Origin of the sequence: Streptomyces sp. NPDC127595 (assembly GCF_042671685.1) — a bacterium.
Classification (GTDB): Bacteria; Actinomycetota; Actinomycetes; order Streptomycetales; family Streptomycetaceae; genus Streptomyces.
On sequence record NZ_JBHXWK010000007.1, the window covers coordinates 16,711 to 129,880 of the forward strand.

The 113,170-nt window shown below is 70.4% G+C and carries 98 protein-coding genes (1 of these 98 cut by a window edge); 52 read left to right on the plus strand and 46 right to left on the minus strand.

All coding sequences use genetic code 11. From position 1 onward, the window contains the following. Positions 1 to 417 precede the first annotated feature (417 nt). Positions 418 to 726, minus strand: coding sequence for a hypothetical protein (locus ACFVKT_RS22790; protein WP_385734276.1), 309 nt, complete (start codon positions 724 to 726; stop codon positions 418 to 420). 294 nt (positions 727 to 1,020) lie between these two features. Here ACFVKT_RS22790 and ACFVKT_RS22795 point away from each other — a divergent pair, with 294 nt between their 5' ends. Continuing rightward, complete coding sequence (locus ACFVKT_RS22795) at positions 1,021 to 1,689, plus strand: hypothetical protein (protein ID WP_385734278.1); 669 nt, start codon at positions 1,021 to 1,023, stop codon at positions 1,687 to 1,689. Positions 1,690 to 2,166: 477 nt separating this feature from the next. Beyond that, positions 2,167 to 3,195: a glutamine synthetase gene (glnII, locus tag ACFVKT_RS22800; RefSeq protein ID WP_385734280.1), complete on the plus strand. Its 1,029-nt coding sequence runs from the start codon at positions 2,167 to 2,169 to the stop codon at positions 3,193 to 3,195. Between the two features lie 335 nt (positions 3,196 to 3,530). On the opposite strand, the gene ACFVKT_RS22805 is transcribed toward glnII, so the two are convergent. After that, a complete protein-coding gene (locus ACFVKT_RS22805) occupies positions 3,531 to 3,653 on the minus strand; it encodes a hypothetical protein (protein ID WP_385734282.1) in 123 nt (40 codons plus the stop codon). Between ACFVKT_RS22805 and ACFVKT_RS22810 the strand changes: the two genes are divergently transcribed. The 5 genes from ACFVKT_RS22810 to ACFVKT_RS22830 all read left to right on the plus strand — a co-directional run bounded on the left by ACFVKT_RS22810 (position 3,652) and on the right by ACFVKT_RS22830 (position 9,367). Further along, positions 3,652 to 4,242 carry a winged helix-turn-helix domain-containing protein gene (locus ACFVKT_RS22810; RefSeq protein ID WP_385734284.1) on the plus strand — a complete coding sequence of 197 codons (591 nt, stop codon included), beginning with the start codon at positions 3,652 to 3,654 and terminating at the stop codon, positions 4,240 to 4,242. The genes ACFVKT_RS22805 and ACFVKT_RS22810 overlap by 2 nt on opposite strands. A gap of 90 nt (positions 4,243 to 4,332) precedes the next feature. Beyond that, on the plus strand, positions 4,333 to 5,325 hold the full coding sequence (locus ACFVKT_RS22815) for an NAD-dependent epimerase/dehydratase family protein (protein WP_385734286.1): 993 nt from the start codon (positions 4,333 to 4,335) through the stop codon (positions 5,323 to 5,325). A gap of 284 nt (positions 5,326 to 5,609) precedes the next feature. Further along, positions 5,610 to 6,881 carry a sensor histidine kinase gene (locus ACFVKT_RS22820; protein ID WP_385734288.1) on the plus strand — a complete coding sequence of 424 codons (1,272 nt, stop codon included), beginning with the start codon at positions 5,610 to 5,612 and terminating at the stop codon, positions 6,879 to 6,881. Beyond that, positions 6,866 to 7,522, plus strand: a complete 657-nt coding sequence (locus ACFVKT_RS22825; protein WP_385734290.1) for a LuxR C-terminal-related transcriptional regulator — start codon at positions 6,866 to 6,868, stop codon at positions 7,520 to 7,522. The genes ACFVKT_RS22820 and ACFVKT_RS22825 overlap by 16 nt, the downstream gene beginning before the upstream one ends. Before the next feature lie 318 nt (positions 7,523 to 7,840). Beyond that, entirely contained in the window at positions 7,841 to 9,367 is a 1,527-nt protein-coding gene (locus ACFVKT_RS22830) for a DUF1996 domain-containing protein (protein WP_385734292.1), read from the plus strand. Between the two features lie 121 nt (positions 9,368 to 9,488). Here ACFVKT_RS22830 and ACFVKT_RS22835 read toward each other — a convergent pair whose 3' ends face one another. Then, positions 9,489 to 9,899: a hypothetical protein gene (locus ACFVKT_RS22835; protein WP_385734293.1), complete on the minus strand. Its 411-nt coding sequence runs from the start codon at positions 9,897 to 9,899 to the stop codon at positions 9,489 to 9,491. Between the two features lie 151 nt (positions 9,900 to 10,050). On the opposite strand from ACFVKT_RS22835, the gene ACFVKT_RS22840 reads away from it, so the two are divergent. The 5 genes from ACFVKT_RS22840 (at position 10,051) to ACFVKT_RS22860 (ending at position 15,400) form a co-directional block, all read left to right on the plus strand. Further along, positions 10,051 to 10,548 (plus strand): tetratricopeptide repeat protein, encoded by a 498-nt coding sequence (locus ACFVKT_RS22840; RefSeq protein WP_385734295.1) that lies wholly within the window; start codon positions 10,051 to 10,053, stop codon positions 10,546 to 10,548. Between the two features lie 93 nt (positions 10,549 to 10,641). Next, positions 10,642 to 12,573: a hypothetical protein gene (locus ACFVKT_RS22845; RefSeq protein WP_385734297.1), complete on the plus strand. Its 1,932-nt coding sequence runs from the start codon at positions 10,642 to 10,644 to the stop codon at positions 12,571 to 12,573. A gap of 93 nt (positions 12,574 to 12,666) precedes the next feature. Then, positions 12,667 to 13,584 carry a metal-dependent hydrolase gene (locus ACFVKT_RS22850; RefSeq protein WP_385734298.1) on the plus strand — a complete coding sequence of 306 codons (918 nt, stop codon included), beginning with the start codon at positions 12,667 to 12,669 and terminating at the stop codon, positions 13,582 to 13,584. Further along, on the plus strand, positions 13,584 to 14,642 hold the full coding sequence (locus ACFVKT_RS22855) for a PDR/VanB family oxidoreductase (protein ID WP_385734300.1): 1,059 nt from the start codon (positions 13,584 to 13,586) through the stop codon (positions 14,640 to 14,642). Before ACFVKT_RS22850 ends, ACFVKT_RS22855 begins: the two co-directional genes overlap by 1 nt. Positions 14,643 to 14,698: 56 nt before the next feature. After that, positions 14,699 to 15,400 carry a TetR/AcrR family transcriptional regulator gene (locus ACFVKT_RS22860; RefSeq protein WP_385734302.1) on the plus strand — a complete coding sequence of 234 codons (702 nt, stop codon included), beginning with the start codon at positions 14,699 to 14,701 and terminating at the stop codon, positions 15,398 to 15,400. A 12-nt stretch (positions 15,401 to 15,412) separates the two neighbouring features. Here ACFVKT_RS22860 and ACFVKT_RS22865 read toward each other — a convergent pair whose 3' ends face one another. The 8 genes from ACFVKT_RS22865 to ACFVKT_RS22900 form a co-directional block, all read right to left on the minus strand. Further along, positions 15,413 to 15,769 (minus strand): 5-carboxymethyl-2-hydroxymuconate Delta-isomerase, encoded by a 357-nt coding sequence (locus ACFVKT_RS22865; RefSeq protein ID WP_385734304.1) that lies wholly within the window; start codon positions 15,767 to 15,769, stop codon positions 15,413 to 15,415. 28 nt (positions 15,770 to 15,797) lie between these two features. After that, the gene (locus ACFVKT_RS22870) at positions 15,798 to 17,417 is read right to left on the minus strand and encodes a SpoIIE family protein phosphatase (protein ID WP_385734306.1); all 1,620 of its coding nucleotides are present in this window, start codon (positions 17,415 to 17,417) and stop codon (positions 15,798 to 15,800) included. A gap of 71 nt (positions 17,418 to 17,488) precedes the next feature. After that, positions 17,489 to 22,912: a pullulanase-type alpha-1,6-glucosidase gene (pulA, locus tag ACFVKT_RS22875; protein WP_385734308.1), complete on the minus strand. Its 5,424-nt coding sequence runs from the start codon at positions 22,910 to 22,912 to the stop codon at positions 17,489 to 17,491. Positions 22,913 to 23,118: 206 nt separating this feature from the next. Further along, positions 23,119 to 24,501 (minus strand): alpha-amylase family protein, encoded by a 1,383-nt coding sequence (locus ACFVKT_RS22880; RefSeq protein WP_385734310.1) that lies wholly within the window; start codon positions 24,499 to 24,501, stop codon positions 23,119 to 23,121. Between the two features lie 238 nt (positions 24,502 to 24,739). Continuing rightward, positions 24,740 to 26,410 (minus strand): glycoside hydrolase family 13 protein, encoded by a 1,671-nt coding sequence (locus ACFVKT_RS22885; RefSeq protein WP_385734312.1) that lies wholly within the window; start codon positions 26,408 to 26,410, stop codon positions 24,740 to 24,742. 190 nt (positions 26,411 to 26,600) lie between these two features. Next, on the minus strand, positions 26,601 to 27,512 hold the full coding sequence (locus ACFVKT_RS22890) for a sugar ABC transporter permease (protein ID WP_385734314.1): 912 nt from the start codon (positions 27,510 to 27,512) through the stop codon (positions 26,601 to 26,603). A 13-nt stretch (positions 27,513 to 27,525) separates the two neighbouring features. Then, positions 27,526 to 28,530 (minus strand): carbohydrate ABC transporter permease, encoded by a 1,005-nt coding sequence (locus ACFVKT_RS22895; protein WP_385734316.1) that lies wholly within the window; start codon positions 28,528 to 28,530, stop codon positions 27,526 to 27,528. Positions 28,531 to 28,631: 101 nt separating this feature from the next. Next, entirely contained in the window at positions 28,632 to 29,903 is a 1,272-nt protein-coding gene (locus tag ACFVKT_RS22900) for an extracellular solute-binding protein (protein ID WP_385734318.1), read from the minus strand. A 464-nt stretch (positions 29,904 to 30,367) separates the two neighbouring features. Here ACFVKT_RS22900 and ACFVKT_RS22905 point away from each other — a divergent pair, with 464 nt between their 5' ends. Together ACFVKT_RS22905 and ACFVKT_RS22910 are read left to right on the plus strand one after the other, a co-directional pair. Next, complete coding sequence (locus tag ACFVKT_RS22905; RefSeq protein ID WP_385734320.1) at positions 30,368 to 31,402, plus strand: LacI family DNA-binding transcriptional regulator; 1,035 nt, start codon at positions 30,368 to 30,370, stop codon at positions 31,400 to 31,402. Between the two features lie 120 nt (positions 31,403 to 31,522). Next, the gene (locus tag ACFVKT_RS22910; protein WP_385734322.1) at positions 31,523 to 32,383 is read left to right on the plus strand and encodes a phosphatase PAP2 family protein; all 861 of its coding nucleotides are present in this window, start codon (positions 31,523 to 31,525) and stop codon (positions 32,381 to 32,383) included. Here ACFVKT_RS22910 and ACFVKT_RS22915 read toward each other — a convergent pair. Beyond that, on the minus strand, positions 32,366 to 33,286 hold the full coding sequence (locus ACFVKT_RS22915; protein ID WP_385734324.1) for a LysR family transcriptional regulator: 921 nt from the start codon (positions 33,284 to 33,286) through the stop codon (positions 32,366 to 32,368). The genes ACFVKT_RS22910 and ACFVKT_RS22915 overlap by 18 nt on opposite strands. 71 nt (positions 33,287 to 33,357) lie before the next feature. Between ACFVKT_RS22915 and ACFVKT_RS22920 the strand changes: the two genes are divergently transcribed. Further along, positions 33,358 to 34,296, plus strand: coding sequence for a DMT family transporter (locus tag ACFVKT_RS22920; protein ID WP_385734326.1), 939 nt, complete (start codon positions 33,358 to 33,360; stop codon positions 34,294 to 34,296). A 211-nt stretch (positions 34,297 to 34,507) separates the two neighbouring features. Here the strand turns inward: ACFVKT_RS22920 and ACFVKT_RS22925 are convergent, their stop codons facing one another. Then, positions 34,508 to 37,510, minus strand: coding sequence for a bifunctional [glutamine synthetase] adenylyltransferase/[glutamine synthetase]-adenylyl-L-tyrosine phosphorylase (locus ACFVKT_RS22925; protein WP_385734328.1), 3,003 nt, complete (start codon positions 37,508 to 37,510; stop codon positions 34,508 to 34,510). Between the two features lie 159 nt (positions 37,511 to 37,669). Between ACFVKT_RS22925 and ACFVKT_RS22930 the strand changes: the two genes are divergently transcribed. From ACFVKT_RS22930 to ACFVKT_RS22940, 3 genes are all read left to right on the plus strand, one after another. After that, the gene (locus tag ACFVKT_RS22930) at positions 37,670 to 38,185 is read left to right on the plus strand and encodes a pyridoxamine 5'-phosphate oxidase family protein (RefSeq protein WP_385734330.1); all 516 of its coding nucleotides are present in this window, start codon (positions 37,670 to 37,672) and stop codon (positions 38,183 to 38,185) included. Positions 38,186 to 38,265: 80 nt separating this feature from the next. Next, entirely contained in the window at positions 38,266 to 38,706 is a 441-nt protein-coding gene (locus ACFVKT_RS22935; RefSeq protein WP_385734332.1) for a VOC family protein, read from the plus strand. A gap of 80 nt (positions 38,707 to 38,786) precedes the next feature. Beyond that, complete coding sequence (locus tag ACFVKT_RS22940; protein WP_385734334.1) at positions 38,787 to 39,602, plus strand: aminoglycoside N(3)-acetyltransferase; 816 nt, start codon at positions 38,787 to 38,789, stop codon at positions 39,600 to 39,602. 87 nt (positions 39,603 to 39,689) lie between these two features. Here the strand turns inward: ACFVKT_RS22940 and ACFVKT_RS22945 are convergent, their stop codons facing one another. Continuing rightward, positions 39,690 to 41,051: a glutamine synthetase family protein gene (locus ACFVKT_RS22945; protein WP_365439817.1), complete on the minus strand. Its 1,362-nt coding sequence runs from the start codon at positions 41,049 to 41,051 to the stop codon at positions 39,690 to 39,692. A 361-nt stretch (positions 41,052 to 41,412) separates the two neighbouring features. Between ACFVKT_RS22945 and ACFVKT_RS22950 the strand changes: the two genes are divergently transcribed. The 4 genes from ACFVKT_RS22950 to ACFVKT_RS22965 all read left to right on the plus strand — a co-directional run bounded on the left by ACFVKT_RS22950 (position 41,413) and on the right by ACFVKT_RS22965 (position 47,044). Beyond that, positions 41,413 to 42,078 carry a DUF3105 domain-containing protein gene (locus ACFVKT_RS22950; RefSeq protein ID WP_385734336.1) on the plus strand — a complete coding sequence of 222 codons (666 nt, stop codon included), beginning with the start codon at positions 41,413 to 41,415 and terminating at the stop codon, positions 42,076 to 42,078. Between the two features lie 23 nt (positions 42,079 to 42,101). Then, positions 42,102 to 42,728: a DUF305 domain-containing protein gene (locus tag ACFVKT_RS22955; protein WP_385734337.1), complete on the plus strand. Its 627-nt coding sequence runs from the start codon at positions 42,102 to 42,104 to the stop codon at positions 42,726 to 42,728. Between the two features lie 215 nt (positions 42,729 to 42,943). Continuing rightward, positions 42,944 to 44,884 (plus strand): protease pro-enzyme activation domain-containing protein, encoded by a 1,941-nt coding sequence (locus tag ACFVKT_RS22960; protein ID WP_385734338.1) that lies wholly within the window; start codon positions 42,944 to 42,946, stop codon positions 44,882 to 44,884. 132 nt (positions 44,885 to 45,016) lie between these two features. Beyond that, a complete protein-coding gene (locus ACFVKT_RS22965; RefSeq protein ID WP_385735002.1) occupies positions 45,017 to 47,044 on the plus strand; it encodes an NAD(+) synthase in 2,028 nt (675 codons plus the stop codon). Positions 47,045 to 47,197: 153 nt separating this feature from the next. Here ACFVKT_RS22965 and ACFVKT_RS22970 read toward each other — a convergent pair whose 3' ends face one another. The 4 genes from ACFVKT_RS22970 to ACFVKT_RS22985 form a co-directional block, all read right to left on the minus strand. After that, a complete protein-coding gene (locus tag ACFVKT_RS22970; RefSeq protein ID WP_385734339.1) occupies positions 47,198 to 48,421 on the minus strand; it encodes an MFS transporter in 1,224 nt (407 codons plus the stop codon). Between the two features lie 143 nt (positions 48,422 to 48,564). Next, a complete protein-coding gene (locus ACFVKT_RS22975; RefSeq protein ID WP_385734340.1) occupies positions 48,565 to 49,602 on the minus strand; it encodes an endonuclease/exonuclease/phosphatase family protein in 1,038 nt (345 codons plus the stop codon). 226 nt (positions 49,603 to 49,828) lie between these two features. Then, entirely contained in the window at positions 49,829 to 50,449 is a 621-nt protein-coding gene (locus tag ACFVKT_RS22980; protein WP_385734341.1) for a TetR/AcrR family transcriptional regulator, read from the minus strand. 121 nt (positions 50,450 to 50,570) lie between these two features. After that, a complete protein-coding gene (locus ACFVKT_RS22985; RefSeq protein WP_385734342.1) occupies positions 50,571 to 52,163 on the minus strand; it encodes an MFS transporter in 1,593 nt (530 codons plus the stop codon). 219 nt (positions 52,164 to 52,382) lie between these two features. Between ACFVKT_RS22985 and panB the strand changes: the two genes are divergently transcribed. Continuing rightward, positions 52,383 to 53,270: a 3-methyl-2-oxobutanoate hydroxymethyltransferase gene (panB, locus tag ACFVKT_RS22990; RefSeq protein WP_385734343.1), complete on the plus strand. Its 888-nt coding sequence runs from the start codon at positions 52,383 to 52,385 to the stop codon at positions 53,268 to 53,270. Positions 53,271 to 53,430: 160 nt separating this feature from the next. On the opposite strand, the gene ACFVKT_RS22995 is transcribed toward panB, so the two are convergent. From ACFVKT_RS22995 to ACFVKT_RS23020, 6 genes are all read right to left on the minus strand, one after another. Further along, entirely contained in the window at positions 53,431 to 54,510 is a 1,080-nt protein-coding gene (locus ACFVKT_RS22995; protein WP_385734344.1) for a phosphotransferase enzyme family protein, read from the minus strand. Next, positions 54,507 to 55,367, minus strand: coding sequence for an ABC transporter ATP-binding protein (locus ACFVKT_RS23000; RefSeq protein ID WP_385734345.1), 861 nt, complete (start codon positions 55,365 to 55,367; stop codon positions 54,507 to 54,509). Before ACFVKT_RS23000 ends, ACFVKT_RS22995 begins: the two co-directional genes overlap by 4 nt. After that, complete coding sequence (locus tag ACFVKT_RS23005; RefSeq protein ID WP_385734347.1) at positions 55,364 to 56,137, minus strand: ABC transporter permease; 774 nt, start codon at positions 56,135 to 56,137, stop codon at positions 55,364 to 55,366. Before ACFVKT_RS23005 ends, ACFVKT_RS23000 begins: the two co-directional genes overlap by 4 nt. Then, positions 56,134 to 57,171, minus strand: a complete 1,038-nt coding sequence (locus tag ACFVKT_RS23010; RefSeq protein WP_385734349.1) for an ABC transporter substrate-binding protein — start codon at positions 57,169 to 57,171, stop codon at positions 56,134 to 56,136. Before ACFVKT_RS23010 ends, ACFVKT_RS23005 begins: the two co-directional genes overlap by 4 nt. Positions 57,172 to 57,275: 104 nt before the next feature. Beyond that, the gene (locus ACFVKT_RS23015; RefSeq protein WP_385735004.1) at positions 57,276 to 57,356 is read right to left on the minus strand and encodes a putative leader peptide; all 81 of its coding nucleotides are present in this window, start codon (positions 57,354 to 57,356) and stop codon (positions 57,276 to 57,278) included. Further along, on the minus strand, positions 57,353 to 58,285 hold the full coding sequence (locus ACFVKT_RS23020; RefSeq protein ID WP_385734351.1) for an ABC transporter substrate-binding protein: 933 nt from the start codon (positions 58,283 to 58,285) through the stop codon (positions 57,353 to 57,355). Before ACFVKT_RS23020 ends, ACFVKT_RS23015 begins: the two co-directional genes overlap by 4 nt. Positions 58,286 to 58,712: 427 nt before the next feature. Between ACFVKT_RS23020 and ACFVKT_RS23025 the strand changes: the two genes are divergently transcribed. The 3 genes from ACFVKT_RS23025 to ACFVKT_RS23035 all read left to right on the plus strand — a co-directional run bounded on the left by ACFVKT_RS23025 (position 58,713) and on the right by ACFVKT_RS23035 (position 61,756). Continuing rightward, positions 58,713 to 59,819 carry a rhodanese-like domain-containing protein gene (locus ACFVKT_RS23025; RefSeq protein ID WP_385734353.1) on the plus strand — a complete coding sequence of 369 codons (1,107 nt, stop codon included), beginning with the start codon at positions 58,713 to 58,715 and terminating at the stop codon, positions 59,817 to 59,819. Positions 59,820 to 59,909: 90 nt separating this feature from the next. Further along, positions 59,910 to 60,935 (plus strand): ATP-binding cassette domain-containing protein, encoded by a 1,026-nt coding sequence (locus ACFVKT_RS23030; RefSeq protein WP_385734355.1) that lies wholly within the window; start codon positions 59,910 to 59,912, stop codon positions 60,933 to 60,935. Next, positions 60,932 to 61,756, plus strand: a complete 825-nt coding sequence (locus ACFVKT_RS23035) for an ABC transporter permease (protein ID WP_385734357.1) — start codon at positions 60,932 to 60,934, stop codon at positions 61,754 to 61,756. Before ACFVKT_RS23030 ends, ACFVKT_RS23035 begins: the two co-directional genes overlap by 4 nt. A gap of 40 nt (positions 61,757 to 61,796) precedes the next feature. Here ACFVKT_RS23035 and ACFVKT_RS23040 read toward each other — a convergent pair whose 3' ends face one another. Together ACFVKT_RS23040 and ACFVKT_RS23045 are read right to left on the minus strand one after the other, a co-directional pair. After that, the gene (locus ACFVKT_RS23040; RefSeq protein WP_385735005.1) at positions 61,797 to 65,051 is read right to left on the minus strand and encodes a BTAD domain-containing putative transcriptional regulator; all 3,255 of its coding nucleotides are present in this window, start codon (positions 65,049 to 65,051) and stop codon (positions 61,797 to 61,799) included. Between the two features lie 35 nt (positions 65,052 to 65,086). After that, complete coding sequence (locus ACFVKT_RS23045; RefSeq protein ID WP_385734359.1) at positions 65,087 to 65,632, minus strand: Uma2 family endonuclease; 546 nt, start codon at positions 65,630 to 65,632, stop codon at positions 65,087 to 65,089. Between the two features lie 131 nt (positions 65,633 to 65,763). On the opposite strand from ACFVKT_RS23045, the gene ACFVKT_RS23050 reads away from it, so the two are divergent. Beyond that, positions 65,764 to 66,564 carry a site-2 protease family protein gene (locus ACFVKT_RS23050; RefSeq protein ID WP_385734361.1) on the plus strand — a complete coding sequence of 267 codons (801 nt, stop codon included), beginning with the start codon at positions 65,764 to 65,766 and terminating at the stop codon, positions 66,562 to 66,564. On the opposite strand, the gene ACFVKT_RS23055 is transcribed toward ACFVKT_RS23050, so the two are convergent. Genes ACFVKT_RS23055 through ACFVKT_RS23065 form a run of 3 tightly spaced genes read right to left on the minus strand, consistent with a single transcriptional unit; the run spans position 66,554 to position 68,753 of the window. Next, on the minus strand, positions 66,554 to 66,784 hold the full coding sequence (locus ACFVKT_RS23055; RefSeq protein ID WP_385734363.1) for a hypothetical protein: 231 nt from the start codon (positions 66,782 to 66,784) through the stop codon (positions 66,554 to 66,556). The two genes, ACFVKT_RS23050 and ACFVKT_RS23055, sit on opposite strands and share 11 nt — an antisense overlap. Positions 66,785 to 66,838: 54 nt before the next feature. Beyond that, a complete protein-coding gene (gene npdG / locus ACFVKT_RS23060) occupies positions 66,839 to 67,555 on the minus strand; it encodes an NADPH-dependent F420 reductase (protein ID WP_385734365.1) in 717 nt (238 codons plus the stop codon). Between the two features lie 37 nt (positions 67,556 to 67,592). After that, positions 67,593 to 68,753: an exo-alpha-sialidase gene (locus ACFVKT_RS23065; protein ID WP_385734367.1), complete on the minus strand. Its 1,161-nt coding sequence runs from the start codon at positions 68,751 to 68,753 to the stop codon at positions 67,593 to 67,595. Positions 68,754 to 68,853: 100 nt separating this feature from the next. Here ACFVKT_RS23065 and ACFVKT_RS23070 point away from each other — a divergent pair, with 100 nt between their 5' ends. Together ACFVKT_RS23070 and ACFVKT_RS23075 are read left to right on the plus strand one after the other, a co-directional pair. Further along, positions 68,854 to 69,456, plus strand: coding sequence for a hypothetical protein (locus ACFVKT_RS23070; protein WP_385734369.1), 603 nt, complete (start codon positions 68,854 to 68,856; stop codon positions 69,454 to 69,456). Positions 69,457 to 69,842: 386 nt separating this feature from the next. Beyond that, entirely contained in the window at positions 69,843 to 71,171 is a 1,329-nt protein-coding gene (locus ACFVKT_RS23075) for an MFS transporter (protein ID WP_385734371.1), read from the plus strand. Positions 71,172 to 71,344: 173 nt separating this feature from the next. On the opposite strand, the gene ACFVKT_RS23080 is transcribed toward ACFVKT_RS23075, so the two are convergent. Beyond that, entirely contained in the window at positions 71,345 to 71,581 is a 237-nt protein-coding gene (locus tag ACFVKT_RS23080) for a hypothetical protein (RefSeq protein WP_385734373.1), read from the minus strand. Between the two features lie 58 nt (positions 71,582 to 71,639). Between ACFVKT_RS23080 and map the strand changes: the two genes are divergently transcribed. Then, positions 71,640 to 72,497: a type I methionyl aminopeptidase gene (map, locus tag ACFVKT_RS23085; RefSeq protein WP_385734375.1), complete on the plus strand. Its 858-nt coding sequence runs from the start codon at positions 71,640 to 71,642 to the stop codon at positions 72,495 to 72,497. A gap of 230 nt (positions 72,498 to 72,727) precedes the next feature. Next, complete coding sequence (locus ACFVKT_RS23090; RefSeq protein WP_385734377.1) at positions 72,728 to 73,387, plus strand: heme oxygenase (biliverdin-producing); 660 nt, start codon at positions 72,728 to 72,730, stop codon at positions 73,385 to 73,387. Positions 73,388 to 73,531: 144 nt separating this feature from the next. Here ACFVKT_RS23090 and ACFVKT_RS23095 read toward each other — a convergent pair whose 3' ends face one another. From ACFVKT_RS23095 to ACFVKT_RS23105, 3 genes are all read right to left on the minus strand, one after another. Beyond that, positions 73,532 to 74,179 carry a PhzF family phenazine biosynthesis protein gene (locus tag ACFVKT_RS23095; RefSeq protein ID WP_385734379.1) on the minus strand — a complete coding sequence of 216 codons (648 nt, stop codon included), beginning with the start codon at positions 74,177 to 74,179 and terminating at the stop codon, positions 73,532 to 73,534. 111 nt (positions 74,180 to 74,290) lie between these two features. Further along, positions 74,291 to 75,823, minus strand: a complete 1,533-nt coding sequence (locus tag ACFVKT_RS23100; RefSeq protein ID WP_385734380.1) for an HtaA domain-containing protein — start codon at positions 75,821 to 75,823, stop codon at positions 74,291 to 74,293. Positions 75,824 to 75,995: 172 nt separating this feature from the next. After that, on the minus strand, positions 75,996 to 77,429 hold the full coding sequence (locus tag ACFVKT_RS23105) for an HtaA domain-containing protein (protein WP_385734382.1): 1,434 nt from the start codon (positions 77,427 to 77,429) through the stop codon (positions 75,996 to 75,998). A 203-nt stretch (positions 77,430 to 77,632) separates the two neighbouring features. Between ACFVKT_RS23105 and ACFVKT_RS23110 the strand changes: the two genes are divergently transcribed. The 7 genes from ACFVKT_RS23110 to ACFVKT_RS23140 all read left to right on the plus strand — a co-directional run bounded on the left by ACFVKT_RS23110 (position 77,633) and on the right by ACFVKT_RS23140 (position 85,078). Next, positions 77,633 to 78,658 carry a hemin ABC transporter substrate-binding protein gene (locus tag ACFVKT_RS23110; RefSeq protein WP_385734384.1) on the plus strand — a complete coding sequence of 342 codons (1,026 nt, stop codon included), beginning with the start codon at positions 77,633 to 77,635 and terminating at the stop codon, positions 78,656 to 78,658. Positions 78,659 to 78,762: 104 nt separating this feature from the next. Further along, positions 78,763 to 79,776: a FecCD family ABC transporter permease gene (locus ACFVKT_RS23115; RefSeq protein ID WP_385735007.1), complete on the plus strand. Its 1,014-nt coding sequence runs from the start codon at positions 78,763 to 78,765 to the stop codon at positions 79,774 to 79,776. After that, positions 79,773 to 80,597 carry a heme ABC transporter ATP-binding protein gene (locus ACFVKT_RS23120; RefSeq protein ID WP_385734385.1) on the plus strand — a complete coding sequence of 275 codons (825 nt, stop codon included), beginning with the start codon at positions 79,773 to 79,775 and terminating at the stop codon, positions 80,595 to 80,597. Before ACFVKT_RS23115 ends, ACFVKT_RS23120 begins: the two co-directional genes overlap by 4 nt. A gap of 205 nt (positions 80,598 to 80,802) precedes the next feature. Then, on the plus strand, positions 80,803 to 81,942 hold the full coding sequence (gene efeO, locus ACFVKT_RS23125) for an iron uptake system protein EfeO (protein ID WP_385734387.1): 1,140 nt from the start codon (positions 80,803 to 80,805) through the stop codon (positions 81,940 to 81,942). 13 nt (positions 81,943 to 81,955) lie between these two features. Continuing rightward, positions 81,956 to 83,215 carry an iron uptake transporter deferrochelatase/peroxidase subunit gene (gene efeB, locus ACFVKT_RS23130; RefSeq protein WP_385734389.1) on the plus strand — a complete coding sequence of 420 codons (1,260 nt, stop codon included), beginning with the start codon at positions 81,956 to 81,958 and terminating at the stop codon, positions 83,213 to 83,215. Positions 83,216 to 83,217: 2 nt separating this feature from the next. Further along, the gene (efeU, locus tag ACFVKT_RS23135; protein WP_385734391.1) at positions 83,218 to 84,114 is read left to right on the plus strand and encodes an iron uptake transporter permease EfeU; all 897 of its coding nucleotides are present in this window, start codon (positions 83,218 to 83,220) and stop codon (positions 84,112 to 84,114) included. Further along, on the plus strand, positions 84,056 to 85,078 hold the full coding sequence (locus ACFVKT_RS23140) for a hypothetical protein (RefSeq protein ID WP_385734393.1): 1,023 nt from the start codon (positions 84,056 to 84,058) through the stop codon (positions 85,076 to 85,078). The genes efeU and ACFVKT_RS23140 overlap by 59 nt, the downstream gene beginning before the upstream one ends. A gap of 53 nt (positions 85,079 to 85,131) precedes the next feature. Here the strand turns inward: ACFVKT_RS23140 and ACFVKT_RS23145 are convergent, their stop codons facing one another. Together ACFVKT_RS23145 and ACFVKT_RS23150 are read right to left on the minus strand one after the other, a co-directional pair. Next, a complete protein-coding gene (locus tag ACFVKT_RS23145) occupies positions 85,132 to 85,860 on the minus strand; it encodes a bifunctional DNA primase/polymerase (RefSeq protein ID WP_385734394.1) in 729 nt (242 codons plus the stop codon). A 189-nt stretch (positions 85,861 to 86,049) separates the two neighbouring features. After that, positions 86,050 to 86,727, minus strand: coding sequence for a TetR/AcrR family transcriptional regulator (locus tag ACFVKT_RS23150; protein ID WP_385734396.1), 678 nt, complete (start codon positions 86,725 to 86,727; stop codon positions 86,050 to 86,052). 103 nt (positions 86,728 to 86,830) lie between these two features. On the opposite strand from ACFVKT_RS23150, the gene ACFVKT_RS23155 reads away from it, so the two are divergent. Next, positions 86,831 to 87,010, plus strand: a complete 180-nt coding sequence (locus tag ACFVKT_RS23155; protein ID WP_385734398.1) for a DUF6243 family protein — start codon at positions 86,831 to 86,833, stop codon at positions 87,008 to 87,010. 76 nt (positions 87,011 to 87,086) lie between these two features. Here ACFVKT_RS23155 and ACFVKT_RS23160 read toward each other — a convergent pair whose 3' ends face one another. The 3 genes from ACFVKT_RS23160 to ACFVKT_RS23170 form a co-directional block, all read right to left on the minus strand. Further along, positions 87,087 to 88,073, minus strand: coding sequence for a small ribosomal subunit Rsm22 family protein (locus tag ACFVKT_RS23160; RefSeq protein ID WP_385734400.1), 987 nt, complete (start codon positions 88,071 to 88,073; stop codon positions 87,087 to 87,089). Positions 88,074 to 88,237: 164 nt separating this feature from the next. Further along, positions 88,238 to 89,401, minus strand: a complete 1,164-nt coding sequence (locus ACFVKT_RS23165) for a serine hydrolase domain-containing protein (protein WP_385735009.1) — start codon at positions 89,399 to 89,401, stop codon at positions 88,238 to 88,240. A 6-nt stretch (positions 89,402 to 89,407) separates the two neighbouring features. Next, the gene (locus tag ACFVKT_RS23170) at positions 89,408 to 90,721 is read right to left on the minus strand and encodes a multidrug effflux MFS transporter (RefSeq protein ID WP_385734402.1); all 1,314 of its coding nucleotides are present in this window, start codon (positions 90,719 to 90,721) and stop codon (positions 89,408 to 89,410) included. Positions 90,722 to 90,840: 119 nt separating this feature from the next. Between ACFVKT_RS23170 and ACFVKT_RS23175 the strand changes: the two genes are divergently transcribed. After that, on the plus strand, positions 90,841 to 91,842 hold the full coding sequence (locus tag ACFVKT_RS23175; RefSeq protein ID WP_385734404.1) for a Gfo/Idh/MocA family protein: 1,002 nt from the start codon (positions 90,841 to 90,843) through the stop codon (positions 91,840 to 91,842). A gap of 98 nt (positions 91,843 to 91,940) precedes the next feature. Here the strand turns inward: ACFVKT_RS23175 and ACFVKT_RS23180 are convergent, their stop codons facing one another. Continuing rightward, positions 91,941 to 93,584, minus strand: a complete 1,644-nt coding sequence (locus tag ACFVKT_RS23180) for an alkaline phosphatase D family protein (RefSeq protein WP_385734406.1) — start codon at positions 93,582 to 93,584, stop codon at positions 91,941 to 91,943. Between the two features lie 144 nt (positions 93,585 to 93,728). On the opposite strand from ACFVKT_RS23180, the gene ACFVKT_RS23185 reads away from it, so the two are divergent. After that, positions 93,729 to 94,487, plus strand: a complete 759-nt coding sequence (locus ACFVKT_RS23185; protein WP_385734408.1) for an SDR family oxidoreductase — start codon at positions 93,729 to 93,731, stop codon at positions 94,485 to 94,487. Positions 94,488 to 95,116: 629 nt separating this feature from the next. Here the strand turns inward: ACFVKT_RS23185 and ACFVKT_RS23190 are convergent. Next, entirely contained in the window at positions 95,117 to 96,259 is a 1,143-nt protein-coding gene (locus ACFVKT_RS23190) for a D-alanyl-D-alanine carboxypeptidase family protein (protein WP_385734410.1), read from the minus strand. Between the two features lie 399 nt (positions 96,260 to 96,658). Between ACFVKT_RS23190 and ACFVKT_RS23195 the strand changes: the two genes are divergently transcribed. Together ACFVKT_RS23195 and ACFVKT_RS23200 are read left to right on the plus strand one after the other, a co-directional pair. Beyond that, positions 96,659 to 98,104: an ABC transporter permease gene (locus ACFVKT_RS23195; protein WP_385734412.1), complete on the plus strand. Its 1,446-nt coding sequence runs from the start codon at positions 96,659 to 96,661 to the stop codon at positions 98,102 to 98,104. Between the two features lie 128 nt (positions 98,105 to 98,232). Beyond that, positions 98,233 to 98,958, plus strand: a complete 726-nt coding sequence (locus ACFVKT_RS23200; protein WP_385734414.1) for an ABC transporter ATP-binding protein — start codon at positions 98,233 to 98,235, stop codon at positions 98,956 to 98,958. Positions 98,959 to 98,993: 35 nt separating this feature from the next. On the opposite strand, the gene ACFVKT_RS23205 is transcribed toward ACFVKT_RS23200, so the two are convergent. Then, complete coding sequence (locus ACFVKT_RS23205) at positions 98,994 to 99,989, minus strand: aldo/keto reductase (protein WP_385734416.1); 996 nt, start codon at positions 99,987 to 99,989, stop codon at positions 98,994 to 98,996. A gap of 124 nt (positions 99,990 to 100,113) precedes the next feature. Next, positions 100,114 to 100,440 (minus strand): nuclear transport factor 2 family protein, encoded by a 327-nt coding sequence (locus tag ACFVKT_RS23210; protein ID WP_385734418.1) that lies wholly within the window; start codon positions 100,438 to 100,440, stop codon positions 100,114 to 100,116. A 129-nt stretch (positions 100,441 to 100,569) separates the two neighbouring features. Between ACFVKT_RS23210 and ACFVKT_RS23215 the strand changes: the two genes are divergently transcribed. Genes ACFVKT_RS23215 through ACFVKT_RS23225 form a run of 3 tightly spaced genes read left to right on the plus strand, consistent with a single transcriptional unit; the run spans position 100,570 to position 102,098 of the window. Further along, positions 100,570 to 101,115, plus strand: coding sequence for a DoxX family protein (locus ACFVKT_RS23215; protein ID WP_385734419.1), 546 nt, complete (start codon positions 100,570 to 100,572; stop codon positions 101,113 to 101,115). 46 nt (positions 101,116 to 101,161) lie between these two features. Then, a complete protein-coding gene (locus tag ACFVKT_RS23220; protein WP_385734421.1) occupies positions 101,162 to 101,551 on the plus strand; it encodes a MazG-like family protein in 390 nt (129 codons plus the stop codon). A 34-nt stretch (positions 101,552 to 101,585) separates the two neighbouring features. Beyond that, positions 101,586 to 102,098 (plus strand): AAA family ATPase, encoded by a 513-nt coding sequence (locus ACFVKT_RS23225; RefSeq protein ID WP_385734423.1) that lies wholly within the window; start codon positions 101,586 to 101,588, stop codon positions 102,096 to 102,098. Between the two features lie 86 nt (positions 102,099 to 102,184). Here the strand turns inward: ACFVKT_RS23225 and ACFVKT_RS23230 are convergent, their stop codons facing one another. The 3 genes from ACFVKT_RS23230 to ACFVKT_RS23240 all read right to left on the minus strand — a co-directional run bounded on the left by ACFVKT_RS23230 (position 102,185) and on the right by ACFVKT_RS23240 (position 105,581). Next, complete coding sequence (locus tag ACFVKT_RS23230) at positions 102,185 to 103,846, minus strand: thiamine pyrophosphate-dependent enzyme (RefSeq protein ID WP_385734425.1); 1,662 nt, start codon at positions 103,844 to 103,846, stop codon at positions 102,185 to 102,187. Continuing rightward, positions 103,843 to 104,673, minus strand: coding sequence for a FadR/GntR family transcriptional regulator (locus ACFVKT_RS23235; RefSeq protein WP_385734427.1), 831 nt, complete (start codon positions 104,671 to 104,673; stop codon positions 103,843 to 103,845). The genes ACFVKT_RS23230 and ACFVKT_RS23235 overlap by 4 nt, the downstream gene beginning before the upstream one ends. A 149-nt stretch (positions 104,674 to 104,822) precedes the next feature. Continuing rightward, complete coding sequence (locus ACFVKT_RS23240) at positions 104,823 to 105,581, minus strand: SDR family NAD(P)-dependent oxidoreductase (RefSeq protein WP_385734429.1); 759 nt, start codon at positions 105,579 to 105,581, stop codon at positions 104,823 to 104,825. A 253-nt stretch (positions 105,582 to 105,834) separates the two neighbouring features. Here ACFVKT_RS23240 and ACFVKT_RS23245 point away from each other — a divergent pair, with 253 nt between their 5' ends. From ACFVKT_RS23245 to ACFVKT_RS23270, 6 genes are all read left to right on the plus strand, one after another. Continuing rightward, complete coding sequence (locus ACFVKT_RS23245) at positions 105,835 to 106,686, plus strand: hypothetical protein (protein WP_385734431.1); 852 nt, start codon at positions 105,835 to 105,837, stop codon at positions 106,684 to 106,686. Between the two features lie 518 nt (positions 106,687 to 107,204). Next, positions 107,205 to 108,140 carry a fumarylacetoacetate hydrolase family protein gene (locus tag ACFVKT_RS23250; RefSeq protein ID WP_385734433.1) on the plus strand — a complete coding sequence of 312 codons (936 nt, stop codon included), beginning with the start codon at positions 107,205 to 107,207 and terminating at the stop codon, positions 108,138 to 108,140. 65 nt (positions 108,141 to 108,205) lie between these two features. Next, a complete protein-coding gene (locus tag ACFVKT_RS23255; protein WP_385734435.1) occupies positions 108,206 to 108,790 on the plus strand; it encodes an NADPH-dependent FMN reductase in 585 nt (194 codons plus the stop codon). After that, positions 108,787 to 110,373 (plus strand): MDR family MFS transporter, encoded by a 1,587-nt coding sequence (locus tag ACFVKT_RS23260; RefSeq protein ID WP_385734437.1) that lies wholly within the window; start codon positions 108,787 to 108,789, stop codon positions 110,371 to 110,373. Before ACFVKT_RS23255 ends, ACFVKT_RS23260 begins: the two co-directional genes overlap by 4 nt. Beyond that, positions 110,370 to 110,801 carry a heme-binding protein gene (locus tag ACFVKT_RS23265; RefSeq protein ID WP_385734439.1) on the plus strand — a complete coding sequence of 144 codons (432 nt, stop codon included), beginning with the start codon at positions 110,370 to 110,372 and terminating at the stop codon, positions 110,799 to 110,801. Before ACFVKT_RS23260 ends, ACFVKT_RS23265 begins: the two co-directional genes overlap by 4 nt. A 167-nt stretch (positions 110,802 to 110,968) precedes the next feature. Beyond that, on the plus strand, positions 110,969 to 112,465 hold the full coding sequence (locus ACFVKT_RS23270) for an MFS transporter (RefSeq protein ID WP_385734441.1): 1,497 nt from the start codon (positions 110,969 to 110,971) through the stop codon (positions 112,463 to 112,465). A 67-nt stretch (positions 112,466 to 112,532) separates the two neighbouring features. Here the strand turns inward: ACFVKT_RS23270 and ACFVKT_RS23275 are convergent, their stop codons facing one another. After that, positions 112,533 to 113,170, minus strand: the 3' portion of a protein-coding gene (locus ACFVKT_RS23275) for an endo alpha-1,4 polygalactosaminidase (protein WP_385735011.1). Its footprint extends 115 nt past the window's final position; 638 of the gene's 753 nt are visible here — the last part of the coding sequence; the start codon falls outside the window, past its right edge; its stop codon occupies positions 112,533 to 112,535.

Here is a 113,170-nt window from a genome sequence, read left to right on the forward strand (position 1 = left end):
CGGTGTGGGTGCGTGGGGGTGGGGGCGGGCGGGGGGGGGGGGGGGGGGGGCGGGGGGGGGGGGGGGTTTTGGGGGGGGGGGGGGGGGGGGGGGGGGGGGGGGGGGAGTTTTTCGCCCCCTCCGCCCCCTGCCCGTCCCTTGCGTCTGGGGGCTCCGCCCCCAGACCCCCGTGTCGCGCTGGACGCGCTCGTCCTCAAACGCCGGACGGGCTAAAGATCTCTCCCCGGCCGGAGCTGAAGAGCGTCGCTCCCGCGGGTGGGTGGGGGATCGGGACGGCACCGCCTCACGGTCGGAGCGGCGCCGGACGGCTGAAAATGCCGCCCCCGCAAGTGGGTGGGGGATCGGGATGGCGCCGCCTCGCGGTCGGAGCGCCGGAGGGGATGAAGGTTTCAGCCCCTCCGGCGGTTGAGAGGTGGATCAGCGTGCGTACCTCATGAGTGCGCGCACCATGTGGCAGGTCGTGTCCGACGGTGGGTGGACGCCGATGAGTTGGGCGGTGAGGCGGATCGTCTCGTTGCGGGCCTGGTTCGGCATGTAGATGCCGGAGTCGAGCAGGGCGATCGCGAGGCGCATCGCCTTGAGGCGGCGGTTGTGGATGACGTACCACTCGCGGGGGCGCCCCGGCGGCAGCGGGCGCTTCTCCACGGGCTCGTACGGCAGGTCCAGCTGGACCGCCCTCTTGGACGTGGACTGGGTGGGCAGCGGCTTCAGTGCGGCAGCGGGCACAGGCATCCTCCTGTCGCGGTCAGGGCACCGCCGGACCCCCCGGCGACCCCCTCGAACACTGCTTCTATTCTACCGCCGAGCACTGACAAAAGCCGCTGGCCACAAGGCACTTGGGGCTGCTGAGGCTCCTGCAGAAGAAGGTGTTTCGCGGAGCTCGTGCGGCGGGTCGATCCGGGCCGGGCGCCAACTCCCGTGTGACCTACGTTACTTCGGTGACTCCTGTAACTGTTGAGTAACTCCGTTCGGCATCTCGTACATAGCGGCGTACGCACCCCCGCACACAGGAGGCCGCCCATGTCGCGCAGGAGAACCCTCAGTACCAAGAAAAAGCTCGCGCTGTTGGTCAGCGCCGCGGCCGTGGCCGGAAGCGGGGCCTTCGCCCTGGCTGCCACCTCGAACGCCGCGTCGGTGCAGAACGCGTCGAGTTCGACGGTCTGCCAGGGACTGGCCACCGCGTTCGGCAACAACGAGAAGTTCATCGCCGACCAACGGGCCGCCCCCGACGCCCAGTCGGAGGCCCGGATCGCCAACCGCGAGGCCGTCCTCGCGCAGATCAAGGTGCAGCAGGAAGCGTCCGGCTGTGCGGTTGGGGAGTCGGCTCAGGACTCCCAGGCCGCCGCGCCTGCCGCCCCCGCCGCTCCCCCGGCCTCGGCTCCCGCGGCGAGCGCCCCCGCCGAGGACACCGGTGGCGAGGCCGACGCCGGCGCCGCCACCGGCGAGCAGGTCTGCAACGGCTCGACCGTCACCCTCTTCTCGGAGGCGGGCGCCCCGGCCGCGTCCAGCGGCGAGTTCCCGGTCGGAACCGAGCTCAGGGTCACGAACCTGGACAACAACAAGTCCACGACCGTGGAGGTCACCTCGGTCTCCGGAAGCTGCGTCCTGCTGAACACCGCGGCCTTCGAACTGGTCCGGGAGCCCGGCAAGTTCGTGATCCGCAACGTCGTTGTCGAGCGCGTGGGCTGACCCACGCCGGCCGCATGAACCGGGCCCTGTCGCCTTCCGGGAAGAGGCGGCAGGGCCCTCATGCATGCGTACCCCGTGCACCACTCGCCAGGGCCCCGCTCGTGCGCACCCCACGTCACATGGCGGGGGCCCCACCCGTGTGCACCCCACATCATGCGCCAGGACCCTCACCCGCGCCCGCCCACCCCGTGCGCGCCCGCAAACCCATCGCATACGAGCCGTGGCACCCCGGGCAGCAGGAAACTCCGTGCGCGACCGCCCGCCAGGGCCGCCGATCGCGGTCGCGAACACCCCCGTCGAGCAGCGCCCGGCATTAGCGGGCACACACAGCTCAGGTAACACGGGGTTCACATTCGAGCAATGATCGGGAAATCGCCTGTTGACAGGCTGACCTGCATATCCGCGGCGCCTCAGTGCCGCAGCGCCGCAGGCAGCACCCGCAGTGCGACTGAAGACCCACCCCGAAGGATGTGGCCCGTGACCTTCAAGGCTGAGTACATCTGGATCGACGGCACCGAGCCGACGGCCAAGCTCCGTTCGAAGACGAAGATACTGGCCGACGACGCCAAGGGTGCCGAGCTGCCGATCTGGGGCTTCGACGGTTCCTCGACGAACCAGGCCGAGGGTCACGCCTCCGACCGCGTACTCAAGCCGGTCGCCACGTACCCGGACCCGATCCGCGGCGGCGACGACGTCCTCGTCCTGTGCGAGGTCCTGAACATCGACCTGACGCCGCACGAGTCCAACACCCGTGCCGCGCTGACCGAGGTGTCCGACAAGTTCGCCGCGCAGGAGTCGATCTTCGGCATCGAGCAGGAGTACACCTTCTTCAAGGGTGCCCGCCCGCTCGGCTTCCCCGAGGGCGGCTTCCCGGCCGCGCAGGGCGGCTACTACTGCGGTGTCGGCTCGGACGAGATCTTCGGCCGTGACATCGTCGAGGCGCACCTGGAGAACTGTCTCAAGGCGGGCCTCGCCATCTCCGGCATCAACGCCGAGGTCATGCCCGGCCAGTGGGAGTTCCAGGTCGGTCCGGTCTCCCCGCTGGAGGTCTCCGACCAGCTGTGGGTGGCCCGCTGGCTGCTCTACCGCACCGCCGAGGACTTCGACGTCTCCGCGACGCTGGACCCCAAGCCGGTGAAGGGCGACTGGAACGGCGCGGGCGCGCACACCAACTTCTCCACCAAGGCGATGCGCGAGGGCTACGACGCGATCATCACCGCGTGCGAGTCGCTGGGTGAGGGCTCCAAGCCCCTCGACCACGTCAAGAACTACGGCGCCGGCATCGACGACCGCCTCACGGGCCTGCACGAGACCGCCCCGTGGAACGAGTACAGCTACGGCGTCTCCAACCGCGGCGCCTCGGTCCGTATCCCCTGGCAGGTCGAGCAGGACGGCAAGGGCTACATCGAGGACCGCCGTCCGAACGCCAACGTCGACCCGTACGTCGTGACGCGGCTGATCGTCGACACCTGCTGCACCGCCCTGGAGAAGGCCGGACAGGTCTGATCCACTCAGCTTTCAGCTGGCTGCTTGTAGCTTGTGCGAAGGGCGTCCACCGTCTTGGTGGGCGCCCTTTCTGCTTTCCCACAGGGGTGCCGTGTCAGTTTCGCAGTGGCGCCACGCCAGGTTTTACAGGGGTGTGACGTCAAGTTCGCGCCAAGGAAGCGTCCGACCGGTGAGAGGAGTCTCCTGCCCGGCGCCCGCTTCTGCTTCAATGGAGGCATGGCCAGCTTCCAGCAGTACACCGCGACGGGTCGCCATGACCTGGAGCCGTTCTGGCCTTCCCGTCAGCATCATGACTTCGACCGGGTGTGTTGTCGCGCGATGAACGCGCGGGCCCTCTAAAGCCGACACCCGGCCTCCGGCCAGCGCGCACGACGTACGTCCTCGACGAGCCCGACCACGAACTCGCGGCCGTCGGTCTTCCCGACGAACTTCCTCGCGCGAAAGAGCTGACCTCTCATGGCTAACACCCGATCCTTCTCCTCCGTCGCGACCTCCCCGGCTGCGACGTCCACCACGTCCGGACGCCACCGACTGCGTGCCGTCGACCGGGACGAGGTGGTGGACGTCACCGACTTCCTGCCGCCGGGTGCCACCTGGCTGCCGGCGCCCCAGCACACCCTGCCGGTGCTGCCGGGTCAGCCGCCGATGATCGGCTACCTGGTCCTCGTACCCGCCGACCAGCAGCCCTTGCTGCCGGTCGCCGTGCCGGACCGGCCCGAGCCGTTCGCCGCCGAGGGCGCCGTCGGCGGTGACAACCCGCTCGTCCGCATCGACACCGTGCAGCGCACCGCCGAGGTCGACGGGCAGCAACTCGACCTCACCTACCTGGAGTTCGAGCTGCTCGCGCACCTCGTCGCGCACCCGCACCGGGTGCACACCCGCGACCAGCTCGTCACCACCGTGTGGGGCTACGGGCACGTGGGCGACGGACGGACCGTCGACGTCCACGTCGCACGGCTGCGGCGCAAGCTCGGCGCGCAGCACCGGCAGACGATCCAGACGGTACGGCGAGTGGGGTACAAGTACGCCCCGCCGACCGGCCGTTGATCCTACGGCCACCCTCCGCGTCCTGACCGCGGATCTTCTGTCGGCAGATTCCCGTTCCGTACCGCCGATCGTCCGGGCAGAGTCCTCCGTATGAGGCTTCTGATGCTGGGTGGTACGGAGTTCGCGGGGCGCGCCGTCGTGGAGGCGGCGCTCGGTCGCGGCTGGGAGGTGACCGTCTTCCACCGGGGCCGGCACGCGCCTCCCGCCGGGGTGCGGTCGTTGCACGGCGACCGCACCGCTCCCGACGGGCTCGCGGCGCTTGCCGACGGTGAGTGGGATGCCGTCGTCGACACCTGGTCGGCCGCGCCGCGGGCCGTGCGGGACACGGCGCGGCTGCTGGCCGGCCGGGTCGGACGCTATGTGTACGTATCCAGCTGCTCCGTGTACGCGTGGCCGCCGCCCGCCGGGTACGGCGAGGACGCAGACCTCGTCGACGGGGCGTCCGCGGACGCCGAGGGGACCGACTACGCGCGGGACAAGCGGGGCGGTGAGCTGGCCGCGCTCGACTCGTTCGGGGCGGAGGAGACGCTGCTGGTGCGGGCCGGGCTGATCCTCGGGCCGTACGAGAACATCGGGCGGCTCCCGTGGTGGCTGAACCGGGTCGCCCGGGGCGGGCCTGTCCTCGCCCCCGGGCCACGGGAGCTCCCTCTCCAGTACGTCGATGTCCGCGATCTCGCCGAGTGGATCCTCGGGGGCGTGGAGCGGGGGCTGGGCGGGGCGTACAACCTGGTCAGTCCGCGGGGGCATACGACGATGGGGGAACTCCTCGACGCGTGCGTCCAGGTCACCGGGGGTGAGGGGGATCTGCGGTGGACCGATGCCGAGGTGATTCTCGGGGCCGGGATCGAGCCGTGGGGGCAGTTGCCGGTGTGGGTGCCGGGTGGGAGCGAGCTTCATGGGGCGCTTCATGGGGTTGGGGTGGCGCGGGCGGTCGGGGCCGGGCTGCGGTGCCGGCCCGTGCGGGAGACCGTCGCCGATACCTGGAGCTGGCTCCAGGGGCTCGGCGGGGTTGCGCCCCTGCGGGCGGACCGGCCTGCGGTGGGGCTTGATCCGGTGGTGGAGGCGAAGGTGCTGGGGGTGTGAGGGGTGGTTTTTCGCCCCCTCCGCCCCTACCCGTCCCTTGCTCCTGGGGGCTGCCGCCCCCAGACCCCCGCAGCGCGCTGAACGCGCTCGTCCTCAAACGCCGGACAGGCTGAGGGGGGTCAGCCCCTCCGGCGTTTGCGGAGCGGGGTCTGGGGCGGAGCCCCAGGGACAAGGGACGGGTGGGGGCGGAGGGCGTGAAGAAACCAAGGGGTGCACTCACCACCACCCCCCGCCCGGGGGCCCGGCCCAGTGACCGGTCACGGCGGGTCCGGAAGACTGAGCGCATGGATATGGAGAGCAGCCAGGTGCGGGGGCGGACGCGGGAAGTTGTCGTGGCGGGGGCGCGCGGGCTTCTGGTCGGTGTGGCCGGGCTTGTCGGGTCGGTGGTGCTGTTCGTGCTGACGGTCGTGTCGATCGTGCTGGTGCCGGTCGGCGTCGGGATCGTCACGACACCATGGGTACTCAGCGGCGTACGCGCCTTCGCGAACTGGCGGCGGGTGGTCGCGGCCCAGTGGTGCGGGGTCCGGATTCCGGCCAGTTACCGGCCGGTGTCCGAGGGCGCCAACCCGTGGGAGCGGTGTTTCCGGATGCTCCGGGACCCGGCGACCTGGCGGGACCTGGCGTGGCTGCCGGTCGACATGACCGCCGGGTTCGTCACCGCGCTGCTGCCGGCCGTCCTGCTGCTCTACCCCCTGGAGGGGTTCGCGCTCGCGCTCGGCCTGTGGCGGGTCCTGGTGGACGCCACCGGCGGCGACTGGTGGTACGGGTTCGTGCCGGTCTCCGGTCAGGGCACGGCGCTCCTCGCGGGAGTACTGGGCCTCGCCCTCCTCGGCACCGCCTACCGCCTCACCCCTCCCCTGCTGCGCGTCCACTTCCTGCTCACCCGGGCGGTGCTCAGCCCGGGCGAGGGCGAACTCGCCGAGCGGGTACGCGTGCTGACCGAGACACGGCGCGACGCGGTCGACACCTCGGCGGCCGAACTCCGGCGTATCGAAAGGGACTTGCACGACGGGGCACAGGCAAGGCTGGTCGCCATGGGGATGGATCTGGGCACCATCGAGGCGCTGGTCGAGAAGGACCCGGCGAAGGCGAAGGAGTTGCTGGCGCAGGCCCGCAGGTCCTCCGCCGACGCGCTCACCGAGCTTCGGGACCTCGTGCGGGGCATCCATCCCCCCGTACTCGCCGAGCGCGGACTCGGCGACGCCGTACGGGCGTTGGCTCTGCGGCTGCCGCTCGCGAGCGAGGTGGAGGTCGAACTCGACGGCCGGCCGGGCGAACCGGTCGAGGCGGCGGCGTACTTCGCCGTCAGCGAGGTGCTGACCAACACGGTCAAGCACTCGGGTGCCGAGCGCGTCTGGGTGGACGTCCATCACGCGGACGGCCTGCTGCGCATCACGGTCACCGACAACGGCACGGGCGGTGCCCGGCTCGACGCGGGCTCCGGGCTCACCGGGGTCGAGCGGCGACTGGGTACATTCGACGGCGTCCTGGCCGTCAGCAGCCCTGCGGGCGGTCCCACCATGGTCACCATGGAGATCCCTTGCGAGTTGTCCTAGCCGAAGACCTGTTCCTGCTGCGTGACGGACTGGTCCGGATGCTCCAGGCGTACGACTTCGAGATCGCCGCGGCGGTGGAGACCGGGCCCGAACTGAGCCGGGCGCTGGCCGAGTTGGAGCCGGACGTCGCGGTGGTCGACGTACGGCTGCCGCCCTCGCACACCGACGAGGGGCTGCAGTGCGCGCTGGAGGCCCGCCGGAACCAGCCCGGGTTGCCGGTGCTCGTCCTTTCGCAGCACGTGGAGCAGTTGTACGCGCGGGAGCTGCTCGCCGACGGCACGGGCGGGGTCGGCTATCTGCTGAAGGACCGGGTGTTCGACGCGGACCAGTTCATCGATGCCGTACGAAGAGTCGCGGGAGGGGGAACGGCCATGGATCCACAGGTCATCCAGCAGCTGCTGTCGCGGCGCTCGACCACCGACCAGCCGCTCGGGCGGCTCACCCCGCGCGAGCGGGAGGTGCTCGAGCTGATGGCGCAGGGGCGCACGAACGCGGCGATCGCGGGTCAACTCGTGGTCACAGAAAGGGCGATCGCCAAACACACCTCCAATATCTTCGCCAAGCTGGGGCTGGAGGTCTCGGATGACGACAACCGGCGCGTACTGGCGGTGCTCGCCTATCTGGACCAAGGGCAGCGTTGACACGTACCGGGGGACTTCGACACGTACAGGGGTTACGTCAACACACCACGTGCGGAAAGCCCGTTGACGCGAGCCGAGGGGCCATTGACACATAGTCAGCAGCGCTGAATATCATTCAGGCCCGTCACCAAACCTGTTTTTCGAGATCAACTGCCGGAGAATCGCGGGGTTCTGTTCCCATTGTGCCGGAATCGGCCTCACGAGGTTCTAAGATTTTCCGAGCTTTCTGAACACCACACCCGCCCCACGCGTATGGAATGGAGCCGCTTCACTCCTGTCGGGCGCCTCGCTGCCCCACAAGGAAGTCAGAGGAGTTCCATGGGACGCAACGTACGTAAACGCCGTTCGCCACTGGTCGTTCGCGCCGTGGCCGCATCCGCGGCCCTCGCGATCGGTGGAGGCGGTCTTGTCTGGGCGAACTTTTACGCCTCGGCTCACGAGGAGAACTCAGGGCAGAACAGCACCAAGGCCACCACCGCTCAGGTGGCCACCATCTACTGCCCGGATGTCGGTCAGCAGCTCACCGATGTGCCCGACCAGGCGCGCGGGGAGGTCGACGGCGAGCTGGCCACGCTGGACCAGCAGATCACCGACGCCTACCAGCGGCTGGCGACCACCCGGGACGCGCAGGCCCAGGACGCGAGCTTCGTCCAGAACTCCGTTCTCCAGCCGCTCAAGGACAACCGAGCGGTGATCATCGACCGGATCCAGCTCGAGATATCCCGCGTCGGCGGCAACGCCCCGGGCTCGCTGGACGGACTCGCCTCCTGCACCGGGGAGGCCGTGGAGCAGCCGCAGACCAACGACGGTCAGACCGGCGACGGCCAGGACCAGAACGGTGGCGACCAGAACGCCGAGAGTCCCGCTCCCGCCGAGCCCGCTCCTCCGGCAGCAGGCGGCGGTCAGGGTGGCAACGGCCCGGTGGCAGCCGACTTCCAGGACATCACCACCGCCCAGGCCGACAACAAAAAGGGCGTGGGCGCGAACGGGCTCGTCGCGAGCGGGAAGACCGGTTCGACGGGCACCTTCACCACGAGGTGCGGCACCAACGGGAACGACAACCACAACACGGACAACGTGATCGTCGCTCCCGGTGTCACCAACGGTGCGCACCACCTGCACGACTACGTCGGCAACCAGAACAACGACGCGTTCGCGAGCGACGCGGACCTGGCGGCGGCCGACACCACCTGCCAGAACCAGGGCGACAAGTCGTCGTACTTCTGGCCGGTGCTGCGTGTGCAGGACGGTACGCAGGACTTCGACCAGAACAACGCCGGAGGCGGCACCGAGGGCAACGTGGGCAAGATCCTCGAACCCGTCGAGGCGCAGCTCAAGTTCTTCGGGAACAAGACCGGCGACGTCGTCGCGATGCCGACGGCCCTGCGCATCATCACCGGTGACGCCAAGGCCTTCATCAATGGCAACGCCAACGCCAACGCCAACTGGAGCTGCACCGGCTTCGAGAACAAGGTGCAGCTGGAGGACAAGTACCCGATCTGCCCCGAGGGCAGCAACGTGGTACGAACGTCCCTCTTCCAGAGCTGCTGGGACGGCCAGAACATCGACAGCGCCAACCACCGCACACACGTGGCGTTCGTCCAGGCCGACGGCACCTGCGCCAACGGTTTCAAGGCGATCCCCCAGCTCCGGGTCCGTCTGGTCTACGACGTGCCGGCTCCGACCATCGAGAACGGTCAGGTCGTGAACGCGTACGCGGTCGACTCCTTCCCGGAGAACCTGCACAAGCCGATCACCGACCACAACGACTTCATCAACTTCTTCGACACGAACACGATGAACAAGGTGGTCAACTGCATCAACACCGGCAAGAAGTGCACGTGAGTGGTAGTGGCTCGCTGAGAAGGTGACCCACTGAGAAAGCCGGTGGCGGGAATTCCCGCCACCGGCTTTCGCTTGCGCCCTCGGTATTCGTCGGTGATCGTGTCGGTGATCGTCCGCGTGGTCAGCCCGTGTGGCCGGCGTGCGAGGTCCCCACCTCCATGGTCCCGCCGAGCTGGCCGCGCAGCGCGTTGACCACCTTCTCCTCGCCGACGGCGACCCACTTGCGGCCGACGAGGTAGAACCCGCCGTAGTCCTTGGCTCCGTTGATCCACTCGCGCTGGCCGCGGTCGGTGGCGAAGGTCGCGAGGATGAACTGGCCGTCGGTGTTCTTGCAGGTGGCCTGGCGGATCTCGTCGGCGTCCGTCTGGAGCTCGGGAGAGCAGCCCGCCTCACTCGCGATGTGCTCCAGGCTGCCGGTCGCGGTGACGGGCACCGCGGCGGCCGTGTCCGAGGTGTCCTCGGCCGCGCAGCCCGTGAGCGCCAGCACCGCCACGGCTCCGGCCACCGTGAGCTTCGGTCGCGTCAACCTCATACCTACGTACCTCCGGTCTGTGTCGGCGCCCATACCGCCGGGAGCCCCGTCGAACGAGGGCCCTTGCCCTGGATACGGCTCCCAGGGGCCCAGCGCTCAATCAGCGGCCCCCGGTCGGCCTCAATGGGCACACCCGTGCGAGGGTGAGCCCGTGAACGAAGACTGGGAAGAGCGTACGGCGGCGGCGTGGGCCACGTTCGACGACTATGACGAAGCCGACGCGGCGGATTTCCGGGCGGTGATCGACAAGCTGATCGGCGAGCTGCCCGCGGCCAGTCCGCTCGGCCCGTTCGAGCAGGCCTGCGCCTGGGACTCGACGGGCCACTCGGACAAGGCCGTACCGCTGTACCGGGAGGCGCTGGCCCGCGGCCTGCGCGGCTACCGGGGGCGCCGTACCAAGATCCAGCTCGCCAGTTCCCTGCGCAACCTCGGGAAGCCGGAGGAGGGCCTGGAGCTTCTCGGTCCGGAACTCGAAGCCCCCTCGGACGAGTTGGACGACGCGGTACGCGCCTGTCTCGCCCTCTGTCTGGCCGACCTGGGCCGCGAACGCGAGGGCCTCGCCCTGGTGATCGGCGCTCTCGCACCCCATCTGCCGCGCTACCAGCGGTCGATGGCGAACTACGCGAGGCTCCTGGTCGAACCCGAGTAGCGCGTGACAGGTGACAGGTGACAGCTGGCGAGTGACAGGTGGCGGGTCACGGGTCACGGGTGACCATCCGACGGCTCGCTCGTTTTTCGCTGTGTGCAGTCACAGGATGTAGCCCCGCGCTCCGCACCCTCCTCAGCCCCGGTCGTCGATGTCGAGCAGGCCGAGGCGGCGCTCGTCGAGCACTATCCGCGGCTGGTCCGGCTCGCCTATCTGGTGCTGCCGCCCAGCCTCGGCCGCAACCGCCGGGTGCTGACCGCGCACGCCCTCACCCAGCGCGCGCTGCCCCGGAGCCGCACGTCCGGTGACGCGACGGTCATCCCGGCCCAGCAGACGGGCGGCGGCCGTGACGGCGACCCCGGCTACGCCTTCGTACGCCTCCAAGTGGTGCGTACGGCGTTGGAGGCAGGCCTGCCGCTGACTCTGCGGGCGTGGCCCAAGCGGTCCCAGCTTCCGCCGCTGCTGCCCCAGGTGTGGGGCCTCAGGCTCTTCCCGCGGTCGGGCGGCGCCGACGAACTCGCCCTGGACCAGCGGTTGTCCGCGCTCTCCGGGCCGGCCCGTGCCGCGTATGTGCTGCGCGGGCTGGAGAAACTGTCCGAGGCGGACGTACGGAAGGTGCTGACGGCGGCGGGTGTCGAGGACCCGGGCGGGGCACTCGCGGTGGCCGCGGGTGTGGAGGCGCACGACGCTCTGCTCGGCTCTGCCGAGTTCGACCCCTGTTCGCTGCATGCCCGGCCCACCGACCTGATGCGGCGCAGGCAGCACGTCAAGGCCGCGATCGCCGCCACCGCGGCCGTCGTGGTGTGCGGTGCGCTGCTCGGTCTGCCCGGCGACGGGTGGGGTCCGGACGGGGCCGCGGCGCCGCCGTACGCGCAGAACCCGGCGGCCCAGGCCGCGCTGGATCCGGCGCAGCTCACGAAGGTGGCAGCGGGGGCCTGGCAGTCCTCCGCGCGTACCGACTTCTCCGTGTGGCCCGCCCGCGGAACCCTCACCGGGGACAGCGCGCTGCTGCGGCGGGCGCTCGCCGTGTGGGCGCGGCCCGGCGAGTCCGTGGCGGTCTCGGCGACCCCCGGTACCCCGTCCGGCGCCCCGCCCGGGCCGCCGCAGCTCCTGTACGCGGGTGAGGTGGACCAGGCCCGTGTCGTGCTGCTCTACGACGGTCTGCGCATCGCGCGGTACGCCGAGCCGACCGACGGCACGAGCGGCGCGGCCCTCGACTTCGCGCGGGTCGACAGCGCGAAGGGGGCGGAGGCGGAGGCGGTGGTCCTCGGCCGGACCGACGGCAACGTCCGCTATCTGACGGCCCCTTGGGTAACCAAGGCTACCGAGCGGGACCTGATGAAGCCGTCCTCCGGCGCGATGGACCTCACACTCTCGGCCGACGGTGTCACCTCCCCGCTGGCCAGCCCGGCCCAGCGGTCCGGCGCGTGCACCTCGTGGAACGTGCTGGAGCTGACGGACAACTCGGGCACCCGTCTGCTGACCGACCTCGGCGAGCTGACGCCTGCGCACCTCACCTCGGGACAGCCCTCGTCCCCCGGCGAGGCGTCCGGCGCCGAAGCGCTGCGGAACTGGGCGCCGTTCGCCTGCTCGCTGGCCTCCGTGCGCTCGCAGGGTGTGCGGTCGGTGAACGCCTGGCAGTACGCGCGGCAGGAACTGCCCGACTCCGGCGGCAGCGCCACCTGGATGTGCACGCGGGCCGACACCTGGCGGGGCGGCGGCACACGCGTGCTCGCGCAGTTCCAGACGCCCGGCGGGACGTACGGCGCGGTCGCGGCGAAGGCCGAGAACTCGCCCGCGTGCGGCTCCCGCGACCCGCATGTGCTGGCAGGCGTGCTGTGGAAGTCGGGCACGGGAAGCTGGTATCTCCTCGCGGCCGGGAGCAGGGACACGGCGTCGGTCGGCGCGACCGGCGGGGTCACCGGGTCGGCACAGGGCGCCCTGCTCGCCGTACGGACGAAGCAGGGAGCGCAGGCGGAGCTGAAGGGGAGCCTGGAGGACGGGCGGGAGATCAGCGGGCTGCGCTAGGCCCTGTCTGGACCTGGACCCTCGCTGACACTTGCGTCAACAAGTCGCTGCGCGGGGGTTCTCCCCGCACTTACCCGTCAGTACATTGACGGCATGTCTAACACGCGTGCTCGGCTGCCCGAACCGGTCGACTCCGAGCGGATACCCCTCAAGGCGCGGAAGGTGTCGTTCTCCTGGGAGGACACGCCCCTGCACTGGGTGCCGGGCGATCCGTTCGCCACGCACACCATCAATGTGCTGCATCTGCTGCTGCCGGCCGGTGAGCGCTGGTTCGTGCATGTGTACAAGCAGGTGCTGTCCTATATCCGGGACGAGCGGCTGCGCGAGGACGTCATCGGGTTCATCGGCCAGGAGGCCATGCACGCGCAGGCGCACGACGAGGTGCTCCCCCACCTCAGGGAGCTCGGGCTCGACCCGACGCCGTACACCGCCCAGGTGGACTGGCTCTTCGAGAAGCTGCTCGGCGACCGCACGCTGCCGCCGGGGAAGGCCCGCAAGTGGTGGCTGATGGAGCGGGTCGCGATCATCGCGGCGATCGAGCACTACACCGCGTTCCTCGGCAACTGGGTGCTGAACGCGGAGGAGTTGGACCGGCGGGGGGCCGATCCGACCATGCTGGATCTGCTGCGCTGGCACGGCGCGGAGGAGGTCGAGCACCGGTCCGTGGCGTTCGAGCTGTTCCTGCATGTCGACGGAAGCTACGGGCGTCGCGCGCGGACCTGGGCGACCGCGTTCACGGCCCTGGTCTTCCTGTGGCAGCGCGGGGCGCGGTTCTTCATGGAGAACGATCCGACGCTCACGGCGGGCCGGGCGAGCTTCCAGGACTTCCGCCGGGCCGGGAAGGCGGGGGTGCTGCCGTCGACCGGGGACATGCTCAAGTCGATTCCGCGCTATCTCAGCCGGGCCTATCACCCGTCCCAGGAGGGGTCGACCGAGCAGGCCGTGGCCTATCTCGCCGCCTCACCCGCGGCGACGGCCGCGGAGAAGGCGACAGAGAGGGGCATGGTCTGATGCCCGGGCTGCGGACCTTCGTGGCCGTCGCCGGTACGGCCCTGCTCGTCAGGCGTGCGATGCGCCGCCGGATCGAGGCCTCGCCGCTGTGGCCGCTGCCCGCGCTGGAGAACCCGGTCTCCGGCCGGCCGCGCTCCCGGGCGCTGCGGCTGTCGGTCGCCCGGCATGAACGGGTCGCCGACGGTGTCGCACAACTGCGCCTGGAAGGGCGGGACTTGCCGCGCTGGGAGCCGGGTGCGCATCTCGACTTGGTGCTGCCCTCGGGGCTGGTACGGCAGTACTCGCTGTGCGGGGACCCGGAGGACACCTCGTCGTACACCGTCGCGACACGGCTCGTGGGCGAGACGGCGGGCGGGCGCGGAGGTTCGCGCGAGGTGCACGAGGGGCTCCGGGAGGGCATGGAGGTCGAGGTGCGCGGGCCGCGCAACCGCTTCCCGCTCGTCGCCGCTCCCGCATACGTCTTCGTGGCCGGCGGTATCGGGATCACGCCCGTCCTGCCGATGCTGCGCTCGCTCCAACAGGGCGCCGAATGGCGGCTGTTGTACTGCGGGCGTACGCGGGCCTCGATGCCGTTCCTGGAGGAGATCGGGAAGCTGCGGGGCGGGCAGGTCACCGTTGTCGCCGCGGACGAGGACGGACTGCCGGACCTCGACGCACTGTTGGCCGATGTTCCCGAAGGCGCGGCGGTCTACTGCTGCGGTCCGGAGGGGCTGATGGCCGCGGTCGAGGCCCGGCTCCCGGCCGGGGCGACGCTGTATCTGGAGCGGTTCGCACCGCGCACGTCGAGCGAGGGGAACACCGCCTTCGAAGTCGAACTGCGCCGCAGCGGACGTACGTTGACCGTATCCGCCGACTCCAGCGTGCTCGCCGCGGTCCGCGCGGAGCTGCCGAACACCCCGTACTCCTGTGCGCAGGGATTCTGCGGAACCTGCCAACAGCGGGTGCTGGAAGGGGAGATCGAGCACCGGGACGAACTACTGACAGACGCGGAGCGTAGTGACTCGATGCTGATCTGTGTGTCGCGGGCGCGCGGTGAGAGGATCGTCCTGGATATGTGAACCGCCGTGGCCGGACGGGGCCGTTCCAGGCCGGATCCGATCGGTAAGGTGTTCGTATGACAACCGGGGTACGCCGCAGGATGGGTGTCGATGAACGGCGGCAGCAGCTGATCGGCGTCGCCCTCGAACTCTTCAGCAGACGCTCGCCCGACGAGGTCTCCATCGACGAGATAGCGGCGGCCGCGGGTATCTCGCGACCGCTGGTCTACCACTACTTTCCCGGCAAACTCAGCCTGTACGAGGCCGCGTTGCAGCGCGCCTCGGACGATCTCGCGGGACGGTTCGTGGTCCCCGAGGAGGGCTCGCTGGGGTCGCGGCTGCTGCGGGTGATGGGCCGGTTCTTCGACTTCGTCGACGACCACGGGCCCGGTTTCGCGGCGCTGATGCGGGGCGGCCCGGCGGTCGGTTCGTCCACCACCAACGCCCTGGTCGACGGAGTACGGCAGGCCGCATACCTCCAGATCCTCTCGCACATGAATGTCCAGAACCCGCCCGCCCGGCTGGAGTTGGTCATCCGCTCCTGGATCTCGCTCGTCGAGTCGACGGCGCTGATCTGGCTGGACGGACGGCGCATCCCGCGCGGCGAGCTGGAGCGGCAGCTCGTGCACGACTTCGCGGCGCTGGCGGCCGTGAGCGCCGCGTACGACGAGGAGTTGAGCGAGCTGCTGCGCCGGTCGCTCAAGAACGAGCCGGGCGACGGGCCGTTCAGCGACCTCGTCGTCCGGCTGATCGCGCTGGCGTCGCCGCCGGCGTCGTAGAAACCACGCGTACTACTTCTCGAACCTGGCGTACGACGGGTCGAGGTCGCGTACCTCCGCGGACGCGTGCAGGGTGAGTCCGTCGGTGGGCTTGATGTGTGCGCTCAGTACTTCCAGGACGGCCGCCGTGAGCGCGGCCTTGGTCTCTTCGGTGCGGCCCGGGAGCAGGGCGAGCGTGATGTGCACGACGGCGTGTCCGTCCGCCTCGGCTCCCACCACGTTGTCCTCGGTCGGCAGGAACCGTGTCTTGCATGCTTCGATGCGCGCGGCCGCCGTCTCGACGACCACCGGGTGCAGCGCGAGTGCGAAGCCGGGCCGGTCGAAGGTGACGTCGAGCGACTCGGAGTATTCGACGGTGATCTGCGGCATGGGCACTCCTGTTCTACGGCTGTCCCGATCACCCTAGTCGCAGCGCGAGGAGCGCGATGTCGTCCTCCCGGTCCCGGCCGAAGTGGTCCAGGAGTGTGTCGCACAGGGCGTCCAGGCCGGGCAGGGCGCCGGAGGCGGCCGCGCGGAGCTGCTCCATCGAGACCGAGAGGTCCGTGCCCCGGGTCTCGATCAGGCCGTCGGTGACCATGAGGAGCCGGTCGGTGGGTTCGAGGAACAGCTCGGTGGGCAGCGGGTGGGGCAGGCCCACACCGAGCAGTGGTCCGGCGGCCTTGGCGTAGTCGGCGCTGCCGCTGTCCCGGATGATCAGCGGCGGGATGTGGCCGGCGTTGGCGATGCGGGTGCGGCCGGTGGCGGGGTCGGTCAGGGTCAGGCAGACGGTGGCCGTGACGTCGGGGTGGTAGCGCCGGAGCATCCGGTCGAGGCGCTCGGCGAGCACGGCCGGGTCGCTCTCGTCGACGCAGTAGGCGCGCAGCGCGTGCCGGATCTCGACCATGACGGTGGCCGCTTCCAGCGAGTGCCCGACGACGTCGCCGACCGCGGCGAGCACGCCGTCGTCGGTGCGCAGGGCGGCGTAGAAGTCGCCGCCGATCTCGGTCTCGTGGGACGCGGGCACGTACCGGACGACGACGTCGAGGCCCGGCAGTTCGGGCAGCCGGTGCGGCTGGGGCAGGAAGCTGCGCTGGAGGGTGAGGGCGACGTGCCGTTCCACCTGGTACATGAGCAGCGGTTCGGCGGCGAGCGCGGTGGCCTCGGCGAGGCGGGCCACCAGGGCCTCGCCCTCGGGGGTCACCCGGCGCACCCCGCGGGTGGGTGTGGCGAGGCAGACCGCGGCCCGGCCGTCCTGGACGGGGATCAGCGCCAGGCGGGCGTCGTGCTGCACTTCCGGCCGGAAGAACCCGGCGGGCCACAGCGGCGCGGGCACCGTGGTGATCCGCACCCCGGCCTGTCCGCGGGTGAGCCGCCGGAGCAGTGCGGCCACGGTCCGGTGGGCGCCCTCGTCGGGCATCGCGAGCGAGGTGCGGTCGCGTGAGGTGGCGCGGTAGAGCTGGTCGTCGGGGCCGAGGACGAAGACGGCCGCGGGCCCCCCGGTGAGCCGCGCGGTGCCTTCGGCGGCGGCGTCGGCGAGTTCCTGCGGGGAGCGCGCCGTCTGGATCGCGACGATCGTCTCCGCCAGCCGCGACAGCCGCCGGGCCAGCGCCTGATCGTCGGCTCGCAGCCGCGCGGCGCGCACCGCGGCCCGGATCACCGCGTCGACCTCCTCGGGCTCGGCGGGCACCGTCAGATACGCCTCGCCGCCCGCGTCAAGGCCCTGGCCGCGGTCACCCGGCGCCACGGCGGCAGCCGAGAAGTGCACGACGGGCAGCCCGCCCATGTGCGGCCGGGCCTTGAGCCTGCGGCACAGTTCGAAACCGCTCATGTCCGGCAGGTGGACATCGATGAGCGCCACGTCGGGCAGGGTGCCCTTGCGCAGCCGTACGTCGAGTTCGACGAGGGCGTCATGGCCGGTGCCGGCCGTGACGACCTGGTAACCGGCGCGGCGCAGCATGGCGCCCATGGCGTACCTGCTGGCCGCCACGTCGTCCACGACCAGCACGGTCGTGTCTGTCCGCTTGCCGTTGACGTCCATCTGCCAGCCCCTGGACACGCCGGTGGGGCAGACCGGAGTTCGAGGTCTGCCCCACCAAGGTAATGCCCTTTTCAGGAAGTCCGGGAAAATACCGCCACAGTGCGTCCTGGGACGGCGAATGTGCCCGTTTTCTGCGCATACGAGGAGGACTTGACGGTAGAGTCGGTGCCCGTCGCCTGCACCGGATGCAGCGCGTACGCCGTCCCGGCCAGCACGTCGACCGTCTGCTCCTGCTTCTCGGGCGTCGCGTTGAAGACGACGACCAGGTCGCCGAGCTCCATCGTGATCACACCGGGTGTCTCGGCCGTCCCCGACAGCGGAAAGGCCAGCTTCGACTGCACCTGGCCGGCCGTGCCGAGCGAGAACACGCTCTCGGTCGTACGGATCTTCTGCAGATCCTGGTACGCGGCCGAACTGCCCTCGATCTGCGCGCAGTCCACCTTGACGGACGTCAACAGCGGTGTGGCGTAAGGCCACTTGGACGCGTTGTCGGCCGCCATCGGCAGCCCGCGTCCGAAGCCGTTGCCGTCCTGGCAGTTCCAGTGGATGGCGTTGAACCAGTCGCCGCTGTCGTAGGAGTTGCGGTCGAGGGACTTGGAGCGCAGCAGGTCGGAGCCGGCCTGGGAGAGGGACGGACCCTGCGAGAGGGTGGCCGTCGCCATGGCCAGGACCTGCATACGGGCCCGGTCACCGGCGCTCGTCGCGGCGGGGAGCTTGTAGGTGAGTGCGTCGAACAGCGACTCGTTGTCGTGGGCGTCGGCGTACGCGAGGGCGTCTCCGGGCGCGTCCGCGTAACCGGCCGGCTGGCCGTTGTAGTCGACCTCGGAGCCCTCGACCTGCTTTCCGCTGGTGTCGGTGAAGCTGTACCGGGCGAGGTTGCCGCTCAGCCCGACCTTGATGAGGTCCTGGTAGTGCAGCAGGCGGGCCTTCTGTTCGGCCGGAGTGCCGTTGCTCTTCGAGGAGTTGGGGTCGGTGTAGAGGCCGGACGCGAAGCCCTGGACGCCGGGATCCTCGTCGAAGGGGCCACCGCCGCGTACGGCGTCACGCGCGCGGTCGGAGAAGGTCGCGATGCCGGTCCCCGCCATGTTCCTCTGGGTGGCCTGCGTGAAGCGGGCGTCGTCGGCGACCTCACCGAAGTTCCAGCCCTCCCCGTACAGGATGATCTTCTTGCCGTCGACGCCGTCCTTCTTGAGGGTGAGCGCGTCGAGGGCCTTGCGGACCGCGAGGATGTTGGCCTTGGGGTGGTGCCCCATGAGGTCGAAGCGGAAGCCGTCGACCTTGTACTCCTTGGCCCAGGTGACGATCGAGTCCACCACCAGCTTGCCCATCATGGCGTTCTCGGTCGCCGTGTTGGCGCAGCAGGTGCTCGTCGCCACGGACCCGTCCGCGAGAAGCCGTTGGTAGTAGCCGGGTACGACTTTGTCGAGCACGGAGGTGTCGGCCTGGCCGCTCGCGGCGGTGTGGTTGTAGACGACGTCCATGACGACCCGCAGGCCGTCCTCGTTCAGCGACTTGACCATCTCGCGGAACTCGACCGTACGGTCCGTGCCGTCCGGGTCGGTCGCGTACGAACCCTCCGGAACCGTGTAGTGGTACGGGTCGTAGCCCCAGTTGTAGGCGTCCTTCGCGGCGGCCTTCGCCACGCACTCCTGCTGCTTGTCGGAGCCGGCCGGGTAGGAGGCGAGGTCGCAGTCGGTGGCCGTCTGGTCGGACTTCTTCTCGGGGATGGTGGCGATGTCGAACGCGGGCAGCAGGTGCACATACGAGGTACCGGACTTGGCCAGCTCCCGAAGGTGCTTGGAGCCGTCGCTGTCCCTGTCCGCGAAGGCGAGGTAGGTGCCCGGGTTCTCAGCCGTGGGGTCCGCAACCGAGAAGTCCCGGATGTGCAGCTCCTGGATCTGGGCGTCCTTCAGCGCCCCCACCGTGGGCTTCTTGAGGGTCGACCAGCCGCTCGGGGCAAGGGACTTGGCGTCCAGGTCGACTACGAGACTCTCCTTGGAGTCGGCGGTCAGGGCCACCGAGTACGGGTCCGTGACCGTGTTGGTCACGACCTTCTGGACGGTCGGCGCCCACACCTTGACGACGTACCGATAGGGCTTGCCCAACCAGGACTTCCTGCCGGTGACGGACCAGACGCCGGTGGCGCTGTTCCGCTTCATGGCGACGGTCGAGCCGTCGAGGTCCAGGGAGACGCTCTGCGCGGTGGGCGCCCAAACGGCAAGCGTGGGGCGGCCATTGTGGAAGGTCGGGCCGAGGTCCGCCTTCGTCGCGTCGTACAGATCGTCGAGTACGCCCGCGATCTGGACGCCCGTCGCCGCGAGCACCGCTCCGTTCACCGCGCGTTGCGAGGCGACGACCTGGCCCCTGAGCGCTTCAGGCACCCTGTCCCGGTCGCGCGGGTCGACGGTCCAGGCGGTGTAGTCCTTGAGATGCGGGAAGGCGGCCTTCTGGGCGTCGGTGAGGGCCGACTTGGACAGGCGGAGCCACTTGGCATCGCCCGCCAGCATGCCGTCCTTCACCTCGATCGAGCCGTCGCGCGAGTAGAGCAGCTGCGTGGACACGGCCGCGTCGGAGCCGTTCCAGGCGACCGTGTTCCGGTCGATCCAGACCGCCTTGGACGTGGTCAGGTCGAGCGCGGCGGCGCTGCCCGCGGGCTGCGGCAGCAGGTACTTCTCCTGGCCGTTCAACAGCCACACCTCGTGGCCGTTCGCCATGAGGTCGAGCGACTGGTCGGTGGGGAGGTCCTTCTCGTCGCCCTTGTGCAGGATGTAGCTGAGGCTGGTGGCACCCTCGGCGAGCGGCACCTCGTAGACAGCGCCATAGGCGTCGGTGTCCACCGGCTCCAGGGGCTTCGACCAGTCCGTGCCGGTCGCGGCACCCGTCCAGACGTGCAGTCCCCAGCCTGCGTAGTCGCCGTCGGCGCGGTGGTAGTGCAGGACCGCCTTCGTCTTGTCCTGCGCCGGGTAGCCGGGCCTCTCCGTGAGGACGGCTTCCTTGCCCTGCTCGACCCAGATCTCGCCCGTCTGGGTGACGTCGATCGTGCGGTCGGCGGAGACGTCCTTGTTGCCGTCCTTGTCGATGACGAGGTAGCTGACGCTGGACGCGCCCGGCTTCAACTTGACGTAGGCGAAGGCCCCGTAGGCGTCGCGGCCGATGAAGTCGTGGCCCTCGGGCCAGGTCGTCGCCTCGCCGTCGGCGAGGTCGCCCCAGGCGTAGAGCCGCCAGTCGGTGTAGTCGCCGTCGGTGCGCTTGTAGTGGACGATCGCGTAGTCGCGCGAGGAGACGGTCGGGACTTCCTCTGCGGGCGGGGTGCCTGTGCTGCTGGTGGTCGTGGCGCTCGATGTGCGGCCGGCCGAGTCGATGACAACTGCCTTGTAGCGCAAGGCGGTTCCGGCCGGTACGTCGGCTCCGATGGCCTGGGTGACCTTGTACGGGGCGTGGTCGGCGGAGCCAAGCGTCTGCCACTTGGCGTTGCCGACCTGGGCGGCCAAGACGACTCGGTTGAGTTGGCCGCCGGTGACGTCGGCGGAGAGCTCGACGGTGCCGGTGGCGCCCGGGTCCGGCGCCTTCAGGGTGAGCGTCGGCTTCGCGACGGGTGCGGCGAGCTTGCCCGCCGCCTTGAGGACGACCGAGGAACCGGCCGGGACCGTGACGGTGACCTTGGTGTCGGCGCCGCTGGTGACGGTGGACTGGGTGCCGTAGATCCCGCGAAACCTCATGTCCGCCGAGCCGGTCGCGAAGGTCGCGGTCTTCGCCTCGCCCGCGTTGTTCACGGCGACGATGTACTCGGTGCCGGTGGCCGGGTCCGTGCGGGAGAAGGCGTAGACGCCGGCGCCGTCGGCCGCGTACCGCTCTGTCTGGACGCCGTCCGCGAGGGCGGGGTTGGCCTTGCGGAGCTTTGCGAGAGCACTGATCTGCTTGTAGAGCGGTGCACTCGTGTCGTAGGCGTCGCTCGCGTGGGTGCGGTCGGTGCCCAGCTCGTCGTCGTCGAGGTAGTCGGCGGTCTTGGAGGCGAACATGGTCTGGCGGGCGTCCTTGTCACCGCCCGCGCCGGTGAAGCCCTGCTCGTCGCCGTAATAGACGACCGGGTTGCCGCGGCTGAGGAACATCAGCTCGTTGGCGAGCTTGTCCTTCTTCAACAGCTCCGCGTCGGTCGCGTTCGGGTTGTCCTGGTTCAGGAAGGATCCGATGCGGCCCATGTCGTGGTTGCCGAGGAAGGTGACCTGCTCGTACGCGTTGGCCTTGTCCGTCGTGTACTTGTAGTCGTCGCCGAAGACCGAGGCCAGCTTCTGCGCGCTGCCGCCCTGGGAGGCGTACTGCCGGGCCGCCTCCTGGAAGGGGAAGTCGAGCGTCGAGTCGAGGCGGCCCTCGGTGACGTACGGCGAGGTGATCGACGTGTCGGCGGAGTAGACCTCGCCGAACATGAAGAAGTCGTCGCGGCCCTGCTTCTTCGCGTACGCGTCGAGGGCGGTGGCCCACTGCGTCCAGAACTCCATGTTGACGTGCTTCACCGTGTCGATCCGGAAGCCGTCGATGTCGAAGTCGCGGACCCACTTCTCGTAGATCTTCTCCATGCCGCTGACGACCTCGGGACGCTCGGTCCACAGGTCGTCGAGGCCCGAGAAGTCGCCGTACTCGGAGCTCTCACCGGCGAAGGTGGAGTCGCCGCGGTTGTGGTACATCGTCGTGTCGTTGAGCCAGGACGGGACCTTGGCGTCCTGCTTCTCGGCCGCCACGGTCGGCGTGCGCGGGAAGGAGTCGGCGTCGGCCTCGGGGAAGTCATCGGTCCCGTCCGCGTAGTCCGCGTCGTCGAAGGGCTCGCCGTCCTCCGTCAGATACGGGAAGGCGCCCTTGGAGAGGTAGTTGTAGGACTTCTCCTCGTAGTCGACGACGTCGGCGGTGTGGTTGGTGATGACGTCGAAGAAGACCTTCATACCCTTGGCGTGGGCCTTGGAGATCAGCGTCTGAAGGTCCCTGTTGGTGCCGAAGTGCGGGTCGACCTGGGTGAAGTCGGTGATCCAGTAGCCGTGGTAGCCGGCCGAGGCGTTGGCGCCGGTGCCCTGCACGGGCTGGTTCTTGAAGATCGGCGCCATCCAGATGGCGGTGGTGCCGAGGTCCTTGATGTAGTCGAGCTTCTTCGTCAGGCCCTTGAGGTCGCCGCCCTGGTAGAAGCCCTTGTCGGTGGGGTCGTAGCCGGTCGACAGACGTGAACCGGTCAGACCGCCCTCGTCGTTGGAGGTGTCGCCGTTGGCGAAACGGTCCGGGAGTACGAAGTAGAACTGCTCGCGGGTCGCGTCATTGCGGGCGGCCGTCTTCGCGAGGGCCGCGTCGGACGGGGGCGCGGGCGGGGTGGCTGCGCGGGCCGTGAGGGGCTGGACGAGCGCCGCGGCGAGGGCGACCACGGCGACGGCCGCGATCCGTCCGCGCCGCGCGGCGTGATCGGGAGTGCGGTGGCGGGTGCGGTGCGCCCAGGGCGCCGGCCATCTCGGTATCACAGGCGTGAACTCCTTGCGATTACGGCTCAATTGGGTCCGACCCCACGCCGCGGCTCGGCTTCGTTGCCGGGCGCCGGCGTGACCGTATCGCTTACGCAAGGTTTACAGCAAGAGTCTTGAAACCGATGGCAAGAACTTTCACATCTGCCGGGAAACGAGGGCCCGTTCACCATGAGATCGGCGAACGGACCCCCATCCGCTGCCACTCAGCAGCTCGACTTGCCCGAGTAGACCGCGAGCGCGGTGTTGGCGCCGAGCGTCGCCGTGAACTGGCCCGAACTGTTCACCGTGACGGTCGTGTTGCTCTGGACGTTGCAGTACGTGCCCGCCGCGAGGGAGGTCTGGTAGGTGCGGGCCAGCGAGGACGACTCGTGGTTGATGGCCACGAAGCCCTTGGATCCGCGGCCGAACGCGATGGCGTCGGCGCCGTTGTCCCACCAGTTGGTGACCGCCTCACCGCGGGTGGTGTTGCGGAAGGCGACCATCCGCTGGATCTCCGGCCAGGCGTGCTGACACTTCCAGCCGTCCTGCCAACAGGCGTTGACCGTACCGTCGTTGGGTGGTCCCGCGTCGGTGGAGGAGAACTCGTAGCCCGAGTTGATGTCGGGTGCGCCGTAGGGCCAGGCGAGCATGAAGACGTTCGCCAGGGTGTAGTTCGCCCCGTCCTTGTAGCTGAGCGTCGAGCCGTTGCGCTCGGTGTCGTGGTTGTCGACGAACACACCCGAGACGCCACTGCTCATATAGCCCCAGCCCTCGCCGTAGTTCTTCAGGTAGGCGAGGTTCTCGTTGTTGAAGACCCGCTTGAGGTCGTACGCGTACCGGAACTCCTGGACGTCGCCGTTGCCCGTGTACTCGGCCGGCTGGACGGCCTCGCCCGAGCCGTAGATGACCTCCTGCTTCCAGTACACACTCGGATTGCTCAGCCGGGACTTGATGTTGGCGAGGTCGGCGGCCGGCATGTGCTTGGCCGCGTCGATGCGGAAGCCGTCGACGCCGTAGCCGAGGAGGGTGTTCAGGTAGCCGGCGATGGCCGAGCGGACGTACGACTCACCCGTGTCCAGGTCCGCGAGACCGACCAGTTCGCAGTTCTGGACGTTCGTACGGCTGGTGTAGTCGCTGATGGAAGCGGTGCAGTCGTCGAAGTCGAACGAGGAGTACAGGCCCGGGTAGTTGTACTTCGTGTACGAGGAGCCGCCGGTGCCGGTGCCGCTGCCCGCCGACATGTGGTTGATGACCGTGTCGACGACCACCTTCACGCCCGCGTTGTGGCAGGCGGTGACCATGTCCCGGAAGTCGGTGGCGTTGCCGAGCCGCCCGGCTATCTGGTAGCTGACCGGCTGGTACGAGGTCCACCACTGGGAGCCCTGGATGTGCTCGGCGGGCGGGGAGACCTGGACGAAGCCGTATCCGGCGGGGCCCAGGCGGCTCGCGCACTCCGTCGCGACGGAGTCGAAGTCCCACTCGAAGAGGACGGCGGTGACGTCCTTGGTGCCGGGGGGAGACGCCTGCGCCGTGCCCGCGGGGACGGCGAGCGCGACCGACGCGGCCGCCGTGAGAGCGAGGGCTCCGGAGAGAGTTCTGCTGGCCATGTGGGGTTCCTTCTCCATTGAAGGTCCATGAGGTCCATGAAGGTGCATGAGTTGCATGAAGGTGCATTGAATGTTCTTGCTGAAAGATTGCAAGGTGTGCGGTGCCGCAGATAGTAGAGGCCCGCCTCCCGAAGCGGAAGGCGGGCTTCTGAAAGTGCCGGAATCTCCTTGTGGGGTCTCTCGGCTGACGGAACGTCAGTTGACGGGCCCTCGGTTTGGGCTGCCCGCGTCGGGGGTGTCAGCCGGTGGTCCACCACACAGTGACGTCCGCCGGCAGCTTCGCCTCGCCGCCGTCCTGCGAAAGGGTCACCTCGCCGCTCGCGAGGAGCACACGGCCGTACGCCGGGACGGTCACCGCCTCGGTACCGGTGTTCGCGGTGCAGGTGAACTCGCCGCGGCGGAAGGCGAGTACGCCTTCGGGGGCCTTCAGCCAGCCGACGGAGTCACCGGCGCCCAGGTCGGGCTGCTCGCGGCGGGCGGCGAGCGCGGCGCGGTACAGCTCCAGGGTGGAACCCTCCGTGCCGGTCTGCGCCTCGACGCTCAGCTCGGCCCACTCGGCGGGCTGCGGCAGCCAGCTGCCACCGCCGCCGAAGCCGTACGACGAGCCCTCGCGAGTCCACGGGATCGGCACCCGGCAGCCGTCACGGAAGCCGTCCTGCCCCGCGCCCCGGAAGTAGGCGGGGTCCTGGCGCACCTCGTCCGGCAGGTCCACGACGTCCGGCAGGCCGAGCTCCTCACCCTGGTAGAGGTAGGCGGAGCCGGGCAGCGCCAGCATCAGCAGGGTCGCGGCCCGTGCCCGGCGCAGGCCGAGCGCGCGGTCGCCCGCGGTGCGGATCTGGGTGCCGAGCCCGGCCTCGTTGGCGAAGCGGGTGGCGTGCCGGGTCACATCGTGGTTGGACAGCACCCAGGTGGCGGGGGCACCCACCGGGCGCATCGCGTCGAGCGTGCGGTTGACGCAGTCGCGCAGCTCGGCGGCGTCCCAATGGGTGCTCAGGTACTGGAAGTTGAAGGCCTGGTGCAGCTCGTCGGGGCGCACGTAGTTGGCGGTGCGCTCGATGGTCGGGGTCCATGCCTCGGCGACGAAGATCCTCTCGCCCGAGTACTCGTCGAGGATCGTGCGCCAATGGCGGTAGACGTCGTGCACGCCGTCCTGGTCGAAGAACGGCATGACATCGTTGCCCAGCAGCTTGAGCTGCTCGTGGGATCCCAGGTCCGGCAGGCCCTCCGCCTTCACAAGCCCGTGCGCCACGTCGATGCGGAAACCGTCGACACCCATGTCGAGCCAGAACCGCAGGATGGAGCGGAACTCGTCGCCGACGGCCGGGTGTTCCCAGTTGAAGTCGGGCTGCTCGGGCGCGAAGAGGTGCAGGTACCACTCGCCGTCCGGCACCCGGGTCCAGGCGGGGCCGCCGAAGATGGACTCCCAGTCGTTGGGCGGCAGTTCGCCGTTCTCACCCTTGCCGGGCCGGAAGTGGTAGCGCTCACGCAGCGGCGAGCCCGGCCCCTCCGCGAGCGCGCGCCTGAACCACTCGTACCGGTCGGAGGAGTGGTTGGGGACGAGGTCGACGATGATCCGCAGGCCCAGCCCGTGGGCGTCGCGGATCAGGGCGTCTGCGTCCAGCAGATTGCCGAACATGGGGTCGACGGCCCGGTAGTCAGCGACGTCGTAGCCGGCGTCGGCCTGCGGCGAGGCGTAGAAAGGGCTCAGCCACACGGCGTCCACGCCGAGGTCGCGCAGATACGGAAGTCGGGAACGTACGCCCTCCAGGTCGCCCATGCCGTCGCCGTTGCTGTCGGCGAAGCTGCGCGGATAGACCTGGTAGATCACCGCGTCGCGCCACCAGTCGCGGTGCGTGGCGACGGTGGCGAGGGCGGAGGTCGGTGCCTGGTCGGCGGAGTGCTGGCTCATGGCGTCCTTGATGCGATGGGGGTCCCCCCGGTCGAGCGGAGCCGAGTGTGGGGGAAGGAGTTCGGGTCATGGGCGTAGAGGTAGGCATAAGGCATGGCGGTTGACGAGGCGGCCGCGGTGACAGCGGGGTCGGATGGCCACCGCGGCCGCCACCCGCGCGACAGAGCGCGCGGGCGTCACTGGGCGGGCGTCAGCCCTTCGTGCCGCCGGCGGTGAGGCCGGCCACCAGGTTCTTCTGCACAAGGTAGAAGAACGCGGAGACGGGTATCGCCACCAGCACGGCGGTGGCGGCCATCAGATTGCGCTGCGCGTCGTGCTCGCTGACGAAGCTCTGCAGGCCGACGGCGAAGGTGTACTTCGTGTCGGACAGCATGAACGTCGAGGCGAAGGCGACCTCGCCGAACGCGGTGATGAAGCTGTAGAAGGCGGCAACCGCCAGGCCCGGCTTGGCGAGTGGCAGGATCAGCCGTGCGAAGGTGCCGAAGGGGCTGAGTCCGTCGACGCGGCCCGCCTCGTCGATCTCGAAGGGGATCGTGTCGAAGTAGCCCTTGAGCAGCCAGGCGCAGTACGGCACGGCGGTCGAGCAGTAGACGAGGATGAGGCCGAAGTAGTTGTCGATGAGCTGGAGTTCGGAAAGGATCTCGTACATCGGCACCATCAGTACGGCGACCGGGAACATCTGGGTGACCAGCAGGACCCACATGAACTTCTTGTAGCCGGGGAAGCGCATCCGGGAGACCGCGTAGCCGGTGGTGGCGGCGACGAGCACCCCGATGAAGGTGGTGCCGAGCGACACGACGAGCGTGCTCCACAGCCAGTCGAAGAACGGCGTGTGCTGCAACACGAACGAGTAGTTGTCGAGCGTCATCTTGCCGAAGATGCGCCCCGGGTGCAGATAGTCGTCCTTGTCCGGGCCGAGGGACAGGTAGACCAGCCAGGCGATCGGGAACAGCGCGACGAGACTGGCGAGGGTCAGGATGCCGTGCGAGGTGATCGTCCCGGCGAGGCTGTTCTCGCCACGCCGCCGCGGCCGGCGTACTGCCTTGGCGTCCGTGGGGACCTCGTCCGCCGGGGCGGAACTCTGCAGTGTGGTGGTGCTCATGGGGGCTCCTGCCTCAGTTCGCGAGCTGCTGCTCATTGCGGGCCAGCCAGCGGCGGTAGACGGAGGTGAAGACGATCAGGATGGAGAGGAGCAGTACGCCGTACGCGGCCGACTGGGCGTAGTCGCGGGGCTGTTGGCCGAAGCCCAGGTAGTAGGCCCAGGTGACGAGGATCTGCGCGTCGGGGGCGGTGTCGCCGAAGAGCAGGAAGATGACGGCGAACTGGTTGAAGGTCCAGATGACACCGAGGAGTACGACGGTGGAGCTGACGGGCCGCAGTCCCGGCAGCGTCACGTGCCGGAAGCGCTGCCAGGCGTTGGCGCCGTCCATCTCGGAGGCCTCGTACAGCGTCGAGTCGATGGACTGCAGACCGCCGAGCAGCGAGACCATCATGAAGGGCACACCGCACCAGGTGTTGACCATGACGGCGGAGGTGCGCTGCCAGAAGGTCTCCTCCAGCCACAGCGGCGACGGCAGATGCAGCGCGTCGAGGGCGGAGTTGATGATGCCGTTGTCGGCGAGCATGAAGCGCCAGCCGAAGACGGTGACGAAGGTGGGCACGGCCCACGGCAGAACAAGGATCAGCCGGTAGAAGGTGCGGCCGCGCAGCTTCTGGTTGAGCAGCAGGGCGAGGCCGAGCCCGATGGCGTAGTGGAGCAGCACGCACAGCGCCGTCCACACGATCGTCCAGATGAAGTGCGACCAGAAGCGGTCGTAGGAGGTCGGGCCCCACAGGATGTCGGCGTAGTTGTCCAGGCCGATGAACTTGTAGGTGGCGTCGATGTGGTTGACGCCGATCTGGCGGGCCGAGTTGAGGCTGTTGGCGTCCGTGAACGTCAGGTAGATGCCCCGCACCAGCGGGTAGAGCACCAGCGCGCCGAGCACGACGACCACCGGGGCGATCATCGCGTACGCGTACCAGAACTTCTGGTACCCGTGCCTGAGGCGCTGGAGCGGCCCGGGGCGCGGCCCTCGCTCGCCGCGGCGCTTGCCGGTCGCGCGGTCGATGACGACTGTCATGGTTCGACACCTTCTGGAAGATCTGCGGCACAACGTAAAGGGCAGGCCGATGGCCGTCGGATCCGTCCCCCGAACTCAGGCGGATCCGACGGCCACGACGGTCACTTGCTGAAGTCGGGGACCAGCTTGGCGATCGCGGTTTCCGCGTTGCTCAGCCCCTTGTCCAGCGATTCGTTGCCGGCGGCGACCTTGTTCAGCTCGGTGTCGAGCGGGCCCCACAGCGAGCTGTACTCGGGCAGCGCCGGGCGCGGCTGGGCGGAGGCGAGCACCGTCTGGTAGCCGGCGATGCCCGGGTCGGCCTTGACCTCGGCGGTGTAGGCGTCGTCGCGGGTCGGCAGTGTGGAGTTCTTGAGGGCGATCGTCTCCTGGGACTTCGCCGAGGTCATGAACTTCAGGAACTTCAGCGACGCGTCCTGGTGGGCCTTGTCCGAGCCCGCGTAGACGGAGAGGTTGTGGCCGCCGGTCGGGGCGCCCGCCTTGCCGGCTCCGCCGGCCGGGACGCTGACGATGCCGAGGTTGGCCTTGTCCTTGAAGGCCGAGCCCTTGTAGAAGTTCGTGATCTCCCAGGGTCCCTGGATGATCGAGGCGACCTTGCCGCTGACGAACGCCTCCTGGATGTGGGCGTAGGCGTCGACGGTGGTGTCGGCCTTGTGCAGGCCGTCGCCGTCGAAGAGGCCTTCCCAGGTCTCGTAACCCTTGACCGCGGCGGCGGAGTTGACGGTGATCTTCTTGGCGGCGGCGTCGACCGTGTCGGTGCCCTCGCCGTAGAGGAAGGACTGGGCGTAGTACGCCTGGGTGGAGCCCCAGTAGCCGTCGACGCCGGTCTTCTTCTTGATCGTGGCGGCGGCGGTCCTCAGCTCGTCCCAGGTGGTGGGGGCCGCGACGCCGGCCTCCTCGAAGACCGCCTTGTTGTAGACGAGGGCGAGCGTGTCGGTGACCAGCGGTACGCCGTACGTCTTGCCGTCGTACTTGGCCTGCTCGATCAGGCTGGGCTGGAACTTGCTCTCGTCCGCGAGGGCCTCGGTGCCGTCCAGCGGCAGGAAGAAGCCCTTCTTCGCGAAGGCAGGGGTCCAGCCGACCTCGGAGCGCAGCACGTCGGGGGCGCCGCTGGCACCGGCGGCCGTGTCGAACTTGTTCTGCGCCTGGTCGAAGGGGACGTTGACGTAGTTGACCTTGACGTCGGGGTTGGCCGTCTCGAATTCCTTGACGAGGGCCTGGTACGTCGGTGCCTCATTGGTGGCGTTGGAGGTGTCCCACCAGGTGATGGTGGTGGGTCCTTCCGACTTGTCGCTGCCGCTGTCACTGCCGCCGCAGGCCGTCGCCGCGAGGGCGAGGGAAGCCACCAGAGCGGTGGCCGCTATGCCACGCCGCATGAGATCTCCTTGAGGGTGAAAGCCCGAGTGGGTGAGGCAGCGGTCCCGCCCGCTCCCCTTGCCGACTTGCCGACTGCGCCGTTGCGTCCGCCGGGCGACGTGAACGTAACAGCGTTGCAAGCGTCGCGAAAGACCTTGCAGCAAAAAAGTGCAAGGACTGCCCGGAGTTACGTGCCCGTGACCTCCGTAAGCCCCCCGGAAGCCCCTGAACAAGGCGCTCAGCAGTCACGAGCCCCCTGTGCAAGACTCTGCAAGCTCTTGCCACACCTGCCGGGTACGAGGATCATCGCCCCGTCAGCGCCTTGCAGGAGCCGCCTCTTCCCGCGGCGCGAGCCCGGGACGCCGAGCCGACCACTACACGAGGGAGCGCGATGACGCAGCAGCCCGGAGCGGGCCGTTCAACCGCCCGCACACGGCGTCCGGTTGGTGGGCAAGGTGAGAACCGGCCGGTACAGTCCACTCCCGTGACCACACGGCTTGCCGACATCGCAGCCCAGGCGGGCGTCAGCGAGGCGACTGTCAGCCGCGTCCTGAACGGGAAGCCGGGCGTCGCCGCGACCACCCGCCAGACCGTCCTGGCCGCACTCGACGTCCTCGGCTACGAGCGCCCGGTCCGGCTGCGGCAGCGCAGCGAGGGCCTGGTGGGCCTGATCACGCCGGAGCTGGAGAACCCGATATTTCCCGCGCTCGCGCAGGTCATCGGCCAGGCGCTGACACGGCAGGGCTACACGCCGGTCCTGGCGACCCAGACCCCGGGCGGCTCCACCGAGGACGAGCTGACGGAGATGCTGGTGGACCGGGGCGTCGCCGGCATCATCTTCGTCTCGGGCCTGCACGCGGACACCTCGGCGGACATGCAGCGCTACGACCAGTTGCGCGCCCAGGGCGTCCCGTTCGTCCTCGTGGACGGTTTCTCGCCGAAGGTCCAGGCGCCGTTCATCTCGCCGGACGACCGCGCGGCGATGGCCCTGGCCGTCACCCACCTCGTCTCGCTCGGCCACACGCACATCGGACTCGCGCTGGGCCCCAAGCGGTTCGTGCCGGTGCAGCGCAAGATCGAGGGCTTCATACGCACGATGCAGGACCTGTTGGGGCTGACCGCCGCCGACATCGAGGAGCGACTGGTCCAGCACTCGCTGTACACGCTGGAGGGCGGTCAGGCCGCGGCCTCCGCACTGATCGACCGCGGCTGTACGGCCGTCGTGTGCGCCAGCGACATGATGGCGCTCGGCGCGATAAGGGCGGCGCGCCAGCGCGGTCTGGACGTACCCAAGGACGTCTCGGTCGTCGGCTTCGACGACTCCCCCCTCATAGCCTTCACCGACCCGCCGCTCACCACGGTCCGCAAACCGGTGCCGGCCATGGGACAGGCGGCGGTACGGACGTTGCTGGAGGAGATCGGCGGGACGCCCGCGCCGCACAGCGAGTTCGTGTTCATGCCGGAGCTGGTGGTGCGCGGTTCGACGGCTTCGGCTCCCGGGGACCGAAATCGTCCGTAATCCTCCTTGAGGAGGAGCCCGTACGGCACTCGTCGGAGTCCTCTCGCCGTAGAACATGCGGCCCGGACCCGACCAAGGGATGATCTGTGAGGCAAGGCTTTTCTGGCAGACTCTGTGCCTATGGGTGAGACAACCGTGACGACACTGGAAGGCCGGGAGCAGAGTGCTTCGGGGCCCGTCGCGGAGGAGAAAGCGGGGCGGCGTTTCCTGCGTCGGCTGCGGACCCCGCGTCGCCCCCGCCTCTGGTTCGAGATCGTGCTCATCGCGGTCAGTTACTGGACGTATTCGCTGATCCGGAACGCGGTCCCGGAGCAGCGCGGCCAGGCCCTGCGCAACGCCGACTGGATCTGGCACACGGAACATCAGCTCGGCATCGCCTTCGAGGAATCCGTCAACCACGCCGTGAACTCGGTGACATGGCTGATCATCGGGATGAACTACTACTACGCGACGCTGCACTTCGTGGTGACGCTGGGTGTTCTGGTGTGGCTGTACCGCAGTCACCCCGGCCGTTACGCGGCAACGCGCCTCGCCCTCTTCGCCACCACGGCGGTGGCCCTCGTCGGCTACTACTTCTACCCGCTGGCGCCGCCCCGCCTGATGAGCGGCAGCACCTTCGTCGACACCGTGCTGGTCCACCAGACCTGGGGCTCCATGGCCTCCGGCGACCTCAAGCACATGTCCAACCAGTACGCCGCGATGCCGTCCATGCACATCGGCTGGTCCCTGTGGTGCGGCCTCACCATCTTCGCCCTGGCCTCCGCCCCCTGGGCCCGCGTCCTCGGACTGCTCTACCCGGTGGCCACCCTGGTGGTCATCGTCGCCACGGCCAACCACTTCTGGCTCGACGCGGTGGGCGGCATGCTCTGCCTGGCCTTCGGCTTCACGGTGGCACGGCTCTGGTACGGGGCCCTGCCGTACGCGCTGCCGCGGTGGGTACCGGGATCACGCAAGACACCGCTGCTACCGGTCAAGGCCTGAGCCCCCGCCGGCTCGGGCCGCGTCCCGCAGGGCGTCGATGAGCCCACGCAGCGCCGGCTGCTGCGGCGCCGCCTCCCGCACCGCCGCATAAATGGCCCGCTGCGGCTCGGGAGAACGCACCTTTCGGATGACGACATCCGGATGGAGCCCCCCGAGCCCGAGCCGCGGAATGAGGCTGACCCCCAGCCCGGCCGCCACGAACCCCTGGGCGGTCACATAGTCCTCGCTCTCGACCACGAAGCCCGGCCTGAACCCGGCCACGGCGCAGGCGTCGAGCTGAGCGTCAAGACAGGACCCCGGCCATTCACTCCCGACCCATGGCTCATCGGCGAGGTCGGCCAGTTCGATCGAACGCTTCCCGGCGAGCCGGTGCCCCTTGGGCAGCACGGCGCGGTACGGATCGTCGAGCAGATGCACCAGCCGTACGCCCTCGGGGCCGCCGGAGTCATGGGGCGGCCGCACGACGAGCGCCAGGTCGGCCCGCCCCTCCTTCACATCAGGCAGCGGATCCTCAGGATCGACAAGCTTCAACTCGACCTCGACACCAGGATGTTCGACCCGGAACCGGGCAATGGCAGGAGCCACCAGCGAAGCCCCCGCCGTGGCGAAGTAACGCACAGCGAGCCGCCCCGTGCGCCCGGCACGCAGATCTTCAAGCGCGGTCTCCGCCTCGGCGACCTGCCGCCCGATGGCATCGGCGTACTCGGACAGCAACAGCCCCGCCGCGGTAGGCCGCACCCCACGCCCCACCCGCTCCAGCAGCTCGACCCCGGCCTGCTTCTCCAGGGCGGCGATCTGCTGACTGACGGCAGAAGGCGTGTACCCGAGATCAGCCGCAGCACCGGTAACCGACCCGCACCCCACCACAGCGGACAGAACCTGCATACGCCTCACATCAAGCATGCAGCCCAGCTTAACAGTCCATACAAAACCCTTCACTTGTCCTCAAGGATCACTTCCAGGACCGTGGACCCATGCCAAGCCCCCGCTCCCTCGCCTCCTCTCTCCGCATGGCAGCCCTGGCCCTCCTCTGGGGCTCGGGCTTCCTCTGGATCAAACTGGCCCTGAACCACGGCCTTTCCCCCACCCACATCACGGTCACGCGCTGCGCCCTGGGAACGGCGGTCCTCCTGCTCCTGGCCCGCAGGGCGAAACAGCACCTCCCCCGCTCCCGCAAGCTCTGGGCCCACCTCGCCGTCGCGGCGCTCTTCTGCAACGCCATCCCCTTCGCCCTCTTCGCCATCGGCGAGCAGACGGTGGACTCCGGCATCGCGGGCGTCCTGAACGCGACGACCCCCCTCTGGTCCCTCCTCATCGGCTTCCTCCTCGGCACCGACCGAGGCCTCCACCCCCTACGCCTGACCGGCCTCTTCCTCGGCTTCGCCGGCGTACTCCTGATCTTCGCCCCCTGGCACCGGGCGGGCCTGGCCAGCTGGGGAGCCCTCACCCTGCTGGCCGCCGCCGCGAGCTACGCGATCGCCTTCGCATACATGGCCCGCCACCTCACCACCCACGGCGCCCCCCTGGCCGTATCAGCAGCCCAACTCCTCACCGCCACAGCCTGGACCACCCTGGCCCTGCCCACCGGCGGCTCCCCCGGCCACATCGACGCCACAGCCGTACTCGCCGTCACCGCCCTCGGCATCCTCGCCACCGGCATCACCTTCTACCTCAACTACCGCATGATCGCCGAAGAGGGCCCCACCAGCGCCGCCACAGTCGGCTACCTCCTCCCCGTCGTCTCAGTAGCCCTGGGCGCCCTGATCCTCAACGAACAGATCGGCCTACGCGTGATAGCCGGCATGGCCATAGTCCTGACGGGGGTGGCCCTGTCCCGCAAAAACCCAAGGACACAAGAAGTCACGGACACAACCCCCGTCCCCCAAGCACCCGCACCCGCGAACGGCCGGTAGGGACCGGCATGGTGACGCCAGGGTCTCCCCCAGGCACCCGCAGCCGCGCACGGCGGGAAGGGGCCGGGGGCCGGTACATCAAATGCCCGTCGCCAACGTGGTCACACCAAGGCCCAGCCCAACAACAAACCAGAGTGCCCGTCGGCGACGGGCGGATGTACCGGCCCCCGGCCCCGACCCCCCACCGAACCGCAGGCGCCCAAGGCAAGCCTCACGCCCCGTAGAACAACTCATCCACCAGCCCCCGAGCCCGCCGAGTAGCCCGCCGATAGTCATCGAGCATGTCCCCGACATGCCCCGGCCCATACCCCAAGTACCGCCCCACGGCAGCCAGTTCCCGCCCGTCAGACGGAAACGTGTCCCCCGCCCGCCCCCGCACCAGCATCACCGCGTTACGCACCCGCGTAGCCAACACCCACGCCTCATCCAGAACCGCCGCATCCTCCCCCGCCAACAACCCCGCCGCACAAGCCGCCGCCAACGCCGCCCGCGTCCGGGTCGTCCGCAGCCCCGGCTCCGCCCACCCATGCCGAAGCTGCATCAACTGCACGGTCCATTCGACGTCGGACAACCCACCCCGCCCGAGCTTGGAGTGCAGCGTGGGATCGGCCCCACGCGGCATCCGCTCCGACTCCATACGGGCCTTCAGCCGCCGGATCTCCCGTACGGCATCGTCCCCGAGCCCCTCCGCCGGATACCGCAGCGGATCGACCAGCTCGATGAACCGCGCCCCCAACTCCGCATCCCCCGCGACGACTTCGGCCCGCAGCAACGCCTGCGCCTCCCACACGAGCGACCAGCGCCGGTAGTAGGCCTCGTAAGACCGCAGCGTCCGCACCAGCGGCCCGGACTTCCCCTCGGGCCGCAGATCGGCGTCGATCAGCAACGGCGGATCCGCACTCGGAATGAGAAGCAACCGCCGCATCTCGGAAACAACGGCGTTGGCGGCCACAGACGCCTCCTGCTCGCCGACCCCGTCCCGGGGCTCATGCACGAACAGCACATCGGCATCGGACCCGTAGCCCAGCTCATGCCCCCCGAACCGCCCCATGCCGATGACCGCGAACCGAGTCGGCAGGGTGTCCCCCCACCCGTCCCGCACCACGGCCCGCAGCGTCCCGGCGAGGGTCGCCGCCGTGAGGTCGGAGACCGCACCACCGACCAGATCGACGAGCGCGCCCTGGTCGGCGACGGCAGGGTGCTCCTCGGTGCCGTACGACGCGACGATGTCCATCGCCGCCGTACGGAACAGCTCACGCCGCCGAACCCCACGCGCGGCCGTGACGGCCTGTTCGCCCCCGTCGGCCCGCCCCACGGCCGCGAGGATCTCCTGCTCCAGATGGGCACGGGACCGCGGTTCCAGCCCGCCCCGCCCCCCGTCCCCGTCGCCGAGCAGCGCGACCGCCTCCGGGGCGCGCAACAGCAGGTCGGGCGCGAGCCGCCCGGCGGACAGCACCCGCGCAAGGTTCTCCGCGGCGGCGCCCTCGTCCCTCAACAGCCGCAGATACCAAGGGGTCTTGCCCAACGCGTCGGACACCTTGCGGAAGTTGAGCAGCCCCGCGTCCGGATCGGCGGAATCCGCGAACCACCCCAACAGCACGGGCAGCAACGTCCGTTGGATCGCGGCCTTGCGCGACACCCCGGAAGCCAGCGCCTCCAGATGCCGCAGCGCCGCCGCGGGATCGGCGTACCCGAGCGCGACCAGCCGCTCGCGGGCCGCGTCGGCACTCAACCGCGTCTCCCCCGGCGCGAGTTGGGCGACGGCGTCGAGCAGCGGCCGGTAGAAGAGCTTCTCGTGCAGTCGTCGTACGACGGCGGCGTGCCGCTTCCACTCGCGGTTCAGCTCGACGACGGGATCGGCGCGCAGGCCGAGCGACCGTCCGATGCGCCGCAGATCGGCGTCCTCCTCGGGCACGAGGTGGGTCCGCCGCAGCCGGTAGAGCTGTATCCGGTGCTCCATGGACCGCAGAAACCGGTAGGCCTCATCGAGCTGTACGGCGTCCGCACGGCCCACATAGCCGCCGGCGGCCAAGGCCTTCAACGCATCAAGAGTGGTACCACTCCGCAGCGACGTATCAGCCCGCCCGTGCACCAACTGCAGCAGCTGGACGGCGAATTCGACATCCCGCAGTCCACCCGGCCCGAGCTTCAGCTCACGCTCGACCTCGGCGACGGGGATGTTCTCCACCACCCGGCGCCGCATCTTCTGCACGTCGGGGACGAAGTTCGTGCGCTCGGCGGCGTGCCAGACGAGCGGCGCGAGCGTGGCGACGTACTCCTCGCCGAGCTTGAGGTCACCGGCCACCGGGCGCGCCTTGAGGAGCGCCTGGAACTCCCAGGTCTTGGCCCATCGTTGGTAGTACGCGAGGTGGCTGCTGAGGGTCCGCACGAGCGGTCCGTTCCTGCCCTCGGGCCGCAGGTTGGCGTCAACCGGCCAGATACTGCCCTCGACAGTGGTCTCGGAACAGATCCGCATCAGGTGAGAGGCAAGCCGGCCGGCAGCCTGAAGGGCCTTGCCCTCATCGGCCCCGTCCACCGCCTCCCCCACAAAGATGACATCCACATCGGACACGTAGTTGAGCTCGTGGCCACCGCACTTGCCCATCGCGACGACGGCGAGCCGGCACAGCGCGGCGTCGTCGGGCGCGGCGGTCTGCGCGATGGCGAGCGCGGCACGCAGGGTCGCCGTCGCGAGATCGGCGAGTTCGGCGGCGGTCTGTGCGAGATCGGTGGTGCCGCACACGTCACGGGCGGCGATGGACAGCAGGCAGCGCCGGTAGAAGACCCGCAGGGACACGGGATCGGTTGCCGGGGCGAGCCCCCGCTCGAACTCCTCCACCCCGGGGTGGAGGTCCCGAGGCTCGTACCTCACGAGTTCCTGCCAGTCGCGTGGGTGCCGGGCCAGATGGTCGCCGAGCGCGGCGGAGGCACCGAGCACACCGAGCAGCCGGTCCCGCAGCGGCTTGGCCGCGATGAGCGTGTCGAGCAGCTCCCGCCGCGCCGCCGGCCCCTCCTGCGCCTCGACGAGCCGTACGAGCCCGAGCAGCGCCAGATCCGGGTCGGCGGTGGCCCCGAGCGCGTCGAGAAGCACCGGATCGGCCTTTATCGGCGCCAGCTCAACACTCTCCAGCAGCCGCTCGGCGCCCGACGGATCAGTGAAACCGTGCCGCAGCAGCCGCGTGAAGGTACTGCTCCTGCGCCCCGGCGCCGTCATCCCCGGCCCTCCCGTCGGATCAAGGTCGTATACGGACTTGAGCGTAGCCGGAGACCTGGCGGGAAGCTCCGGGGCGGGCGCCACGGCCGTGACCGATGATTTCGTCCGGTGTGCGGGGTCTCCTCCACAGCGGGACCATGTCGACTCAGGAGGACACCCATGCCGGATACGCAACCGCAGACCGAGCTCGACCCCCGGTACGGCAGTCCCGGAGCGACGCCGACCCCCTGGCCGCAGGCCCTGGCGCGGCTGGCCGCGGCCGAGCTGTACTGGCTGTCGACGGTACGGCCGGACGGGCGGCCGCATGTGACGCCGCTGATCGGCGTCTGGCAGGACGGGGCGCTGCACTTCACGACGGGCGCGCGGGAGCGCAAGGCGCACAACCTCGCCGGGAACCCGCAGGTCGTCCTCACCACGGGCACCAACACCTGGGCCGAGGGGTACGACCTCGTCGTCGAGGGCGAGGCGGTCCGCGTGAGCGACGACGCCCGGTTGCGGGGTCTGGCCAAGGCTTGGGAGGAGAAATACGGCGCCGAGTGGCACTTCGACGTACGGGAGGACGGGACGTTCGACGGTGGTGGCGGCCCCGCTCTTGTCTTCGCTGTGGCGCCGCGCACGGTTTTCGGATTCGGTAAGGGGGAGCCGTTCAGCCAGACGCGCTGGCGGTTCGAGTGAGCCCGCAGATCCAGTAGATCCAGTAGATGCAGTAGATCCAGCACACGAGGTCGTACGACATACGACAAAGGAGTCGTCCCATGGACATGACCCTCGAAGTGATCCCGCTGCCGGTCACCGACGTGGACCGGGCCAAGGAGTTCTACCGGGACAAGGTCGGTTTTCACGTGGACCTCGACGGAGAGGTGATGGAGGGCGTGCGGATCGTGCAGCTCACGCCGCCCGGTTCCGGGTGTTCCATCGCGCTCATCAACGGACTCCCGATCCCGACGGGGACGCCGCAGCCGGGGACGTACCACGGGCTGCAACTGTGCGTGGAGGACGCCAAGGCCGCGTACGAGGAGCTGAAGGAGCGCGGTCTCGACGTCAGCGAGCCGCAGACGTTCGCACCGCAGGACGGCGCCACGTTCATGTACTTCAAGGACCCGGACGGCAACGGCTGGGCGATCCAGGAGTACCGTCAGCGGGCGACCCGGCCCCTCCACAAGCTGCTGGGCGAACTGGCCGCCGAGCGCCAGTAGTTCACTGTCGGCCGCACGACACCGGAAGCCGCGGCGCCCGGGCACCGCGGCTTCGCCACAGCGCAGGGGGGCAAGAAACCTTGAGCCCGGTTTCCGACGGGACCGAACTCACCGAGGCCCAGCTCACTCACCAGCTCACCGAACTGGGAGTCGCCGAGGGCGGCGTCCTGCTGGTGCACGCCTCCCTGCGCTCCCTCGGAAAGACAGAGGGAGGAGCGCACACCGTGCTGCGCGCGTTACGCCGCGCGCTCGGCCCCGACGGCACGCTGGTCGTTCCGGGGTTCACCTCGGACAACTCCGATACGTCGGCCGCCCACCGGGAACACGTCCGCGGCCTGAGCGACGAAGCCCGAACCGCCTTCCGGGAGCGTATGCCGCCGTTCGACCCGGCGACCACCCCGTCGACCGGCGTGGGCATCCTGGCCGAGACGGCCCGCCTCCACCCGGACTCCCTGCGCAGCGCCCACCCGCAGACCTCGTTCGTCGCCCTGGGTCCCCAGGCGGCGAAGGTCGTCGACGACCACCATCCCGACTGCCACCTGGGCGAGAGGTCACCACTGGCCCGGCTCTACGAGCTCCGCGCCCAGATTCTCCTGCTCGGCGTCGGCTTCGACAGCTGCACCGCATTCCATCTCGGCGAGTACCGAGTCGACTCCCCTCCGCGGCGGTCCTACAGGTGCGTGCTCCGGCTGGACGGCCGGCGTCAGTGGTGGGAGTACGACGATGTCGCCTTGGACGACAGCGATTTCGGCGCGCTGGGTGCGGAGTTCGAGCACGCGAGATCTGCCGTGCAAACCGGCGCGGTGGGGGCGGCCCGATGCCGACTGATGAGTCTCGTGGACGCCGTCGACTTCGCGCGGGAGTGGTTTCCCGGGCACCGCACTGTCGACCGCTAGTTCTGCGACGGAAACGCCGTAGGGCCGACGGTCCACGACCGTCGGCCCTACTCGCTGAATAAGCGGCAAACCTGCCCTGACCTGCCCCTAAAGCACCGGCAAGTTCTTCCGCAGCTCGAACGCCGTGACCTCCGACCGGTACTCCTCCCACTCCTGCCGCTTGTTGCGGAGGAAGAAGTCGAAGACGTGTTCGCCGAGGGTTTCGGCGACGAGTTCGCTGCGTTCCATGAGGGTCAGGGCCTCGCCGAGGTTCTGGGGCAGGGGCTCGATGCCCATGGCGCGGCGCTCGGCGTCGGAGAGGGCCCAGACGTCGTCGTCGGCGCCGGGCGGGAGCTCGTAGCCCTCCTCGATGCCCTTGAGGCCGGCGGCGAGGAGCATCGCGTACGCGAGGTAGGGGTTCGCGCCCGAGTCGAGGGAGCGGACCTCCACGCGCGCCGAGCCCGTCTTGCCCGGCTTGTACATCGGGACGCGGACGAGCGCGGAGCGGTTGTTGTGGCCCCAGCAGATGTACGAGGGGGCCTCGCCGCCGGCGCCCGCGGTGCGCTCCGAGCCGCCCCAGATGCGCTTGTAGGAGTTGACCCACTGGTTGGTGACGGCGGAGATCTCCGCGGCGTGCTTCAGCAGGCCCGCGATGAAGGAGCGGCCGACCTTGGAGAGCTGGTACTCCGAGCCGGACTCGTAGAAGGCGTTGCGGTCGCCCTCGAAGAGCGAGAGGTGCGTGTGCATGCCCGAGCCGGGGTGCTCGGAGAACGGCTTCGGCATGAAGGTGGCCTGGATGCCCTGCTCCAGCGCGACCTGCTTCATGACCAGGCGGAACGTCATGATGTTGTCCGCCGTGGACAGCGCGTCTGCGTAGCGGAGGTCGATCTCCTGCTGGCCGGGCGCGCCCTCGTGGTGGGAGAACTCGACGGAGATGCCCATCGACTCCAGCATGGTGATCGCCTGGCGGCGGAAGTCCATGCCGACGTTCTGCGGGGTGTGGTCGAAGTAGCCGGAGTTGTCCGCGGGGGTGGGCCGCGTTCCGTCCAGCGGGCGGTCCTTCAGCAGGAAGAACTCGATCTCCGGGTGGGTGTAGAAGGTGAAGCCCAGGTCGGAGGTCTTGGTGAGGGTGCGCTTGAGGACGTAGCGCGGGTCCGCGAAGGACGGGGAGCCGTCCGGCATCAGGATGTCGCAGAACATCCGGGCCGTGCCCGGGGCCTCCGCGCGCCACGGCAGGACCTGGAAGGTCGAGGGGTCCGGCTTGGCGATCATGTCGGACTCGTATACACGGGCGAAGCCCTCGATCGCCGAGCCGTCGAAGCCGATGCCCTCGTCGAAGGCCTGTTCCAGCTCCGCCGGGGCCACGGCCACCGACTTGAGGAAGCCGAGTACGTCCGTGAACCACAGGCGTACGAACCGGATGTCACGCTCCTCCAGTGTCCGGAGCACGAACTCCTGCTGCTTGTCCATCTTCCGCTTCCACCCATCCTTGCTGGTCAGGCCGCCTGCTCCCACGCCTCGGGGACGGTCGGGGCACCTGAGCATCCCACCACAACACCATTTCATGCGCGTTGCGGACCTTGATCGCCCGGCCTACCGGCGCCTTAACGCCTCGCATACGCCAGGTGTCCTGCTCTGATTCTGCTTCCGGGGCCGCTCCGGACCCCGATAAGGATCCGGATCCGGGTCCGCTCCGGGCCCCTGATGCGGATCCTTTTCCGATCCCGCCCCGCTGCCCATCTTGCCTGCTCGGGGGCTCATCCGTAATGGGCGGCCCGTCTCCCACTACGATCAGCTGTCCCGACCGTCCCTCCAGGTATAAGGACTCGCCATGGGTTCCGCGAAGAACACCGGAAACGCCTCCCGGCAGGCGCGCATAGCGGAAATGCGTCGCGCGGAGCAGTCCCGCGAGCGCCGTAATCGGATTCTCGTGATCGCCTGCAGTGTGGTGGTCGTCGCCGGGCTCGTCGTGGGCGGTGTCGTTCTGGTCCGGTCGCAGTCCGGCAAGGAAGACACGGCGAGCGACTCCAAGGGGACCGCGGGGCACTTCGTCACGGGCTCGGACGGTGTGAAGACCTGGAGCGCGAAGCTGTCCCAGACGCATGTCACCAAGACCGTCGACTATCCGATGGAGCCTCCGGTCGGCGGTGACCACAACGCGGTGTGGATGAACTGCAACGGCGACGTCTACACCAAGGCGATCAACAACATGAACGCCGTGCACTCCCTGGAACACGGCGCGGTCTGGGTGACGTACAACAGCAAGGCCGCGGACTCGGACGTAAAGGCGCTCGCGGAGAAGGTCAAGAAGACCCCGTTCACGCTGATGAGCCCCGTCGAGGACCAGAAGGACCCGATCATGCTCAGCGCGTGGGGCAAGCAGCGCACGGTGACGAGCGCGACCGACGCCGATGTCGACAAGTTCTTCGAGTCCTTCGTGCAGGGCGACCAGACGCCGGAGCCGGGCGCCCCTTGCACCGGCGGTCTGTCCCAGTGAGCCGAAGGAACCGGGTCGCGGGGATGAAGCAGGTCGGGTGGATCTCGGGGGCCGCGGCGGCGGTGCTCGTCGCGGCGGGGGCGATCACGTACGCGGTCGCCGACGGTGGCGGTGGCGGACCGGCGGTGGAGGTTCCCGCCGCCGACTCCGCGGACGCGGGGTTCGCCCGGGACATGGCCGTCCATCATCAGCAGGCCGTCGAGATGTCGTACATCGTGCGGGACCGCACCGAGGACGTGGAGGTACGGCGTCTCGCCTACGACATCGCGCAGACGCAGGCCAACCAGCGGGGCATGCTGCTGGGCTGGCTCGATCTGTGGGGGCTGCCGAAGGTGTCGTCCGAGGGGCCGATGACCTGGATGGGCATGGGCGGGATGGCCTCCGGCGAGGACGGCGCGCTGATGCCGGGGATGGCGACCAACACCGAGTTGAAGAAGCTGAACACACTGAGTGGCAGGCCTGCCGAGGTCCTCTACCTCCAGCTCATGACCGAGCACCACGAGGGCGGCATCCACATGGCCGAGGGCTGCGTGGCGAAGTGCGAGGTCGACGTGGAGCGCAGGCTCGCGACGGGCATGGTCGAGGCCCAGCAGTCGGAGATCGACCGGATGGCGGATCTGCTGAAGGCTCGGGGGGCGAAGGCACGTTGATGTACACAAGGCACGCGTAACTCCCAAATCCCCTGCGGATACGGTTCCTTGGGCTCTTCTTGGCCCAGCCATTGATCGCCCATTCCCCTGGCATGGACGGTTCGTCGCAAGAGTGACCCCAGCGTGATCCATTCCCTGTGCACCCATATGGCACGAGGAGTTCACGGATCACCGGCCGACCACTACATGCGACGAACCGCATCGCAGGGGGTTACATGAGATCCAACCGCGCAGCGCTGCGCGCCGGAGTGAGCATGGCAGCGACACTGCCGCTGCTCGCCGGAGCGCTGGCGCTCGGCATACCCGCGGCCCAGGCCGCGGACGGCCCGAGCCGGGACACCCTCGCGGGCACGAAGCCCACCTGGGCGACGGCGAAGGCCGACAAGGGCGCCACGGCCGACAGTTCCCAGGTCTCCGCCCGGGTCTACCTCGCAGGCCAGGACGCCTCGGGTCTGGCCGCGTACGCGAAGGCCGTGTCCGACCCGGAGTCGGTCTCCTACGGGAAGCACCTCAGCGCCACGCAGGCGCAGAATCGCTTCGGCGCCAGCAAGGCGCAGGTCACCGCGGTGACTTCGTGGCTGAAGTCGGCGGGCCTGAAGGTCACCGGCACCACGCAGCACTACATCTCCGTGACGGGTGATGTCGCCGCCGCCGAGAAGGCGTTCGCCACCCAGCTGCACAACTACACCAAGGGCAGCAAGACCTACCGCGCGCCGTCGTCGACGGCCTCCGCGCCGGCCGCCCTGGACGGCGCCGTCCTGACCGTCACCGGCCTGGACAACGCCCCGCACAAGGCGAGCCACAGCGACACCCTGCCGCCGCCGGACGCCGTGTTCAACAACTCCGGGCCGTTCTCCTCGTACTACGGCTCGAACATCGCGAGCACGCTGCCGGACGCGTACGGCACGAAGATCCCGTACGCCGTCCAGGGCTACACCGGCAAGCAGTTGCGGGCCGCCTACGGAGCGGGCACCAGCACCGGCAAGGGGGTGCGGGTCGCCATCACCGACGCGTACGCCTCGCCGACCATCGCGTACGACGCGGCCACCTACGCCAAGAAGCACGGTGACGCGAAGTACGGCAGTGGTCAGCTGCGCCAGGTGCTGCCCAGCGACTACACGAAGACCGAGGAGTGCGGGGCCGCGGGCTGGTACGGCGAGGAGACCCTCGACGTCGAGGCCGTGCACGCGGTCGCGCCCGCCGCGAACATCACCTACGTCGGCGCGGCCTCCTGCTACGACGACGATCTGCTCGACTCGCTGGGCAAGATCGTCGACGGGCACCTCGCCGACATCGTCTCCAACTCCTGGGGCGACATCGAGGCCAACGAGACGACCGACATCGCGGCCGCCTACGACCAGGTCTTCCAGCTCGGCGCGGTCGAGGGCATCGGCTTCTACTTCTCCTCCGGCGACAACGGCGACGAGGTCGCCCACACCGGTACGAAGCAGGTCGACACCCCGGCCAACTCGGCGTGGGTGACGGCGGTCGGCGGTACCTCGCTGGCGGTCGGCAAGGGCGACAAGTACCAGTTCGAGACCGGCTGGGGCACCCAGAAGGCGCTGCTTTCCGCGGACGGCACGAGCTGGACGGACTTCCCCGGCGCGTACACCTCGGGCGCGGGCGGCGGCACCAGCAGCACGGTGGCGGAGCCCTACTACCAGAAGGGTGTCGTCCCGGGCTCGCTGGCCAAGGCCAACAGCACCGCGGGCAACCGTGTCGTCCCGGACATCTCGGCCGTCGCCGACCCCAACACCGGTTTCAAGGTCGGCCAGACGCAGACCCAGCCCGACGGGACACAGGCGTACAGCGAGTACCGGATCGGCGGCACCTCGCTCGCCGCGCCGGTGATCGCGGCCGTCCAGGCGCTGGCCCAGCAGACGCGCGGCGGCAAGGCCATCGGCTTCGCCAACCCGGCGATCTACTCCAAGTACGGCTCGAAGGCGTACCACGACGTCACGGACAACCCCACGGGTTCCGGTCTCGCCGTGGCACGCGTCGACTTCGCCAACGGCTACGACGCCACGGACGGTCTCCTCACGTCCGTGCGCAGCCTCGGCAAGGACAGCTCGCTGTCCGCCGTGAAGGGCTACGACGACGTCACCGGGGTGGGTACCCCGGCGAGCGGCTACATCCAGTCGTACGGCCGCCACTGAGGCCCAGGCGATGGTTCCCCGCGCCCGCCCCCGACGGAGGTCTCGTCGGGGGCGGGCGTACGTCTGCCTCCCGACGGACCTTCACCACCCCATCGCGTCGCTCTGACGATTACACTGGCCCTTGTGCCTCCTCTGAACTTCCGGTCGCTCTATCAGCACGGCTTCGCACGCGTCGCCGCCTGTACGGGCCACACCGTCATCACGGACCCGCACGCCAACGCCGAGGCGGTGCTGCGCCACGCGCGCAGGTGCGCCGAGGAGGGCGTGGCCCTCGCCGTCTTCCCGGAGATGGTGCTGTGCGGCTACTCGATCGAGGACCTGCTGCTCCAGGACGCGCTGCTCGACCAGGTCGAGGAGGCGCTCCAGGAGGTGGTGGCGGGGTCGGCCGGGCTGCTGCCGGTCCTGCTCGTCGGTGCTCCGCTGCGCCACCGCGACCGGGTCTACAACTGCGCGGTGGTCGTACACCGCGGCCGGGTCCTCGGGGTCGTGCCCAAGTCGTACCCGCCGAACTACCGGGAGTTCTACGAGCGTCGGCAGATCGCCGCCGGCGACGACCAGCGCGGCGGCACGATCGTGGTCGGCGGGGAGCCGGTGCCGTTCGGCGTGGACCTGCTGTTCGCGGCGGCCGACGTGCCCGGTCTGGTGCTGCACACGGAGATCTGCGAGGACATGTGGGTGCCGGTGCCGCCGAGCGCCGAGGCGGCCCTGGCGGGCGCGACCGTCCTCGCCAACCTCTCCGGCAGCCCGATCACCGTCGGCCGGGCCGAGGACCGCAAGCTGCTGTGCCGCTCGGCGTCCGCGCGCTGCCTCGCCGCGTACGTCTACGCGGCGGCCGGCCTGGGCGAGTCGACCACCGACCTGTCCTGGGACGGGCAGACCCTGATCTACGAGAACGGGGCGCTGCTGGCCGAGTCCGACCGCTTCCCGCTCGACGACCAGTTCGCCGTCGCCGACATCGACCTCGACCTGCTGCGGCAGGAGCGCCAGCGGATGGGCACCTTCGACGACAACCGGCGCACGCACGGCGCCCGTACGGCCGGCTTCCGTACCGTGTCGTTCCAACTCGACCCGCCCACCGAGGACTTGGGCCTGCGGCGGCGGATCGAGCGCTTCCCGTTCGTGCCCGCGGACGCCGACCGGCTGGCCCTGGACTGCTACGAGGCGTACAACATCCAGGTCGCGGGGTTGCAGCAGCGGCTCGCGTCGATCGGTGGCGCGAAGGTCGTCATCGGGGTGTCCGGCGGGCTGGATTCCACGCACGCGCTGATCGTGGCCGCCCGCGCGATGGACCGCGCGGGCCGCCCGCGCAGCGACATCCTCGCCTTCACGATGCCGGGCTTCGCCACCAGCGACCACACCAAGGACAACGCGCACAAGCTGATGGCCACGCTCGGTGTCACCGCGGCCGAGCTGGACATCACGCCGACCGCGCGGCTGATGCTGAAGGAGATGGGCCACCCGTTCGCCGCCGGGGAGCCGGTGTACGACGTCACCTTCGAGAACGTCCAGGCCGGGCTGCGCACCGACTATCTGTTCCGGCTCGCCAACCAGCGCGGCGGCATCGTGCTCGGCACCGGTGACCTCTCGGAGCTGGCGCTCGGCTGGTCCACGTACGGCGTGGGCGACCAGATGAGCCACTACAACGTGAACTCGGGGGTGCCGAAGACGCTGATGCAGCATCTGATCCGCTGGGTCATCGGCAGCGATCAGTTCGGCGAGGAGGCCGGCAAGATCCTCGCCGCGATCCTCGACACCGAGATCAGCCCGGAACTCGTACCGGGTGAGGAGATGCAGTCCACCGAGTCGAGGATCGGCCCGTACGCGCTGCACGACTTCACGCTCTTCCATGTGCTGCGCTACGGGTTCCGGCCGTCGAAGATCGCCTTTCTGGCCTGGCATGCCTGGCACGACGCGGACGCGGGTGCCTGGCCGCCGGGTTTCCCCGAGGCCAAGCGGGTGGCGTACGAGCTGCCGGAGATCCGGCGCTGGCTGGAGGTCTTCTGCCGTCGCTTCTTCTCGTTCGCGCAGTTCAAGCGGTCGGCCATGCCGAACGGGCCGAAGGTCTCGGCGGGCGGTTCGCTGTCGCCGCGGGGCGACTGGCGAGCGCCGTCGGACAGCTCGGCGACGGTCTGGCTGCGGGACCTGGCGCGGTTCGACTAGGCGGTTTTCGCCCCCTCCGCCCCTGCCCGTCCCGTATCCGGGGGCTGTCGCCCCCAGACCCCCGCTTCGCGCTGAACGCGCTCGTCCTCAAACGCCGGACGGGCTGAAAACCTCCAGCCCGGCCGGGGGCAGGGGCGGAGGGGGCGAAGAGACTCAGTGGTGCACCGAATCCGCGTGCTCAGGCACGTGCGAGGTCACCACACGCTCCCGGCCGGCACGGGACACCGGGACCTGCCGACGGTCCACCACGTACGCCACCCCGGCAACTCCCAGCCCCAGCACGGCGAGCCCCGCGCCCACCAGCGCCGGGGACGTCACGCCGAGCCCCGCCGCGAGCGCGAGGCCTCCGATCCAGGCACCCCCCGCGTTGGCCAGGTTGAACGCGGCCTGGTTGGCCGAGGAGGCGAGGGACGGGGCCGACGACGCCTTCTCCATGACCATCATCAGCAGGGGCGTGCTGGTCACGAACGCCGCCGTACCGAGCAGGAGCACGGCGAGCGGGGCGCTCCACGCCGTTCCCATCAGTAGCGGGAACAGCGCCAGGACCACCGCGAGCGAGATCAGGCCGCCGAAGAGCGTGCCCCGCATCGACCGGTCCGCCAGACGCCCGCCGAGCAGGTTGCCGGCCGTGGCGCCGACGCCGAACAGCGCGAGGAGCAGGGTCACGCTGGAGTCGGCGTATCCGGCGGCGTCCGTCAGCATCGGTGTGATGTAGCTGTACGCGGCGAACAGCGCGCCGAAGCCGGCGACCGTCGTACCGAGGGCCAGCCAGACCGGGAGCGAGCGCAGGGCGGCCAGTTCGCCGCGCAGGCCGGCCGCGGGCGCGTGGGTGCCGTCGTGGGGGACGAGGAGCGCCAGGGACGCGACGGCCAGCAGGCCGATCACGCTGACGCCGAGGAAGGTGGCGCGCCAGCCCAGCTGCTGGCCCATGAGCGTGGCCACCGGGACGCCCACGACGTTCGCGACCGTCAGGCCCAGGAACATCAGGGAGACGGAGCGCGCCTTGCGCTCGGGGGCGACCAGGCTGGTGGCGACGACGGCGCCCACGCCGAAGAAGGCGCCGTGCGGCAGGCCGCTGAGGAAACGGGCGGCCAGCAGCCAGTTGTAGTCGGGGGCGAGGGCGGAAAGCGCGTTGCCCGCGACGAAGAGCAGCATGAGGGCGATCAGTACCTTGCGCCGGGACATCCGTGCGGTGGCCGCGGCCAGGAGCGGGGCGCCGATGACGACACCGAGCGCGTACGCGGAGACCAGGTGACCGGCCGTGGGGATCGATATGTGCAGGTCGCCCGCGACGTCGGGCAGCAGGCCCATCATCACGAACTCGGTGGTACCGATGCCGAAGGCGCCCACGGCTAGGGCGAGCAGGGCCAGGGGCATGAGAGGCCTTTCAGGGGAGCGGAGGGCGCGCGGGGGTGCGTGGGGACGTACGCGCGCGAGGTCGCGCCCGTGCACACCGATGTACACGGGACGCGTAAGTTCATCTGTGGAACAAAGCCTCTCAGGCTCAGTATTCCAAGAGGTTAAGACCCGGTTGCGGAGATCTTCACGCGGGCGGCGACCGGAAGGTGATCACTGCCGGTCCTGGGCAGGGTCCAGGAGGTGACCGGCTCGATCCCCTTGACCATGATCTGGTCGATCCGGGCCATCGGGAACGCCGCGGGCCAGCTGAAGCCGAAGCCGCTGCCCGCCGCGCCCTGTGTGGAGCGCATCTGCGCGGTGACGGCGTTGAGCGCGCGGTCGTTCATCGTGCCGTTCAGGTCGCCGAGCAGGATCACCTGCTTGTTCGGGTCGTCGGCGATCGCCTCGCCCAGCGCGTCGGCGCTCGTGTCACGCTGGTGGGCCGTGAACCCGGCCTCCAGCTTCACCCGTACCGAGGGCAGGTGGGCGACGAACACGGCGATCGGGCCCTCCGGCGTCGTCACCGTGGCCCGCATCGCGCGCGTCCAGCCCAGCTTGATGTCCACGGGCAGTGAGTCGGACACCGGGTACTTGCTCCACAGGCCGACGGTGCCCTGCACCGAGTGGTACTTGTACGTCGGCGCGAGCGCCTCCTCGTATGTCGGGACCGCGGTGGCCGTCAGCTCTTCGAGGGCCACCACGTCGGCGCCGGACGCGGCCACGTCCCGGGCGGTGCCCGCGGGGTCCGGGTTGTCGGCGTTGACGTTGTGCGTGGCGACGGTCAGGTTCCCGCCGGTCCCGTGCTTGTCGCTGATGAGCCCGCCGAAGAGGTTCAGCCAGACGACCGCGGGCAGCAGCACGGCGATCAGCGCGGTCGCCGATTTCCGTACGAAGGCCAGGACCAGCAGCACCGGCACGGCGAGGCCGCACCAGGGCAGGAAGGTCTCGGTGAGGCTGCCCAGGTTGCCGATCACGTTCGGGATGCGTGAGTGCAGCAGCATCACCAGCGCGAGGATCACCGCGAGCGCGGCGAGGATCACACCGCGGCGCCAGATGCCGTGGTCACCGCGCCAGCCGTCGAGCAGGCGCCGAAGCCGGGACCCTCTGCGGTCGGGCCCCTGGCCGCCGCTGCCCGTCTCCGTCATATACGCCTGCGCCATACCGTCGCCTCACAACTTGCCGTGCACACCGTCTGCCCCGCGGTTACGACCCTAGGGGATGATCCGTGTCCTTCCCGCCGTCCCATGACGGCCGTACGGGCACGAGGACGCGCAACCTCGACTCCGGAGTTCCGAATACGGAGGTGGAAGGCGTCCCCTGTGACAAAACGTGCACATACGACCCGTCAGAAATCGGCTGGACCGTCCGGTGAGTGCGGCGCGGGGACTACGGCTTGACGGGGCCCAGTCCCTCCAGCACCGCGTCCACGATCCGTTCCGCGAGGTCTTCGGGGAGTTCGGCCTCGGGGCGCAGGAGCGACCGTACGAGCATGGGGCCGACGAACATGTCGTTGAGCAGCTCGATGTCGATGTCCTCGCGGAGTTCGCCGTTCTGCTGACCGCGGCGCAGGACCTCGAAGGCGATCAGGCGGCGCGGTCCGACGACCGTCGCGTGGTACGCGTCCCAGACCTTGGGGCTGCTCTTCATCTGCGCGTAGACGTTGTGCAGGATCAGCGACGAGCGGGAGACCAGGCCGCGCTGGCGCAACTGCTCCAGGATGACGATCAGGTCCTCACGCATCGAGGTGCCGGGGAGTTCCGCGTCGGGCGGCTCGGCGGCCCGCAGGACGTCGACGAAGAGGGCCTCCTTGCCGCTCCAGCGGCGGTAGATGGTCGCCTTGCCGACACCGGCGGTGCGGGCGACGCGCTCGATGGAGACCTCCCCGAGCGGTACGCCCTCCTCCAGGAGCTTCATCACGCCTTCCATGATGGAGCGTTCGACGGCCTCGCTGCGGGGGCGACCCCTTGGGGGACCCTCGTGCCTGTCCTGGCTTTCAGCGAGGTCCACGTCGAACTCCGTCCGCTCCTTGGTTGCGCCTGATCCTTGACTGCGTCCGGACCTTGGCTGCGCCTGGATCTCTGTCGCGCCTGGGGTGATTCTCCCCGGTCTCCACGTGCGTTGCCTGTGGTTACGACCCCGCCTTCACCAACTCCGTCTCCTTCTTGTCCTCCTGCGGCGCCGGAGGACGGCCCGGCAGGAAGAGGAACACGATCAGCGCGCCGATGACGGCGACGCCCGTGCCGCAGAGGGCGGTGACGTGCATGGCGTGCAGGAAGGCGTCGTTGGCGGGGGTGATGAGGCTCTTGCCCTCGGGTCCGAGCCGGGCGGCGACGCCGAGGGTGGCCTCGATGGACTCGCCCGCGGTGTGCCGCAGGCCAGCCGGGACCAGGGTGAGCTTGTCCTCGATGCTGTTGCGGTAGGCAGCGGAGAGGACGGAGCCGAGGACGGCGATGCCGAGGGCGCCGCCGACCTGGCGGAAGGTGTTGCTGAGGGCGGACGCGGAGCCCGCCTTCTCACGCGGCAGGGCCTGCATGATCACGACGCTGGTCGGGGTCATGATGTGCGCCATGCCGGTGCCCATGAAGAAGAAGATGACTTCCAGGATCCAGATCGGCGTGTCCGCGTCCAGCGTGGCGAACGCGGCCAGCATCGCGGCGATGATCAGCAGCCCCGCCGTGCAGGTGGCCTTGTTGCCGAAGCGGTCGACGACGAGGCGGGCCCGCGGCGCGAAGATGAGCTGGGCGACGGCGAGCGGCAGCATCAACAGACCGGTCTGGAGCGGCGAGTAGCCCCGCACGCTCTGCGTGTAGAAGACCGAGAAGAAGGTGACGCCCATCAGCGCGAAGAAGACGAGCGCGATGGCGGCCATCGCGGCCGAGAAGACCTTGTTCTTGAAGTAGGTGACGTCGATGGACGGGTGGTCGCTGCGCTTCTCGAAGATCACGAAGCCGACGAGCACCGCGATTCCGGCCCCGATGGTCGCCAGTACCGTCGGGTCGGTGAAGTCTGCCAGCTGGCCGCCCTTGATGATGCCGTAGACCAGCAGGACGAGACCGACGACGGAAAGGACCACGCCGATCGGGTCGACGCGTCCGGGGTTCGGGTCGCGGGAGTCCGGGACCAGCCAGACCATCAGGACCAGCGCGATGAGCACGATCGGCACGTTGACCAGGAAGACCGAGCCCCACCAGAAGTGGTCGAGGAGTACGCCACCGGTGATCGGGCCGATCGCGATGGCGAGGCCGACGCCGCCGGCCCAGATGCCGATGGCCTTGGGCTGCTCGTCGCGCTCGAAGACGTTCATCAGGACGGAGAGGGTGGCGGGCATCACGAACGCGGCGCCGAGGCCCATCACCGCGCGGAACACGATGAGCTGGACCGGTGAGCCGGACTCGGCGGCCAGCGCCGAACCTATGCCGAACACCGCGAGACCGGCGAGCAGCACCTTCTTGCGGCCGAGCCGGTCGCCGAGGAGGCCCGCGGTGAAGAGCAGTCCGGCGAAGACGAGGGTGTAGGCGTTGATGGCCCACTCCAGCTCACCCTGGGTGGCGCCGAGGCCGATGGGCTCGGGGGTCGAGATCGTCTTGATCGCGACGTTCAGGATCGAGTTGTCGAGCACCACGATCAGCAGGCTCAGCATGAGCACGCCGAGGATGACCCAGCGGCGCCTGTGCACCGCCTCGGGCACGTGTCGTTCGGAAGGGGGAGCGGAAGTTGTCATGGCGACCAGCCTAACGACATTCGATACGACACCGTCTCGTATCGAAAATGCTTTACGGAGACCTTACAAAGGGACCTAGGTCGCAGGGAGGAGGCCCCGAGGGGCGTCTCCTGGCGGGTCTCCGGGCCCGGTCTAGCCGCGCGTGACACGAGGTGCCACCATGGAGGTGATCCGGGGACGCCGTCAGGGTGCCTCGAGATGACAGAAGGAGCCGTTGCGATGACGCAGATTCCGGCTGCCGCGAAGCAGCCTGCGGAGGGTGTCCGCCCGTCCACCGACAGCAGCAAGGCGCTGTACGGGGGCAAGAGCACCCGCCGCATCACGGTGCGCGACATCACCGCCGCCAAGGAGCGCGGTGAGAAGTGGCCCATGCTCACCGCGTACGACGCGATGACCGCGTCCGTCTTCGACGAGGCCGGCATCCCGGTCATGCTCGTCGGCGACTCGGCGGGCAACGTCCACCTGGGATACGAGACCACGGTGCCCGTCACCATGGACGAGATGACCATGCTGTCGGCGTCGGTCGTCCGGGGCACCTCCCGTGCCCTGATCGTGGGCGACCTGCCCTTCGGGTCCTACCAGGAGGGCCCGGTCCAGGCGCTCCGCTCGGCCACCCGCCTCGTCAAGGAGGCCGGGGTCGGCGCGGTGAAGCTGGAGGGCGGCGAGCGCTCGCACCGCCAGATCGAGCTCCTGGTGGAGTCCGGGATCCCGGTCATGGCGCACATCGGCCTGACCCCGCAGTCCGTGAACTCCATGGGCTACCGCGTACAGGGCCGTGGCGAGGAAGCCGCCCAGCAGCTGCTGCGCGACGCCAAGGCGGTCCAGGACGCGGGCGCGTTCGCCGTCGTCCTCGAGCTGGTCCCGGCGGAGCTGGCCGCCGAGGTCACCCGCACCCTGCACATCCCGACGGTCGGTATCGGCGCGGGCCCCGACACGGACGCGCAGGTCCTCGTCTGGACCGACATGCTCGGCCTGACCGGCGGCAGAATGCCGAAGTTCGTCAAGCAGTACGCCAACCTGCGCGAGGTCATGGGCAACGCGGTGAAGGCGTTCGCCGATGACGTCGTCGGCGGAACGTTCCCGCTGGACGAGCATTCCGTGCACTGAGAGCAATTGCGGACCTGAGGCCCACCGGGACCTGAGGTCCACTGAGCCACTGCGGCACCGAGGCGACCCGTCGAACATCCCCCGTCGACGGGTCGTCGCCCGTTTTTGCGCCTGAACCGGCGCCGCTCTCGCGGACCGAATTGCTCGCCGTGGGGGTTCCTCAATTGATGGTCGCGGTGCGTACTTGTTTCAGCAGACGCGCCCCGTCCTCCCCCGCGAACCACCGCGCATGCCCCACGAAGTACTCGTACGCCAGTGCCGTGTTCTGCGCGGACCGGGTGACCCCGTGGAAGTAGCCCATCTCGGAGAGCGCGAACTCGGCGTGTACGAGGGGCAGCAGCTCGGGCAGGGCGGCCGACTCGACGGCGCTGAGCGGACGTACCGAGGTGTAGCCGTCGAGGAGTGCGTCCACGTCCTCGAAGCGGACCGGGCGGGCCGGGTCCAGCCACTGCACGGTGTTGCGCTCGATGGCGGTGGCCAGGTCGTGGACGGCGGTCGTACGGTCACTGAGGCCGAAGTCGAGAACGGTGGACACCTCGCCGGACGCCGTGTCCCACAGCAGGTTCGAGGCGTGCCAGTCGTTGTGGGTCCAGAGGGGGGCGAGACGGCTGAGGTAGGGCAACAGGCGCTCGTAGAACGGGAGATGGACCTCGCGCAGGTCCTCCCGCCAGGGCCGGCGCGCCAACGCGGCGCCGACTGCCGGGCGGGCGGCCGCGTACGCCTCCAGTGCCGCTTCCGGGTCGACCGCCGCGAACACGGTGAAGGAGGAGACCAGGTGCCGTGGGCGGCGGCGCGGGGCGTCGAACCCCTCGGCCGCCAGGTGGAGTTGGGCGAGCGCGGCGCCGGCCGCGCGGGCATGGCCCACGGAGACGAAGGGCGACCAGGACAGCGCGTCGCGGTACAGGTCCGTACCCGCGCCGGCCGAGTGGATCTCGTACACCCACTCCCCCCGCGCCCGGGCGCCCAGCACCTCGACGACCGGTGCGCCGCGCCCGCGCAGGTACCGCAGGAAGGCGTGCTCCTCGGCCAGACCTTCGAGGGTGCGTACGACGCTGTGGTGGCGTTTCACGAAGAGGCGCCGCCCGCCCTGCTCGACCAGGGCGGCGGCGGACAGCGGGCGCGGGCTGCGCCACAGCACCTGCGCGGGGCCGACGACGGCCTCGACCTCGGCGTCGGTGAGGGGCGGCCAGTCGGGGGCGACGGGGTCGGTGCCCATGCCGTGGGCCAGCAGCCTGCTCATCCCGTCACCACCTGGTCCGCCTTCTCCGTCTTGTCGGTTGCTCCGGCCCTGCCGCTCAGTGCGTCGAACAGGCGTCGCTCGGTTGCCGCGAACTCCGGTTCGGTCAGGGCGTCCAGGCCGCGCGGGCCCGAGCGCGGTACCTCGATCCGCTGCACGACAGTGGCCGGGCGGGGTGAGAGCACGTGCACGGTGTCGGCGAGCAGGACGGCCTCACGGATGTCGTGGGTGACCAGGAGGACGGTCCAGCGGTAGCGCTGCCACATGTCGGCGAGCCAGAGCTGCATCTCGGTGCGGGTGAGCGAGTCGAGCGCGCCGAACGGTTCGTCGAGCAGCAGCACGGGTCGCTCCAGGACGACCGTGCGCAGCAGGGCCGCGCGCTGGCGCATACCGCCACTGAGCTGGAAGGGGTAGGCGGACTGGAAGCCGTCGAGTCCGAAGGCCTCGAAGAGCTCGCCTGCCCGGCGCCGTGCCTCCTTCTTCCGTACGCCCTGGGCCTCGAGGCCGAGCGCGGTGTTGTCGAGCACTGTGCGCCAGGGGAACAGCAGGTCCTTCTGGGGCATGTAGGCGACCTTGCCGGAGGCCACCGACGCGGGGGCGCCGTCGACGAGGATCTCGCCCGAAGTGGGCGTGTCCAGGCCGGAGATCAGGTTGAACAGGGTGCTCTTGCCGCTGCCGCTGGGGCCGATGACGGCGGCGAACTCGCCGGGTTCCACGGTGAGTTCGACGTCACGCAGTACGTCGAGCGAGCCGAAGGCCTTTCCCGCGCCCCGTACTTGGAGACCGCCACGTACGTGGAGATCGCCCGGTACTTGGAGGCCTGCCCGCGCTTCGGGGCCTCCCCGCGCCTGGAGACTCATGTCCGGCCCTCCTTCAGCAGCGCCCGCTCCCACGGCAGGACGAGCCGTTGCAGCAGATAGGTCGCCCCGAACAGGGCGATGCTCAGCAGGGCGGTGACCACGACCGCCGCGAACACCAGGTCCGTGCGGAACGCGCTCTTCTGCGCCTGCATGTAGATGCCCAGGCCCTTCTCGGCGCCCGCGTACTCGGCGAAGACGGCGCCCACCACGGCATACGTGATGCTGACGCGCAGCCCGGTGAAGAAGTGCGGCAGTGCGCTCGGGACGCGGACGAGCCGGAACGCACGCCAGCGGCCGGTGCCGAGCGAGCGCAGCAGGCGCATCGCGTCGCGGTCGGTGGACGCGAAGCCCGCCGCGAGGTTGGCGGCGAGCGGGAAGAACGTGGTCAGGGTGACCACCAGCATCTTCGGCAGCAGCCCGAAGCCGAACCAGATGATCAGCAGGGGCGCCACCGCGACGATCGGGATGGTCTGCGAGGCCACCAGCAGCGGGTAAAGGCCCCGGCGGGCCGCCGCCGAGAAGTCCAGGATCACGGCGACCAGCCAGGCGGCGGCGAAGGAGAGCGCGAAGCCGAGCAGGGTCTCCTGGAGGGTGGGCAGGGTCTGGTCCCACAGGTCGGTGCGGTTGGCCCAGCCCTGGTCGAGGACGCGGCCGGGGCTGGGCAGCACCGTCGGGTCGACGCCCGCGGCGGTGACGTACGTCTGCCAGCCGCCGATGACGACGGCGAGGACGAGGAGGGGTGGCCAGACGGCACGCAGTGCCGCCTTCACTGGGTGGCCGCCGGGAGATAGTCGTTGGTGAAGAACTCCGAGGCGTCGGGGGCCTTGGTGAGCTTCTTGCCGTTCTCGTCGGTCAGCAGCCCGGCCTTGAACTCGAAGTCGGCGAAGTCCTGCCAGCGCTCGGCGCTCTGGGTGCCCAGTGTGCCGTCCTTCGCCCGGTAGTACTCCTTGGCGAGCAACTGCTCGCTCTCCTTGACCAGTTCGGTGTTGGTGAGCGTGCTCTTGTTGGCCGCGATGAGCAGGTCGGCGGCCTGGTCCGGATTGTCGGCGGCGTACTCGTAGCCCTTGTTCAGCGCTGCGACGAACTTTTTGGCTGTCTCCGGGTTGTCCTTGAGGTACTGGCTGGAGGAGGCGATGACGGTCGAGTAGATCGCCGGGACGCCGTAGTCGGCGAGCGCGAAGTCCTTGAGCGGTTTGCCCGTCTCCTCGGCCTCCAGTCCCTCCCAGGTCGGCATCGGCATCGCGAAGTCCGCCTTGCCCGCGTAAAGGGCCGCGTACGCCGAGGTGTTGAGGGTGATCTGCTTGAAGTCGCCCTTGCCGCCGTCCGCCTGGATGACCTTCTGGAGCAGGGCCTTCTCGTAGGGGGCGCCGAACCCCGCGTACGTCTTGCCGTCCAGGTCCTTGGGGGACTTGATGTCGTCGCGGTCGGCGCGTACGGAGACCGTGACGTTCGTCTGCTGTGTGACGGCGTACACCGACTTGATGTCCTGGCCCGCCGCGCGCGCGGTGGTGATGCCCTCCTGGTAGGAGATGCCGAAGTCGGCCTTGTGGCCGGCGATCAGCGTCTCGGGCGCGGTCGTGCCGTACGGCACGATCTTCAGGTCGATCCCGGCGTCCTTGAACCAGCCCTTCTGCTGGGCGACGTAGATGCCGGTGTGGTTGGTGTTGGGGGTCCAGTCCAGGGCGAGGGTGACCGTGGTCGTGCCGTCCTCGGCGGCGGCAGACGTGGAGTCCTGCGACGCGCAGCCGGTCAGGGCGAGAGCGGCGGCGGTGGATATGGCGAGCAGCGCGGTACGGCGTCTCATGGGGATCCTCGGAGGGGGCGCGGCGGCGGTGGTCGGGGCGTGGAGGGGGGCCTCGCGTCGGGGACGCGGGGGTGCTCCTCACCTCAGGGACGTGGGGGTGTTCCTCACAGCCGACACAGTGCGCTGCTGACCCGCATCAGGTCCACGGCCATACGCTTCGTCAGTTCCCGTGCCTGGCAGGTCACTTGGTGCCCACCGGGGCGGCTTCGAGCAGGTCGTTCGTGTACGAGGACGCCCAGTCACGGGCGTGCGCTATGGCGCCGTGCCGGGCGAGCCAGTCGGCGTAGGGCCCCATGCGGGTCTCGTCGATCACGCCCCAGTGGCCGCCGGCGCCGGTCCAGGTCGGGGCGACCAGGGCGAGGGAGCGGGCGATCAGGGGGCGGGAGAAGTAGGGGATGACGCGCTCCAGCAGGGAGCGGGTGTGGTCCTGATCGGCTGCGGCGGCCGCGTAGCCGCGGGCGGTGGCGGACAGGAAGGCGCGCACCAGGTCGGGGCGGGTGCCGGCGTAGGCCTCGTTCGTGCCGAGGAGGTAGCTGTGGTAGCGGGGGGCGCCTATCTCGTCGACCGGCCAGGTGAGCCGCCGGTCCTCGGGGAGGTCGCCGCGCAGGGCGTCCCAGGACCAGTAGTTGCCGAAGGTGGCGTCGGCCTCGCCGGACGCGATGTCGTCGACGGTGAGTTCGCGGTAGCCGGCGTCGACGGTGATCACCGCGTCCGGGTCGCCGCCGTCGGCCGCGACGAGGTGACGGACCATGGCGCGGCCACGCGGGGTCGGGTTGTACGCGAGGCGTCGCCCGGCGAGGTCGCGGGGGCGGGTGATCCCGGTCGAGCGGGCGGTCTGGATCGCCTCCAGGGCGCGGTGGTTGACGGCGGCGACGGCGAGGAGCGGCTGGGCGTGTGCGGCGCGGCGGGCGAGGAGGCGGTTCGGCGGGAAGATGCCGAAGTCCACCTCACCGCGGGTGAGGTACTCCAGGGTGTCGCCGCGTCCCGGATCCTGGACGGCGAGTTCCACGTCGAGGCCCGCCTCGCGGTACCAGCCGCGGTCCCGGGCGACGTACAGACCGGCGGAATTCGGCCACGGGTGGAAGTAGTCGAGCATGACTCGGACGTGCGACATGGAGGAACTCCGCATACGGCACTCAGGCGTGCGGGCCTGATGAGGGAGAAAGAGGGAGAGGAGGGGGAGGGGACCGGCCCAGGTCAACAACAGGAGCGGGCCGCCGCGGCGGGCGCCGGGGGACAGCTGTGCTCGACTGCTGAAGACATGCGGTACTCCTACGCGGGGCACTGAGGCGGAGCCTCTGAGTGTCAAGTGGTGCGGTCGGCGTTCCCATGGGGACCGGGGCCGGCCATGGCCGACTCGAATCCCAGACGCCCTCTCAGCCCAACCGGGTAGGGGCTCCCGCGTAGATGTCCGAAACCATAACCCCCGGCTGCCGTCGTTGCGCAAGCACGATCCACGATGTGGGACGAATCTGCCCAGTGAGCGAGATATTGCAGCTCAGGGGCGCGCTTCGCGCATACCTCCGCGTTAGCATCCGGCCATGACCGACGCACCGCCCTCCGCTCCCTCACCGCGCGGCCCCCTCCTTCCCGGACCGCTGGTCGACGACGCCTGGCTCGCGGCCCGCCTCGGCGACCCCCGGCTGGTCGTCCTCGACGCCACCGCGCTGCTCCCCTCGCCCCGCCACGACGGCGACTACCGCTCCGGCAGCGGTCACGCCCAGTGGGCCGAGCGGCACATCCCGGGCTCCCGGCACGCGGATCTCACGGGCGAGCTGTCCGACCACGCGGCGCCGTACCACTTCGCCGTTCCCGCGCCGGAGGCGCTGGCCACCGCACTTCAGCGGCTCGGCGTACGGGACGGCAGCGAGGTCGTCGCCTACGACAGCGGGGGCGGCATCTGGGCAGCCCGGCTGTGGTGGATGCTGCGGGCGATCTCCGTACCGGCGGCGGTACTTGATGGCGGGCTGCCGGCCTGGGAGGCGGCGGGGCGGCCGGTCGTCGGGGAGGAGGAACCCGGACGGGCGGAGCACGGACCGGCGGCGAACGGGCAGGCGGAGCACGCGCAGAAGGCGCCCGGCTCGGCCGCGCACAGGCACGCGGAACCCGGACCGGCGGAACACAGGCAGGCCGAACCCGGAGCGGCGGAACCCGGACAGCAGGCGCCCGGACACGAAGTGCACGCACCGGCGGAGCCCGTACAGAAGGCGGCGCCCGGACCCGCTGACCGCACTCTCACCCCCGTCCCTCTCCCCCACGTCTGGGCGTCCCTCCCCGACGTGGTCGCCGTGCTGCGCGGGGAGCGGCCCGGGACGCTCGTGTGCGCGCTTCCGGAGTCCGGGTTCGACGGCAGTGCGCCCACCCGGTACTCGCGGCGCGGGCACATCCCCGGCAGCCTGAACCTGCCCGGGCGCGGGCTGCTCGACGAGGCCGGGCGCTTCCTGCCGCGCGCCGAACTCGCCGCGCGCGTCGGGGCGGTGCTCGACGACACCGCCTCCCCCGTCGTCCTGTACTGCGGCGGCGGAATCTCCGCGGCCGGCGCCGCCCTGGCGCTGACGCTGCTGGGCCGCACGGACGTCACGCTGTACGACGGCTCGCTGGAGGAGTGGTCGGCGGACCCGGAGCGACCCCTCGTACAACAGGGCTGACCTGGGCGGACACCGTGCTGTCGGTGGCGTGTAGGCGGCTGTGGGCGGGCTGTCGGTGGTTTGTCGGTGGCGGCTGGCACCTTGGTGGTCATGACGCGAATCGACAACAAGCCCCGGCACGGCCAGAGCGCCGTCACCGTAAGGGGGCTGGTCAAGCACTACGGCGAGACCAAGGCGCTCGACGGTGTGGACCTGGATGTGCACGAGGGCACCGTCCTCGGTGTGCTGGGTCCCAACGGCGCCGGCAAGACCACCCTCGTCCGAGTGCTGTCCACCCTCATCACCCCCGACTCCGGCCAGGCGACGGTCGCCGGCTACGACGTGCTGAAGCAGCCCCGGCAGCTCCGCCGCGTGATAGGCCTCACCGGCCAGTACGCCGCGGTCGACGAGAAGCTCTCCGGCTGGGAGAACCTGTACATGATCGGGCGGCTGCTCGATCTGCCCCGCAAGGACGCCCGCAGGCGTTCCGACGAGCTCCTTGAGCGCTTCTCGCTCACCGAGACCGGCAAGCGCCCGGCGGCGACGTACTCCGGTGGTATGCGCCGCCGGCTCGACCTCGCCGCCTCCATGATCGGCAGTCCGGCCGTGCTGTACCTGGACGAGCCGACGACCGGCCTCGACCCGCGCACCCGCAACGAAGTGTGGCGCGAGGTCAAGCGGATGGTCGCCGACGGCGCCACCGTGCTGCTCACCACCCAGTACATGGAGGAGGCCGAGCAGCTGGCCTCCGAGCTGACGGTCATCGACCGCGGCAAGGTCATCGCCAACGGCCGGATCGACGAGCTGAAGGCGAAGGTCGGCGGCCGCACCCTGCGCGTCCGCCCGGTGGACCCGCTGGAGCTGCGCCCGCTGGCCGCGATGCTCGACGAGCTGGGCCTCACCGGCCTCGCCACCTCCGTCGTGGACACCGAGACCGGCTCCGTGCTGGTCCCGATCCTCAGCGACGAACAGCTCACCGCCGTGGTCGGCGCGGTCACCGCACGCGGCATCACCATCGGCTCGATCAGCACCGAACTGCCCAGCCTGGACGAGGTGTTCCTCTCCCTCACCGGCCACAAGGCCGGTGTCCCGCAGGACAGCACCCCGGCCCGCGCCTACGAGGAGGTCTCCGCGTGAGTACCGCTGTCATCGATGTCCCCCTCGCCGCGAAGGACGAGGGCCGCATCAGCCCCCGCGCGCACGCGCGCCATATCGGCGCCCTGGTCCGCCGCAACCTGCTGTGGATCCGTCAGGACCCGGAGTCGATGTTCGACGCCATCCTGATGCCGGTCGTCTTCACCCTGCTGTTCGTGTACGTCTTCGGCGGCTCCATCGGCCAGTCGCTGGGCGGCGGCCAGGAGGTGTACGTCCAGTACGTGGTGCCCGGTCTGATGGCCATGACGGCGATGAACATCGCGATGGCCGTCGGCACCGGCTTCAACGAGGACTTCCAGAAGGGGGTGATGGACCGCTTCCGCACCCTGCCGATCGGCCAGGGCTCCGTGCTCTTCGCCAAGATCGTGGTGGAGCTGATGCGGATGCTCGTCGCCACGACGGTCCTCATGATCGTCGGCGTGCTGGTGGGCTTCGACATCACGAACTGGCCGGGCCTGTTCGCCTCCATCGGGCTCTCCGCCCTCTTCGGCACCTCCCTGATGTGGATCTTCCTGGTGCTCGGTGTAACGCTGAAGAACGCGCAGTCGGTGCAGGCGCTGGGCTTCCTGGTCCTGATGCCCCTGCAGTTCGGTTCGTCGATCTTCTCGCCGACCCAGACCATGCCCGGCTGGCTCCAGGCCTTCACCGACTACAACCCGCTCTCCTCGCTGGCGGACGCCTCGCGCGGACTGATGGTGGGTGGCCCCGTCGCGCACGACCTGTGGGTGACGCTCGGCTGGACGGCGGTGATCACGGTGGTGATGGCGCCGTACGCGATCCACAAGTTCCGTACGAAGTCCTGACGTTGGGCACGCCGAGCGGCTGCTCTCGGTCCGGTCCGCGTCAGATGAGGGCGGCGGCCTCCTCCATGGAGAGCTCGCCGCCTTCGGCGTACGCGGCTTGGTACGCCGCGTCGTCGAGTACGGCCCGCAGGCCCGCCTCCGCCTGGACGCGCATCTCGTCCTCCACCGGGGCCGCGAAGTGACCCGGCGGCAGGAAGTGGTCGGCGGCGCCCAGGAGTCGGGCCGCGTCGTCGGCGCGGTCGGCGCCGTACAGGCCGGTGAGGGCGATGGCGGCGGTGGTCAGATGGGTGGAGATCAGGTTCGGTGTGATCATCCGCGACAGCGGGTCCAGGGACCGCTCCACGGCTCGCCGCGCCTTGTCCCGGGCGTCCGCGTACCGTCCGTCGAGCGCGTCCAGCCAGGCGTCCACCCCGATCACGTAACCGTCGAAGATCACGAAGGTGCTGGCTCCGAACTCCTCGCGCAGCAGTCGCAGTTGCTCGCGCGCCTCGTCGATCCGGCCGGTGCGGCCGAGCCGCATGGTGAGGAAGAGCCGGCCCGCGGGCATGGCTTCGTTGACGGCGCCGAAGCCCTGCGCGAGCACCTCGCGCAGCATCCGCTCGCCCCGCTCGGGCTCGCCCAGCTCGATGTACATGCTGCCGAGGCGGACACTCAGCACGGCCGCCTGGGCGCGGGCACCGAGCCGTTCGGCGTACGCCATCGCCTCCGCGTAGTCCGTGGCGGCGGACCCGAACTCACCCCGGCGCTCATGGGCCTCACCGCGCGCAGAGAGCGCCTCGGCCGCGCCCCAGGCGTCGCCGACGCGGCCGAAGATCTCCAGCGCCTCGTCGGCGTCGCGGGTCGCGTCGCCCGCCCAGTCGGCGCGGTTGGCGAGGATGTTGGCGCGCATCTGGAGGGCGACGGCGAGTTCCCATTCGAGGCCGAGCTCGCGGCAGGTGCTGACGGTCACGTCGATGACGGAGCGCATCCGCTCCATGTCGCCGGTGAGCAGGACGGCGTAGAACCAGAGGCTGCCGGGGCTGCGGCAGGTCTGCGGGAGGCCCGGCCGGTAGGTCCCCGCGATGACGCGCAGCCGCTCCTGGGCCTCCGGCGTCATCCAGGCCTCCAAGTCCATGTCCATACCGGCGAGATGGACGAGGTGCACTCCGCGCCGCGCCTCTTCGAGGACCTCCGGGCGCAGTGGCGGCGCGGTGGCGGTGACGCTCTCGTACAGCGGGGCGACCGGACGTGCGGGCGGCGCGAACGGGTCGGGGCCCAGGGCCATGACCTCGGCGGACCAGGTGCGGGCCTCGATGCGCTGGTCGCGCATCTGCCAGTACCAGTTGAGTGACAGGACGAGGCAGATGGCCTCCTGCTCGTCGCGTTCGGTGACGGCGTGCCGCAGGGCGGTGCGCAGGTTCTCGTACTCGCGTTCAAGGAGCGCGATCGCGGCGGCCTGGCCGTGGCCGCGCAGTTCGGGGTCGGTGGTGCGGGCGAGTTCCCGGTAGAACGTGAGGTGGGCGCGCTCGGCGGGGGCGCGGTCGCCGGACTCGTCGAGGCGTTCGCCCGCGTACTCGGCGACGGTTTCCAGGAGCCGGTAGCGCATCCCGCCGTCCGCCGAAGGGGCCGCCACCACAAGGGACTTGTCGACAAGGGAGCCCAGCGACTCCAGTGCGGTGGGTCCGCAGACGGCCTCGGCGGCGGCGAGTTCGCAGCCGCCGGCGAACACGGACAGCCGCCGCAGTACGTCGCGTTCGTCCTCGTCGAGCAGGTCCCAGGACCAGTCGACGACCGCGCGCAGGGTCTGCTGCCTCGGCAGGACCGTACGGGCCCCCGAGGTCAGCAGCCGGAACCGGTCGTCGAGGCGGTCGGCGATCTGCCGTGCGGTGAGCAACCGCAGCCGGGCGGCGGCGAGTTCGATGGCTAGCGGCAGTCCGTCCAGGCGCACGCAGATCTCGGCGGCCGCCGCCGGGTCGTCCTCGATCCTGAATCCCGGCCGGGCCGCCGCCCCGCGGTCGGCGAGCAGCCGCAGCGCCACGGGCTCGGGCAGCGGCTCCACCGGGCGCAGCAACTCCCCCGGTACGCCCAGGGGTTCGCGGCTGGTGGCAAGCACCGTCAGTCCGGGGCAGCGCTCGAGGAGCTCCTCGACGAGGTGCGCGGCGGCGTCCACGACATGCTCGCAGTTGTCGAGGATCAGCAGCATGCGGCGCTTGGCGCAGTGCTCGGCGAGCCGGTTGAGGGGGTCGTCGTGCCGGTCGGCGACCGCCCGCATCTCCTCGGCGCCGGCACCGCGCAGCACGGTCTCGCGCGCACCGACGGCGGTGAGCACCGCCTCGGGCACGGCCTTCGGGTCGTCCACCGGGGCGAGTTCGGCCAGCCACACCCCGTCGCGCGCCGCGTACGCCACGGCCTCCGCCGCCTCCTGCGACAGCCGCGTCTTTCCCGCCCCACCGGGTCCGAGCAGGGTCACGAGCCGTGCCGCCGCGAGGTCGCCCCGGATGGTGTCGATGTCGGCCTCGCGTCCGACGAAGGAGGTGAGACGGGCGCGGAGGTTGCCGGGGCGGGCGGGTACGGAGACTCGGGACTGGGCCGGTATCAGCAACTGAGCGTGCAGGGTGCTCAGTTCGGGTCCCGGGTCCGAGCCGAGGCGGTCGGCCAGTAGCTGTCGTACGGACTCGTACGCGGCCAGCGCCTCCGCCGGGCGGCCCGCGTCGCGCAGGGCGCGCAGGCGCAGGGCCTGGAGGGGTTCGTCGAGGGGGTGGCTGTCGCAGAGGGCGGTGAGTTCGGGCAGCGCCTGTTCGGCTTCGCCGAGGGCGAGGGCCGCGGTGAAGCGGGCGCGGCGTACGTCGAGGCGGCGGGTCTCCCAGCGGGCCGCGTCGGCGGTGCGGTCGGGGAGGTCGGCGAGGGCCGGGCCGTGCCACAGCGCGAGGGCGTCGTCCAGGACGACCGCCGCCTTCGCGGGGTCGCCGTCGGCCAGCGCGCGGGTGCCCTCGCCCGCCAGCCGCTCGAAACGGTGCAGGTCGATGTCGTCCCGGCCCGCGGTCAGCCGGTAGCCGCCCTCGTCCGAGTCCACCGCCCCCGCGCCGAGCGCCCTGCGCAGCCGCCCGACCAGCGCCTGGACCGCGGCCTGCGCGTCCGCCGGCGGGTCGCCGTCCCACACCTCGTCCACCAGAACGGATACCGGCACCGCCCGTCCGGTCCGCAGCGCGAGCACGGTCAGCAGGGCACGCAGCCGCGCCCCGCCCACCGGAACGGGCGTGCCGTCGGGGCGAAGTGCCTGGGTGGTGCCGAGGATGCGGTAGCGCACGGGGTCCATTGTCACTGGTGACGGACCCGCTCCGCTTCCGGGTTTCAGACCCGCATGAACTGGGAGGAGCCGAGGACCAGGGTCTGGTCGGCGACGGGGATCCTGATCTCGTCGCCGAAGACGCCGGATTCCGTGTGCTGGTACTCCCCGTCCACGGGACGGGTAAGGAGGATCCAGCGTGCCGAAAGGACATTGACGACGAGGTAGGCCGGAATGCCGCGCATCGCGTAGTGGTCGGGCTTGGTGTTGTAGTCCCGGCCCTCGCGCTCCGGGGACACGACCTCCACGACGAAGGGCAGCAGATCCTCCGGGAACCTGGTCTTGCTCGCGTCGAACTTGTCCAGCGGCAGGGCCGAGACATCCGGTTCCGGCTGATGCCCCTCGCGAGGCGGCGAGATGCTGAACTCCCCCACGGGAAACCACCCGGGCATCCCGGTCTCGATCTGAGAGGCGATGCGGCGCTGCGTCGTGAGATGCGCCTGCGTGACAGGTACCACCGTGAGTCCGCTGCGTGTCAGGCGGAGCCGCATGCTCCTGGGCAGCCGGATGCGCTCCAAGGCGTCCTGCCGCCAGTCATCGGCGATCGTCACGGCACCTCCTCAGCCGAACCGCTTCCAACGTAACGACTGTCAGGAACCTCTGACCGTCCGCGGGACGTTCCCCACAGACCACCGGTACGGTCGACCGCACACCCCCCACCCCACCCCAGGAGCCCCACTCCATGACCACCACAGCCTCCCGGCGCAGTGACCGGAGGATCAGCCCCGTCTTCATCGGGATCGTGGCCGTGACGGCGGTGACCGGCTGGGCGACCTGGACCGGGTTCGCCGAGCAGCCAGGTCTGGCCGTGTTCCTGTTCGTGACGTCCGCGTGGATCGTCTCGCTCTGTCTGCACGAGTACGCCCACGCGCGCACCGCCCTGCACAGCGGGGACATCTCGATCGGCGCGAAGGGTTATCTGACGCTCAACCCGCTCGCCTACACGCACGCGCTCCTCAGCATCGTGCTGCCGGTCCTCTTCGTGATCATGGGCGGGATCGGTCTGCCAGGCGGTGCGGTCTTCATCGACCGGAGCAGGATCCGGGGCCGCTGGAAGCACAGTCTGATCTCGGCGGCGGGCCCGCTGACCAACGTCCTCTTCGCGATCGTCTGCACGGCGCCGTTCTGGCTGGGCGCCCTGGACGGGGTGCCGGACCCGTTCCGCTACGCGCTGGCGTTCCTCGCGATGCTCCAGATCACGGCCGCGATCCTGAACTTCCTGCCGGTGCCGGGCCTCGACGGCTACGGCGTCATCGAGCCCTGGCTGTCGTACGGCATCCGCCGCCAGGTCGAGCCCTTCGCACCGTTCGGCCTGCTCGCCGTGTTCGCGGTGCTGTGGATCCCGTCGGTGAACACCGCGTTCTTCGACGCGATCTACTGGATCCTCGGCGGCCTGGGCATCGACGACGTCGAGCGCTACTGCGGTCAGAACCTGTACCGCTTCTGGGGCAACGTCAACGAGTACTGCACCGTCACTCAGTGACCGAGCCCGAGCCCGGTCCCGGTCCCGTTCCCGGTCCCGTTCCCGTTCCCGTTCCCGTACGCATCCTGCCGCGCCGCAGGTAGTACCACGCCATGTTCGACGACAGTCCGGCCAGCAGCACCCACACGATCCCCAGCAGGCTGCCCTGGACGAAGGAGACCACGGCCGCGGCGACGGCGAGGATGCAGACGAGGACGGCGTAGAGGGCCAGGCGGGGCATGGGATCGGCTCCTGTCGGGGGGACACTGCTTGGCACCAGTGTCCCCCACGCGACTTATACGTCCGTCACCCGCAGGCCCGCGTGGGCCTTGTAGCGCCGGTTCACCGAGATCAGGTTGGCGACCAGGGACTCGACCTGGTGGGCGTTGCGCAGCCGCCCGGAGAAGACGCCGCGCATGCCGGGGATGCGTCCGGCGAGCGCCTGCACGATCTCGACGTCCGCGCGCTCCTCGCCGAGGACCATCACGTCGGTGTCGATCTCCGCGATCTCCGGGTCCTGGAGGAGGACGGCCGAGAGGTGGTGGAAGGCCGCGGTGACCCGCGAGTCCGGCAGCAGGGCGGCGGCCTGCTCGGCGGCGCTGCCCTCCTCCGGCTTCAGCGCGTACGCGCCCTTCTTGTCGAAGCCGAGCGGATTGACGCAGTCGACGACGAGCTTGCCGGCCAGTTCCTCGCGCAGGGACTCCAGGGTCTTGCCGTGTCCGTCCCACGGCACGGCGACGATCACGATGTCGCTGCGCCGCGCGCACTCGGCGTTGTCGGCGCCCTCGACGCCGTAGCCGAGTTCCGCGGCGGCGCTCCGCGCGCGGTCCGCGGCGCGCGAGCCGATGATCACCTTCTGCCCCGCCTGGGCGAGGCGGTAGGCCAGCCCCTTGCCCTGGGGCCCGGTGCCGCCGAGTACGCCCACGACGAGCCCGGACACGTCGGGGAGGTCCCAGGGGTCCTTGGCGGGGGCCTTCTGGGCGGCGTTCGGTGCGTTGTCAGTAGAGGTCATGGGCCGACTTTACGTGCGCGGATCCCGGGCGTGGGGGTCAGGTGAGGGCCGTCACGGGGATGCGGCGGAAGGTGATCGTCTCGTACGGGCCGAAGTCGCCCGTCTCATAGAGGAGTCCGACGGTTCCGGCGTCGACGCGGACGAGATCGGAGTACGCGGCGGGCAGTCCGTCGACCGTGTGCGCGGGGCGCCAGGTGACACCGTCGTCGGTGGAGGCGCGGACGGTCATCAGGGCGCGGTAGCCGGGGGCGGCGGGGCCGGAGTGGAGGAGCAGGTCGGGGTCGCGGAGCTGGAGGACGCTGGCCTGGACGACGGGAGCGGTGAGGCCCGCCTGCGGGCGGAAGGGTTTGACCAGGGTCTCGCCGCCGTCGCGGGAGTAGGCGTCGGCGCGGGTGCCGGGGGCGGGTGAGTCGTTGCGGGTGTTGAAGTAGACGCGTCCGTCGGGGAGTTCGGCGGCGGTGGTCTCGTTGGCGTTGATGTAGCCACTGGTGTTGTCGTCGACGTACCCGATGCGCCAGGTCAGGCCTTCGTCGTCGCTCAGCAGGCAGTGGCCGCCGTCGTACCTGCCCTCGGTGCCGGTGTCCGTGCCCTTCGGCGGGAGGGAGTGGTTGGCGGGGACGACGACCCGGCCGGAGGTCAACTGGAGGGCGTGGCCCGGCGTGGTGGCGTACCACCGCCAGGTCTCCCTCTTGGTCTGCGCCGTGATGTCCGTGAGGTTCGACCAGGTGAGGCCCTCGTCGTCACTGTGCTGGACCCAGACGCGGCGGCCGTCGGCGGCGGACACCTCGCCGCGGCGGATCGCGGCCTCGGTGGCCTCGGCGGCGTTGCGGATGTGGACGAGCAGGACGCGGCCGCTGTCGAGGACGATGGGGGCCGGGTTGCCCGCGAGGTGCTCGCCGTTCTCGGCGGCGACCTCGAGCGGTCCCCAGGTGCGGCCGCCGTCCGTGGACCGCTTCAGCACGATGGCGATGTTCCCGTGGTCCTCCCGGGAGCCGACCCTCCCCTCGCAGAACGCGAGCAGGGTCCCGCCGGCGGTGGCGACGACGGCCGGGATACGGAAGCTGGCGTAGCCGTCCTGGCCTGCCTCGAAGGGGACGGAGGTCTCGATGTCGTCGGGAGCTTCGGTGACTTCGGTCGCTTCGGTCGCTTCGGCAGCTTCGGTGTCAGCGGTGACCTCTGTGTCCTCGGTGCTTGTCATGCGTCTCTTCTTACCCGTTGATTCGGTCCATTGCCCAACTTGGGCTAATTCGGGCTGAACTCCGTGTCACGGGTGGCCGGTTGCGGCAGGATGCGTCCCTATGGATGCCGTACGGGTCGCATTGCTGCGCGAAGTGCTCGCCGGGACCGAGTGGTTGGGGGCCACGCGGCGGTTCGCGGGGGTGCTGCGGGGGTCCGTGGTGTCGTACGGGGGCGGGTTGCTGCTGGTGGGTACGGAGGAGTACGAGCCCTGGCATCTCGCCGCGCATCTGGTCGACGAGGCGGCGTGGTCGGGGACGCCGGAGCTGTCGCCGACGCTGGTGCGGCATGCGGCGCGGGGGGCGGATCCGGCTCACCTGGCGGTGGGGCTCGGGCGGATCGAGGCCGCGCGGCGGGGGGAGACGCTGCTCGTGGTGTCGCCGGGTGCGGCGGGGGCGCCGCTGCTGGAGCGGGTTCATGATGCGCGGCGGGCCGGGGCGACTGTGCTTGCGCTGTCCGCGGGGGGTGCGGAGCTGGCTGCGCTGGCTCATGAGTCGCTTGTTGTGCCGGTCGATCCTGAGCTGGATCTTGATACGTTGCAGCATCTTGTGAGTGCGGGGGCTGGGGAGAGTGTGTTGCCCGCGCCGCGGGGGCGGCGCCGCTTTCGTGACCGGCTGTCCCGGCTCGCGGATCAGTTGACGGCTCCGCCGTCGGCCCGGTGGTGACCTCTTCCGCCCGACTTCCTGCCTGCGGCGGGCACCCTCGAACTACCTTTCCCGCCCACCCGCCCGACTCGGCCCGCCCTCCCGCCTGCGGCGGACACCCTCGAACTACCTTTCCCGCCCACCCACCCGAATCGCCATTCCTACCCGCCTGCGGCGGAACGACTCGAAGAGACTCGTGCCTGCGGCGGACCGGCCCGAACCGTCTCCCGCCTGCGGTGGACTGGTCCCAAGCGGCTCCCGCCTCCGCCGGAACGACTCGAACCGGCTCCCGCCTCCGGCGGACGGACCTGGCCCCCGACTCCTGCCTCCGGCGGACAGTCTCGCCGGGCTCTCGGGACCGAAAAGCAGTTGCCTGCTGCTGAAGTCTCCGCCCAGCATGGGCCGTCGTGACCGACGACGACCCCGCACCCTCCTCCACGCCCGCCGGCTCCCCCGGGCTCCGTTCGCTGTTGCCGGATCTTGCGCCCTGGCGGGCCTCGGCCGAGTTCCGTCGGGTGTGGGTGGCGGGGCTGATCACTACGTTCGGGAGTTTTCTGACGTTTGTCGCGCTGCCGGTGCAGATGAAGGAGCTCACCGGGTCCGCGGTGGCGGTGGGGGCGATCGGGGCCGTGGAACTGGTACCGATGGTGGTGTTCGGGCTGTACGGCGGGGCGCTCGCCGATGCCCTGGACAAGCGGAAACTGATCGTCTGCACGGAGGCCGGGCAGGGGGTGCTGTGCGCCGCGCTGCTCGTCAACGCAACCCTGCCGCACCCGACGGTGTGGCCGCTTTACGTGGTCGCCGGACTCAGCTCCGCGCTCGGCGCCGTCCAGCGCCCCGCGCTGGAGTCGCTCATCCCTCGGATCGTGGCGCACGAGCATCTGCCGGCCGCGGCCTCGCTCAACTCCCTGCGCTGGACGGTCGGCGGCGTCGCGGGCCCGGCGCTGGCCGGTGTCGTCGTCGCGTACGCCGGGCTCGGCTGGGCGTACGCAGTGGACCTCGCGACCTTCGTGGTGTCGGTGGTTCTGGTCGTCGGACTGACGGCGTCACCCGCGGCCCACGAGGCCGCGAAGCCGTCGCTGCGGTCGATCGCGGAGGGCGCCCGGTACGCCTGGAGCCGCAAGGAACTCCTCGGCACGTACGCCATCGACCTCGCCGCGATGTTCTTCGCGATGCCGCTCGCCCTGCTGCCCTTCCTCGCAGACGAGCTCGGGGCCCCGTGGTCGCTGGGGCTGATGTACGCGGCACTGCCGGCCGGGGCGCTGCTCGTGACCCTCACCAGCGGGTGGAGCTCGGGCATCCACCGGCACGGGCGGATGGTGGTCCTCGCGGCGGTCGGCTGGGGATTCGCCATCTCCGCCGCGGGTGTGGTGGGCAACGTCTGGCTGGTGCTGCTCTTCCTCGTCCTCGGCGGCGCCTTCGACATGGTCAGCGGGATCTTCCGGGCCGCCATGTGGAACCAGACGATCCCGGACGAGCTGCGCGGCCGGCTCGCCGGGATCGAGCTGCTGTCCTACTCCGCCGGGCCGCAGCTCGGGCAGGTCCGCGCGGGCGGCATGGCGGCGTGGACGAGTGTCCGGACCTCGATCTGGGCGGGCGGGCTGCTCTGCGTCGGGGCGGTCGGGCTCCTCGCCCTCTGCCTCCCGAAGCTGATGACGTACGACGTACGGACGAATCCGCATGCGGTGCGGATGCGGGGCGCGCGGCGGGCGGTCAGCGGGGTTTCGTCGGGTTGACGCCGGTGGGGGCGAGCCCGGCCTGCGGCCGGGCTCTTTTCCCACCCGCACCACCCATGACTGCTAGCTGACAGGTGCAGGCCCCCAGGGCGGGCTGAGCACCATCGGCAGCCGCGGGTTGCCGTCCCGCCCCATCCCGCAGGCTGCCGGCAGGCCGCAGCCCGCCCATGGGCTCAGTCCTCGTCAGGGCCGGGCGCCGCACCCTTCCCGTCGTGCCACTTCGGGTCCGTCTCCCATTCGAGGTTGCGTTCGCGGGCGATCTCCATCGCGCGCTGGGCCTCGGCCCGGGAGGCGTAGGGACCGAAGCGGTCCTTGCCGGGGCAGTCGGGGCCTTCCTCGACGGTCTTGTGTTCCAGGCAGTAGTACCACTCGCCGGGCTTGCCGACGGTGCGCTTCTTGAAGAGGGCCATGACCGGCTCCTTTCGCCACGGACATGGTCCCCCACGCCCGCTGGTTAGACTCGCTGACATGTCTGGCCAGTCGCTGCTCGTACCAGGGGAGCTCTCTCCCACCCGTCCCGTCCCGGGAAACATCAGGCGCCCCGAGTACGTGGGCAAGCCCGCCCCCACGCCGTACACCGGCCCGGAGGTGCAGACGCCCGAGACGATCGAGGCGATGCGCGTCGCCGGGCGGATCGCCGCGCGGGCGATGGCCGAGGCCGCGAAGCTCATCGCGCCGGGCGTCACGACGGACGAGCTGGACCGGGTCGCGCACGCCTACATGTGTGACCACGGCGCCTACCCGTCGACCCTGGGCTACCGCGGATTCCCCAAGTCGCTGTGCACCTCGGTCAACGAAGTCATCTGCCACGGCATCCCCGACTCCACGGTGCTGCGCGACGGCGACATCATCAACCTCGACGTGACGGCGTACATCGGCGGTGTCCACGGCGACAACAACGCCACCTATCTCGTCGGCGACGTCGACGAGGAGAGCAAGCTGCTCGTCGACCGGACCCGCGAGTCTCTCGAACGCGCCATCAAGGCGGTCAAGCCGGGCCGCCAGATCAACATCATCGGCCGTGTCATCGAGTCGTACGCGAAGCGGTTCGGGTACGGGGTGGTCCGGGACTTCACGGGGCACGGGATCAACTCCTCCTTCCACTCCGGGCTGATCATTCCGCACTACGACAGCCCCCACGCGACGACCGTCATCCAGCCCGGGATGACCTTCACGATCGAGCCGATGCTCACGCTCGGCACGCACGAGTACGACATGTGGGACGACGGCTGGACGGTCGTGACGAAGGACCGCAGGCGGACGGCGCAGTTCGAGCACACGCTCGTCGTCACCGGCAGCGGCGCGGAGATCCTCACGCTTCCGTAACCCCCGATCTGCCGACACTTCCCGAGCCTCACAGCCCGCCCTGTTCCCCGGGGCGGGCTTTTCCATGTGGCATGTGGATGTGGGTCTGATCGGGATTCGGGGTACGTTTTTACCGACAGTACGTCGGGAAACTTTACCGACAGGTCGTCGGGAAGTGGTTGACTTAGGTAAGGCTAACCATAGAAAATCGACCCTGCTGCTGTCTTCCCCTTCACCACCGGAGGTCCACCATGAACTCGTCGGGTACGGCGTTCTCGACGCTCATCCGCACCGCTTCGCACGAGCAGCACACGGAGGCGGAGACCTCGACGTTCATGAGTGACCTGCTCGGCGGCAGGCTCGGCGTGGAGGCGTACGCGCGCTACACCGAGCAACTGTGGTTCGTGTACGAGGCGTTGGAGGCGGAGGCCGGGAAGCTGGCGTCCGATCCGGTGGCCGGACCGTTCATCCGGCCCGAGTTGTCGCGCCGCGCCGCGCTGGAGGCCGACCTCGCCCACCTCCGGGGCCCCGACTGGCGCGCGAGCCTCACCGCCCTGTCCGCGACCCGTGCCTACGCGGCCCGCGTCGCCGAGTGCGCCCGCACCTGGCCCGGCGGCTATGTCGCCCACCACTACACCCGCTACCTCGGCGACCTCTCCGGCGGCCAGATCATCCGCGGCAAGGCCGAACAGACCTGGGGCTTCGCCCGCAAGGGCGACGGCGTGCGCTTCTACGTCTTCGAGGACATCACCAACCCCGCCGCCTTCAAGCGCACCTACCGCGAGCTCCTGGACGCCATCCACGCCGACGACCTGGAGAAGCAGCGGATCGTGACCGAGTGCAAGCGGGCTTTCGCCCTGAACACCGAGGTGTTCCATGCCCTGGGGGAGGAGTTCCCGCTGACCGCGTGACGCTCCAGCCCGTCCGGCGTTTGAGGACGAGCGCTTTCGGCGCGATGAGGGGGTCTGAGGCAGAGCCCCCAGGAACAAGGGACGTGCAGGGGCGGCGGTGGCGAATTGCATCCATCAGCGGCTTCGCCGCGGGCCCACCCGCCCTCACCCCCGCATCAACCGCACCCGGCCCCCCACCTCGACCCATCCCCCCGGCTGCGGCGCCGTAAGTATCTGAGACCCGGCCCCCTGGACGATGTTGAGCGCCCGCCCCAGCCGAGCCGTCAGCTGAAGGGCCGCCGCCCCCGTCGCCTCGTCCTCATCGATGCCGTCCCCGCGCCCGGGGAACGCACGGGCACGGACCCGCCCCGCGGCCTCGTCCTCCCACGCCCAGGCGTAGATCCACTCCCCGGCGGGCGGCACGGGCAGCGCGTCCACCTCGTCGGCCGTGGCGTACTGGCGCAGTGTGCGCGGCTCCGGCCACTCCGGACGGGCCTCGATCCAGCTGAACTCACCGTCCAGCCGAACCCCCACCACCCCGGCAGGCGTGACCAGTTCGGGCACATCGAGCAGCCAGCCGGTCCCGACACACGGATGTCCGGCGAACGGCAGCCGCAGCGTGGGCGTGTAGATGTCGATGACCCCGCGCTCGGGGTCGTCCACGAACACGGTCTCGCTGAACCCGAGTTTCGCGGCGAACGCCTGCCGTTCCCCGGCGTCCGGCATGAAGGAGCCCTCGCGGAGGACCCCGAGCTCGTTGCCGTATCGCCCGCCGGGCCCGCAGAAGACCCGCAGCACGTCGTAGTCAGTCACTCCGGCATTCAAACACCACTCGCACAACGAGCCCGCCCCAGTCCACGAACCCGTCGGAGAGCGGCCAGGGCCGGGGCGGGCCGAAACGGCGGTCGTGCCGCCGGACGCGGACTACGAGGCCGTACGCCGCCTGCGCGTCGCGACGACCACACCCGCGCCCGCCGCGACGATCACCGCGGAAGCGGCGCCGAGTGCGCCGACCGGAACCTCCGAGCCGGTCGAGGCGAGCGAACCGGTCGTGCCGCCGGTCGTGGAACCGGTCGTGCCACCGGTCGTGGAACCTGTCGTCGAACCGGTCGTGCCGGTGCCGCCCGTGGTGCCGGACGTGCCCGATCCACCCGAGGTGCCGGAGCCACCGGTGGTCGACTCGTCATCGTCGTCGGGCAGTTGGGCGTCCTCGTCGACCGCGACGGCCAGGTCCACCGGGTCCAGCTCGGTGCCCGCCGTGTAGAACCCGCCGAACGCCTTCGCGCCGGCGTCCGTCAGCGTGGCCGTGACATCGTCGAGCTCGATCACGCCTTCCTGGACGGTGAGTTGACCCGACGCGGCCTTGAGCTTCGCGAGGACGACGTCCTCGGACTTCTCGCCGAGGCTGTCGACGTCGGCGGTCAGTTCGCCCGAGCCGCCGTCGAGTTCGGTCTTGAGGTCGCTGAGGGTGAGGTCGAGGCCGTACTCGCCGTTCGTCTCGTGGCCCTTGAAGTTCACCGCGCCCTTGAAGGCGGCGGAGAGGGTGTCGGCGTCGGTGTCGTAGGCTCCGGTGCCGTCCACGAAGGTGAAGACGCCGTTGCCGGTGGCCTGGGTGGCGCCGCCGGACGCGGTGATGCTGCCCTGGGCGACGCTTCCTACGACGTACGAACGGAAGGACTCCTTCACGCCCCAGCCGAGCGTGCCGTCGACGATCTCGCCCTTGGTGGCGGAGCTCTCGGAGGGCGAGGGACTCGTGGTCTGTGTGGGCGAGGCCGTCGTGGTCTGTGTGGCCGAGGGACTCGTGGTCTGTGTGGGCGAGGCCGTCGTGGTCTGTGTGGCCGTCGGAGTCGGCGTCACGGTAGGCGTCGGGGTCGGGGTCGTCTTCTTCACCAGCGTCAACGGGTCCCCGGCCGCGTTCTCGTAGCTCGGGCTGCCGAGGACGTCCGCCGCCTCCGCCGTCAGCTTGGTCGCCATGTCCTTCATGTCCTGGGTGACGGTCACCGTGGCAAGTGGCGCGTCGTCCGTCGTCGTCGTGCCCGCCGCGGTGGTCTTCGTCACGTCGGCGGTGATCTCGGTGGTGGCACTGTCGAACTTCACGTCGGACAGCGTGATGTCGAAGCCGTGCGCCTTGGAGACGATGTTCAGGCTGCCCTTGAAGCCGAGGGCGACCGTGTGCGCCTCGGTGTCGTAGGTGCCGGTGCCGTCCACGAAGGTGAACGCGCCGTTGTCCGCGGCCTGCGTGGCGCCCTCCGCGGGCGTAAAGGTGCCGGCTGCCATCCCGGTCACATACGTGCGGTACGACTGCTTGATCCCCCACGTCAACTCGTAGCCGGTGAGCGGGGTTTCGGCCGCCGCGGCGGTGGTCGCGCCGGCGGTGGCGAGCGCGGTGGCGCCCAGTGCGGCGGCCGTGGCGACGGCTGCGGCGAGGGCGAGAGGACGGCGTGCTCTGGCGGGCATGGTGGTGGTTCTCCTTGGTAGGCGGTCCGGTCAAGTCGCGGACGGAGTAGGGGAGTTGTAGGTGGGTTCAGTCCTTGCCGGAGACCGCGGCTGACGGGGTGAGGGAGTTCGGTCTCCGCCGGCCGACGGTGTACGGGAGTTCAGTCCTCGCCGGCCGACGGTGCACGGGAGTTCAGTCCTCGTCGGGGACTGGGGCGGCCGTTCGGACTCGGCGCGTGCGGACGACGAACGCGTAGGCCGCGCCCGCCACCAGCAGCGCGCCGGCCGCCAGGCCGATGGGCAGGACCGGTGCGCCGTCGGAGGTGTTCGCGGCGGCCTCGGTCGTGTCGGTCCTGGCTTCGGTCGCCGTCTGAGGGACCGAAGGGGATTGGCTCGCGGTGGCCGAACTGCCCAGGTCGGGCAGGGCGGGCAGCGCCGCGTCGCCGGTGAGGGCGACGGCGAGCGAGAGGGGGTCCATCGCCGTGCCCGCCTGGTACATCCCGCCGAACGCCCTGGCGCCCTGGGCGGTCAGCTTCGTCGGTACCTCGGTCAGCTCGACGAGGTCGTCCTTCGGGGCGAACTCCTTCGCCGTGAAAGTGGCGAGCGCGACCTTCTTTCCGCTGAAGCCCGCGCCCGCCACATCGGCGTACAGCGTGCCCTTGGCGTCCTCGACGGTCACCCGGACGCCGCTCAGCATCAGGTCGAGACCCTGTTCGCCGGTGAAGCGCACCGCGCCGTCGAACTCCGCCTCCAGCGAGCGTGCTTCCTTCTTGTACGTCCCCTCGCCGGCCGGGAAGCGGAAGAGCGCGCCGCCGTCCTGGGCTCCCGACGACAGGGTCCACTTGCCCTGGGCGATGTCCCCGGTGACGTACTCGCGGAAGGTGCGGCGCACGCCCCAGTCGACGGCGCCGTTCGCGATGGCACCCGAAGTCTCCTTCTTCTCGGCGGACTTGGAGGGCGTCGGCTTTGGAGTGCTCGACGGCTTCGGCTCGGCCGCCGCCTGTACGTCCGCGGACAGGCTCACCGGGTCCAGTGCGGTGCCGGCCGTGTAGTACCCGGCGAAGGACTGCGCACCCTGTGAAGTCAGCGTGGCGGGAAGGTTGTTGAGCTGGACGGCGTCGCCGGCGCCCTTCATGTCGATGCCACCGAGGGCGAGGGAAGCGAAGGGCACCTGCGGGGACGTCGTGACCGCCCCCGTGTCCTTCGCCTTGCTGACGATGTCGACGTAGAGGGTGCCGCTGCCGCCTGAGATACGGACGGTGGGGCGGCTGATCGCGAGGTCGAGCTGGTAGGTGCCGTCGTCCTCCTTGTGCCCGACGAAGTGGACCCCGCCGGAGAAGGAGGAGGAGAAGGCACCGGTGTCGCCGTCGTACGTACCTGTCGCCGAGTGGAAGCGGAACTGGCTGCCGCCGACCGTGGCCGCCCCGCCGGTGAGGGAGTAGCTCCCCTTGGCGATGGGCCCGGTGACATAGCTCTGGAAGGAGGACTTGATGCCCCAGTCGAGCCGGCCGCCCTGCACGCTGCGGCCGGCGGCGTGCGCGGCGGTGGCGGGGAGCAGCGCCCCCAGCAGAGCTCCGAGCGCGGTCACACAGACCGCGGAGATCAGGGCCCTCAGGCGCACGGGCATGGTTGTCCTCCGGTACGGGAGCAGGATCCGGCCACTTCTGACGAGGAAAGGCAAGGCTAACCTAAGCTATGCCCCGCACGTGCCGGAAGAGACCGGATGAAGACCGAGAGCCGCATGACGACCGAGAACCGCATAAAGACCGAGAGCCGGTTGAAGATCGCGACCCGGTTGAAGACCGAGAGGACGGATGGACCAGGATGAGGATGAGGGACGGGACCGCGCATCGTCGGCGCACACGAATCGCGGGCGCCCTGCTCTCCGCACTCGCCCTCCTGACGGCCGCGACCGGATGCGGGGGCTCCGCCGAGAGCGCGGAGTCGCCCGACAGTGCCTCTGCCTCCGCCACCGCGGACCGCGTCGAGCCCCTCGCGGATCCCGTCAAGCCCCAACTCCCCGTCACCGTCAGCTCGTCCGCCGGCAAGAAGGTGACGGTCCGGGCCGCCGACCGGATCGTCCCGCTCTCCGGCAGCCTCAGCGAGATCGTCTTCACGCTCGGGCTCGGTGACCGGGTCGTCGCCCGTGACATCACCGCCACCTTCGCGCAGGCGGAGAAGCTGCCGGTGGTCACCCGCAACCACGACGTCTCGGCGGAAAGCGTCCTCTCCCTCAGGCCGGACCTCGTCCTCGCCGAGACGACGACCGGGCCCGCCGAAGCCATGGAGCAGATCCGCGACGCGGGCATCCCCGTCCTCGTCGTCGACCCGGCGCTCGGCCTCGACGACGTCGGCCCGCGCATCCGGGCGGTGGCCGACGCCCTCGGCGTACCGGCCGACGGGAAGCGGCTCACCCAGCGCTCGGAGGACCGGATCGCCGCTGTGCGCAAGGCGATTCCGGCCCGCGAGGAGCATCCGCGCGTCGCCTTCCTCTACCTCCGCGGCACCGCCTCCGTCTATCTCATCGGCGGCAAGGGCTCGGGAGCCACCTCGCTGCTCGAAGCGGCCGGAGCGGTGGACGCGGGCGCCGAGTCGGGCCTGGAGAAGGACTTCACGACCATCACCACCGAGGCGCTGGCCCAGGCCGCGCCGGACGCGATCCTCGTGATGACCAAGGGACTCGAATCGGTCGGCGGGATCGACGGCCTCGTCAAGATCCCGGGCGTCGCGCAGACCCCGGCCGGGATGGAACGCCGGGTCGTCTCGATCGAGGACGGGGTGCTCCTCAACTACGGGCCGCGCACGGACGAAGTCCTCAAGTCGATCGTCGAGCAGCTGTACGGGGACACCGAGTGAGCGTGCGCGAGGAGGCGGTACCCGAGCGCACCCAGGCAGGAAGGCCCGTACCGGGAAAGCCCGTTGGAGCCCAGGAGGGCTCCGCCGCCCGTCCCACCCGCTGGCTGCTCACCACCGCCCTCCTCGCCGCCCTCCTCGTACTCGTCCCCGTCGCCGCGGGGCTCGGCGCCTATCCGATCCCCACCGGTGACGTGCTCGGCTCGGTGCAGCACCGGATCGGCCTGGGCGGGGCCGAGTTGGACCGGGTCGCCGAGTCGGTGCTGTGGAACGTCCGCTTCCCGCGGATCGTGCTCGCGCTGCTCGTCGGTGCCTCGCTGGGCTGTGCGGGCGCGCTGATGCAGGGCGTGTTCGGCAATCCGCTCGCCGAGCCGGGGGTCATCGGCGTCTCCTCGGGCGCGGCGGTGGGCGCGGTCGCCGCGATCTCGCTCGGTCTGAACTTCCTCGGTACGTGGACCGTTCCGGCCTTCGCCTTCGTCTCGGGGCTCGGCACGGTGCTGCTCGTGTACGCGATGTCGCGCTCGGGCGGCCGGACGGAGGTGGTGACGCTGATCCTCACCGGTATCGCGCTGAACGCGTTCGCGGGTGCGCTGATCGGGCTGTTCATCTTCTTCGCGGAGAGCACCGCGGCGGTCAACCAGATCACCTTCTGGCAGCTCGGCTCGCTCTCCCAGGCCACCTGGCCCAAGGTGCTCGCCGTACTGCCCTGCGCGGTCGCCGGTCTGGCCGTCGCGCCCTTGTACGCCCGGCGGTTGGACCTCCTGGCGCTCGGCGAGCGGCCCGCCCGGCACCTGGGCGTGGACGTGGAGCGGCTGCGGATCATCCTGGTGTTCGTCATCGCGCTGCTGACCGCGGCGGCCGTCAGCGTCTCCGGGATCATCGCCTTCGTCGGTCTCGTCGTACCGCATCTGCTGCGGATGGCGGCGGGACCGGGGCACCGCTTCCTCGTGCCGGCCAGCGCGCTGTGCGGCGCCCTCGTGCTGCTCGGCGCAGACCTCGCCGCCCGTACCGTCGCCGCCCCCGCCGAACTCCCCCTCGGCGTCCTCACCGCCCTGCTCGGCAGTCCGTTCTTCCTCTGGCTGCTGCGCAGGACCCGTCGCAGGCAAGGAGGCTGGGCATGAGGTTCCCGCGTACGGGGCGCCCCACGCCCCCTCCCCCGGCCGCGCCCGGCGACGTACTCGCCGAGGCCGAGGGGCTCCATGTCCGGCTCGGCGCCCGCGAGGTGCTGTGCGGTGTGGACGTCACCGCCCGGGCAGGCGAGGTCCTGGCGCTGGTAGGCCCCAACGGTGCGGGAAAGTCCACCCTGTTGGGCGCGCTGGCCGCCGATCTGCGGCCCTCCGCGGGAGTCGTACGCGTCCACGGGCGCCCGGCCGCACAGTGGTCCGCACCCGAACTCGCCCTGCGCCGGGCCGTGCTCCCCCAGTCGGCCGCGCTCTCGTTCCCGTTCACGGTCGACGAGGTCGTACGGATGGGCCGGGCGCCGTGGGCCGGACAGGCCGACGCTGACGATGATGCGGCCGTGGCCGAAGCCATGGCGGCGACGGAGGTCGTGCCGTTCGCGGACCGTCCCTTCTCGGCGCTGAGCGGCGGTGAGCGGGCGCGGGTCGCGCTCGCCCGGGTGCTCGCCCAGCGCGCTCCCCTGCTGCTGCTCGACGAGCCGACCGCCGCTCTCGATCTGCGGCACCAGGAGCTGGTGCTCCGGGTCTGCCGGGAAAGGGCGCACGCGGGGGACGCCGTGGTCGTGGTGTTGCACGATCTGGGGCTCGCGGCGGCGTACGCGCACCGGGTGGTGATTCTGTGCGCCGGGCGCGCGGTGGCCGACGGACCGCCGGCCGGGATCTTCACCGACACCTTGCTCTCGGATGTCTACAAGCAGCCGGTCGAGGTGTTTCCGCACCCGCGCACCGGCGAGGTCCTGGTCAGCCCTCGCCGACGCCCTTGACCTGGTTTTTACCATCCCTTGGGGTGCGGATTGAGCCACCGTGATCAGGTCGCGCTCATACACCGTCCATGAGAGCTGAATCACTGGACGGACGGGTACCACTCAGGTAAGCCTCAGATAAGTTAGGTCCGCCTCACCTGGATCTTTGCCGTATCTGCCGTATCTGCCGTATCTGTGAACCCGCCGAGCCCCGCTTGGAGCCTTAATGCGCCCCGTCCGCCTCTCCGTCGCCACCGCCGTAGCCAGCGCGGCGGTTCTGACCGCCGTCACGGGCTGCACCGAGAAAAGCGACGCTTCGAGCAGTGACAACCTCGTCGAGGTGACCGCCACCGACTCCAAGTGCGAGGTGTCCAAGAAGGAGTTTCCGGCCGGGCACGTCAAGATCTCCGTGGAGAACAAGGGCTCCAAGGTGACCGAGATCTATCTCCTCTTCCCGGACGACCGGATCGTCACCGAGCGCGAGAACATCGGCCCGGGCACCAAGCAGACGGTCACCGCCGAGGTGAAGGCCGGCGACTACACGATCGCCTGCAAGCCGGGCATGAAGGGCGACGGCATACGCCAGGACGTCACGGCCACCGGCGGCACGGTCGCCAAGCGCGACCCGCGGCTCGACAAGGCCGTCGCCGTCTACCGCTCGTACGCGCAGGTGCAGGCCGACGAGACGCTGCCCAAGGTCAAGGTCTTCACCGACGCCGTCAAGGCCGGCGATCTGGAGGCCGCGAAGAAGGCGTACGCGCCCTCGCGCATCGGCTGGGAGCGCACCGAGCCGGTCGCCGAGTCCTTCGGTGACATCGACCCGAAGGTCGACGTCCGCGCGGACGGTCTGGAGCCCGGCCAGGAATTCACCGGCTGGCACCGCCTGGAGAAGGCCCTCTGGCAGGACAAGAAGATCACCGACACGGAGAAGACTCTCGCCGACCAGCTGGTGACGGACCTGACCGACTGGCAGAAGCGGGTGGGCAAGGCCGACATCACCCCGACCTCCATGGCCAACGGCGCCAAGGAACTCCTCGACGAGGTCGCCACCGGCAAGGTCACCGGCGAGGAGGAGCGCTACTCGCACACCGACCTGGTCGACTTCAAGGCCAACGTCGAGGGCGCGGAGAAGTCGTACACGCTCCTGAAGCCGGTCGCCGGTGAGAACGACGCGGCGCTGACGAAGGAACTGGACAAGCAGTTCGCGGCGCTGAACACGCTGCTCGACAAGTACCGCGCGGACAAGACCTCCTACGAGTTCACCTCGTACGACAAGGTCGGCGACGCCGACCGCAAGGAGCTCTCGGACGCGGTCAACGCGCTCGCCGAGCCCCTGTCCAAGCTCGCCGCCGCTGTCGTGAAGTAGACGAGGGGACATCATGACGGATACCTCCAACGGGCCCGCTCCCTCCCGGCGTTCGCTGATCGGCTGGGGCGGCGCGGGGCTCGCGCTCGGTGCAGCCGCTGCCGGTGGCGCGGTGGCTATGGCCCGTACGGGCAGCGATGTGGAACCGGCCGCCGAGTCCGGCGCCGCGATCGCCTTCCACGGAACGAACCAGGCGGGCATCGCGACACCGGTGCAGGACCGGCTGCACTTCGCCGCGTTCGACGTGAAGACGGACGACCGCGCCGAGTTCGTCCAGCTCCTGAAGGACTGGACCGAGGCGGCCCGGCGGGTCACCGCCGGAGAGGCGGTCGGTGAGGGCGCGTACGGCGGCCTGGCCGAGGCGCCGCCGGACGACACCGGTGAGGCACTGGGCCTCAGTCCCTCGCGGCTGACGCTGACGATCGGCTTCGGGCCCTCGCTCTTCGAGAAGTTCGGCCTGGCGGACCAGCGGCCGGCGGCCCTCGTCGATCTGCCGCAGTTCGCGGGCGACAACCTGGACAAGAACCGCAGCGGCGGCGACCTGTGCATCCAGGCGTGTGCGGACGACCCGCAGGTCGCGGTGCACGCGATCCGCAACCTCGCCCGGATCGGCTTCGGCAAGGTCGTCATGCGCTGGTCCCAGCTGGGCTTCGGCAAGACCTCGTCGACCACACCGGACGCGCAGACCCCTCGTAACCTCATGGGCTTCAAGGACGGCACCCGCAACATCGCGGGGACGGAGACCGACCGGCTGAAGAAGTTCGTGTGGGTGGAGGAGGGGGACGAGAAGGGCGCCGCGGCCGCCTGGATGACCGGGGGCTCCTACCTCGTCGCCCGGCGCATCCGGATGAACATCGAGACCTGGGACCGGACTTCGCTCCAGGAGCAGGAGGACATCTTCGGCCGCGACAAGGCCGAGGGCGCCCCGGTCGGCAAGGCGAAGGAGCGCGACGAGCCGTTCCTGAAGGCGATGAAGCCCGACGCGCACGTACGGCTCGCGCACCCCGACTCCAACCATGGGGCGACACTCCTGCGCCGCGGCTACTCCTTCACCGACGGCACGGACAACCTCGGCCGCCTGGAAGCGGGCCTGTTCTTCCTCGCGTACCAGCGCGATGTGCGCACCGGCTTCATCCCGGTGCAGCGCAGCCTGGCCGCCGACACGCTCAACGAGTACATCCAGCACGTGGGTTCGGCGGTCTTCGCCATCCCACCGGGCGTCCGGGACAAGGACGACTGGTGGGGCCGGGCGCTGTTCTCCAAGGAGGCTTAGCCGTGTTCGCGAACTATCTGATCGGTCTGCGCGAGGGTCTGGAAGCCAGCCTCGTCGTCTGCATCCTGGTCGCCTATCTGGTGAAGACCGAGCACCGCGAGGCGCTGCGGCCGATCTGGATCGGCATCGCCGTCGCGGTGCTGATCTCGCTCGGCTTCGGCTTCGGCCTGGAGTACGGCTCGCAGGAGATGACCTTCAAGGCGCAGGAGGCGCTGGGCGGTTCGCTGTCGATCGTGGCCGTGATCCTGGTGACCTGGATGGTCTTCTGGATGCGGCGCACGGCACGGCATCTCAAGGCGGAACTGCACGGCAAGCTGGACTCGGCGCTGCTGATGGGCACCGGGGCACTGGTGGCCACCGCGTTCCTGGCGGTCGGCCGGGAGGGCCTGGAGACCTCGCTGTTCGTGTGGACGTCGGTCCACGCGGCCGGCTCCGAGGACGGCACGTTCGAGCCGCTGCTCGGCGCCCTGCTCGGCCTCGCCACGGCGGTACTGCTCGGCTGGCTGTTCTACCGGGGAGCGCTGCGCATCAACCTGGCCAAGTTCTTCACCTGGACCGGCGGCATGCTGGTCGTCGTCGCCGCGGGCGTGCTGGCGTACGGCTTCCATGATCTCCAGGAGGCCGACTTCCTGCCGGGCCTGACGAACAGGGCGTTCGACATCAGCGGGACGATCCCGCCGGACAGTTGGTACGGCACCCTCCTCAAGGGTGTCTTCAACTTCCAGCCCGACCCGACCGTCCTCCAGGTCACGGTGTGGGCGCTCTATCTGATCCCGACGCTCGCGATTTTCCTTGCCCCGGTAGGGTTCGCCTCCGGGAAGGGGAAGGTGAAGACACCTGATGAGCAGGGATCGCAGGGTTCGCGGGGATCGCAGCATTCGAAGGCTTCGCAGTCGTAGTCGATTCGCCCTGGCAACGGGCGCGGTGACGGTTCTGTCCTTGACCGCGAGCGGCTGCCTGGTGGTGCACGGGGAGCGGGAGATCGTGCCGGCGGCGACCCGGACGGAGGCCGCCCGCGCGCTCAGCGACTTCACCACCGCGTACAACAAGGCGGACAAGGCGTACGACCGCTCGCTGGACGCCGGCCATGTCACCGGCCCGCTGTCCGACATCGACGGCGCGAAGCTGGACGCCGGGCACGAGAACAGCCCGGCCGGCAACCCGGCGCACGCTCCGCTGGAGCTGACCGACGCGAAGTTCACCATCCCCGAGAAGGCGGGCTGGCCGCGCTGGTTCCTGGCGGACACCCAGGCCAACAAGGGCGCGGACGACACCCGTTGGCTGCTGGTGTTCACCCGGGGCAGCGCGAGCGACGTGTGGGAGGCCTCGTATCTGACCGTCCTGGCGACCGATGACGTACCGGAGTTCGAGAAGGATTCGGACGGCTGGGCGCAGCCGGTCACGGCGGACGACGCGGCCCTCGCGATCGAGCCGGACAAACTCGGCCAGGCGTACACGACGTATCTGGCGCGCGGCGGCGACACCTTCGCGCCCGGCGCCCACACCACCGAGTGGCGGGCCCAGCGCGAGAAGAACGCGAGCAAGCCGGGTCTGGCCCGGCAGTACGTCGACGAGCCGATCAACTCCGGCGACTACGCCCCCGTCGGGCTGCGCACCACGGACGGCGGCGCGCTGGTCTTCTTCGCCACCCGCCACTACGAGAAGCAGACCGCCGCGACGGGCGTCGACCTCAACGTCACCGATGCGAGCATCAAGGCCTTGATGACCGGCGAGCTGAAGCAGTCCCTCACGCTGGAGTTCGTCTCCAACGAGGCGGTGCTCGACCCGGCGAAGGGGGCGGGGAACCAGCAGGTGGAGTTTTTGAGCCGGGTGCAGGGGCTGACGGGGGCGAAGGGCGAATAGCCCCCTCGCCCATGGGGGTTCAGCCTCGCTGTGGGTTCGGCCCCGGTGGGGGTTCAGCCCCGGTGGGGCCAGGCCGCCAACTGGTCCGAGCCGTCTCCCACATAGCGGGCACAGGCGTCGGTGAGCATCTCAAGGATGGTGAGCGGGTCCGGCAGGGGGTGCTCGGGGCCGCGTACCCAGTCGACCGTCAGATCACCGGGGAGCTGGGCCGGCGGCACGAGGACGTACGACCCGCGACAGTGCCAGCGCAGCCCCGGGTGCTCGTCCATCGTTTCGGGGTGGCAGTCCAGCTCGCAGGGCCACCACTCGTCCGGGTCCTCAGGTGTACCGCGGGTGGCCGTGAAGAAGAGCATGCGGTCGGCGCCGGACTGGGCGACGGGTCCGACCTCGATCCCGGAGGCCAGCAGCCGCTCCAGCGCCTCGCGCCCCGCCTCCAGCGGCACGTCCAGGACGTCGTGCACCATGCCGGTCGCGGTGATGAAGTTGGCGCGCGGCTGGTGCCGGGCCCAGCGCTCGATCTGGGCGCGGTCGGTGGTGGACTGGGTCTGCCAGGCGAAGGAGATGGGGTGGCGCGCGGGGGTGGGACAGCCGACGCGGTCACAGGAACACCGGTACCCGGAGGGGTACGCGGCCTGCGCGAGCGGCAGCCCGGCTGCGGCAGCGGCGAGCAGCAGGGCTTCACGCCCGCTGCCGTCGTCGGCGGTCTCCTTGGGGCGGCGGCCACGCAGCCACTGGGAGATCCTGCCCTGCGCGCCGGAGCGGCTGCCGAACTCTGCGCTCATGTATCGCCTCGCCTCGCCGTAGTGGCCACGTCTTGCGTCCTGCCCTATGGTCCCACCATCCTGCGCCCCGGGTGGCCAGAGCTGACATCCGGGGTGGGTGGGGGCGATGCGCCTGCGGCAGGAATCAGGCGTGTTCGCGTATTTTGGTGTGATTTATCCCGCTGCCATCCCGCGTGGAGCGGCTGCCGCTCAACGCGGGGCGAGGCCATGGAGGGCGTACTCGACGAGGGTGTCCGTGTACGCGTAGTCGATCGGGCCGGTGCGCTGGAGCCAGCGCTGGGCGAGCGGGGAGACCCAGAGTTCCAGGGCGATGCGCAGGTCGATGCCCTGGCGGACCTGGCCGGCGTCCTGCGCGGAGCGCAGCCGCTTCACATACAGCTGGAGCTGGGGTTCGAGGAGTTTCGTCACGAACTCGACGCCGACCTGCTCGTTGACGACACCCTCGGCGGCCAGCGCGCGCGAGGGGATCTCGAACTTGGGGTCGAGGAGCTCGTCGACGGTGGCACGCAGGACCAGCTTGAGGTCGGCCTCCAGATCGCCGGTGTCCGGGATCTCGTACGCCGCCTGCTCCCCCAGGATCTCCGGCCGGGCCGCGGCCTCCGCCGCCTGGGCACTGAGGTCGATGAACGCCTCCAGGAGCACGTCCGCCTTCGACGACCACCAGCGGTAGATCGTCTGCTTGCCGACGCCGGCACGGGCGGCGATGCCCTCGATGGTGGTCTTCGGGTAGCCGACCTCGCCGACGAGGGCGAGGGCGGCGTCGTAGATGGCGCGGCGGGACTTCTCACTGCGGCGAGTGGAGTCGGGGGTGGGCTTGGCGGGGGGCGGGACGAACTTACCCGGAGACCGAGGGGGCTTCTGGACCATGGGGCGAATTTATCAGGTTGACAAGACGATGCGTCTCGCTGGACAGTGGTAGGGATCTGGCGAGACGTAACGTCTCGCCATAAACCGGAAAGGGAGACCCGAGATGAGCCGAGGCGGAAACATGCTGGGCGTCGGCGGAGCCCGCAGCAACCTGGGCCGCAAGGCACTGCGCGGCGGAGGCCGGGGCAACCAGGTCGGCGTGGGCCAGGACCCCCTGGCCCTGAAACGTGAACTGCTGCGCAAGCTGCAGGAAGAGCGCCGCAGTGCGGAGGAGCGGAGTTAGTCCCTCTGAAGCGGAACCCCGTTCCCTGGGGCGGAGCCAGCACCCCTGAAGCGGAGTCAGTTCCCCTGGGGCGCAGTCAGTCCCCCTGGGGCGGCGGCCAGGCGTCGCCCCAGTCCGCGTCGCGGGCCGCCTTGTACAGGATCCCGTGGCGCTTGCTGACCGTCTCCCGGCGTAGGGAGGGCTCCGTCTCGCACAGGTCAAGGAGCACCTGGCCCTTGCGGATCTGTGGCTTGCGGACGACGCGGGACGGCGCCGGGGCCGGCGGGAAGCGGGTCGCGGCGACATAGCTGAACTTCTCGTCCTCGTACGGCAGGGAGCCGCCCTTGACCTGGCGGTGCAGGGAGGAACGGCTGACCCTGGCCGAGAAGTGACACCAGTCCTCGCCGGGGACGATGGGACAGCCCGCGCTGTGCGGACAGGGCGCGGCGACCTGGAACCCGGCGCCGGTCAGGCGGTCGCGGGCCTCGATGACGCGGGCGTAGCCGTCGGGGGTGCCCGGCTCGATGATCACGACGGCCTGGGCCGCGGACGCTGCGGCGTCGACGACGTGGGCGCGGTCGGCCTCGGTCAGTTCGCCCAGGACGTAGGAGACGGTGACGAGATCAGTGCTCTCGATGGTGAGCGCCGCTCCGATACGAGAGCGGTGCCACTCCGCGGCCTTCAACTCCGGGTTCGCCGCGGCGAGTTCCCGGCCCAGCGCGAGGGCCGGTTCCGCCCAGTCGAGCACCGTGACCGGGCGCGTGCCCTCCCAGGTCGCGTTCACCGCCCAGGTCGCCGCGCCGGTGCCGCCGCCGACGTCCACATGGCTGTCCGGCGCCCAGCCGGGGGCCGCGTCCGCGAACGCGTCCAGTGCGGTGCGTACCGCCTCGAACGTCGCCGGCATCCGGTACGCGGCGTACGCGACCACGTCCTCGCGGTCGCGCAGCACCGGGGTGTGGGTCGGGGTGCGCCCCCGGTAGTTCGCGATCAGCCGCTCCACCGCCTGCGCGGCCGCCTTCGGGGGGAGGCCGTCGAGGAGGCCGGCGAGGGCGGTACGGAGGGTTTCGGCGGGGGCGGCGTTCACGTCGTGATTCTACGGTTGGCGGGGTGGGGGTTGGTTTCCTCGCCCCCTCCGCCCCGTTTCAGCCCGTCCGGCTTTTGAGGACGAGCGCGCTCAGCGCGAAGCGGGGGTCTGGGGGCGGCAGCCCCCAGGAACAAGGGACGGGCAGGAGCGGAGGGGGCGAAAAACTACCCGCCCCCAGCGCCCCGCACCGCACGCGCCACCCGCGTCCCCGCCGCCGCCCGCGGCCCGTTGTCGGCCGGCCGGCGCCGCGGATGCACCGTGTTCGCCAGCAACACCACAAACGTGTCCGTCGCCGGATCCAGCACCAGCGACGTCCCCGTGAACCCCGTGTGCCCCGCCGCGCCGCGCCCCGCGAGGTCCCCCATGAACCAGGCCTGGTCGAGGGCGAAGCCGAGGCCGGGCGGGGTCAGCATGAGTTCGACGTAGTCGGGGCCGAGGATGCGGGCGGGACCGTAGGAGCCGCCCGCGAGGAGGGTGCGGCAGAAGACGGCAAGATCGCGGCCCGTGGAGAAGAGGCCGGCGTGACCCGCCACACCGCCGAGGGCCCAGGCGTTCTCGTCGTGGACCACTCCACGCAGCATCCCCCGATCGGCTTTGGCCCACGGCCACCGCTGGTCCTCCGTGGCCGCCGCCCCGGGACAGGGCCCGAAACCCGTGGCCGTCATCCCGAGCGGCCGGGTGATCCCGTCGCGCACGAGGACGTCCAGCGTGCGCCCGGTGACGCGCTCCAGGACGTGCTGGAGGAGGAGCAGGTTCACGTCCGAGTAGACGTACTCCCCCGGCTCCGACTCGGGCGCCTCCGCCCGGAGCATCGCGAGCCGCGCCCGGTCGTCCGGGCAGTCGTACAGCGGGACTTCGGGCCGCAGCCCGGAGGTGTGGGTGAGCAACTGCCGTACGGTCACGCCGTGTTCGACGACCGCGCGGAAGTCCGGCAGATACGCGCCAACACGCGCGTCGATGCCGAGGGTGCCCCGCTCGAGCTGCTGCACGGCGGCGACCGCCGTGAACAGTTTGGTGAGGGACGCCAGATCGAAGGGTGTGTGAACGGTCGCGGGCACCCGTGCCCCGGGCGGCAGTTCGACCCCTGTCTCCGTCTCACCGTCGTACGAGGCGTAGCGGACCGCCCACCCCGCCGCCTCCTCGACGGCGATGACCGGGCCGCGCCCGGCGACCAGGACGACGCCCGCCGCCCAGGGGTCCGCCCCGCCGGTGAGAGCGCGGGCCTCCCGTACGAGATGTTTCAGTTCTCCGGGGTCGAGCCCGGCCCGTTCCGGTGAGTCGATGCGCAGTCTCGGTGCGCTCAGCTGTCCGCCGCCTTTCCGTCCGATGGTGCGTCAGCTCTTCCAGGGACGGCACAGTCCCACGAAGCAGGCGGCGGCCACCAGTACCGCCGCCAGTTGGACGACGGCCATCGGGACGGCGGTGCGTTCCCCGGCGATGCCCACGAGCGGTGAGGCGATCGCGCCGATGAGGAAGGAGGTGGTGCCCAGGAGCGCGGAAGCGGAACCCGCCGCGCGCTTGACCCGCATCAGGGCCATCGCCTGAGCGTTGGGCATGGCCACGCCCATCGCGGACATCAGCACGAACAGCGCGGCGGCGACCGGAACGAGCCCGGTCTCGCCGAAGACGCCCGTGGACATCAGCAGCAGCGCGGTCGCGGCGAGCGTGACGACCGCCAGGCCGACAGCGAGAACCTTGTCGAGACTGACCCGGCCGACCAGGATTTTGCCGTTGATCTGGCCGACGATCACCAGGCCGACGGAGTTGACGCCGAAGAGCAGGCTGAAGGTCTGCGGAGAGGCGCCGTAGATCTCCTGGATCACGAAGGGCGAGGCGGAGATGTACGCGAACAGCGCGGCGAAGGTGAACCCGCCCGCGAGCATGTAGCCGGTGAAGACCCGGCCGGCCAGCAGCCCGCGCATCGAGCGCAGCGCCTCGGCCACGCCGCCGCCGTGCCGCTCGGCGGGCGCGAGGGTCTCGGGCAGCCGGAACCAGACGGCCGCCGTCAGCGCGATGCCGACCCCCGTGAGAACCACGAACACGCCCCGCCAGTCGGTGATCCGCAGGATCTGCCCGCCGATGAGCGGTGCGACGACCGGGGCGACGCCGGAGATCAGCATGAGCGTGGAGAAGAAGCGGGCCATCTCCACGCCGTCGTACAGATCGCGTACGACCGCCCGCGCGATGACGATTCCGGCCGCGCCCGCGAGGCCCTGGGCGAGGCGGAAGGTGACGAGGAGTTCGATGTTCGGGGCGGTGGCGCACATCGCGGTGGCCAGGATGTAGATGAGCAGGCCCACGAGCAGCGGCCTGCGCCGTCCCCACCTGTCGCTCATCAGGCCGACGACGAGTTGCCCGAGCGCCATGCCCGCGAGGCAGGCGGTGAGGGTGAGCTGCACGGTCGCGGCGGGGGCGTGCAGGGACCTGGTGACCTCCGGGAGCGAGGGGAGGTACATGTCCATCGCCAGCGGGGGTGTGGCGGTGAGCCCGCCGAGGATCAGGGTGACGAGGAGTCCGGTGCGGCGGAGGGCGGCGGTGCCGCGTACGCCGGGCAACGCGGCGACGGTCGTGTCCGGTATGTGCCCCTCCCGGCCGTCCCGTCCGGCCCGGCCCTCCTGCTCCCGCGCGGTACGGCCACGCTCGGCCATGCGCCCCTCCCTCTCCGAGTGAATCGCCACCTATGCTCTCAGTTCGAACAGAGTGTTCGGGGCCATGGAGGCCGCAGGGACCGCAGAGGTCACAGAGGTCACAGAGCGAGGGGCCGGAGATGGCAGTGGATCGCGTGCGGTGGGGGATTCTGGCGACGGGCGGGATCGCCGCGGCGTTCACCGCGGATCTGGTGGATCTGCCGGACGCCGAGGTGGTGGCCGTGGCCTCGCGGACGGACGCCTCGGCGAAGGCGTTCGCGGAACGGTTCGGGATCCCCAGGGCGTACGGCGACTGGGCCTCGCTCGCCGAGGACGCGGACGTGGATGTGGTGTACGTCGCCACTCCGCACTCGGCGCACCGGGCCGCGGCCGGGCTGTGTCTGGAGGCGGGGCGCCATGTGCTGTGTGAGAAGGCGTTCACGCTGAACTCGCGGGAGGCGGAGGAGCTGGTCGCGCTCGCGCGCCGGCACGACCGTTTCCTGATGGAGGCGATGTGGACGTACTGCAATCCGCTGATCCGGCGGCTCAAGGCGCTCGTCGAGGACGGTGCGGTCGGTGAAGTGCGCACGGTCCAGGCCGACTTCGGGATCTCTGGTCCCTTCCCGCCCTCGCATCGGCTGCGTGATCCGGCGCAGGGCGGTGGCGCGCTCCTCGATCTGGGGGTCTATCCGGTGTCGTTCGCGCAGTTGCTGCTCGGGGAGCCCTCGGACGTTGTCGCGAGAGCAGTGCTCTCCGACGAGGGCATTGATCTCCAGACCGGAGCGGTGCTCTCCTTCGAGAGCGGCGCTCTCGCAACGGTGCACTGCTCTCTCACCGGCGGCACTCCCACCGCTGCCTCGATCACCGGCTCCGAGGGCCGCATCGACGTCCCGGACGGTTTCTTCTTCGCGGACCGCTTCGTCCTGCACCGCGACGGCCGCGACCCCGAGGAGTTCACGGCCGACCCGGCACACGGCCCCCGCAACAGCCTCAAGCACGAGGCCGCCGAGGTCATGCGCGCCCTGCGGGCCGGCGAGACCGAGTCGCCGCTGGTCCCCCTCGACGGCACCCTCGCCGTGATGCGGACGCTCGACGCGATCCGTGACCGCATCGGCGTCCGCTACCCCTCGGAGGCGAGCTGATTCGGGGCCGAACCGGCCGGAGCCGAACGGCCGGAGCCGAACGGCCGGGGATCAGACCGGCAAGGGGGCCAGACCGGGTATCAGACCGGGACCGGGGATCAGGCGGGCTTGAGGCCCTGGTCCCCCACCTCCGTCACGAACGACGCCGCTGTCGTGATCGGAGCGCCCGGCGTCGTCACGGCCGACACCGTCTTGAAGTCCGCCCGCGCCGCCTCCCGCCCGAGTTCGACCGTCACATAGCCGCGCCGCCCGTTGTAGAACTTCATGTGCGGGTTGGCCCCGGTGTAGGTGTCCCAGGTGGCGGGCTTGTCGGCGCCGTCCCTGCCGCTGGAGACGGACGTGGCGACGATCTCCGTGCCGAGCGTCGCCGACGACGGGTCGTCGAAGTCGTCCTTGATGTCGTAGGCGTACGCCACGTGGACGTCGCCGGTGAGGACCATCAGGTTCTCGGTCCCGGCCGCCTTCGCCCCGTCCAGGACGCGCCGCCGCGAGGCGCGGTAGCCGTCCCAGGCGTCCATCGACAGCCTGGCGACCGGGGCGATGTCCAACTTCCGCTGGGCGAAGTTGACTTGCTGAGGGACGACGTTCCACAGCGCCCGTGAGCGGCGCCAGCCGTCGAGCAGCCACCGCTCCTGCGTCTCGCCGGTCATCGTGCGCGCCGGGTCGTCGATCTCGGGGCCGGGGAGGTCGAGTCCGTCGCCGTACGCCTGGTTGGAGCGGTACTGCCGGGTGTCGAGGATGTCGAACTGGGCGAGCCGGCCCCAGCCCAGCCGCCGGTAGAGCTGCATGTCGGGCCCGGCCGGCTGCTGCGGGCGGCGCAGCGGCTGGTTCTCCCAGTACGCGCGGTAGGCGGCGGCGCGGCGCAGCAGGAACTCCTCCGGCGGTACATCGTTCTCGGGGATGTCGTCGGCGTAGTTGTTCTCGGTCTCGTGGTCGTCCCAGGTGACGACGAAGGGGTGCGCGGCGTGTGCGGCGCGCAGGTCCGGGTCGGACTTGTAGAGGGCGTACCGCAGGCGGTAGTCCTCCAGGGTCAGGGTCTCGTGGTTGAAGAGGGCGGGGATGACCCGGTCGGTGTAGTCGCGGTAGCCGCCGACGGAGTTGACCGCGTACTCGTACAGGTAGTCGCCGAGGTGGAAGACCACGTCGACGTCGTCCTCGGCGAGGTGGCTGTACGCGGTGAAGTAGCCGTCCGTGTACGACTGGCAGGAGACGGCGGCGAAGGTGAGGGCCGACGCCTGGGCGTGGGTGGCGGGCGTCGTGCGCGTGCGGCCCGCCTCGCTGATCCAACCGCCGGTCCGGAAGCGGTAGTAGAAGACCCGGTCGGGGGCGAGGGGGCCGACCTCGACGTGCACGGTGTGGTCGAACTCGGGGTGTGCGGTGGCCGTGCCGCGTCTGACGATCCGGCGGAAGCGCTCGTCGTGGGCCAACTCCCATTGCACGGTGACGCGTTCGGCGGGCAGACCGCCGTCGGGCTGGTACGGGGCGGGCGCGAGCCGCGTCCACAGCAGTACGGAGCCGGGCAGTGGGTCGCCCGAGGCGACCCCGAGTGTGAAGGGGTCTTCGGTGATCTTCGACGCGTCGAGTTCGGCGGCGCTCGCCACTCCTACGGTCGGCAGGTTGACGGCGAACGCGACCGCGGCGGCCGCCGCGGTGCCGGTGAGGAAGCGTCGGCGGCCGATGTGGCGGGCGACGGCGCGGAGTTCGGGGGCGTGCTGAGACGGATGCTGGGCTGCGGGTGTCATCTGGCCCTCCCCTGACAGTGATGGTGTCTGCCATTGGAGTGGTCGCGATCAACGTCAGCTTGGCGCGTACACAACAGCAGGGTGGCGGACGCGTGAGTTCCGTATGACGGCCCCCGCGCGGGGTCTCCCGTACGCTGCGGGGCCATGAATGCCATGCAAACGAAGATCGCGGTGGTTACCGGGGCAGGATCCGGCATCGGCCGCGCGGTGGCGGTGGAACTGCTGCGCACAGGCTGGTCGGTGGCGCTCGCCGGGCGCCGGCCCCAGCTGCTGGACGAGACGGCCGCCCTCGCTCCCGAGGGACCCTCGATCGCCGTACGGACCGACGTCGCGCGCCCCGACGACGTCGAGGCCCTCTTCGCGGCCGTGCGCGACCGCTTCGGACGGCTCGACCTGCTCTTCAACAACGCCGGTACGTTCGGCCCCGGCGGCGTCCCGTTCGAGGAGCTGCCGTACGAGGCCTGGCGGCACGTCGTGGACACCAACCTCAACGGGGCGTTCCTGTGCGCGCAGGCGGCGTACCGGCAGATGAAGGGGCAGGACCCGCAGGGCGGCCGGATCATCAACAACGGCTCGATCTCCGCGCACACCCCGCGCCCGCTCTCGGCCGCCTACACCGCGACCAAGCACGCGCTGACCGGACTGACCAAGTCACTGTCCCTGGACGGGCGTCCGTACCGGATCGCGTGCGGTCAGATCGACATCGGCAACGCGGCGACCGACATGACCGAGCGCATGCGAACCGGAATCCTTCAGGCGAACGGGGAGACGGCGGTCGAGCCGGTGATGGACGTGGCCGATGTGGCACGCACCGTGCGGCACATGGCGGAGCTGCCGCTGGAGGCGAACGTGCAGTTCGCGACGGTGCTGGCGACGGCGATGCCGTACGTGGGGCGCGGCTGAGCGGGCCGCGCGCACCCGCTGCCGCCTCTCCAACTCCTCAACCTGCACAAACGGAAGGTGAACCTCCGGACCATAAAGGCCGGTGGCAGGCATATGCTCGACCTCTCCTCCATCAGAGCTTCACACTTGGAGCGCAGGACTTCGGTACGGCCACGGTGCACACCACGGTCCACACCGAGGGGGGAGGAGCAGCCGTCCGCGGCCGGGGTGGGGGCGGGCCTCGCGCGGGACCGCGGGGTATGCACCGGGCCGCGGACGGCTGCGACTGCACATACGCCGCTCAGCGGCGGCGGTCGCCACCCACACCGCACACGGTTGCTGCCGCATCCGCACCCGACACACACGCCGGTCGGCAGCGGCCGTTACCACCCCCGCACCCCACACACGCCACCCGCCGGCGGCAGCCGTCGCCACCCCCGCACCGCACCCATACCGGTCAGCGGCGCTGGTCGCCGCCTCGCACCTCATACCCGCCGCCCCTGCGGCAGCCGCCGCCACCCCGCGCCGCACACGGCAGCCGCCGCGAACACATCGGCCGACGGCAGCCGTCGCCACCCCTCACCCGCCCGTCGCCGCCCCCGCACCGCTCAACACCGGCGGTCGCCGCCCCCGCACCCCACCCACACCGCTCAACGCCGGTGGTTGCCGCCCCCGGAGCCCCGGCCGCGGTTGCGCAGGGCGAGTGTGCCGCCGGCGAGGAGCACCATCGCTCCCCCGGCCCCGCCCGCCATCTCCCACGACGACTTCTTCGCGGCGCTGGGGGCGGAGGCAGCTGCCGCCCGTTGTCCCGCGGGCGTCGCGCTCGCGCCACCCGTTCCGAGCGGCTCGACCAGCGTGCCCACAGGCTTGGCGTGCGCGCCCTCTCCGAACCCCCAGTCGAGCAGCGCGGCCGTCTCCTCGTAGACGCCACCGCCGCCGCTCTCCGGGTGCAGCACGGTGACGAGGAGGGTGCGCCCGTCGCGGGTCGCCGCGCCGGTGAAGGTGTTGCCGGCGTTGCTCGTGTAGCCGTTCTTGACGCCGATCAGGCCGTCGTACGCCGCCACGCCCTCCGCGCCCGTCAGCAGGCGGTCGGTGTTCTGGATCTGGAAGGTCTTCTTGCCGCCGGCCGGGAAGTCGGCGGTCTTCGTCACGCAGTAGGCGCGGAAGTCGGCGTCGGCGAGGCCGTGCCGGGCGAAGAGCGTCAGGTCGTACGCCGACGAGAGCTGGCCCTCGTGGTCGAAGCCGTCGGGGCTGACCACCGTGGTGTCGAGGGCCTGCAGTTCCTCGGCCTTGGCCTGCATCTGCGCGACCGTCTCGTCGATGCCGCCGTTCATGTGGCTGAGCACGTGCACGGCGTCGTTGCCCGAGCGCAGGAAGACGCCGAGCCACAACTCCTCGACGGTGTACGTGATTCCGGCCCGGACGCCGACGAGGCTGGAGCCGGCGGGTATCCCCGTCAGGTCGGCGGCGGTCACCGTGTGCTTCTCGGTCCGCTCGAACCTGTCCAGCACGGTGTCCGCGAACAGCATCTTCAGGGTGGACGCGGGCGCGAGGCGCCGGTGCGCGTCGTACGAGGCGAGCACCTCGCCGCTGTCGTGGTCCGCGACGAGCCAGGAGCGGGCGGTGAGCCCCTTGGGCAGACCCGAGGCGCCGCTCACCTGGACGCCGGCGCGGCCGAGCCGCTCACCGCCGATCGTGGTCGCCGCGGAAGCGGGGGCGGCCACGGCGAGCGGGACGGCGGCCGCGGCGAGGCGGAGGGCGGCACGACGGGAGAGCCGGGTGGAATCACGCATCCCGGGACAGTACAAAGGCAGTCTGTGACACCGCACAGCGGGGTGACAAAGGAAATCCACCGCGATCTCAAAGAGAACGCAAAGGCAGCAGACGGGAACGCGTCGACAGCGCGTGCGTGACTTGCCGAAAAAGGCGCGGACCCGCCCCGTACACCCATCCACCGTCCCACCGGGAGATACGTACCGGACGGGCCCGCCGTTCTTCACCAAGAACCCACTCAACAGGCACTACCTGGCAGTCACCCCTAGGGAACTTAGGAATCAGCTGTCTGATGAAACATTGATATCGGGCCTCACATTCTCAGCTCTCACACATCCTTTACTCAGCCCGACTCAAAGGTTCCTTCATAGCTTGTGGCCGCGCCCACCAGCGGGCGCCAAGAACCTTTGAGGAACGGGATGTTTGGCATCTATCTCAAGCGTGAGCTGAGCCGGCGCAAGAAAGCCGCCCTGGTCATCGCCCTGGGTCTGGCGCTCGGTATCGCGCTGGTCATCACCGTCAACTCGGTGTCGGCCGGCATGACGCAGGCCCAGGACAAGGTCCTGACCTCGTTGTACGGGCTCGGCACCGACATGACGGTCACCAAGGCCCAGGCAGCGCCCACGGACAGTGAGTCGGGCCGGCCCCGGTTCAATTTCGACGCGGGCTCCGACAGCAGCGAAACCCAGAGCTCGGACCGTGTGATGCCGCAGGGCGGGCAGGTCCTGAAGGCCTCGCTCGTCACCGACGTGGCCAAGCAGACGGGCGTGGCCGACGCGGTCGGCGCGCTCAGCCTGAACGTCACCAAGGTCGACGGCTCCTTCACCCAGGGCACCGCGGAGTCCGCGGCACCGGCACCCTCCGGCCAGGGTCAGGGCGGCGGCGGGGGCGGCGGCACCGGCCGTGTGCAGGGCGGCGGCGCCAACTTCGACGTCAACTCGTACTCCGTCGCGGGCGTCGACGTCAGCAACCAGGACCTCGGCCCGCTCGCCACGTCGAAGATCACCTCAGGCACGACCTTCACCTCGGCGCAGTCCAACTCCAAGGTCGCGGTGGTCAGCGCGTCGTACGCGAAGGAGAACGAGCTCACTACCGACAAGACGATCACGATCTCCGACACCAAGTACGACATCATCGGCATCGCGACTCCCGACAGCAGCGAGAGCACCACCGACGTCTACCTGCCGCTGAAGCAGGCGCAGACGCTCGGTGACTCGGCCGACGAGGTCACCACGATCTACGTCACGGCGACCGACTCCAAGCAGATCGACACGGTCAAGGCGGAGATCCAGAAGAACATCTCGGGTACGACGGTCACCACCTCCGCCGACCTGGCGGAGACGGTCTCGGGTTCGCTGTCCACCGCCTCCAACCTCGCGACCAGCGTGGGCAAGTGGCTGTCCATCGCGGTGCTCATCGCCGCGTTCCTGGTGGCGGCGCTGCTCACCTCCTCCGCCGTCTCGCGCCGGGTGCGTGAGTTCGGCACCCTCAAGGCGCTCGGCTGGCCGTCCCGCAAGGTCACCCGGCAGGTCGTCGGCGAGTCCATCGTGAACGGCCTGATCGGCGGCGCCCTCGGCATCGCCATCGGCGTCGGCGCGGCGTACGCCGTGACGGCGATCAGCCCGACGCTGACCGCGGAGCTCGGCTCCACGGCCGGCGCGGGTGGCGGCGGCGGTCGCATGGGAGGCGGCGGCCAGCAGGCGGCCTCCAACACCATGGAGATCGCGCTCTCCGCGCCGGTCTCGGTGACCACCATCGCGCTCGCGGCGGGCCTGGCCATCGCCGGCGGTCTGATCGCCGGTGCTATGGGCGGCTGGCGCGCCTCCCGGATGCGCCCGGCGGACGCGCTGCGCAGCGTTCAGTAACAGGCCCTCGGGCAACCGGCCTTAGGGGCCGGGCCCCCAGAGCTGGGGCGCCGCGTCCGTTCCCCCGGGTCGCGGCGCCCCGCCCCCCTTTCCTCACCTCACCTGGCTGCTTCATCTTCGGAGAACTCATGTACAAGCTCACTGGCGTCACCAAGCGCTACACGCGGGGCAAGGACACGGTGGAGGCGCTGCGTGGCATCGACCTCACCATCGAGGACGGCGACCAGCTCGTCATCCAGGGCCCCACGGGCGGCGGCAAGTCGACGCTGCTGCAGATGATCGGCGGCCTGGACCGCCCCTCCTCCGGCAGCGTCGAACTCGACGGCGTGGACCTCGCCTCCATCAGCGAGGCCAAGCTGACCCGGCTGCGCGCCGAGAAGATCGGCATCATCTTCCAGTCGTTCAACCTCATCCCGACGCTGACCGCGCAGGAGAACGTCGAGACGGCGCTCGTACCGCTCGGTGTGAAGCCCAAGGAGCGGCGCCAGCGGGCCGCCGAGGCGCTGTCCTCCGTCGGCCTGGGCGACCGGCTTACCCACGCGCCGTCGGAGCTGTCCGGCGGCCAGCAGCAGCGTGTCGCCATCGCGCGCGCCCTGGTCAAAAAGCCGAAGGTGCTCCTCGCCGACGAGCCGACCGGCAACCTCGACGAGGGCACCCGCGACGACATCATGGGCCTGCTCGACGGGCTGTGGCACGAGTACGGGCTGACCTTCATCATGGTCACCCACGACTCGTCCATCGCCCGCCGCGCACCGCGCCTCGCGACCATCAAGAAGGGGCAGATCTCGCTGAAGGAGCAGGGGCGCACGGCACGGCACGCCGCGGCTCCGGCTCCCCAGCAGTTCGCCCAGTAGCCGTTCGGCGGTTTCCTGGGGCTACTTGGGGCCGCTCACCGTCCGAGAATCCGGTCGACCTCGGTCAACTGCTCGGCGGTGAGCGGCCCTTGGGCGATCGCGCCCGCGTTCTCCTCGGCCTGCGCGACCGAGCGGAATCCAGGGATCGGGACGGTACGCGGACTGCGCGCCCAGATCCAGGCAAGGGCGCCCTGCGCGAGCGTACGGCCGTTGCTGGTGAGGATGTCCCTGAGGGCGTCGACCCTGGCGAGCCAGTCCGGGTCGGCGCCGCTGCTCTCCTTGAAGCCCGGCAGCCAGGCGGGCGGCGTACTGCGGATGTCCCCGGCTTCCAGAGCGCGCCCCGGCGCGTGCTTCCCGGTCAGCAGACCCATCGCGAGCGGGCTGCGGTTGATGCTCGCGAGGTCCGACTCCTCGCAGAGCGCCAGGAGTTCGGGGGCGTCCTGGAGGATGTTCAGACAGTGCTGTACGGCCGCACAGTGCTCGCCCGCCGCGAAGACGGCCGCCCGCTCAGGGTCGTCGGTGCTCCAGGCGTACGCGCGGATCAGCCCCTCGCTCACGAACTCCTCGCAGGTGTCGCGGAGTTGAGCGGCACGCTCCGGGTCGGCGTCGGAGATGTGCAGTTGGTAGAGGTCGATGTAGTCGGTGTCCAGGCGGCGCAGTGAGGCGGTCAGCGCGTGGCGGGCATACGCCGGGGAGTCGTCGCTCCCGAAGGCGATCCGGCGCTCCTCGTCGGTCACGTTGCCCCACTTGGTGGCGACGACCACGTCGGCACGGCGCTTGCCGAGAGCGCGCGCGAGAACCCGCTCGCTGTGCCCGGTGCCGTACGCGTCGGCCGTGTCGAAGAACGTCACGCCGAGGTCGAGGGCGCGCCGCACGGCCCGTACGGACTCCTCGTCGTCGACCTTGCCCCAGCCCAGCGGCTGCCCGTCGGCGCTCGCCCACTCGCCGCCGATGGCCCAGCAGCCGAAGCCGAGGGCGCTGACCTCGATGCCGCTGCGGCCCAGTGTCCTGTGGTGCTCGAAGGTCTCCATACGAGTGGACGCTAGGAGTTGGAGTGCACGCGAGGGCAAGACCCGGGCGGAGATTTTCCACCGCAGGTCGTGGCGGCGACGGGTCTTGGCGTTCAAGCCCCCGGCCGCGGGTGGTGACGGCCGGCTACACCTGGCCCGTCTCGAAGCGGGAGATCCTGCCGCCGTCGTCGACGGTGAAGCTCCACCTCGTCTTCATCTCGCCCCAGGTGTCGTTGCTGTAGCGGGCGATGAGGGAACGGCCGCCCTTGGACTCGTTGTCCACGTCCATGTGGCCGCGTGAGGAGAAGATCTCCCGGTCCGTCCAGTCGGCGAGGTCACGGTCGGAACCGTCGTCGGACATGGTGGCGCCCGGGGCGAGGACGGCCTGGAAGGCCTCGCGGTCGTGGGCGTTCACAGCGGTGACGAACGCCCGGACGGCCGGGTCGCTGAGTTTGGCTACCTGAATCGTCATGCGAGCCAGACTCACACCGCTGTCCGGGGGTCGCCACCCGAACGGCGGCGCGGGCGCGCCGGATGGGGGTCATCGGTGCGACGGTGGAGATCCCTCCGCCCCTCCACCCCGTCCGTTCCGGGAGTCAATGTGACCTGTTTCGACCGACGTGATCTGGGACTGCTGCTGCTCCGTCTGGGCACGGGCGGCGTGCTGGCCGCGCACGGGACGCAGAAGCTGTTCGGCTGGTTCGGCGGGGGCGGGCTCCGGAACACCGGGATGGCCATGGAGTCCATGGGCTACTCACCCGGGAGGACGAGTGCGACGGCGGCGGGCCTCGCCGAGGCGGGCGGCGGCGCACTGCTGGCGCTGGGCCTCGCTACACCCGCGGCCGGTGCGGCGGCGGCCGGCGCGATGGCGGGCGCGGCGGCGGTGCACGTGCCGAACGGGTTCTTCGCGCAGGCCGGCGGCTACGAGTACGCGGCGAGCCTGGGTCTGACAGCGGCGGGCCTCGCCGTGACGGGACCCGGCAGGCTCTCCCTCGACCATGCGCTGGGGCACACGGTGAACCGCGGCTGGATGGTGCCGGCCGCCCTGGGCGTGACGGCGGCGGTCACCGCGGTGGTCGTCGGCGCACGGAACCAGCGGGTACGGAAGGCTGCCGAGGGTGAGCAGGAGACCCTGTTCGACGAGTAGACGAACAGGTGTCCGGCCCCCGTCCCGGGAGTGGGAAGCTGCTCGCATGGCTGACCGCGCTGCTGAAGATGTTCAGGAAGTTCAGGATGTTCAGGAAGTTCAGGATCAGGACGACGTCGTCTGGGACTCGATCGACCGCCTGCACACCTGGCTGGACACCAACCAGGCGCTCGCCGGGCGGGAGTTGCTGCTTCTGCGGATGCTGAAACTCTCCGAGGAGGTCGGCGAGGTCGCACAGGCGGTGATCGGCGCGACCGGCCAGAACCCCCGCAAGGGCATGAGCCACACCTGGGACGACGTCCGGTCCGAACTCTGCGACGTCGTCATCACAGCCCTGGTGGCCCTGCGCACCCTGGCTCCGGACGCCCGCGAGGTCTTCACCACCCACCTGGCCGAGGTCACGGAACGCTCACTGGGACCGGCCGGAACCCCCTGACCCGCACAGCGGACCGTGCGGCACACTGAGCACCGTGCTGATCATCCTCGGCGGCCTCCCCGCCACCGGAAAGACCACTCTCGCCCGGCTCCTCGCCCACCGCACAGGCGCGGTCCACGTCCGCGTCGACACCATCGAACAGGCCCTGGTCCGCTCGGGGTTGACCACCCACCCGGTCGGCCCGGCGGGCTACGTCATCGGGTACGCCCTCGCCGAGGAGCACCTCCGCCAGGGGCACACCGTGATCGCCGAGTCGGTGAACCCGTTGCCGATCACCCGGGCCGCCTGGCGCGAGGCGGCCGACCGGGCCGGCGTACCCGCCGTCGAGGTGGAGGTGATCTGCTCGGACCCCGCCGAGCACCGCGAGCGGGCGACGACCCGCGTGGCGGACATCCCCGGTCTGCCGCTGCCGGACTGGGAGCGGATCTCGCGTATCGCCTACGAGCCGTGGGACGGCGGGCAGTTGAGCGTCGACACAGCGGGGCGGACGGCGGAGGAGTCCCTGGCGGACCTGCTCCGCGGTCTGCCGGGCGGCATCAGGGCTTGAGGTCGCCGGTCGCCGTCGTCCTCCGCGGTCTGCCGGGCGACATCAGAGCTTGAAGTCGCCAGCCGCCCTCCGCAGCCCGCCAGGCATCAGGGCTTGAACTCGCCCTCCGCGCTCACGGTCACCTGGAGGACGAGCGGCTCGGTGCGGTCGGCGAGGCCGGGGCAGAGCGCGTCGAGTGTGTCGCACAGGTCCGGGTAGGTGTCGATCCTGCGGACGGGGCAGCCGAAGGACTCGGCGAGGCCGGCCACGTCGACCTCCTCGAAGGGCGGCCACGGCGGCTTGCCGCCCTGCTGCTCCGCGAGCCGGTCCATCACCGCGTAGCGGCCGTTGGCGAGGACGACGAAGACGGCACCGACGCCGTAGTGGGCGGCGGTCCACAGGGACTGGACCTGGTAGAGCGAGGATCCGTCACCGATGACGGCGACGACGGGGCGGCGCGGCTGTCCCATGCGTACGCCGATCGCGGCGGGCATCGCGAAGCCGAGCCCGCCCATGGCGGCGCTGAGGAAGCCGAGCGGCCGCCGGGCGGGCAGCAGCGCGTGCAGGTCCGGGCGGGAGGAGGGCGTCTCCTCCACGATCACCGTGTCCGCGGGCAGCCGCTCCGCGAGTGCCGCCAGGACGTGGGAGGGGCTCAACGCCTCCCCATCGGCGGGGGGTCCGGGGTGCGGAGCACGCTGCACCGGCGCCTTCGTCGCGGGCCGGGGCGGGGTGCGGCGGGCGAGCCGGTCGCAGAAGTCCGGCAGCGCGGCGACCACCGCGAGTTCGGCGGGGGCGCGGTGCGCCTCGGCCGGGTCGTCGGTGACGACCACCACGCGGGCGCCGGTCAACTCTCCGGGTGCGTAGGGGTATTGGCGCAGGAACGGCGCGCCCACGCAGAGCAGCAGGTCGTACGGGTCGAGCGCGGCGCGCAGCCGGGGCCGGTCGGAGGGCAGGTGCCCGGCGAACAGGCGGTGGTCCTGCGGGAATCCGGCGCGCGCTCCGAAAGGCTCCTGCCACACCGGGCAGTCGAGCCGCTCGGCGAGGGAGGTGAGCGCGGTCCAGGTTCCCTCGTTGTCCGCGCCCGCTCCCACCACGAGGGCCGGTGCGGTGGCCCCGGCGAGCAGTGCGGCGACCTCGGCGACGACCGACACGTCCGCCGATGCCGCCCGGCGCAGTGCGGCAGGCGCGGGTATGGGCAGGTCCTCGGCGGGCTCCGCCCAGTCGTTCATGGGGACGAGGACCAGCGCGGGGCCCCTTCCCTCGCGGGCGGCGTGCACGGCCCGCGCGATCGCGCCGGGTACGTCCTGGGCGCGTACCGGTGACTCCACCCGGACCGGATAGTCCCCGGCCAGGCCCTCCAACCGCCCCGCGAGGAACGGCTCCTGGGCAAGGTGCCGGCGGTCCTGCTGGCCCACCAGGACCACGAGGGGCGCGCGGTTCACGCGGGCGGTGGCCAGCGCGCCCACCGCGTTGCCGAGGCCCGCCGTGGTGTGCAGCAGCACCAGTGCGGGCTGCTCGCGTGCCAGGGCCCAGCCGGTGGCCGCACCGACCACCGAGCCCTCGTGCAGGGCCAGTACGAACTCCAGGTCCTCGGGCAGATCGGCGAGCAGGGACACCTCCGTCGAGCCCGGGTTGGCGAACAGCGTGGTCAGGCCGTGCAGCCGCAGGACGTCGAAGGCGGCGTCGCGGACGGTGCGGACCACGACCGCGGACGCGCCCACCTCGGCGCTGCTGGTTCCCGGCGTGGCTGTCTCCAGTACTTGCGTCACGACAGCGTGCTCCTTCGGTTCGCGACCTGCCCGCCAAGACCCACGTTGGCGCGCAGCCAGGCGGTGAGGGCCTCGGTGAGCCCGAGATCGGATCCAGCGGTCTGGTCGTCCTTGCGGACGGAGATGATCCGCTCCACCACGCGCCGGTGGTACTCACGGACCGCGGCCGCGGCGACGGCGGGATCGCGGCCCGCGATGGCGTCCACGATGCTCAGGCGCTCCGCCTGGAGGGCACCCGCGATCCGCCCCCAGTCTCTGCCCTCGCCGCCGGCCAGCTTGACCGCGAGCCCGATCTGGACCTCAGTGATGAACCGGCACAGCGCGGCCAGCAGCGGGTTGTGGGAGATCTCGGAGAGGGTGACGAAGAACTGCTGGAGCGCGGCGGCGGACCGCTCGACGCCCTCGGCCGCCGCGCTCTCCTCGGCAGCGGCCCGTAGGCCGGCGATCTCCTCGTCGGAGGCCTGTTCGGCGGCGAGTTCGGCGGCGTACGCGTTGAGCGAGCCGAGCAGGCCGAACACCTCGCGGGCGCCGACCTTCTCGAACTGCACGACGGAGGCGATGGACATGGCGAGCAGGGTGTCGCCCTGCGCGTTGACCGTCGCGCGGCTGCCGTTGCGGGTGGTGACCATGCCCATCGCGGTGAGTACCCGGATGGCCTCACGGATGGTGGGCGCGCTGACGTCGTACGACGCTGCCAGTTCGCGTTCGGAGGGCAGCCGCGCGCCGTCCGGCAGGGCACCGCTGAGGATCTGCTCGCGGAGGTCCTCGACGATCTGGTCGGCGACCCGGCCGCGGTAGATCTTCGCGGGGGTATGGGGCACGGACATGACACTCCCAAGGGGTTCCTGGACCTCGCTCCCCGGACTGACGTGCCCCAGGGACTTCGATGGCCTATCCAACCAGTAAGTTAACCTACTAAGTAGGTTCTTTCAAGGCTTCCAAGGCCGGCAAAGGCCCGCAAGGCCGGGAGGGCCGCTCAACGCTCCGACTCACTGGGCCGGATGAGCAGTTGGCTCACCGCGGCGTGCGCGGGGCGCGTCACGACGTACTCGACGGCGTCGGCGACGTCCATGGCACTCAGCCGCTCGTAGGCGCCGATCTGGGAGGCGATCGCCTCCCTCGCCGCACGCGGGAACAAGTCGGTGATCACGGCGGAGGGTTCGAGGACCGAGACGCGGACCCGGCGGCCCGCCACCTCCTGACGCAGCGCCTCGCTGTACGCGTTGAGCCCGAACTTGGACGCGTTGTACACGCTCGTGCTCTTGTGGATGACGCGCCCCGCCACCGAGCTGACATTGACCAGGTCGGCGACCCGGCGGGGCTCACTCGCGGCTGCCTCGACCAGGTACGGCAGGGCGGCGTGCGCGCAGTACATGCTGCCGAGCAGATTCACCCCCACCACCCGGTCGAACTCCGCGGGCGAGGAGTCCATCAGCGGGCCCCGCTGGGGCACCCCGGCGTTGTTGACGAGGATGTCGAGCCGCCCCCACTCCTCCACGGCGCGCTCCACCGCCGCGCGGGCCTGCTCCGCGTCGGTCACGTCGGCCTCCACAGGCAGGGCTCGCCCGCCCGTGGCCGCCAGCTCCTCGGCCAGCGCCACGAGCCGGTCCTCGCGCCGGGCCACCAGCGCCACGGCCGAACCCCGCGCCGCGAGCACACGCGCCACGGCGGCACCTATCCCGCTGGAAGCACCGGTCACCACGGTGACGGTTCCGTTCAGATCCATGTCGGCCATCTCAGACTCCCTCGGCTCGTCGGCTTCGGTGAAAAGCTCACCACCTACCTTGACACAAACCTACCAAGAAGGTTTCGTGGATACCGCGACAACCGGATGACATCTGGATGAGTGCGCCGCGGTGGGACCCGTGGCAACGCTGCCCGGCCGGTCGCGAACAGTCATCAGGCCCTTCGCGAGAAGGCCGGCCGGACCGGGCCACCGGACGCGCCGGCCCCGCAGGGGCATGCACCCGAACCTACGGAGGACCGCGATGAAGATCGCACCGTTCGACGAGAACGCGTTCAAGATGGACCACCCCAGGGGGACGGTCTCGTTCAACTACCTGCTCATGGGCGACCGGAGCAAGCCCATGGAGAACTACCGCTACATCCTGGGCCGCCAGGAGGCCGACTTCCGTATGCCCCGGCACTGCCACACCTTCGAGCAGATCCGGCTGCCGCTGGTGGGCGACATGAACCTCGGTGAGCAGGGGATCCTGCGGGAGGGCGAGGTCGGCTACTTCCCCGAGGGCCAGACGTACGGCCCGCAGGACGACCCGCTGACCGATCCGAAGCAGCTCCAGCTCGTGCTGCAGTTCGGCGGCGCCTCCGCGCTCGGCATGAGCGCCGGCCGTGGCCGCGGCCCCGACAACAAGGAAGCGCAGGCCGAGCGGCGTCCACGGCGTGAGCACAAGTTCCCCAAGCCGCGTTACAACGGCGTGGTCATCAGCAACCCCGATCACCTCAACTGGCTGCCGGTGGCGGGCTGGCCGGGCGTCAAGCGCAAGCCGATCGGCACGTACACCGAGCGTGAGTTCTGGATCGAGTTCGTCAAGATCGAGGCCGGCGCCGAGTGGGTCTCCACCAGCGAGGACGCCCGCCGCCTGACGGTGATCCTGTCCGGCGCCGGCACCGCCGAGGACACCGAGGTCGGCAAGCTCGGCGCGGTGGAGGCCGACCCCGGGGAGAAGGTCCGCTACGCGGCCACCGAGGAACTGGTCGTGTTCACCGTCGGCCTCCCTCCGATCCAGCAGCCGGTCGAGCCCGACGACGACAAGTTCGTCACCGTCGTCACCGACGGCGGCATCAGCTTCGAGAACGCGAAGGACGCCGCCGGCGGCTGAGCCGGACGCGGGCGTGGGCGCGGGGCCGACGTGGACAGAGCGAGACGGCCCACGCCGACACCGGCCGACGCTCCTGCCCTGGCCCTTGCCGCGGGCCGAGACGTTTCGGCGACGGCAACGGACATGCACGCCGATCCGGGTGTACGCCGACACCGGCACAGCTCGCGCCGGGCCGACAGCGTCGGGACATGGCCGTACGCGTGGAGACGTGCCGTGCACGCGTACGGGCTGATCACCGCCGTACGCCCCCGCCCACAGGGCACGCCCGGCCGACACCTATGCCGTCCCGGCCCGCGACCCCGGGCCCACCGGCCGACGGCGCCCCGGACCGGTCGGCCCCCAGAACAGGCGGGACCCGGGGTGGCCCCCTCCCCGAGTCCCGCCGCCGGATCACCCCCGTCCCCACGGTCGACCGGACTCCGGCCGTCCGAGTCGCCCCGACCCCAGACAGATCACCCCGGTGGCGGCCCGCCCCGTAACCCGGAGCGACCCACCGACCCGCACCCACGGAGAGCCCCATGAAAATCGCCACCCGACGGACCCCCTTCGGCGACCGGCTCTGTTTCGCCGAAGTCATTCCGCACCACCTCATAGACATCCAGGCCGCGTTCGTGCGACGGCTGGAGAGCCTGGGCGTCCACCGGGACGACGCGGTGGCCCGCTCCCGCCTCGACGTACCCGGTGACCTGCCCTCGCTCCTCCAGGTGGATCCCGAACTCACCGCCGTCCGGGCGGCGTTCGACTGGGCCGTCGACAACGCCGACACCGGCGAGCTGCACGAGGACTGCCTCTGGTCCGACAAGCCGGAACGGCTCGGCCCGGCGGTCGGACGGCCGCGGACCATCTGGTGCATGCTCGCCAACTACCCCCGTTCGCCCGGCACTTCCGCACCGCCGCAGCCCCGGCGAGGTCTCCAGGGCCATCTCAAGCCCACCGGTGCCCTCGCGGGCCCGAACGACGCGCTCCGGTATCCGGCGATCGCCGAGAAGGTCGACCCGGAGATGGAGCTGGCGGCGGTCATCGGCCCGCGTTCACGGTTCCTCACACCGGACAACGCGCTGCGGGCGGTGGCCGGTTACGTCGCCTTCTGCGACACCGGCTCGCGGGACGTCTCCGATCTGGATAACAACCGCATGGACCGGGCCAAGGGCTTCGACACGTACGGGATCACCGGCCCCTGGTTCGTCACCGCCGACGAGATCCCCGACCCGCACCGGCTGCGCATCCGCTCCTGGGTCAACGGCGAACTCCGCCAGGACGGAACCACCGCCGACATGTTCCACACCCTCCCCGAGCAACTGGTCTGGCTCACCGAGGCACTCACCCTGGCGCCCGGCGACGTGCTGTCGACCGGAACACCCCTCGGCCACGGCGACGTACTGCCGGGCGACGTGGTCCGCGGCGAGGTCGAAGGACTCGGAGTCATCGAGAACAAGGTCGTCCTCGACGACTGAGTCACTGAGCCGCTGAGTCCTCAGAACCCACGCCCGCAGAGCCGCTGAGCCACCGGAGGCCAGTCATGTCCGCACCCCACCTGCAGATCGTCGTCGGCAGCACCCGCCCGGGCCGGCGCGGTCACGCCGTCGGCACCTGGTTCCACAACCTCGCGGTACGGCACGAGGGCTTCGGCGTCGAGTTCGTCGACCTCGCCGAGGTCGGCCTGCCGCTCCTCGACGAGCCACGTCCCCCACAGCGCGGCCAGTACGACCATGACCACACCCGGCGCTGGAGCGAGACCGTGCGCGCCGCCGACGCGTATGTGTTCGTCGTCCCCGAGTACAACCACAGCTACAACGCGGCGACCAAGAACGCCCTCGACTTCCTGGCGAAGGAGTGGGCCGGCAAGCCGGCCGCCTTCGTCGCCTACGGCGGTGTCTCGGGCGGCGCCAGAGCCGTCACCGCGCTGATCCCGGTCGTCTCCGCGCTGAAGATGGTGCCGCTCTCGCACTCCGTGCACATCCCGTCCATCCGGACGGCGGTGACCCCCGGCGGGACCTTCGAGTCCTCCGCCGGGCTGGACGCGGACGCGTCGGGGATGCTGGACGAGCTGCTCCGGCTGACCGCCGTGCTCTCCGCGCTGCGGCTCGCCGACCCGGTCGGGTGAGCGGGGGCCCGGTCGCGCAGTCCACCGGTGGCGAGCCGGACGGGCGGCGCGGCCCCCGGATCGTCATCAGCCAGAAGGTGGCCGTAGGCGTCGTCTACGTGGCCGGGCTCTTCCTGAGCACGCTGGACATGACCATCGTCAACGTCGCGCTGCCGTCGATCGGCCGTGCCTTCTCGGTGCCGTCCACCGGCGTCGACACGGTCTCGATCTCCTACCTGGTGAGCCTCGCCGTCTTCGTCCCGGCCTCCGGCTGGCTCGGCGACCGCTTCGGCGGCAAGCGCACCCTGCTGACCGCCGTCGCCGTCTTCACCGCCGGCTCCGCGCTGTGCGGGATGGCGACGAGCCTGGGTGAGCTGGTCGCGTTCCGGATCCTCCAGGGCGCCGGCGGCGGCATGCTCGCCTCGGTCGGCATGGCGATGCTGCTGCGCGCCTTCGCCCCCGGGGAACGGGTGCGGGCCTCGGCGATCCTGAGCATCGCCAACGGCCTCGCCCCCACCCTCGGCCCGGTGATCGGCGGTCTGCTGGTCACCTCGGTGTCCTGGCGGGCGATCTTCTACGTCAATGTGCCGGTCGGCGTCCTCGCGACCGTGTTCGGCCTGCTGTACCTGCGCAACGAGCCCGCACGGCCCGCGGAACGCTTCGACCTCGCCGGGTTCCTGCTCGCGGCGGCCGGCCTCGGCCTGCTGATGTACGGCGTCTCGGAGGGACCCGAGCGGGGCTGGACCACGGCCCCCATCGCCGCCTGTCTGGCCTGCGGCACCGTCCTGGTCGCCTCGATGATCGTCGTCGAGCTCCGCAAGGAGTTCCCGATGATGGACGTACGCCTGCTGACGAACCGTCTGTTCGCCTCCGGTACCGCGGTCATGACCGTGCAGTCGGTGGCCTTCCTCGGCACCCTTTTCACCCTCACGCTCTATCTGCAGGACGAGCGGGGCATGAGTCCGCTGGCCGCGGGACTGACCATCTTCTCCGAGGCCATGGGCGTGGTCATCGGCTCGCAGCTCGCCAGTCGGCTCCTCTACCGCAAGCTCGGCCCCCGCCGGCATCTGATGCTCGGCTCGGCGGGAACGAGTGCGGCCATCGCGCTGATGGCCCTGTGGCACGAGGACACCGGCCTGTGGTGGGTCAGGCTGCTGCTCTTCTGCATGGGGCTCGCCGTCGGCCAGGTGTTCGTGGGCACCCAGTCCGCGTCCTTCGCCACGGTCACCTCGTCCTCCTCCGGCCGGGCCTCGACCCTCTTCAACGTCGGCCGCAGGCTCGGCGGCGCGACCGGCGTCGCGGTGGTCACCACCGTCCTCGTGTCGGCCACGGGCGGCGCTTCCGGTGCCGGGAGCGCCCCGGACATGTCCGGTTACCGGGCCGCCTTCCTCACCGCCGCGGCATTCAACCTGCTCGGCCTGTACGCGGCCACGCGGATCAGCGACGCCGACGCGGCGAGCACGATCCCCGCTCCCCGCACCGGCCGACGCACCCCCCTGCTCCGCCGCAGAAGGAGACCCCTGCCCTCACCCGACCCATTGACCCCACTCCGGAAAACGCATAACACCCTGAACAGCAAGAAAGCAGAGGAGCCACAGACATGACCGGTCTGAGCCTGACCCAGGCATCCGAGATCGTCGACGCCGCGCTGAGCCACGCACGCGAGCTGGGACTGCGACCTTTGACGATCACCGTGCTCGACCCGGGCGGCCACCCCCAGGTGGTCAAGCGGGAGGACGGCGCGGGCATCCTGCGCCCGCAGATCGCGCACGCCAAGGCATGGGGCTGCCTGGGCACCGGCTCGGGCGGTGCGGCCGGGGCGCGGCACGCGACGCGTGACCCCGCCTTCTTCGCCGCCCTGGCCGCCATCTCCGAGGGCCGCGTGGCCTCCTCCCGGGGCGGTGTGCTCGTCCGCGACAAGGACGGCGAGCTGCTCGGTTCGGTGGGCGTCAGCGGAGAGCGGCCCGAGAACGACGAGATCGTCGCCGTCTTCGGGGTGGAGAACGCGGGTCTGGTGGCCGACGTGGGCTGACCCGGTCCGGACGGCCGTGGCCCGCTTCCGGGACGGAGCGGGCCACGGCATCACCACCGGAGACGGATGTACTCCCACGTCGGAGCCGCATTCCCGGCGGGGCGCCGCCGCGCCCCGCACGGCATCGAAGGCCGCTACAGACAGCCGATGGGAACCTGAGGTGAACCATGGCAAAGACGCCTGAAGACCTCGAAACAACCGCTGTACCCACACCGCCCCACCTGACCTCGAAGCGACGCACGCAGGCCCTGCTCATCTGCATAGCCGCCGCGTTCCTCACCCTCCTCGACGTGAGCATCGTGACCGTCGCGCTGCCCTCGATGGAGGAGCACCTTCATCTGACGCCGGCCGACGTCACCTGGTCGCTCGCCGGATACACCCTGACCTTCGGCCTGACGCTGGTCCCGGCCGGCCGGCTCGGGGACGAGTTCGGCCGCCGGAAGATCTTCGTCATCGGCATGGTGCTGTTCGTCATCACCGGCGTGCTGTGCGGAATCGCACCCGATGCCACCTTCCTGGACGCATCACGGCTCGCCAGGGGGGTGGCGGCCGGCCTGGTCGCCCCCCAGGTCGTCGGCATGCTGCACCAGATGTACCCGTCGCGCGAACGGGGCCGGGCCTTCGGCTACTACGGCGCCACAGTGAGCCTGTCGACGGCCATCGGCCCACTCCTCGGCGGCATCATCCTGCACTTCGCCGGTACGGGCGAGGGCTGGCGCTGGATCTTCCTGGCGTTCATCCCGGTGGACGTCGTCGTCCTCTTCCTCGCCGTACGGCTGCTGCCGGAGGGCCGGCGCGTCGAGGCGCGTCGCACCCTCGACCTGGTCGGCGTTCTGCTGCTCGGCCTCGCCGTCACGGCCGTGATGCTGCCCCTGCTGCAGAGCGGGGGCTGGGGCGACCGCCGGTGGTGGCTGACGTGGACCGGCCTCGCGCTGCTCGTCGTCTTCGTCCTGTACGAGCGCACGGTCGCGCGGCAGGGCCGGCAGCCCCTCGTCGACCTGAACCTGTTCCGTGAGCGCCACTACTGGGTGGGCACGCTCGTCGCGGCCTCGCTGTACGGCGGGTTCACGGGCATCTTCCTGGTGCTCACCCAGTTCCTCCAGCAGGGCCTGGGCTACACGGCGCTGCAAGCGGCTCTGTCCATCGTGGCGTTCACCGTCGGTTCGGCGGTCTGCGGCATCATCAGCGGTCGTATCGTGCACCGCGTAGGCGCTCCGCTGGTGATCGGCGGCACCGCGGTGACCGCCCTCGGGCTGCTCGGCACGGCCCTGGTCGTCGACACCTCCTCGGGCGCTCCCATGCCGCTGCTGCTCGCCGGGCCACTGCTGGTGGCGGGCTGCGGCGCGGGCCTCGTCATCGCGGCCAACCAGACGCTCGCCCTGCACCGTGTACCACGCAAGGAGGGCAGCACCGCGGCCGGGATCTACCAGACCGGCATGAAGATCGGCACCTCGCTCGGCACCGCGCTGGCGACCTCGTTGTACTTCAGCGAGATGACCGCCTCGCACGGCGACTTCGCCGCGGCGGCCCGGGTCGGTCTCTTCGGCGGCGCCGCCCTGGCCGCCGTCGCCTTCCTGGTGGCCCTGCCGGGCCTCACACTCGGCGGACGCCGGAACACACCGGCCGCCGTGGGTCAGGAAGAGGTGGAGATGGCGGCCAGGTGAGGTGAACCGTGCGGGAGGCGGCGGCCGGATCGCCTGCGGCCGCCGCCCCTTCCGGCGCCCGCCTGCCTCAGCACGGCCGGCGCCACGCGTCCAGGGAGAGCCGCTTCAGCATCGAGTCGAGGCCCAGCCGGCCGGCGGTGGGACAGAACTTCCCGGTGGGCACGTCGTACTCCACATGGAAGACGGCCTTGCGTGCCTTGACGAACGGTGTCAGTGACGCGCATTCGCTGAATTCGGCGCACTGTTCGTTCACCGCGAAGTCGAAGTCCCCGACCAGCTGCGGTATTTGCTCCAGGTCGTTCTTCAGTCCGACGGCCAGGCCCCGGTCGTGTGCCAGATCCGCGATCATGCGGTTGTACGCGAGCTGGTCCGCGGCGGCCAGCGGGAAGCCGGTCTTGTTGGTGTAGCCGTCGAGGAGGTCGGGCTCGACGGCGTCGAACCCCTTGGAGCGGCACATGTCCATGCGCTTGGCCATGATGGGGCGCAGCACGTCGAGTCGGCGGATGTCGAGCCACCGCTCGCCCTCCCAGCCGTTGCCTTTGCCAAGGACGGAGGCGGGGAAGTCCTTCTGGTCGGGGCGGTAGTCCTCCCAGGAACCGGCGTTGATGTAGCAGATCACCTTGCGTCCGTCGGTGTGCAGGGACTTGACCACGGCGGCGCTGTTCTCGAAGCCGTCGATGTCGTACACCGGGACCTCTACGGAGG

Coding starts and splice junctions, on each gene's coding strand:
- ACFVKT_RS22795 (WP_385734278.1), top strand. CDS start 1,021: ATGTCGCGCAGGAGAACCCTCAGTACCAAGAAAAAGCTCGCGCTGTTG.
- ACFVKT_RS22810 (WP_385734284.1), top strand. CDS start 3,652: ATGGCTAACACCCGATCCTTCTCCTCCGTCGCGACCTCCCCGGCTGCG.
- ACFVKT_RS22805 (WP_385734282.1), bottom strand. CDS start 3,653: ATGAGAGGTCAGCTCTTTCGCGCGAGGAAGTTCGTCGGGAAGACCGAC.
- ACFVKT_RS22815 (WP_385734286.1), top strand. CDS start 4,333: ATGAGGCTTCTGATGCTGGGTGGTACGGAGTTCGCGGGGCGCGCCGTC.
- ACFVKT_RS22820 (WP_385734288.1), top strand. CDS start 5,610: ATGGATATGGAGAGCAGCCAGGTGCGGGGGCGGACGCGGGAAGTTGTC.
- ACFVKT_RS22830 (WP_385734292.1), top strand. CDS start 7,841: ATGGGACGCAACGTACGTAAACGCCGTTCGCCACTGGTCGTTCGCGCC.
- ACFVKT_RS22835 (WP_385734293.1), bottom strand. CDS start 9,899: ATGAGGTTGACGCGACCGAAGCTCACGGTGGCCGGAGCCGTGGCGGTG.
- ACFVKT_RS22850 (WP_385734298.1), top strand. CDS start 12,667: ATGTCTAACACGCGTGCTCGGCTGCCCGAACCGGTCGACTCCGAGCGG.
- ACFVKT_RS22855 (WP_385734300.1), top strand. CDS start 13,584: ATGCCCGGGCTGCGGACCTTCGTGGCCGTCGCCGGTACGGCCCTGCTC.
- ACFVKT_RS22860 (WP_385734302.1), top strand. CDS start 14,699: ATGACAACCGGGGTACGCCGCAGGATGGGTGTCGATGAACGGCGGCAG.
- ACFVKT_RS22865 (WP_385734304.1), bottom strand. CDS start 15,769: ATGCCGCAGATCACCGTCGAATACTCCGAGTCGCTCGACGTCACCTTC.
- ACFVKT_RS22870 (WP_385734306.1), bottom strand. CDS start 17,417: ATGGACGTCAACGGCAAGCGGACAGACACGACCGTGCTGGTCGTGGAC.
- ACFVKT_RS22880 (WP_385734310.1), bottom strand. CDS start 24,501: ATGGCCAGCAGAACTCTCTCCGGAGCCCTCGCTCTCACGGCGGCCGCG.
- ACFVKT_RS22885 (WP_385734312.1), bottom strand. CDS start 26,410: ATGAGCCAGCACTCCGCCGACCAGGCACCGACCTCCGCCCTCGCCACC.
- ACFVKT_RS22890 (WP_385734314.1), bottom strand. CDS start 27,512: ATGAGCACCACCACACTGCAGAGTTCCGCCCCGGCGGACGAGGTCCCC.
- ACFVKT_RS22895 (WP_385734316.1), bottom strand. CDS start 28,530: ATGACAGTCGTCATCGACCGCGCGACCGGCAAGCGCCGCGGCGAGCGA.
- ACFVKT_RS22900 (WP_385734318.1), bottom strand. CDS start 29,903: ATGCGGCGTGGCATAGCGGCCACCGCTCTGGTGGCTTCCCTCGCCCTC.
- ACFVKT_RS22910 (WP_385734322.1), top strand. CDS start 31,523: ATGGGTGAGACAACCGTGACGACACTGGAAGGCCGGGAGCAGAGTGCT.
- ACFVKT_RS22915 (WP_385734324.1), bottom strand. CDS start 33,286: ATGCTTGATGTGAGGCGTATGCAGGTTCTGTCCGCTGTGGTGGGGTGC.
- ACFVKT_RS22920 (WP_385734326.1), top strand. CDS start 33,358: ATGCCAAGCCCCCGCTCCCTCGCCTCCTCTCTCCGCATGGCAGCCCTG.
- ACFVKT_RS22925 (WP_385734328.1), bottom strand. CDS start 37,510: ATGACGGCGCCGGGGCGCAGGAGCAGTACCTTCACGCGGCTGCTGCGG.
- ACFVKT_RS22930 (WP_385734330.1), top strand. CDS start 37,670: ATGCCGGATACGCAACCGCAGACCGAGCTCGACCCCCGGTACGGCAGT.
- ACFVKT_RS22935 (WP_385734332.1), top strand. CDS start 38,266: ATGGACATGACCCTCGAAGTGATCCCGCTGCCGGTCACCGACGTGGAC.
- ACFVKT_RS22945 (WP_365439817.1), bottom strand. CDS start 41,051: ATGGACAAGCAGCAGGAGTTCGTGCTCCGGACACTGGAGGAGCGTGAC.
- ACFVKT_RS22950 (WP_385734336.1), top strand. CDS start 41,413: ATGGGTTCCGCGAAGAACACCGGAAACGCCTCCCGGCAGGCGCGCATA.
- ACFVKT_RS22955 (WP_385734337.1), top strand. CDS start 42,102: ATGAAGCAGGTCGGGTGGATCTCGGGGGCCGCGGCGGCGGTGCTCGTC.
- ACFVKT_RS22960 (WP_385734338.1), top strand. CDS start 42,944: ATGAGATCCAACCGCGCAGCGCTGCGCGCCGGAGTGAGCATGGCAGCG.
- ACFVKT_RS22970 (WP_385734339.1), bottom strand. CDS start 48,421: ATGCCCCTGGCCCTGCTCGCCCTAGCCGTGGGCGCCTTCGGCATCGGT.
- ACFVKT_RS22975 (WP_385734340.1), bottom strand. CDS start 49,602: ATGGCGCAGGCGTATATGACGGAGACGGGCAGCGGCGGCCAGGGGCCC.
- ACFVKT_RS22985 (WP_385734342.1), bottom strand. CDS start 52,163: ATGACAACTTCCGCTCCCCCTTCCGAACGACACGTGCCCGAGGCGGTG.
- panB (WP_385734343.1), top strand. CDS start 52,383: ATGACGCAGATTCCGGCTGCCGCGAAGCAGCCTGCGGAGGGTGTCCGC.
- ACFVKT_RS22995 (WP_385734344.1), bottom strand. CDS start 54,510: ATGAGCAGGCTGCTGGCCCACGGCATGGGCACCGACCCCGTCGCCCCC.
- ACFVKT_RS23000 (WP_385734345.1), bottom strand. CDS start 55,367: ATGAGTCTCCAGGCGCGGGGAGGCCCCGAAGCGCGGGCAGGCCTCCAA.
- ACFVKT_RS23010 (WP_385734349.1), bottom strand. CDS start 57,171: ATGAGACGCCGTACCGCGCTGCTCGCCATATCCACCGCCGCCGCTCTC.
- ACFVKT_RS23020 (WP_385734351.1), bottom strand. CDS start 58,285: ATGTCGCACGTCCGAGTCATGCTCGACTACTTCCACCCGTGGCCGAAT.
- ACFVKT_RS23025 (WP_385734353.1), top strand. CDS start 58,713: ATGACCGACGCACCGCCCTCCGCTCCCTCACCGCGCGGCCCCCTCCTT.
- ACFVKT_RS23030 (WP_385734355.1), top strand. CDS start 59,910: ATGACGCGAATCGACAACAAGCCCCGGCACGGCCAGAGCGCCGTCACC.
- ACFVKT_RS23040 (WP_385735005.1), bottom strand. CDS start 65,051: ATGGACCCCGTGCGCTACCGCATCCTCGGCACCACCCAGGCACTTCGC.
- ACFVKT_RS23050 (WP_385734361.1), top strand. CDS start 65,764: ATGACCACCACAGCCTCCCGGCGCAGTGACCGGAGGATCAGCCCCGTC.
- ACFVKT_RS23055 (WP_385734363.1), bottom strand. CDS start 66,784: ATGCCCCGCCTGGCCCTCTACGCCGTCCTCGTCTGCATCCTCGCCGTC.
- npdG (WP_385734365.1), bottom strand. CDS start 67,555: ATGACCTCTACTGACAACGCACCGAACGCCGCCCAGAAGGCCCCCGCC.
- ACFVKT_RS23065 (WP_385734367.1), bottom strand. CDS start 68,753: ATGACAAGCACCGAGGACACAGAGGTCACCGCTGACACCGAAGCTGCC.
- ACFVKT_RS23070 (WP_385734369.1), top strand. CDS start 68,854: ATGGATGCCGTACGGGTCGCATTGCTGCGCGAAGTGCTCGCCGGGACC.
- ACFVKT_RS23080 (WP_385734373.1), bottom strand. CDS start 71,581: ATGGCCCTCTTCAAGAAGCGCACCGTCGGCAAGCCCGGCGAGTGGTAC.
- map (WP_385734375.1), top strand. CDS start 71,640: ATGTCTGGCCAGTCGCTGCTCGTACCAGGGGAGCTCTCTCCCACCCGT.
- ACFVKT_RS23090 (WP_385734377.1), top strand. CDS start 72,728: ATGAACTCGTCGGGTACGGCGTTCTCGACGCTCATCCGCACCGCTTCG.
- ACFVKT_RS23100 (WP_385734380.1), bottom strand. CDS start 75,823: ATGCCCGCCAGAGCACGCCGTCCTCTCGCCCTCGCCGCAGCCGTCGCC.
- ACFVKT_RS23105 (WP_385734382.1), bottom strand. CDS start 77,429: ATGCCCGTGCGCCTGAGGGCCCTGATCTCCGCGGTCTGTGTGACCGCG.
- ACFVKT_RS23110 (WP_385734384.1), top strand. CDS start 77,633: ATGAGGGACGGGACCGCGCATCGTCGGCGCACACGAATCGCGGGCGCC.
- ACFVKT_RS23120 (WP_385734385.1), top strand. CDS start 79,773: ATGAGGTTCCCGCGTACGGGGCGCCCCACGCCCCCTCCCCCGGCCGCG.
- efeO (WP_385734387.1), top strand. CDS start 80,803: ATGCGCCCCGTCCGCCTCTCCGTCGCCACCGCCGTAGCCAGCGCGGCG.
- efeB (WP_385734389.1), top strand. CDS start 81,956: ATGACGGATACCTCCAACGGGCCCGCTCCCTCCCGGCGTTCGCTGATC.
- ACFVKT_RS23140 (WP_385734393.1), top strand. CDS start 84,056: ATGAGCAGGGATCGCAGGGTTCGCGGGGATCGCAGCATTCGAAGGCTT.
- ACFVKT_RS23145 (WP_385734394.1), bottom strand. CDS start 85,860: ATGAGCGCAGAGTTCGGCAGCCGCTCCGGCGCGCAGGGCAGGATCTCC.
- ACFVKT_RS23150 (WP_385734396.1), bottom strand. CDS start 86,727: ATGGTCCAGAAGCCCCCTCGGTCTCCGGGTAAGTTCGTCCCGCCCCCC.
- ACFVKT_RS23155 (WP_385734398.1), top strand. CDS start 86,831: ATGAGCCGAGGCGGAAACATGCTGGGCGTCGGCGGAGCCCGCAGCAAC.
- ACFVKT_RS23170 (WP_385734402.1), bottom strand. CDS start 90,721: ATGGCCGAGCGTGGCCGTACCGCGCGGGAGCAGGAGGGCCGGGCCGGA.
- ACFVKT_RS23175 (WP_385734404.1), top strand. CDS start 90,841: ATGGCAGTGGATCGCGTGCGGTGGGGGATTCTGGCGACGGGCGGGATC.
- ACFVKT_RS23180 (WP_385734406.1), bottom strand. CDS start 93,584: ATGACACCCGCAGCCCAGCATCCGTCTCAGCACGCCCCCGAACTCCGC.
- ACFVKT_RS23185 (WP_385734408.1), top strand. CDS start 93,729: ATGAATGCCATGCAAACGAAGATCGCGGTGGTTACCGGGGCAGGATCC.
- ACFVKT_RS23190 (WP_385734410.1), bottom strand. CDS start 96,259: ATGCGTGATTCCACCCGGCTCTCCCGTCGTGCCGCCCTCCGCCTCGCC.
- ACFVKT_RS23195 (WP_385734412.1), top strand. CDS start 96,659: ATGTTTGGCATCTATCTCAAGCGTGAGCTGAGCCGGCGCAAGAAAGCC.
- ACFVKT_RS23200 (WP_385734414.1), top strand. CDS start 98,233: ATGTACAAGCTCACTGGCGTCACCAAGCGCTACACGCGGGGCAAGGAC.
- ACFVKT_RS23205 (WP_385734416.1), bottom strand. CDS start 99,989: ATGGAGACCTTCGAGCACCACAGGACACTGGGCCGCAGCGGCATCGAG.
- ACFVKT_RS23210 (WP_385734418.1), bottom strand. CDS start 100,440: ATGACGATTCAGGTAGCCAAACTCAGCGACCCGGCCGTCCGGGCGTTC.
- ACFVKT_RS23220 (WP_385734421.1), top strand. CDS start 101,162: ATGGCTGACCGCGCTGCTGAAGATGTTCAGGAAGTTCAGGATGTTCAG.
- ACFVKT_RS23235 (WP_385734427.1), bottom strand. CDS start 104,673: ATGTCCGTGCCCCATACCCCCGCGAAGATCTACCGCGGCCGGGTCGCC.
- ACFVKT_RS23240 (WP_385734429.1), bottom strand. CDS start 105,581: ATGGCCGACATGGATCTGAACGGAACCGTCACCGTGGTGACCGGTGCT.
- ACFVKT_RS23245 (WP_385734431.1), top strand. CDS start 105,835: ATGAAGATCGCACCGTTCGACGAGAACGCGTTCAAGATGGACCACCCC.
- ACFVKT_RS23250 (WP_385734433.1), top strand. CDS start 107,205: ATGAAAATCGCCACCCGACGGACCCCCTTCGGCGACCGGCTCTGTTTC.
- ACFVKT_RS23255 (WP_385734435.1), top strand. CDS start 108,206: ATGTCCGCACCCCACCTGCAGATCGTCGTCGGCAGCACCCGCCCGGGC.
- ACFVKT_RS23265 (WP_385734439.1), top strand. CDS start 110,370: ATGACCGGTCTGAGCCTGACCCAGGCATCCGAGATCGTCGACGCCGCG.
- ACFVKT_RS23270 (WP_385734441.1), top strand. CDS start 110,969: ATGGCAAAGACGCCTGAAGACCTCGAAACAACCGCTGTACCCACACCG.